This is a genomic window from Saccharopolyspora spinosa NRRL 18395 (assembly GCF_000194155.1).
In the GTDB taxonomy this organism is placed as follows: Bacteria; Actinomycetota; Actinomycetes; order Mycobacteriales; family Pseudonocardiaceae; genus Saccharopolyspora; species Saccharopolyspora spinosa.
In genome coordinates this window covers 3656307-3767628 of sequence record NZ_GL877878.1, presented here as the reverse complement: position 1 = coordinate 3767628, position 111322 = coordinate 3656307, and the positions used below count along the sequence as shown (strand labels likewise).

Sequence of the window (111322 nt, the reverse complement as noted above, 5' to 3'; positions counted from 1 at the left end):
TGCCGGTCGCCGCGGCGGTGGTGCTCATCGCGCCGCTCGTCGCCCCGCTGGCCCACTACTTCGGCACGCGTCCGGTCATCGTTGCGGGCTTCGCGATCCTCACGGCCTCGTTCGTGGTGCTCGCCGGAGTTCGGCCGTCGTGGGGTTATGACGCGTTCGTGCTGCCGCTGCTCGGTGTTGCGATCGGGCTGGCCCTCTCCAACTCCCCGGCCTCGTCGGTCGCCACGGCGGCCGTGTCACCCGAGCAGGTGGGAGCTGCTTCGGGAATCTCGAACATGGCGCGTTACGTGGGTGGCGCGGTCATGACGGCTGTCGTTGCCGGGATCTACGCCAAGGCCGCCGTGAGAAGCGAAAACGCAGGCGCGGCAATCGCGGATTCACTCGCAGCCGGACTGTCGCGAGCGTCGATCGCGCTCGCGGCTTTTGCCGCGGCAGGCGTAGTGCTCGCGCTGCTGGTAGCCCGGCGTCCAGCCATGCCGCGACTCGGCGACTACGCCACCGCCACGGCCTCGACGACCCACACCCTGCCCGTCACCTGACCACGACCGCAGCCGGACAGCACACCTGCTGCCCTCAACCGGTCGCCTGATCGGGGCTGGGGGCTGCTTTGGATGTGCGGGTTGAAGCGAGCGGACCGTTCGTGCCAACTACTGAGGCGAACAGTCCGTTCGCTCCACACCAGAGGCCCTGGGCTTGTGTCGGGTGAATGGGGTGAACGGACTGTTCGTGCCACCTATCGAGGTGAACAGTCCGTTCGCTCCACACGGGTTGGCGAGGCGGAACCGCAACACTCCGGCTGGGGCTGCCACCGGAACCTCCAGGCAGAACGAGTTCCCAAACAGCCGCTAGCCGCGGGGTTTGGCGTAGGTCGCGTCGGTTGCCCAGGAATCCGCTACCTTGGACCACTCCGCGGGGCTGGAGAGGAGCGCGATCGCCGCTGTTTTCAGCTCCGCCGGTTCGCCCGTGAGTAGTTCGGCCAGGTCTTCCAAGCCAGGGTTGTGGCCGACCACGACCGCCATCATGACCGCGGGCGGGATCTCGTGGATGACCGCCAGGAGTTCGCGGGCCGAGGCCGCGTAGATCCGGTCGTCGTACTTGAGCGTCGGTTCGGCCGGGATCTCCGGGGCGGCCAGCTCCCAGGTCCGCCTGGCGCGCACCGCAGGGGAGCACAGCACGACCTCGATCGCCGCAGCGTGCTTGCGCAGCCACCGGCCGACCTCGGGTGCGTCGCGGCGGCCCCGGTCGGCCAGCGGCCGGTCGAAGTCGTCGGCGTCGTCCGGCCAGGACGACTTCGCGTGCCGGATCAGCACCAGTTTCCGCTGCGCATCGGTCATGTCGTGCCGCCCACCTGCTCGCCGGGACTACTGGTCCCACCGTAACCGGTCCGAGCCGATCATCGTGCTTCCGCATCGCGGAATCCGGTGCAGTGAGTCGCCGGGAGTCTGAGCGCGCTGCCGATTCCGTATTGAGACGAACACCAGTCCTGGCACGTCGAGGCAGAGCTTGATGGCTTCGCGCACCGCCAGGACCACGTCGCCGAAGCAGCGGTCGAGGTCGTCGATGAACACCACCAGCTGGTAGCCGTCCGTTGCGCTGTTCGCCTTCCAGTCCTTCGCGATGCCGTGCACGACGTCACGTATCTCGTTGCGCGACTTGGCATCGACCGACAACTGACGCCCGAGGTCGTCGACCAATCGATGCACGCCGAAGAACTTGAGCACTACTTTGGAAAGTAGCCGAACGACTCCGACGACCCGGCGCCGCTTCGCCAGCCGGGTGTAGGCACGCCGCACGATGTTGCGGTCGAAGTTCAGCACCACCGACTTGATCAGAACTTTCTGCGCGTCCGCACCAGGGGGCTAGGCGTTGAATCACGGAGTTGGGGTGTCTCGGCCCTCCAATTGGGTCTGCATCAGCAGCATCAGGCTGTCTTTGCCCATGTCTTTGCCCATGCCCCGACCGGCGTCGATGGCGACCGTGAACGGGGTGGAGGAGTGAGAATCGGTTATGAGATCGACCAATGCGCGTGCCGTGCCCGTCGCGTCGAGCAGGTCCTCCCCGGTTGCCTCGACAGGCTGGTCGTTGAGCACCACGAACCGCCCTTCCGCCGACTGTTCCAACGCCACCGCCGGACCTGGAGCAGGCAGTATGGCATGCGGCTGTCGTCGGGAACGGGAATTGACGAACCTGTGCTATTGGGAAGATTCCCCTTAACTGGAGGGAGGTTCAGCTCGCGTCGTGGTTGAGCGTCAGGCGCCAGGTCAGTTCTCCGTCGTGCCATTGGCCCGTTGGTTCCAGACCGGTCGCCGTTGCCACCGCCGCGGATGCTCGGTGGTCCGGGTGGATGTGGGCGAGCACCGCGCGCACCGGCTTTCGGCGGAGCCAGTCCACCAGGCCTCGCGCCGCTTCCTTGGCGATGCCTCGGCGTTGCCAGTCGGTTCCCACGATCCAGGCGATCTCGGCGACCGGTCCCGGGTAGGCGGGGGTGATCGTCGCCTGGACCGTGCCGACGAGGCGCGGCTCGTCGCGGAGCTGAATCACCCAGTTGCACCAGGACACCTCGGGATCCGGTGAGCCGGCGAGCATCAGCTCGTAGCGGGACCGCAGTTCCTGCGGCGTCAGCGGCGCACCGCCGATGAAGTCGTACAGCGCCGGGTCTGCCAGCGCGCTCGACATCTCCTCCGCGTGGTCGATGCGCAGCGGCACCAGCCCGAGCCGTTCGGTCGGGATCACTTGCGGTCTGATATCACCCATGCCGCCGCCTTTCGACGAATCGCCCGGCTCACCGCAGGTGCTTGCGGAAGTGGATCAACTCGTAGGTCCCCGCCGGGGTTCGGTGCGTCTCCTCGTAGCCCATGCGTCGGTAGAGCCGGAGGTTCGCGGTGCTGTGCTCGCCGGTGAACAGTTCGATCGCCGCTACCTGCCGGGGAAGATTCCGCTCGACGTGCAGCAGCAGGCCCGTGCCGAGGCCGTGACCCTGCCGGTCGGGAGCGACCATCAAGCGGCCCAGCGCTGCCGTCGCCCCGTCGAGCTCCACGCGGACCGAGCCGACCAGCCGCCCCGCCTCGCGGAAGCCCCAGGTGATGCAGGACGGCCGGGCGAGGTCTGCACGCACGTCGTCGAGGGTTTGCGTCAGCGGCGGCATCTGGACGTCGTCGTGGGCCTGCGCTTCGGTCACGTACGCCGCGCGTTGCAGCGTCAGCACTTCGCCTGCGTCAGCAAGCGTCAGCCGCTCGAGTTTCCCGTTCATGGCAGCTTCTTCTCGAACCAGTGCTCGGCGTAAGGGCCGTTGTTGTATGCCGGGATTTCTCGGAAACCGTGCTTGGCGTAGAGGTTGCGCGCCTCCACGAGATCATCGCGGGTGTCCAGGCGGATCGCCTGGAACCCGAGGTCCTGCGCGTGCTGCTCGACGGCGCCCAGCAGCCGGGCGGCGACACCGAGGCCGCGGGCCTGCGGCCGCACGTACATCCGCTTGAGCTCGGCGAGACCGGGTTCGAGCGGGCGGATACCGACGCAGCCGAACGGCTCCGCCCCGTTGCGGGCCAGCAGGAACACGCCCTTCGGCGGGTGCAGGCCGTCGTTGGGGTCTTCCGCGATCGCCTCGTCGACCTCGGCCTCGGTGGCCGGGCGGCCGTAGTACCTGCTGGCCATCTCGTCCGTGTACTCGCGCAGCAGCCCGACGACGACGGGTTCGCCCACGCCGACCGGTTCGACAGTCCAGTGCTGGTTCACGTATTGCATTCTCATCGGTCTGTCCACCAAATATAGGCCAGGTTTTCGGCTCTGTTCGCGAACCGGACTTTGACCTGCGTCGACCGGCGTGCGTTCAACGAGCCGAACGCACCGGTGTGGAAAGGATCTGTGCATGCGCCTGGAAGGTATTCCGGCGGCGGTGAAGGGCGGGGCGTCCGGTCTGGGGCTGGCCGCCACCCAGAAGCCGGTCGAGTCGGGGTGTCAAGGTCACCATCCGCGACCTGCCCAGCTCGCAGGGCACCGAGGTCGCGAAGGAACTCGGCGACAGTGTGCAGTTTGTGGCCGCTGACTCACGGAGCGCCGCCGCGCCGGGATGTCATGCCAGTCCAGGGTTTTCGATGATGCCCTCGGCGGTCAGACGGTATGGGTCTTCGTCAGACGCGACACTTGTTCCCATCGAACACCCCGTTGTGCCGACCCGCGCAGTTCCGGGCCGCGCGGAGAACCTGCGTTTTCACATCCGTGAAGCAGGCGTTTGGTCCGTGGAAAATACAGCCCCGATCAAGCGGGGTCAACGGGCCCCGGCGGCAGGTTTCGATCGGTCCACAACGGGCATTCGGTAGCGGAGAACCTGCCCGGAGGTGGTCGATGGATTCCCGTTGGGCCTCGCGTTGGCGGCGCCCGGAGACGCGTTGGCAGCTGCTGCTCGGCGCGGAGGGATTGGTGCTGGTCCTACTCGGCTTGCTGGGGTTGGCGAATGGCGGTTGGCGGGCGTCTGGGGACGTCCCGGTGCTGGCGGTCTTCCACCTCAACACGGCGCACAGCGTCCTGCTGCTGATCGTCGGCGTGCTGGCGCTGCTCGCCGCTCCGTGGCGGCGCGGGGTGGCGTTGTTCGCCACGCTGCAGATGGTCGGTGGCGTGTTGCTGTTCGTCTACGGCACTGCGGAAAGCACTGCGGGCGAAGGGCGAACGCCGTTCCTGCTGCACCCCGCCGAGAACTTCATGCACGCGGGGCTGGCCGTGCTGGGCTTCATCATCCTGTGCGGAGTCGAGTCGACGCCCCGCCCGGCCCGACCACGTCGCCGCCTGGTCGCCAGGCACTGAGGTGGGAGCCGGGAGTGCGCCCACGGCCTACGATCCGGCGACCGGGACGTTGCGGGCGCTGTCGCGTTTCCTCGCCGGGCAGGGCATTCCGGCGATCGGGTGCGGAGGTGCTCGAACTGGTGCTTTCCGCCGCATCGACCGGAATCGGCCGGTTGCCGCCGTCGTGGACGGACCGCCGCGGCGCCGCTGCGGCAACGGATCAGGATCGAGTAGTGGTGGCCAGCCGCCTGCTCGGGTCCGGTGGCCGTTTTCGGGCGCTATGCGGCTGTCCGGGATGTGGTGGTGCGGCCGCTCGTGTCTTTGAAGCGCCCAGGCTCTTCGCGCGCCCGGCAGTCCGGGGCGCTTCGGACTACCGGGCAACGCCGGTGAGTGTGAGGCGAACGGCCTGTTTGTGGCGTATTGGCGTGAATGGTCCGTTCGCTTCACACCACCGACGCATCAACTGCGCACGTTGACCCGACGGACCCGGCCACTGTGGAACTTCAGGCGTTGACCGGCAACGCGTCGGCGACATCGAGGGCCGCATCGGCGCGGTCAAGCAGCTCGCCGCGCTGCTGGCCGGGCACTGGCCCGGCGGCAAGGTCGTGTTCGCCAGCCTGGACAGCGACATCGCCCTGGCCTTCCTGGACGCTTACCCGACCACCCCCCGAGGCCGTCACCACGCTCACAGCCGCCGACCTGGAAGCCTTTGCAAGCGCCACGGCTACTCCGGCAAACGCCCCGGCACTGTGCTCATCGAGCGGCTTCGCGCCGCCCCGACCGCGGCTTCCCGGCTCGGCCCGTCCACCGTCGCCCAGCTCGTCCCCATCCAGGTCCCACTCATCCAAGCGATCCGCACGACCATCCGCACGCCATCCGCGTGCTCGACAAGGCCATCGCCGACGCCGTGAAACGCCACCCCTACGCGCCACTGCTGGCCGAACTGCCCAGCATCGGCACCATCAACCTCGGCCAGATCATCGGCGAGATCGGCCCCATGTCGAACGCGCCGGTAGCTGCGCGCAACTCGCCACCGAGACCGGCGCCGTCCCGATCACCAAAGAGTCCGGCAAACACCACACCGTTACCTTCCGGCACGCGGTCAACCGCCGCGCCCGCCAAGCTTTGATGACCTTCGCCGACAACAGCCGCCACGGCAGCGACTGGGCCGCCACGATCCACGACAACGCCCGAGCCCGCGGCAAACTCCACCCCGCCTCCGCATCCTCGCCCGCGTCCGGCTGCGCGTCATCTGGACCTGCTGGCGTGACAGAGCCTGCTACGACCCCGCCACCCACATCACCAAGCAAGATCAACACGAACCAGGGGTTGATTTAAAGAAAATCACGGGTGCTCAGGCCGCATGTCCGCTTGGCAGGAGTGGTCGGGCCAGGATCCGGGTGGGCGGGAATTTTTGCCGGATGTTCGTTGTAGGGCTCCGTTCGCGGCTGGTTTTTTTTAAATGCTTGTCGGCGGCTGGACGGATAGGGTTCGAACATGGTGGGTTCATTGCTGGGGACCGAGGTCCAACGGGTCGAAGACCCGGAACTGCTCCGCGGTCGGGGCACCTACGTCGGCAACCTCGAACTGGAGGGCATGCTGCACCTCGGGTTCGTCCGCTCGCCGGTCGCGCACGCGCAGATCGGCGGCATCGACGTCGCAGCGGCCGCCGCCGCGCCGGGCATCGTCGCCGCGTTCTCCGCGGCCGACCTGGACGTGCCGATCCCACCGCCGTTCGTCGATCTCAACCCGAACGTCAAGCGACCCCCGCTGGCCACCGACCGGGTTCGGTTCGTCGGTGAGGCGGTCGCGGTGGTCGTCGGCGAGAGCGCCGCTGCGGTCGCCGACGCGATCGAGCTGGTCGACGTCGACTACGACCCGCTGCCCGTCGTCGCGGACCCTGAGCATGCCCTGGATCCCGAGGCGGAGCAGCAGTTCCCGGAGCTGGGGTCGAACGTGGCCGGTGGGTACCGCGACTCGGCCGGGGCGGACGTGCTGGCCGAGTCGGACGTCGTGGTGCGGGCCCGCATCGAGAACCAGCGCGTCGCGGTGGTTCCGCTGGAGGGCAACGTCATCGCGGTGCAGCCGGGCGGCCCGGACGAGGAGTACGAGGTCACGGTGCATGTCTCGACGCAGATGCCGCACGGCCTGCGCGACGGGGTGGCCAAGGCCTTCGGTTGGCAGCCGGAGCGGGTGCGGGTGATCTCCCCGCACGTCGGCGGCGGGTTCGGCGGCAAGGCCGGGGTGATCTCGGAGCACGCGGTCGCCATCGCGGCGGCCAAACGCCTGGGACGCCCGGTCCGGTGGATCGAGACGCGCTCGGAGAACATGCAGGCGATGCCGCACGGTCGCGCGCAGGTGCAGTACGCGGAGCTGGGGCTCAAGCGCGACGGCACCATCGTCGGCCTGCGCTGCCGCGTCATCGGCGACTCCGGCGCTTACGCGGGCTGGGGCGGCGCGCTGGCCTTGAGCTCGACGCGCATGATGTCGCAGGGCGTCTACCAGATCCCGAAGATCAGCTACGACGCGCTCGCCGCGATCACCAACACCACGCCGACCGGCGCATTTCGCGGCGCGGGGCGGCCGGAAGCAGCGGCGATGCTGGAGCGGCTGATGGACCTGGCCGCGGCCGAGCTTGAGATGGATCCGATTGCTTTGCGGCGCAAGAACTTCCTCGTTCCGGAGGCCTTCCCGTACAAGACGGTTGTCGGCGCCAATTACGACAGCGGCGACTACGCGCTGCCCTTCGACGAGGCGCTCCGGCTGGCCGACTACGACGCGCTGCGTGCCGAGCAGGCGCGTCGCATCGACGCCGGTGAGAAAGTGCTGCTGGGCATCGGTGTGAGCGCCTACGTGGAGATCACCGGCGGTGGTGCGGGGGACTACGCCGAGGTCGAGGTGCACGAGAACGGCGCCCGGATCAAGGTCGGCACGTCCGCGCACGGCCAGGGACACGCCACCTCCTTCGCGATGATCGTCTCCGACACGCTGGGCCTTCCGATGGAGTCGATCGAGTTCGTGCAGTCCGACACGGCGGAGGTGCCGCGCGGCGGCGGGACGGGCGGGTCCCGGTCGCTGCAGATCGCTGGCAGCGCCGTGCAGGAGGCTGGCCAGGAAGTGTTGCAGAAGGCCAAGGAGCTGGCCGCGTCCCGCCTGGAGGCGTCTGTCGACGACATCCAGCTGACCGACGGCGGCGAGCTCGGCGTGGCCGGGGTGCCGAGCGCGACGATCGCCTGGGCGGAGCTCGCCCGCGCCGCTGGCGAGGACGGCGGGCGGCTGGCCGCGAACATCGACTTCGCGCCCGGCGGCGCGACGTTCCCGTTCGGCGCGCACGTGTCGGTGGTCGAGGTGGACGTGGAGACCGGGTTCGTCCGGCCGCTGCGGCACATCGCGGTGGACGACTGCGGCCGGGTGCTCAACCCGATGATCGTGCGCGGCCAGCAGCACGGCGGCGCGGCCCAGGGCATCGCGCAGGCGCTGTGGGAGCAGGTGACCTTCGACGCCGAGGGCAACCCGGAGACCGGCACTCTCGCCGACTACACGATCCCGTCGGCGGCGGACCTGCCGTCCTTCGAGGCGTCGAACACCGAGACGCCGAGCCCGCACAACCCGTTGGGTGCCAAGGGAATCGGCGAGTCCGCCACCGTCGGTTCCACGCCTGCGGTGCAGAACGCGGTGGTGGACGCGCTCAAGCACCTCGGGGTGCGGCACGTCGACATGCCGACCACCCCGGAGCGGGTGTGGAAGGCGATCCAGGCCGGTGGGTCGGCAACGCATTGGCAGGAGCCGCCGGCGGCCTTCGACGCGCTGCCGGTGCGTCCTGCGGACGCCCCGGACGACGCGGACGAAGCCGTGGCCTGATCCCGCCCTGTTCAAGGCGAGGGGCACCCCCGACCGTGAACCGCTCCCCGGAGATCGAACTGAATTTCTCAGTCCAACTTCCGGGGAGCAGTTCACCGAGCGGTCGAGGGTGCCCCTCACTCATTTCCCGAACGGGTTCGGCGCGTTCGGTAGGCGCGCATCTTGTGGCGTGCTCCGCAGATGTCCATGCTGCACCAGATGCTGTTGTTGCCGGGGGACCGGTCGTAGTAGAGCCAGCGGCAGTCTTCGGCGCGGCAGACCTTCAGCCGGCCGGGCTTGCCGGTCAGCCCGTCGATGACCAGGGTCGCGATCAGCCGGCCGATCAGCCGCCCGGCCGCGGTGGCGTGCGCCGTCGGGATCACCGTCTGGCCGTCCTGCCACTGCGGCGGACGCAGGAGGCGGCGCGCGTATTCGTTCAGCTCCGCTGAGTCGGTTCCGGCGAGATGTGCGCGGATCGCCTCGCGGGCGCGCACCAGTTCTCGGTGCGCGGATTCGTCCAGTTCGTCGGCCACGTCGTGCCATTCGCGCGTCCGTAACCAGTCCCGGGTGCTCGGCAGGTTCGCGAAGGCGTCCTCGTCGTGCAGGAAACGTGCGGAATTGCCGAACGCTTCGATTGCTTCGAGGTCGCCGGGCGCGGCCGGTCGGTCGTATGCCACTAATTCAGATTACCGACATCTCGCCTCAGCTGGTAACGTTACTAGCAGGGCTTGTTAGATGGTAACTGGAGGTAGGCATGGGCTGGGAGCTGCCGGAGCAGTACGAGTCGCCGCACGGAACGGTCCGCTGGGCGAGCCTGGGACAGGGGGATCCGGTGGTGCTGCTGCACGGGACACCGTTCTCGTCGTACGTCTGGCGCGACGTCGCCGATGTGCTCAGCGTCCGGCACCGGGTGTTCGTCTGGGACATGCCGGGCTACGGGCGGTCGGAGAAGCACGCCGGTCAGGACGTCTCGCTGGCGGCCCAGCAGGAGGTGTTCACCGGCCTGCTGCGGCACTGGGGCCTGCGCGCCCCCGCGGTGGTCGCCCACGACTTCGGCGGAGCGGTGGCGCTGCGATCGACCTTGCTAGACGGTGTCCGATATGGACGGCTGGCGTTGGTCGACGCGGTCAGCGTGCGCCCGTGGGGATCGGACTTCTTCCGCCTGGTGAAGCAGAATTCCGAGGTCTTCGCGGCGTTGCCGCCGAACCTGCACGAGGCGCTGGTCCGCGCCTACATCGCGACGGCGGCGCACCGCGAACTGCGCGGCGAAGTGCTCGACGCGCTGGTCGAACCTTGGCTCGGCGAGGCTGGCCAACCGGCGTTCTACCGCCAGATCGGCCAGGCCGACGAACGCTTCACCCGAGAGGTGGAGGACCGCTACGCGGAAGTCGACTGCCCGGTCGTGATCGCCTGGGGCGACCACGACACCTGGCTACCGCCGGACCGCGCGAAGAACCTGGCACAGCGGATCCCGCATGCCGACCTGAACTGGATCGCCGGGGCCGGGCACCTGGTCCAGGAAGACAACCCGGCGGCCCTCACAACGCTGATCAACGACTTCCTCGCCGGCTAACCGAGGCGCCCCTGCCTGTGGGAGGATCCCCGACACCGGATCCCGGTCGCAGTTCAATGAGCGTTTCCAACCCCTCTCCTTGCGTTGCGCGTGGCGGAACTTCAGCGGCCTTCTCGGCTCCGGGATCCTGGACTTGTGCATTACCACACGCGGCGTCCGGGCTGTCCTCGCGAGAAGACCGCTGAGAACCCGCGGCGACGCAGGCTGCGAGGGTGGGCCAAGGCGGCTAAGCCGCTTGCGGCGTTCGGCGCGGCCGTCGCGACGTTGCCCGTGGTGCTGCTGACGTTGGTGAGACGGAAGAGGCTCGGGAGTACCTCGACGGGCACGGGATCTCGCTGTCGTTGGTGACCGGCCCGGACGTCTTCGACGCCAACAACGTTCCAAGCCGCCGTACGCCGTCGGCACAACCGGTTCCGGTGTGGTGCTGTCGCACGGCGGCGCGAACCGCCCGGAGCAGCTGGCGAGCCTGCTGGCGGATGCCGGGAGTTGACTGCGGGATCCCAATCGGCCGGTTGGTCCTCTGTGGGCGGACATCGCCGAATTGGGTACCAAGATCAATGAAATCGCGTGACGTGTGGTCGGGGTGGCGGCGCGGAGCCTGCGACCGGTCGTAGATTGGTGGCGGCGCGAATGCGGTGAGCTGACCCCGACTACCTCACCGCCGATCCACGGCCGGGGAGGGACGCAGTGGCCCAGCAGGAGGAGACCGCGCGGCGACAGTGGCGCAGCCGGATGCCGAGCATCACTGCCGGCACAGTGCTCGTCGTGGCGCTGCTGTGCGTGGCCTCGGCGGTGGGCCTCGCGCTGTTCGGGAACATGCAGCCGGTGCGCAGGTTCGTCGACAACGTGCTGTTCCCGGCTCCGCCGAACCTCGCTTACGGGGCGTTCCTGGCGGTGCTGGCGGCCGCGCTGAAACGCAGGAAGCGGCTGGCGCTGTGGATCCTGATCGGCATCCTGGCGCTACAGGTGCTCGGCGACGTCGTGGTGCTCGTGGTGCTGGGCGACCGCATCGAGGCGCTGTGGATGGAAGAGCTGGGCGCCCGCTATCACGTGGCAGTCGCCCACGAGTGGGCCTTCGGCACCAACATCATCGTCTCGGCGCTGGGGTTCGTGCCGCTGTGGCTAGCGCGCGGCGAGTTCTACGGCCGCGCCAAACGCGGCAGCGGCTACCAGGCGGCGGTGGTGTTCGTGCTGCTCATCGCGGCGTTTGTGGGGCTCGGCTACGGCCTGGTCTCGTTGTTCCCGGGTTCCCTGCGAGGCGCGCAGGAACGGTTGACCTGGACCATCGAGCGGGTGCTCGGCGGAGCGATCGACTTCACCATCACCGGGGTCGGGCATGCACCCGGCTGGGTCAACTTCGTCCTCGGCCTGTTCGGCGCGGCTGCCCTGTTCACCGCGCTGTTCCTGCTGCTACGCGCTCAGCGGCTCGCCGCAGCCCTGCGTCCCGACGAGGAACAGCAAGTTCGACGGCTGCTCGCCGAGCACGGCGAACGCGATTCGCTGGGTTACTTCGCCACCCGCCGCGACAAGGCGGTGCTGTTCTCCGATAGCGGCAAGGCCGCCATCACCTACCGAGTGGTAGCCGGGGTCTGCCTGGCCAGCGGTGACCCGCTCGGCGACCCGGAGGCCTGGCGGCCGGCGATCGACAAGTGGCTGGCGATGTGCCGGGAGTACACCTGGACGCCAGCGGTGATGGGCGTCAGCGAACCCGGTGCGACGGCGTACTCGCGCGCGGGGATGAAGATCCTGCAGCTCGGTGACGAAGCGGTGCTGCACATCGCGGAGTTCGGCCTGGACGGCCGGGACATGCGCCCGGTGCGGCAGGCGGTGAACCGGGTTCAGCGCGCCGGGCACACCGCGCGCGTCCGGCGGCACCGGGAGGTGCCGGAGGCGGAGATGGCCGAGATCGCGCGGCTGGCCGAAGCCTGGCGCGACACCGAGAGCGAGCGCGGCTTCTCGATGGCGCTCGGCCGGCTCGGCGACCCGCAGGACGGCGACTGCGTGCTGGTCGAGGCGCAGACCGACCGCGGCGAGCCGGTGGCGTTGCTTTCCCTCGTGCCGTGGGGCCACAACGGGTTGTCGCTGGACGTCATGCGCCGCGACCGCAATGCGGACAACGGCGTCGTCGAGTTCATGGTCAGCTTGCTGGCTCAGGCCGCGCCCCGGCTCGGGGTGGAGCGGATCTCGCTGAACTTCGCGATGTTCCGCGCCGCATTCGAGGAAGGCGCGCGGATCGGCGCCGGTCCGGTGCTGCGGGCCTGGCGAGGTCTGCTGCTGTTCTTCTCCCGCTGGTGGCAGCTGGAGTCGCTGTACCGGTCGAACGTCAAGTACCTGCCGCATTGGTTCCCGCGTTACGTGGCGTTCGCCGAGCGGCGCGACCTCGCGCGGGTCGGCATCGCTTCGGCGGTCGCGGAGGGCTTCCTGCCCACGCCGCGCCGGAAGTCCACATTGGACGAGGAGGTGGAACTCCCGGAGCTGGAAGCGGAATCCGAGGTGCCGCGGCGCGTCGGATCGGAGCAGCAGCAGGTGCGGCAGGAGAAGCTGGACGCCTTGCGGGCCAACGGCATCGAACCCTACCCGGTCGCGGTACCGCGCACCGAACGTTGCCGGGCCGTCGCCGTGAACTACCGGGACCTCCCGGCCGACGCCCGGACCGGCGAGCACACTTCGGTGGCCGGGCGCGTGGTGCTGCTGCGCGACCACGGCGGGGTCTGCTTCGCGACGCTGCGGGACTTCTCCGGCGACCTCCAGGTGATGCTCACCACCAAGGACTCCGGGACCGAGCTGCAGCAGGCCTGGCGGCAGCGGGTCGACATCGGCGACCAGGTGTCGGTGACCGGCGAAGTGGTCACGTCGCGGCACGGCGAGGTGTCGGTGCTGGCGAGCGACTGGCAGCTGGCGGCGAAGTGCCTGCACCCGCTGCCGGACAAGCACCGGGGCCTGCTCGATCCCGAAGCCCGCGTGCGGCAGCGCCACGTGGACCTGATCATGCGCCCGGAAGCCCGCGAAACCCTGCGGGCCCGCGGCGCCGCGGTGCACGCGCTGCGGGAAACGCTGGTTCGATCGGATTTCCTCGAAGTCGAGACGCCGATGCTGCAGCCGGTGCACGGCGGGGCCAACGCGCGGCCGTTCACCACCCACAGCAACGCCTACGACATGCGCCTGTACCTGCGGATCGCCCCGGAGCTGTACCTCAAGCGGCTGTGCGTGGGCGGCGTGGAGCGGCTGTTCGAGATCGGCCGGAACTTCCGCAACGAAGGCGTTTCGCACAAGCACAATCCCGAGTTCACGATGCTGGAGGCGTACCAGGCCTTCGGCGACTACACGACGATGCGCAAGCTGTGCCGGGAGCTGGTGCTGGCTGCCGCGACCGCCGCGCGCGGCACGCCCACGGCGGTCGGCCCGGACGGCGAGTTCGACCTCGGTGGTGACTGGCCGGTCGTGTCGGTCAACGACGCGGTGTCGGCGGCGCTGGGCGAGGAAGTCACCGCCGACACCGAGCTGCCCCGCCTCCGGAAGCTGTGCGACGCGGTGTCGGTGCCGTACCACGAGAGCTGGGTGCGCGGCGCGGTGCTGCTGGAGATGTACGAGCGGCTGGTGGAAGCCCGTACCACCGAGCCCACGTTCTACACCGACTTCCCGGCCGAGGTCTCGCCGCTGACCAGGCCGCACCGGACCGATCCGCGCCTAGCGGAGCGCTGGGACCTGGTCGCGTTCGGCACCGAGCTGGGCACGGGCTACTCCGAGCTGATCGATCCGATCGAGCAGCGCCGCCGGCTCACCGAACAGTCCATGCACGCCGCGGGCGGCGACCCGGAGGCGATGGAGCTCGACGAGGACTTCCTCGCGGCTCTGGAGTACGCGATGCCGCCCACCGGCGGGCTGGGGCTCGGCGTGGACCGGCTGATCATGCTGCTCACCGGCGGATCGATCCGCGAGACCCTGGCATTCCCGCTGGTCAGGGCGGATCTCGCCGCTCGGCGCTGAGCCGCTTCGGCGCCTTGTGCCGCCACGCGAGCTCGACCAGCTCGACCAGCTCGACCAGCCGCACGGTCGGGATCCGTGCGATGCCGACCCGGACCGGATCCCGATCGGCTTGTCGAAGCGTCGCACCTCCTCGACGATGCCGGCATCTGCGGTGGCTGCGGCCTGCGCCTCGACTTCGGCGAGCGAGAGCATCACGTGGTCGCCGTCCTCGTCGATCGAGGCGAAGCTCTTGCCTCGCACCGCGAAGGCGGGCATGCGGAAGTGTGTGTCTTCCGTCGTCTCCGGCAGCGCGAGCCAGCGCCAGACTGCGGAACTCGGCGATCTCGCTCGTCGTTCGTCCGACGCGTTAATGGGCGGAACCAAATTGGCAGATTGTGACCGCGCGCACCGACAACGGCGCTTGGCCCCGGTGGCTACGCCCCGAATCGGCCGCCGTTCCCACTGCTCAGGATCCGCGGGTGTTTCTGGGTGCCGAAGGGCTCGCTTGGGAACTCGTTGTGGGGCGGCGGTGTACCCGCGCGTCGTTGGTGTGAAGCGAACGGACTGTTCGCGCTGCGGAACTCGGCGATCTCGCTCGTCGTTCGTCCGACGCGTTAATGGGCGGAACCAAATTGGCAGATTGTGACCGCGCGCACCGACAACGGCGCTTGGCCCCGGTGGCTACGCCCCGAATCGGCCGCCGTTCCCACTGCTCAGGATCCGCGGGTGTTTCTGGGTGCCGAAGGGCTCGCTTGGGAACTCGTTGTGGGGCGGCGGTGTACCCGCGCGTCGTTGGTGTGAAGCGAACGGACTGTTCGCGTCAATAGGCGTGACGAACAGTCCGTTCACTTCGTTCACTCGAGTTCTGGGTGCTGGGTTGTTGGTGTGAAGCGAACGGACTGTTCGCGTCAATAGGTGAGGCGAACAGTCCGTTCGCCTCAGACCCATCACCGGCATTGCCCGGCCCCGCGAGGGCGTGTTAAGGGCCTTGGTGCTTCGAGGCACGAGCGGCGCCGTGACAACGCCGCATCCCGGGGAACCGACATGACGACTAGACGCGCTCGTGGGCTTTGACGTGCGGAAACGGTGGTTCTATCAGTGGTGTTCCGGTGGTTGGTCGGCGGTGAAGTTCTCTGCGGCGAAGGTCAGCAGGTAGGGCAGGCCGATGCGGGCGTTGCGCCACGTGTGCCATTCGCCCGGTTCGGTGCGCACCGCGACGTTCGCACCGTTAGCGGCGAGCTGGTCGCCGAGCCGGTAGGCGAGGTCGACGTCGGAGTGCGCGACGACACCGGCGTGCAGCATCACCGAGAGCGGTCGCGTCAGCGGCAGCGTCGGGAGGTACTCGCGCGGGGTGTTGGCGCGCAGCAGGTCGGGGTGGCCGTCCAGCAAGGTGGTTTCGGGGTCGTCGTAGGGCTCGCTGGCCAGGATCACCGAGTAGGTGTTCTGGTTGCGCAGCGCCAGGTTCAGCGCGCAGAACGCGCCGCCGCTCATCCCGCCGATCGCCCGGTCGCCCCGGTCGGGGAGCGTGCGGAACCGGGCGTCGATCGCTTGCGGCACGGTCGTGGTCAGGTACGACTCGAGCTGCGGGCCGCCCGGCACGTTCAGGCACTCCCAGTCGGTTCCGGTGCCCGCGGTGGCGTCCACCGCGACGACGATCATCGGCCCCACGGCGCGGGCGTCCGACAGCGACTGCAGGGTCTGCACCGCGCCACCTGGGCCGAGCCAGTCGTCCGGGCCGCCGCTGGGGTAGCCGTGCACGAGGTAGACCACCGGATAGCGCTCATTGGCCCGCGCTGGGTCGTCGTATCCGGGCGGCAGTAGCACCCGGGTGCGGCCGGTCGGGATGCCCAGCCGCGGATCGGGCAGCGAGACGTCGGTCACCCGCACGCCGCCCGGCACCAGGTTCGGCTGCACCGCAGTTGGTTCGGTGTCGCTGTTGCCGCCGCTGGCGAGCATCAGCAACCGACCGAGGTCGTCGAACGACCGAACGTAGCCGACGTAGCTGTTGACCCCGGCCGCGCACGTCAGCAGCGCCAGCAGAACCGGGACGGAATAGGCGATTCTGCGCAATTTTCGCCGCTTCACGACCACGATCGCGCCGATGGTCAGCACTGCGAGCATCCCCACCAGCACCACGGACTCCAGTGGACTGCGCCCGCCCGCCTGTTCGGTGACCGAAGCGGGGAGCTGCGGTCCCGTGCCTATGCCACTCGTCAATGCCACCCGCACGAAGACGATTATTACCCATCGGGTGGAATCGCTGTGCTGTCCGGCGATTTCGTCCGTATGAACCGGTTTTCCGGTTCGTTCCGGCAAAATCCCCGGTACGCTGGCGGGCGTTTACATTGGTCGGTGTCGGGATGATGGGAGGTTGCCGGAAATGCGGTGGTTGGCCGATTTCTGTGCGGATCTCTCACTGATCGACTTTTGGCCGGTGCGCACGCTGCTGCTGGCCGCAGCGCTGCTGTTGCTCGTGGTGCTGGTGTGGCGGTTCCGCGACCGCGCTGCGCGCTGGCTGCTCGTCCCGCTCGTCGTGGCCGCGCTCGCGCTGAACGCGTTGGTCGGGGTGAACGCGTACTTCGGCTACTACCTGACGCTCGCCCAGGCGCTCGGGGTGGCTGAGGAGAGCGAGGGTTCGCTGGCGATGCTCAACGCCCAGATGGCACCTCCGGCGTCCGGCATCGTGGTCACCGTCGACATCCCGGGCCGGGCCTCGGGATTCCAGGCACGCCCGGCCAACGTGTACCTGCCGCCCGCGTGGTTCGCCAGCCCGCGGCCGAGGTTGCCGGTGATCGTCCTGCTGCACGGCACTCCGGGCAGCCCGACGGACTGGCTGGACGGCGGAGCGGCGCAGCGGACCGCCGACGGGTGGGCGGCCCAGCACGGTGGCGTCGCGCCGATCGTCGTGATCCCCGATGTCAACGGCGGCGTCTTCGCGGACACCGAATGCGTCGACAGCGCACGCGGCAACGCCGAGACCTACCTGACCGAGGACGTCCCCCGGTTGGTGCAGAGCAGGTTCCTCACCCGCGATCCCGGACGGGACTGGGCGGTGGCGGGGCTCAGTGAAGGCGGCAGCTGCGCGATCATGCTCGCGTTGCGCCGTCCCGATGTGTTCGCGACTTTCGGGGACTTCGGCGGCTTGCTCGGCCCGCGCGATGGCGACGTGAACGACCCGGCGGGGGCTGCCGATGCGTTGTTCGGCGGCTCGCAGCAGGATTTCGACGCCCACGAGCCGTCCTGGCTGCTGACCCACCGCAGGTTTCCCGGACTGCACGGCTTCTTCGTGGTCGGCGACAACGACCCGGAACCGCGAGCGGCCGTGCACCGGCTAGCCGAGCTGTCCCGCCTGGCTGGGATCGACACCGAGCTGGTGATGATCCCCGGCGGCGAGCACACCTTCGACGTCTGGCGCACGGCCTTCGCCGACGCCCTGCCGTGGATCTCCCACCGGCTAGGCCTGAACCCAGGATGATCTGTTCGCCAGGGGAGTTTTGCGTGGCGGTGCGGGTGGCGGACCCCAGACGCCATCGACGTCTGAGAACCCGCGGCGGTGCGAGCCGCGTAGTGGGCCAGGCAGCTGCGCTTCAAAAGACAAAGCGCATCCGTGAGTGTTTCTGGGGGCTACGGCAGGCTATGGCACCGGAAAGCGCTCACGGGACTTGAGCGGCCGAAACCGAGGCCGTGCAGGATTTTGCTCGACGTAAACGGCAGGCTGCGCAACCGTCGTTCACCGTCTACCCGATCCCGGCCATCATCGACGTGTCACCGATGCCGATCTCGCTGCAGGAGTTCCCGCACCCGGATTCGCCGTACCGCCTGAACGGAGTCGGCGAGCCGCCAATCTTGTCGTCCACCCCGGCGATCGTCAACGCGTTGCGTGACGCGACTGGTCTGGCGCTGGGCCGGGTGCCGGTCCGCCCGGACGACATCGCGCTGGCCGCGCCGCGCGCGTGAGCGAATCTTCTGGTTATTACCGGAATATTCGCTCACGACCCCGCTCTGAGTGGTGATACCGGTTGTCACCGGCGCAAGCGCTCACGAACCGATCGGAGCGCGGCCGGCGCCGGGTGTACCGGCGGGGGCCTGCGCGACCGTCAGCCACTGGCGCGCGGTGTCGCCGACGGCGGTGATCGCCAGGTCGTCGCGGTGCCGACGCTGCGTCACCAGAAGGCAGAAGTCCAGCGCCGGGCCGCTGATTCGGGTCTGCGGCGGCGCACCCGGGACGGGAATATCCTTGGCGCTGAAGGAGAATCCGAAGGTTCGCACGCCCAGGTGCGCGATGCGGCGCAGCCGCGGCGGTGGGTTCGCGCGTGACGCCGAGGGCGTCGGCGACGCCCTGGCCGTGTGCCCAGGTCTCCGTGATCCGCGCGGTGGCCATCGACGCGGGCTTCATCGGCGGCCCGTTCCAGACCAGGCGACCGTCGGCCGGGTCGGCGGTGAGCACGGCCAGCAGCCGGTCGCGTCCCGCGCGCCAACGCGCGAGCAGCTCGCGGGTTCCGCAGTGGTCCCACAGCAAGGCCTGTGAAGCGGCCTCCGGTCAGGCGGCGTGGAAAACCGGCACGGCTTCGCCGTCCTCGTGCCGCTCGAAGCCCACGCCGAGCGCGATTCCCTCGGCGAGGTCCTCGGGGGCGACGTCGAGGATCCGGGCGTGCAGCCAAGGCCCTTCGGCGAGCTCGACGATGCCGGCGACGACGTGGCCGCCGCCGGGAACGGGCACCACGGTCCAGGTCACCAGCGTCGCGGCACCGCTCGCGGGTTCCCAGCTGAGCTCGGTGGAGCCGCAGGCCGGACACTGCGGCACGTTGGGCGCGATGACCGGCGCGCACCGCGAGCAGCGCCGGACGAGCAGTTCGCCGCGGGCGCTGCCGTCGAAGAACGCGGCGGACGCCTCGTTGCGGGCAACCGAGATCACGGTTCCTCCAGAAGGATTCAGCGATGGTCTTTTCCATAAGCGGCGGTAGCCGCTTGAGGTTCCGCTACCCGCACCGCTACGCAAACCACTTTGAAGCACTCTTTAATCGGGGGAGTTCGGGCTGAGCACGACGGTGGAGTGGTGGGCCAGGATGCCGCCGTTGCCGCTGACCAGGATCACGTCGTTGCGCGGTGCCTGCCGTTCTCCGCCGTGGCCGCGGGCCTGGATCACCGCCTCGGACAGCGGAGTCATGCCCCACATGTAGTAGGCGGACAGCTGGCCGCCGCCGGTGTTGACCGGCAGGGTTCCGCCCGGCGCCAGCGCGCCGGAGGCGGCGAACTCGCCGCCCTCGCCCTTGGCGCAGAAGCCGTAGTCCTCCAGCGTGATCAGCACCGTGAAGGTGTAGCAGTCGTACAGCTCGACGACGTCGACGTCGGAGATCGACAATCCGGCCATCTTCAACGCGGCCGGACCGGCCTGCGCCGCCCCGCTGACCAGGCCGAATTGGCTGCCGCGCGCGGCCGGGTAGTTGGGGTGGCACTGCGCGAAGCCGAGCACGTGCACCGGCGGTTGCCGCAGGTCGGCGGCGCGGTCGGCGGAGGTGACCAGGACGGCGATGCCGCCGTTGCTGACCAGGCAGCAGTCCAGCATCCGCAACGGGTCGGCGATCATCCGCGACGCTTGGTGGTCGGCGAGCGTGATCGGTTCCCGCAACTGCGCCAACGGGTTGCGCGCGGCCCACTCGCGCTGTGCCACTGCGATCGCGCCGAGCTGCTCGGAGGTGGTCCCGTAGGTGTTCATGTGCCGCCGGGCCGCCTGAGCGTACATGGCGTTCACACTGGTCAGGCCGCTTGCGCCGAGCAGGCCTTCGAAGCCGGCCAGCTTGCGCCGCCCGGTGTAGGCGGCCGCGCTGCCCTTGTCGGGCTGGCGGGGCGCGTCGGCGAACACGCACACGACGGTGTCGGCTATGCCGGATTGCACGGCCATCGAGGCGTAGGCGAGCATCGAGCCGGCCGACGAGCCGAACGCCTGCATCTCGGTCAGCAGCCGCATGTCGCGGACCTGGAGTTCCTGCTGCAGCGTCCAGATGTCGACGCCGCCGGACACACCGGAGTTGGCGAGGATGCCGTCCACATCGGACAGTTTGAGCCCGGCGTCGGCGACGGCGGCCCGCACGGCGTCCGCGGCGAACTGCCCCGCCGTGCGGCCGTAAACCTTGCCCAGTTCGGTCATGCCCAGACCGGCGATCACCGGCTGGCGTCCTGGGGAGACCGTCAACGCTGCCTCCTCTGCGCGGTACCGGAGTTATTTCGGACCGCTGTGGTCCAAAATCTCCCCATCATGATGACGCGCCCGCCCCCCACCACGCAAGACACCGCACTGACCGCAATTTCAATGGAAATCGACGCCCTGGTTTCAATGAGCGTTTTTGCAGCCTCTTCTTGCGTTGCGGTGCGGGTCGCGGACCTCAGCGGTCTTCTCGGCTGTGGCATCCCGGACTTGTGTATGGACCGATACGCGGCGTCCGGGCTGTTCTCGCGAGAAGGCAGCTGAGAACCCGCAGCGATGCCGGTTGCGGGGATGGGCTACGCGTCTTCGGTGCATGCGACGACCTTGCGTCGTGGGACTTCCAGCGTCGTGGCTGCGGATCGACCCGGACGAAAAAGGCTTGAAATTGCGGATCTTCGGCGCGGCGGGCCACGACACGCCGAAGGTTGTGGATATCTCCCGCAATTTCCATTGAAACTGGAGTCAGGTCACCCGGCGGTTGCCAGTTCGGGTGCCGGGGACTCGGCCGAAGCGAGCAGGCCTCGGCGGGCCAGTTCCGGGTGCACGCCTTCGCCGAACCAGTACGCCTCTTCCAGGTGTGGGTAGCCGGACAGCACGAACTCCTCGATGTCCACCGCGTGGTACTCCTCGATCAGGTCCGCGACCTCGGCGTGGCTTCCGACGAACGCGGTGCCCGCGCCGCCGCGCAGCAGCCCGACACCCGCCCACAGCCCGGGGTGGATCTCCAGCTCCCGCGCGTCGCCGCGCAGCAAACCGCCGTGCAGGGCGGCCATGTTTCGCTGGCCGACGGATTCGGTGGTCGCGAACTTCGCCTGGGAGCGGGCCACGTCGACCGGATCCATCTGGTCGACGAACTTCTGCGCGGTGGCCCAGGCCTCGGCGCTGGTGTCCCGGGTGATGATGTGGGCGCGGATGCCGAACCGCAGGGTGCGGCCCTCGTCGGCGGCGAGCTCGCGCAGCCGCTGCACCTTCCGGGCCACCGCACCCGGCGGCTCGCCCCAGGTCAGGTGCACGTCGGCGTGGCGCGCCGCCACCGGCAGGGCGGCGTCCGAGGAACCCCCGAAGTACAGCGGGGGCTGCGGGTCCGGCGCCTCGAACGCGGTGGCACCGCGGAGCTGGTAGTGCTCGCCGTCGAAGTCGAGCGCCTCGCCGGTGAAGATGCCGCGCAGCGCGGCGAGGAACTCGTCGGTGCGGGCGTACCGCTGGTCGTGGTCCAGCCAGTCGCCGTAGCGCTGCTGCTCGACGGATTCGCCGCCGGTGACGATGTTGAGCAGCAGCCGCCCGCCGGAGACCCGCTGGTAGGTGGTGGCCAGCTGGGCCGCCAGCGTCGGCGTCAGCGAGCCGGGCCGGAACGCCACCAGGAACTTGATCCGCTGGGTGCGGGCCAGCAGCGCCGCCGTGGTGATCCAGGCGTCCTGGCACCAGGTTCCGGTGGGGGTGAGCATTCCGGTGAAACCGAGGTGCTCGGCGGCCTGCGCGACCTGCGCCAGGTAGTCGATGTCGGGCTGACGCGGGGTGTCGGCCCCGGTCGGCGTGACATGCGGACGGTCCACAATGGACCTTCCGTCGCCGTGGGTGGGCAAGAACCAGTGCGTGGTGACGCTCATGCGTGTTCTCCCGGATTCCTCGGAGTCTGCTTGTCGTCCAGCGAAGCGGCGTAGTCGTGTCAGACGGCGGCGAGCTGAGGCGCGAATCGGTTGTCGGCGAACTCGGCGAATTCGAACCGGCGGGGGATCTCCTTGGCTGCCACGAACGCATCCGCGAGTTCCTGCTCAGAGCGGATCACTGCGTCGTCCAGCGGCACCGGCAGGTCCGGCCCCAGGCCGGTGGCCCGCCGGGTCACCTCGATTCGCAGCCCGGTATCCGCCGACCAGGCCTGCGCGCGCTGCTCCCGGTTGCCGTCGGCGAAGCGCTGCGCCTTGGCCAGGCGCACCAGGTAGTCGGCGATGGCGGTGTTGCGGCCCGCGTCGGCCAGCGCGGCGGTTCCCGCGACCTGGAAGCTCAGGCCGTTGGCGGTGCCCTGGCCGTCGGCGATCACCCGGGCACCCGATTCCAGCTGGATCTGCGAGAAGTACGGATCCCAGATCGCCCACGCGTCCACGGAACCCTGCTTGAACGCGCCAAGCGCGTCGGAGGGCTGCAGGAACACCAGCTCGACGTCGTCGACCGTGAGCCCGGCCGCGCGCAACGTCAACAGGATCTGGCCGTGCGCCGAACTTCCCTTGGCGACCGCGATCTTGCGGCCCCGGAGCTGGTCGCGGCCCTGCAGCGGCGAGTTCGGCAGCACCACCAGGGCATCGCTGGCGACGTTGCCCTTCGAAGCGGCGATGATCTTCATCTTCGCCCCGGCTGCGGCGGCGAACAGCGGCGGCGTGTTGCCGACGCCGCCGAGGTCGATCGCGTCCGCCGACACCGCTTCCAGCAGCGGCGGACCGGACGGGAAGGTCGCCCACTGCACCGCGTACGGGAAGTCGTCCAGACCGGCCGACCGCAGCAGGGAGCGGGAATTGCCCTTCTGGTCGCCGACTCGCAGGGTCACCTGCGTCAGTCGTCCGGCGTCGACGGGCGCGGGCACCGGCGCCTGGGCCGGGTCGTCCCGACCGCTCGCGCAGGCGCTGAGCAGTCCGGCAGAGGTGGTGGAAAGGGCAAGGGCAGCAAGGAAATCACGACGACGCACGGTCGATTGCTCCATCGTTGCGGGAAAACGGCACGCGGGCAGGAGAGAATAGCCCCGGAACTGCGGGGTTTGCGAGGATTCAGCGCGAGGAACTCAGCGGGGACGACAGACTGCGCTGGCCTGCCGTCGCAAATCGACGTGCAGGCGGAAGGTCAACGCGATGCGTCCGGACACGAGCACGATGCTGTCAGCCGCCTGCGGGGAAGGTCAACGACGGCTCGGTGGCTCCCACGGATCGAGAAATCCGGGTTTCACTCCTGGAACGATGCGAAGTAGGCGGCGGCCATGTCCTCGTCGCCGTGGCCGGCCGCTTCGGCCCGCCGGAACCGCTCCCGCACCGCGTCCGCGAGGTCGAGCCGCACCGAATCGCCTGCGGCCTCGGCGACCAACTCCGCGTCCTTGCCCGCGGTGTGCAACGCGAACGACGGCGTGAAGTCGCCATTGATGATGGCTGAGCCCTTGAACTGCGCGTATGCAGAATCCGTCGCCGTTCCGCCGATCGCGGACAGGAAGTCGGCGGGGTCCACGCCCAGTGCACCGGCCAGCGCCATCGCCTCGCCCACCGCGTTCGTGAGCGTCAGGATCCAGTTGTTGACAACGAGTTTCAGCCGTGTTGCGGCTGCGGCCGAGGCGTCCTCGCCGAGCCAGAGGGTGCGTTGCCCGATGGCGTCAAATAGCGGTTGCACGCGGTCGCGCACCTCGGTCGGCCCTGCGGCCAGCACGACGAGTTCGCCGCGCTCCGCCGGGAGTTTCGTGCCCAGCACGGGCGCGTCGACCAGCGTCACCCCGCCTGCGGCGGCATGTGCTTCGGCCAGACCCGCCAGTCCGATCGTGCCCATCTGCACCCACACCGCGCCCGGCGCCAGTTCGGGGACTGCCGCCTCGCCCGCCGCGACCGTGGAGGGCGCGTCCAACAACATCGTGATCAGCACGTCAGCGCCCCGGGCGGCCTCCGCCGGCGTCTCCGCGACGGTCGCGCCATCGGCCGACAGCGGTGCCGCCTTGGCGCGCGTGCGGTTCCAAACCCGGACCGGGAAACCGGCTCCCAGCAGGTTGCGCGCCATCGGGGCACCCATCGTGCCGGTGCCCAGCAAGGCCACAGAGGTCATCGAATTCTCCTACCGCCGGGGGTGAACTCATGGCGATTGTGCTACCGCTCGCCGGTTCGCGCCGCACAACTCCTAACCGCCAGAAACGGAAACCCTTCAGTTGGCTACTGTGGACAGTGATCCGCGTGCGGGTCCGCACCAGGTGCGGTGTCATGGGGGCATGCGCGAAACGATCCTGGGCAGGACCGGCATCACGGTGTCCCGGATCGCGGTGGAGCAGCCCACTGGCCAGCGGACTGTAGGCGAGCACGGGTGGCTGACCGCCGACGTCACGTTCGAGCCGGACGACTGGCGGTCGCAATCGTCGGCGTTCCGGGGCGAACCGCTGCGCCGCGAGGCGGTCGACGACGGCGAGGTTGCGGCGCGTGACAAAGGGCATTTCGGTCGGCCGGCTGGCCATCGTGTGGGTGCTGGCCCAGTCGGGAGTGCGCGTGGCGATCGTCGGTGCGCGCAGCGCGCAACATCGAGGACAGCCTCGCCGGGCGGACGTCGAACTCTCCGCCGAGGGCCTCGCGGAGATCGATCGGATCGTCGCCGACGGCGTGTCGATGGCAGGGCGCCCACCCGGAAGGCGTGGCCTGACCGGGAGCGGGCGTTCCCGGGCTCATTCCAGGCGGATCTGCCAGGTTCGGGAGAGGAACGCGATCGCGGCCAACACCCCGGCGGACAACACGCCACCGCCTTCGCCTAGGAACAGGCACACCACTGCGATGACCGCGGAGAATACGACCAACGCCATCCGCAGCGACATCAGCGCCCACAGCCGCCGCCACAGGCTAGTCTCGGTCAACCGGCGGGCCAGTTTTGGATCATCGCCGATGAGCTGCTGCTCGATCTCCCGCAGGCGGCGCCGCTCATCCCTCGGAAGCATGGCCCACCTCCAACGGCTCATCCGTCAGTTGGATAAGTATTGCAACGATGGCCCCTGGTGTGAAGGGACCATCGGCACGTGTGACAGGCGGCGCGGATAGCCTAGGTCGGCAGTCGTCGTGGCAGGGGAGTTTCCGATGGAGATCTGGGTCAATCCGGCGTGTTCGAAGTGCCGTTCGGCGGTGTCGCTGCTGGACGAGGCGGGAGTGGACTACACCGTGCGCCGGTACCTGGACGAGCCGCCGACGTCGGCGGAGCTGGCCGAGGTGCTGGAACGGCTCGGGCTGGAGCCGTGGGACATCGCCAGGACGGCCGAGCCGGTGGCGACGGAGCTCGGCCTGAAGACCTGGGCGCGGGAGCCGTCGACCCGGGACCAGTGGATCGAGGCGCTGGTGGCGAACCCGAAGCTCATCCAGCGCCCGATCATCACGGCCGACGACGGCACCACGGTCGTCGCCCGGACCCCGGAAGCCGTGCAGTCGGTGCTGCCCTGAGCGTCCTGGCGCTGCCGGAAGCTGTCCAACTCGCCGGGCATTCGGTCGGTTCTCGCTACTGCCAGCCGTGGGGGAGCGGGCTCATGCCGGTGACCGGGCCGCGCCAGGCGTAAACCCAGCACGGCTCGCCGTCGAGTTCGATCCGGCAGCGCTCGTACTCCGGTCCTTCGTACTCGTCGAGCACCGGCCAGGCGCGTTGCGGATCGCGCAGCCGGAAGACCTGTGCGGGCACACGGGAATCCTCGCCGAGCTTCAGCGCGGGATAGCCGTTGGCGGTGTCGTACAGCGCGCCGGGCAACCACGTCGGCACCGCCGGTCCGACGACCAGCGGTGCCAACAACTGCCAAGCGGTCGCGCCGTGTTGGAGCGTGCCGTAGACGGCGATGCGATCGGACACGCCCGCCATGATGCGCCGATCGTCCCCGCGACGCGACGGTGCATCCCCTCTTCCGCACGCAAAGCGGGGCGGCCGCTCGTCGCGTCCGCCCCGTTGCGGTGCCGGATCAGGCCGCCGTCGCGGCCGGTTCGCCGACCTGGAAGGCCAGCTCGCCGCCCGCCGTGGACACCCGCAGCTCGGCTCCCTCGGGCAGTTCGCCGTCCAGGATCAGGTCGCTGATCCGGTCGTCGACCGCCCGCTCGATCGCCCGCCGCAGCGGCCGGGCCCCGAACTCGGGCCGGTAGCCGCGCTCAGCGATCCAGGCCACCGCCGCCGCGTCGAACTCGACGCCGATGCCCATCGCCCGCAGCCGGCGCACGGTCTGCTCCAGCAGCATCCGGGTGATCGTGTGCAGCTGCTCGCCGTCGAGCCGCTTGAAGACCACGATCTCGTTGATGCGGTTGAGGAATTCCGGCCGGAACGCCTCGCGCAGCCGCGGCATGATCCGCTCGTCGAGCGCCGGGTCGGCGTCCGAAGCGGTGAAGCCGATCTTGCCGCCGGCGCTGGAGACGACCTCCGAGCCGAGGTTGCTCGTCATGATCAGCACCGTGTTGGTGAAGTCGACGGTGCGGCCCTGGCCATCGGTCAACCGGCCGTCGTCGAGCACCTGCAGCAGCGTGTTGAACACGTCCGGGTGTGCCTTCTCGACCTCGTCCAGCAGGATCACCGAGTACGGGTGCCGCCGCACGGCCTCGGTCAGCTCACCGGGCTCGCCGTGCCCGACGTAGCCGGGCGGCGCGCCGACGAGCCGACTGGCGGTGTGCCGCTCCTGGAACTCGCTCATGTCCAGCCGGACCATCCGCTGCTCGTCGCCGAACAGCGCCTCGGCCAGCGCCTTGGCCAGCTCGGTCTTGCCGACGCCGGTCGGGCCGAGGAACAGGAAGCTGCCGACCGGCCGATCGGGGTCGCCCAGCCCGCTGCGCGAGCGCCGCACCGCGCGGGCCAGCGCCCGCACCGCGTCGTCCTGGCCGACCACGCGCTGGTGCAGTTCCTGCTCCAGCCCTTGCAGCCGGACCTTCTCGGCGGCGGTCAGGCGGCTGACCGGCACCCCGGTCGCCCGCGCGACGACCTCGGCGATGTCCTCGGCGGTGACCTCCAAGACCCCCGCCTCGCCGGCTCTGCCGAGCTCGCCCTGTGCCTCGTTGATCTCGTCGCGCAGCGCGGACGCCTGCTCGTATTCCTCCGCAGCGACCGCCGCGTCCTTCTCCTGCTCCAGCCGCTCGATCCGGCTGCGCAGCTCGGCGCCGTCCGGCGCCACCGCCGACAGCCGCTTGCGCGCACCGGCCTGGTCGATCAGGTCGATCGCCTTATCCGGCAGGAACCGGTCGTTGATGTACTGGTCGGACAGCTGCGCCGCCGCCTGCACCGCGTCGTCGGTGTAGTGGACCTGGTGGTGGGCCTCGTAGTGCTCGCGCAGGCCCTGCAGGATCGAGACGGTGTCCGGCACGCTCGGCTCGGGCACCTGGACAGGCTGGAAGCGGCGCTCGAGGGCTGGGTCCTTCTCGATGTGCTTGCGGTACTCGTCCAGCGTCGTCGCGCCGACCACGTGCAGCTCGCCTCGGGCGAGTCGGGGCTTGAGCATGTTGCCCGCGTCCATCGCGCCTTCGGCGCCGCCGGCACCGACGACGGTGTGCAGCTCGTCGATGAAAACGATCAGCTCAGTGCTGTGCTCCGAGATCTCGTCGATGACCTTGGTCATCCGCTCTTCGAAGTCGCCGCGGTACCGGGTGCCGGCCAGCATCCCGGACAGGTCCAGCTGGATCACGCGCTTGCCGGAAAGCACCCGCGGCACCTCGCCGGCCGCGATGCGCTGGGCCAGGCCCTCGACGATCGCGGTCTTGCCGACGCCTGCCTCGCCGATGAGCACCGGGTTGTTCTTGGTGCGCCGGGAGAGAATCTCGACGGTCTGCTCGATCTCGTCGGCGCGACCGATCACCGGATCCAGCTCGCCGTCGCGGGCGCGGGCGGTGAGGTCCCGGCCGTACTGGTTGAGCGTGGGGGTGTCGCTGTCCTTGCGCGGCTGGTCTTGCTCGGTGCGGGGACGCTGGCTCGCGGCGCGCAACGCCTCGGGCCCGGCGCCAGCGGCACTGAGCAGCCGCCCGGTTTCCGAGTCGGGGCTCGCCGACATTGCCAGCAGGACGTGGTGCGGGCTGATGTAGGTGGAGCCGAGCGCGCGGGCCACCCGGTGCGCGTCGGCGAGCACCGTCCGGGCCGCCAGCGTCAACGCCACCGGCCGGTCGCCGACCGCCTCACCGGCCGCCGGGAGGTGTTCCTCGACCTGCGCTGCGAACGCGTCTACGTCCACGCCGACCTGCGCCAACTGCTCGCGGGTCGGGGTCTCGTGCGCGGCCGACCACAGCAGGTGCAGCGCGTCCAGATCGGTTTGCCCGCGGTCCCGGGCGAAGCGCGCGGCGCCGCTCAGCAGCTGCTGCGCCTGCTCGGTCATCAGCTGGGTGATGTCGATCCGGCGCGAGCCCGGTGCGGCGTCGTCGGCACCGAAGAAGCGCGCGAAGTACTCGTCGAACGGGCCGCCGGCCGGTCCGAAGAACGTCGCCATTCCTAACCTCCTCGCGACGGTGTTGCTGGCTTCCGCCGCCATCTACTTGAGTCCGATGTTATCAACCAACATCAGTCGAACCCAGGTAATTCCATCCAGTCCCACAAGTGGTGCGCGTCACCACTTGTCGCATACCGCCACGATCAATATGGTTCTCTGGAAATATTCTCTCGGCGGAATATGTGCTGATGGGGGCGGGATGGACGACAAGCTGCGGCAGCTCGACGATGGCCGGTACGAGCTGCGGTTCGAGCGCTGGCTCGCGCACGCGCAATCGAAGGTGTGGCGGGCGATCACCGATCCGGCGCAGCTGCGGGCGTGGTTCGTGGAGATCCTCGACTACGACCGCAGCCGCCTGGACTTCGCCGCCGGCGCCAACCTGGCATTCGTGCCGGAGGAGGGGCACGATCTGCCTCCGGGGAAGGGGCGGACCACCCGGTTCGATCCGCCGAACCTGCTGGAGTACACGTGGGACGCGGAGGTCCTGCGCTGGGAGCTGGCGGCAGACGGCCCGGACGGCTGCCGGTTGATCTTCACCAACATCGTCGCCGGCCACGACTTCGCCATCGCGGTCGAACCGGGTTGGCGGGCAGGCCTGGACCAGTTGGCCGAGTTCTTGGGCACGAACGCTTGATCGGCGCGAACGCTTGACGGGCGCGAACGCTTGATAGGCGCGAACGCTTGACGGGCGGGGATCGCCATATGCCCATAGGTGAACCCACGCATAAACGTGCCCAGCGTCGACGGCGCCCGGATCCCGTAGAACAACCGTGGGCGTGAGGTGAACGGACTGTGGACTCCGGTAGATGGCTCGAACGGTCCGTTCGCTCCGCACACCCCACGTAAGCTTCGGCGCAATGGCGTGAGGCGAACGGACTGTCGACTCCGGTAGACGGCACGAACGGTCCGTTCACCTCGTCCTGCGGGGCATCAGCGTTGGGCCCGCAGATAGTGGGCCTAGTAGCCCTGCCAGATGCCGTACCGGGCGGCGACGTCGTTGAACTCCGCTTCGCTGATTGGTTTCCCGTAGGTCTTGGCGGCGGCTCGCAGGGCTTCGCGGACGGGGGGGACGATCAGCAGGAAGGTCGCCGACCACGGGCCGACGCGGGGCAGTTCCAGCAGGCGGTCGCGGTCCTTGTCGTAGTCGCCGGTGCGCAGGAATGTCTCGTCGAGCTGGGCTCAGCGGTGCAGCGCGCCGTGCAGGAAGCGGGTTTTGCGTTCGTTGCCGACCAGTTCCAGCAGCTGTTCGGGCCCCAGCGCGAGTAGCTGGTCGAGTTCGGGGAACGCCCACAGATCGTCGCCGTCCAGCACGACCAGGTTGCCGCATGTGGTCACGATGGCTTGCTTCGCCTTGCGGGCCACCGGCATCCGCGTGCGCTGGGACAAGACCGCCCAGCAAAGCATTTCCACGGGCGAGGCGAACTTGACCTTGGGGTAGCCGTGCAGCCGGGCGACGACCGGCCGGAACGCCAGGTCGGCGGCGGCGATCCGGTAGAACTCGGCCAGGTCGTCGTCGAGACCGAGGCGGCAGCTCAACCGGTCGCGGATCGCGGCCAGCGCGGGCTCGTCGAGCGGGCCGGCCGAGGTCAGCTCGCAGCGCAATCCACCTTCCTCGGCGGTCAGCCGGGCACCAGCGAGCGCGCCTGCCTCGCGGACGGCGAGGGTGAGCGCGCCGTCGGAGGTGCGGTGCTCGCCGGCCTTCGGCGGGGAAGCCCCGGATGTACGCCAGGGCCGCGCCGAAGTCGAAAGGCTGCGCGGCGGCAGGGATGTCGAAGCGCGGACCGGGCTCATGGTCATCCTTCCGGTTGGACGAGGCTGGTCAGCAGCGCCAGCAGGTTCTCGCGGGGGACGCGGTCGAAGAACTCCGCGTCGACCGCGTGCACGGCGGGCAGCGCGCGTCGCACCGCAGCGTGGCCGGCGTCGGTCAGGGCGATCCGCTTCGCCCGGGTGTCGCCCGGGTCCGCGACCCGCTCCACCAGGCCCTCCTCTCGACCGCGCGCAGCACCTGACTGGTGGTCATCGGATCGGTGCCGGAGTGGTCGGCGACTCGGCGCTCGGTGGGCCGTTCTTCCTGGTTCGCCAGCCACCACGCCGACGCCAGCTCCACGAACTGCGCGCGGGTCAGGGCGTGCTCGCGGAGCGCGGCGGTGATCTTGCGCTGCCAGGCGGGGGTCGCGCGCCACCGGAGGTACCCGGGGCTGTCGGCTGGGCCTTTCCGGGGCAACCACAAGCGTGCAGATTATCTGCGCACTTGTCGTCTGCCGAGGGTGTCTGCGATGGGGATTGACTTCCAGTTAGGTCGAAGTTTCAAGCTGTCGTCGGCAGCTCAGGCAGTCTTGAAGGGGTACGGGTATGCAGACTTCGGTGGACCGCTCGGTGTTCGACGCCGCCTACGAGGAGAACACCGCTCCTTGGGTGATCGGCGAGCCGCAGCCGGCGATCGTCGAGCTGGAGAAGGCCGGCGGCATCAGCGGCGCCGTGCTCGACCCCGGCTGCGGTGCCGGTGAGCACACGATCCTGCTGACCGAGCTGGGCTACGACGTGCAGGGGGTGGACTTCTCGGCCCCGGCGATCGAGAAGGCCCGGGCCAACGCCGCCGACCAGCGCGTCGACGCCCGCTTCGACGTCGCTGATGCGCTGCAGCTGACCGGAGGGCCGTACGACACGGTGGTGGACAGCGCGCTGTTCCACGTGTTCGGGCCGGAAGATCGCGAGAAGTACGTGCGCAGCCTGCACGGCGTGTGCCGACCCGGGGCGACCGTATACGTCTTGGCGCTGGCCGATGTCGAACCCGGTTTCGGGCCGCGCATCCCCGAAGCCGTGCTCCGCGACGCCTTCGCCGGTGAGGGGTGGCGCCTGGAGGAGATCCGGCTGACCACCTACCGGGGCGTCGCGCGGGGTGAGCGGGCAGCGGTGTTCGAGGCCGAGGACGGCGCGCACGTCGACGTGCCGGCCTGGCTGGCCACCGCCACCCGCATCTGACGTCCACATCGGACCAACTGGGGATGTGGTCCCGGCCGTGCGCGGCTGGCACACTGGGTGGATGACCGAGGATTCTGCGTGCGCGGTGGCGCACGGTGAAGTTCCGGACCCAGCTACTGGTGGCCGCGCGCTGGTGGCGGTTTTTTCCTGCTGCGCTACGGCCGGGACCTCGGCTTCCGGACGTTGCTGGTCGAGCCGGACGCCGAGCGCGCGGCCGGGCTCGACGCGGTTTCGGCGGTGCCGGATCTGGGGGCCGACGCGGACGTGGTGGTCACCGACCACCACCGCCCGGAACTTGGTCCGGTGCTGCGGGACGTGTTGAAGCGCGACGTCCGCTGGGTGGGCATCATGGGCAACCCGCGCCACGTCGGCCCGCACGTGGCCGCGCTCCGGGAGCTCGGCGTCCCGGATGCCGAGATCGGGCGGGTGTGCCGGCCGATCGGCCTGAACATCGGTTCCCGCACTCCACCGGAGATCGCCATCGCGACCCTCGCGGGTCTGCTGGCCGACCGCAACGGCAAGCCCGGCGGCTTCGCCTTCTGAACGACTCTCGCTTTCCCTGGGTGACGTGATCATGCTCCGGGGGCACCCGCCGGGGCGCGGCCCGGCGCGGAGTGTTCCGGAACTGGTCGGGAGGGCGCGTTGGTGAGCGGTATCGCGTCTCGGTAACTGTCGCCGATGTCCTTTTTGGAGCGCGCGGCGGACGGTGTTCGCCGATCGCCCGGCGGTGGTCGACGGCGCGCAGCGCTACACCTACGCGGAGTTCTGGGGTCACGCCCAGCAGCTCGCCGGAATGCTTGCCGCGCAAGGAGTTCGGCCAGGTGACCCCTTCACTCTCCTGTCGCCCAACACGGACGTGCTGCTGGAGGCGCACTACGGGGTGCCGTTGGCCGGCGCGGTGCCGGTCGCGCCGAACATCCGCTTGGCCGCGCCGGAGATCGGGTTCATCCTCGAACACAGCGGCGCGAAACTGGCCATTGTGGACACCGAATTCCGGAACCTGCTCGACGAGGCGTCGAACCCGGAACACAACACCGGACAGCCGAGGAAACGCGTCCTACCCGTTGCAGCGGGAGCAGATGGCCGGACTCCAGCAACGATCAGCGACGACCGGGTGTGAGGAGGCGCGCGACGACCCTGTACGCCGGTGGCACCTCATCGCCACCGGCACCGTGCTGGGCTTCGTCGTCGGCGAAGCCCAGGTGCTGATCCTCGAACACCTCGCCTCGTAGCGGATCACTCCTCGGCGAGGGTGTCGATCACGGCCTGCCCGTACTTGGCGAGCTTCTGCTCGCCCACGCCGCTGATGCCGGCCAGCTCGTCCAGCGTGGACGGTTGCGACGTGGCGATCTGCCGGAGCGTGGAGTCGTGGAAGATGATGAACGGTGCCTTGTTCTCCTCGCGGGCGGTTGCGGCCCGCCAGGCACGCAACCGCTGGAAGACCGGCTCCGCCTCCGGTGGCATGTCCTGCGGGGCCTGCTTGGGAGCCTTGGACTTGGCGGCCGGGGCGGCGACGCGCTTGGGTTCGGTGCGCAGCATGACCTTGCGCGGGTCGTCCCGGCGCAGCACCTCGCCGCTGGATTCGGTGAGCACCAGCGTGCCGTAGTCGCCTTCCACCGACAGCAGGCGCTGGGCCAGCAGCTGGCGGATCACGCCGCGCCACTCGTTTTCGCTCAGGTCGCCGCCGACGCCGAACACGCTCAGCGAGTCGTGCCGGAACTGCTCGATCTTGGCGGTCTTCTTGCCGCGCAGGATGTCGATGATCTGGCCGGCACCGAACTTCTGGTTGCGTTCGCGGTCCAGGCGAACCACGGCCGACAGCAGCTTCTGCGCCGCGACCGTCCCGTCCCACGACTCCGGCGGAGCCAAGCACGTGTCGCAGTTGCGGCAGACCGCTGGAGAGTCCTGCCCGAAGTACGCGAGCAGCTGCGTGCGGCGGCATTCGACGGTCTCGCACAGGGCAAGCATCGCGTCCAGGTGTCGCGACACAGTCCGGCGGTGTGCGTCGTCGCCCTCGGAGAGCTCGATCAGCTTTCGCTGCTGCACCACGTCTTGGAGGCCGTAGGCCATCCAGGCGGTCGAGGGCAGCCCGTCGCGGCCTGCGCGGCCGGTCTCCTGGTAGTAGCCCTCGACCGACTTGGGCAGGTCGAGGTGCGCGACGAAGCGCACGTCGGGCTTGTCGATGCCCATGCCGAAGGCGATGGTGGCGACCATGACCAGGCCGTCCTCGCGCAGGAACCGGGCCTGGTGGGCGGCGCGGACCTCCTTGTCCAGGCCCGCGTGGTAGGGCAGCGCGTTTATCCCGTTGGCGACCAGGAACTCCGCGGTCCGCTCCACCTCGGCGCGGGAGAGCCGGTAGACGATGCCCGCCTCGCTGGCGTGCTCGGTGCGCAGCAGTTGCAGCAGCTGCTTCTTCGGGTCGTTCTTCGGCACGATCCGGTACTGGATGTTCGGCCGGTCGAAGTCGGCGACGAAGTGCCGGGCCCCGGTCAGCTCCAGGCGGGTGGCGATCTCCTTGCGGGTCGCCTGGGTGGCGGTGGCGGTCAGCGCGATGCGGGGGATCGACGGCCAGCGCTCGTGCAGCACCGAAAGCGCCAGGTAGTCGGGCCGGAAGTCGTGGCCCCACTGCGCGACGCAGTGGGCTTCGTCGATGGCGAACACCGAAACCTCGCCGCGGTCGAGCAGGTCCAGCGTCGAGTCCAGCCGCAGGCGCTCCGGAGCCAGGTAGAGCAGGTCGAGGTCGCCGGAGACGAACGCGTCCTCGGTCTGCCGGCGCTGTTGGTAGTTCTGGGTGGAGTTGAGGAAGCCGGCCCGCACGCCGAGCTCGTTGAGTGCGTCGACCTGGTCCTGCATCAGTGCGATCAGCGGCGAGACGACGACGCCGACACCGGGGCGCACCAGCGACGGGATCTGGTAGCACAGCGACTTGCCACCGCCGGTGGGCATCAGCACGAGAGCATCGCCACCACCGATCACGTGATCCACGATCTCCTGCTGGGAGCCGCGGAAGGAGTCGTAGCCGAACACCCGTTGCAGAACCTGCTGGGCGTCAGTCACCTCAAGATCGGGGGAAGCCACGGCGCGCATTTTAGAACCTGTCTCCGACTTCGTCTTGCGTGGCGGTGCGTGGCGGAACCTCAGACGCCGTCTGGTCTCCAGGATCCCCGATTTGTGCATGTCCAATACGCGGCATCGGGGACTGGCTTCGCCAAGAGCCCCGACGGAGTGGGCACAGTCTGAGAACCAGCGGGTTTGAGTTGCCTGGGTGGGCTAAGCGGCTGCGCCGCTTCAAAGACGAAGCCAAGCAGGTTGTAGCAGCACCCCGGACTGGAATGGGGCTCCGGTGGACCCGACATGCGGCGGTGTGTCGGTGCGAGCGATGGGACTTGGTGTGACGTGCGTCCCGTCGGGGCGGTAGGGCACGCACCGGGGAATAACTCGCAGGACAGAATCGTTCGTGGAAGTAGTTGAATTTCGTACTAAAAGGGCGGGATCTGGCCAGCGAGGGAGTTCACATGCAGTTCGGGATCTTCACGGTCGGTGACGTCACAATCGACCCGACCAACGGCCGCACGCCCTCCGAGGCCGAGCGAATCAAGGCCCTGGTGCGGATCGCGCTCAAGGCGGAGGAGATCGGGCTCGATGTCTTCGCCACCGGCGAACACCACAACCCGCCCTTCGTGCCGTCCTCGCCGACGACCATGCTCGGCTACGTCGCGGCCCGCACCGAGCGGCTGATCCTGTCCACCTCGACCACGCTGATCACCACGAACGACCCGGTCAAGATCGCCGAGGACTTCGCGATGCTGCAGCACCTGGCCGACGGCCGGGTCGACCTGATGATGGGCCGCGGCAACATCGGGCCGGTGTACCCGTGGTTCGGCCAGGACATCCGCCAGGGCATCCCGCTGGCCATCGAGAACTACCACCTGCTGCACCGGTTGTGGCGGGAAGACGTGGTCGACTGGGAGGGCAAGTTCCGCACCCCGCTGCAGTCGTTCACCTCGACCCCGCGGCCGCTGGACGGCGTGCCGCCGTTCGTCTGGCACGGCTCGATCCGCAGCCCGGAGATCGCCGAGCAGGCCGCCTACTACGGCGACGGCTTCTTCCACAACAACATCTTCTGGCCCCAGGAGCACACCCAGCGGATGGTCGAGCTGTACCGGCGGCGGTTCGAGCACTACGGGCATGGCTCGGCGGACCAGGCGATCGTCGGCCTCGGCGGCCAGGTGTTCATGCGCAAGAACTCCCAGGACGCGGTCCGCGAGTTCCGGCCGTACTTCGACCACGCGCCGGTGTACGGCGGCGGGCCGTCGCTGGAGGAGTTCACCGAGCAGACGCCGCTGACGGTGGGCAGCCCGCAGGAGGTCATCGACCGGACGCTGGGCTTCCGCGAGTACGTCGGCGACTACCAGCGCCAGCTGTTCCTGATGGATCATGCGGGGCTGCCGCTGAAGACCGTCCTGGAACAGCTCGACCTGCTTGGTGACGAGGTCGTTCCGGTGCTGCGCAAGGAATTCGAGTCGATGCGGCCCGCGCACGTGCCGGACGCCCCGACGCACGCGTCGCTGCTGGCCGCGAAGGAAGCGAAGAAGGCGAAGGCAGCGAAATGAGCGAACGGAACCTGGTCGTGCTCTCGGCGGGCCTGAGCCAGCCGTCGTCGACGCGGCTGCTGGCCGACCGGCTGGCCGCGGCGACCGGCCGTGCGCTGGCCGGCCCGCCGCAGATCGAGGTCGTGGAGTTGCGCGACCACGCCAAGGACGTGGCGAACAACCTGGTCACCGGCTTCCCCGGCGGTGAGCTGCGGAAGGTGCTCGACCAGGTGGCCGCGGCCGACGGGCTGATCGCGGTGACGCCGATCTTCCAGGCGTCCTACAGCGGGCTGTTCAAGTCGTTCTTCGACGTGGTGGACAACGAATCGCTGGTCGGCAAGCCGGTGCTGATCGGCGCCACCGGCGGGTCGTCGCGCCACTCGCTGGCGCTGGAGCACGCGATGCGCCCGATGTTCAGCTACCTGCGGGCGGTGGTCGTGCCGACGGCCGTGTACGCGGCGTCGGAGGACTGGGGTTCATCGGGCGACGGCGCGGCCCTGGCCGACCGGATCGACCGGGCGGCGAGTGAGTTCGCGGCCCTCGTCGACCGCCGCCCGGCCCCGCCCCGGCCCGATGCCTTCGACGAACCGATCCCCTTCGAGCAACTCCTGTCCCAGACCCAGAACTGAATCCGCACGCAGCCCGCGTAGCGGCGCGCTCGCCCATCCCGCCGCCTCGGCTGCTCGGTTTCCCGAAACCAGAACTGATCTCCCTTCACACTTCACCCGAACGTGGGGTGCGGGCGGAATGCTCGTCTGTGGTGCCCTTTTTGCGTGCGCCGCCGGATAACGTGGCGAGCATGAGTGAGCGGATTCCGGGGGCCGAGCGGGCGGGGTTGGCCGGCGATGTCGCGAGGTTGCGCGGCGAGGGCGTCGAGATGGTCGAGATGTCCTTTGTGGACAACGCCGGGAACGTCCGGGTCAAGGCGGTTCCGCTGGACCGGTTGGTCGCCGCGGCGCGGTACGGCGTCGGGGCCTCGCCGTGCTTCGAGACTTTCACCTTCGACGACGCGATGGTGCGGGGCCGCTACCTCGGCGGACCGGACGGCGACCTGCGGCTGATGCCCGACCTCGACCGGCTGGTGCGGTTGGCGGCGCTACCGGGCTGGGCATGGGCACCTGCCGACAAGTTCGGTCAGGACGGGCAGCCGTTCGTCGCCTGCCAGCGGGCGTTCGCGGCTCGCCAGGTGCGGGCCGCCGCGGATGCCGGACTGACCGCCCTCGCCGCCTTCGAGCACGAATGGGCGCTGGGCGCACCCGACGCGGAGGAGTTCGTCCCGGCCTTCACCGGGCCCGGCTACGGCCAGGTGCGCCTGGAGGCGACGGCCGACTACGCGCTCGAACTGGTCGCCGCGCTGCGCGAGCAGGGGCTTGACGTGCAGCAATTCCACCCCGAATACGCGCTCGGCCAGCTCGAATTGTCCGTGGCAGCCAAGGATCCGCTCGGTGCCGCCGACGACGCCCTGCTTGTGCGGCACACCGTGCGCGCGGTCTCGCGCCGCCACGGCTGGCGCGCGAGTTTCGCGCCCTGCCTGGTGCCCGGCGGGGCGGGCTCCGGCGCACATCTGCACCTGTCCGTGCACGGTGCGGACGGCAACCTGCTCGCGGACGGCCCGGGGCGCTACGGCCTGCGGCCTCCCGGGGAGGCGTTCCTGGCCGGTGTGCTGCGGGAACTCCCCGCGCTACAGGCGATCGGCGGCGGCAACCCGGCGAGCTTCCTGCGGCTGGAGCCGTCCCGCTGGGCCGGGGTGTGGCAGGTGTGGGGCAGGGAGACGCGGGAGGCGGCGCTGCGGCTGATCACCGGCACGACCGGCACCGAGCAGTGGGCCGCGAACGCCGAGGTGAAGTGCTTCGACGCCACCGCGAATCCGTACCTGGTCGTCGGCGCGGTGCTGGCGGCGGGGCTCGCGGGCGTGCGCGAGGAACTGCGGCTGCCCGCGGAGATCACCGGCGACCCGGCGGCCCTGTCCGACGACGAACGCGCTGCGGCGGCAATCAACCGGCTGCCCACGAACGCGGCGGAAGCGGCCGATGCGCTGGAGGAGTCTGCGGTGCTGGCGGACGCTCTGGGCAAGGAACTGCACGACGCGATGCTCACGGTTCGCCGAGCCGAGGCGGAGCGATTCGCCGACACCTCGCCTGCGGAGCTCGCCGCGCTGACCCGCTGGCGTTGGTGATCGGTGGTGTGTGGGCCGGGTCGGGGGCATGATCATTTTTCTTGATCGTTGTCAGCGGGTGATTTCGAGGTTGGTCAGCACGAGCAGGGCTCGTAGTAGGCGGGTGGCGTTGTGGGTGTGCATGCGTAGGCGGGTGAGGATGCGCCAGTTTTGACGTCGGCGAGCGAGCCCAGTTCATGGGTGCGGAGTTTCGTGGTTGAGCTTGCGGTGGAAAACCGTTGCCGGAAGGTGGTTTCGCCGATGATCTCCGGTGGAGTGCTGTCCGCCATGCGGCGCTCACGTCGGCCGAACGCGGTGCGCAAGTATGCTCGCTGTGCTGGGCGAACAGGGGAGGCGGCGATGGCTGAGGTGAGCAATCCACCTGCTCGCAACACGCGCCCCCGCAACCGCCGGGCGCTGATCACCGCGGCTGCCGCAGACCTGTTCTACCGGCTCGGCTACGCGCGGGTCGGGATGAGCGACATCGCCGAGGCAGTCGGGGTTGGGTCGTCGGCGCTGTACCGGCACTTCGCGGGCAAGCAGCAGTTGCTCACCCGGGTGGTGCTCGACGAGCTCCACCCGTTCAGCTCGATCGCCGCGCAGGTGGCCGACCGGGACCTCGACGAGGTGGTCGCGCAGCTCGCCGCCGCCGCGCTGGACCACCGCCAGCTGGGCGTGCTGTGGCAGCGCGAAGCCCGGCACCTGCCGGAGGATCAGCGCGACGTGCTGCGTGAAGAGCTGCGCGGCGTCGCCAGCGGGCTAGCCGAGGTGGCGCGCGCCTTCCGGCCCGAGCTGACCGGGGAGGACGCCCGGTTCCGCGCGTGGTGCATGTTCAGCGTCCTGACCAGCCCTTCCTACCACCAGGTGGACCTGCCCCGGCGCGAGTTCGAGCAGCTGCTGCGGGCCACGGTGGTCGTCATCGGGACGCAGCCGCCACAGCGGTTCGCCGACCACCGCGCGGCCTACTCCGACCAGCGGTCCGCCCTGTTCGCCGGGCGCGCCTCCCGGCGTCGGCTGCTGCTGTCCGCGGCGATGCGGCTGTTCTCCGACGCCGGCTACACCGAGGTGACGACCGAGGACGTCGGCGCGGCGGCCGGCATCGCCGGGCCCAGCCTGTACAACTACTTCGCCAGCAAGCAGGAACTGCTCGGCACCGTGATCACCCGCGGCAACGCGTGGCTGGAGGTCGAGCTCGAACGGATCCTGGCCAACACCCCGGCCGCCGACGACGCGCTGCGCGAGCTGCTGCGCTCCTACATCACGTTCGCCTTCGACCACGGCCGGTTCATCGACATCCTGGTCAGCGAGGTCAACCACCTGCCGGACGCGGAGCGGCACCGGGCGCGGCAGACCCAGCACGCCTACGTCGCCGAGTGGGTCGGGCTGCTGTGCGAGGCGCGGCCGGAGCTCGACCCGGTGCGTTCCCGGATCCTGGTGCAGGCGGCTTTGACGGCGGCCAACGACATGGCTCGCACCGGCTCGGTGCGCGACGTCGATGCGCTGTCGCGGATCGGGTCGGCGCTGATGCTGGACACCCCGGCCTCGGCCGTGTGATCGACCACCGTTGCCCTAGCCTGCTACCAGCTATTCACTTAAGCCTCAATCTCTGCAGCAGGCAGGTTTGTGTGGATCGGGGATGGGCTAGGGGTTGCTCACTTCGAGATTGACTTCGAAGGGCGGGCCGAACTACGCTCCGCGAAGAGTTGGTCTGCTCCCGCGTGCGCACCCAGCGCTAGAATGACCAGTTGGCCTCGTGCGCCGCGTGATGACCGCGTCCGAGCCTGGAACGCCGCGGGTGGGCGGCCGACACTGGAGCTGAGCAGGTAACGAGGACGGGTTGGTTGCATGAGCAGCGCGACGGAGCCGGTCGGTCAGCCGCCGGTTGACGTGCCGGACATCCACACGACCGCCGGCAAGCTGGCGGATCTGTACCGGCGGAATGATGAGGCGGTGCACGCCGGCTCGGCGCGCGCGGTTGCCAAGCAGCACGCGAAGGGCAAGAACACCGCCCGCGAACGCATCGACATGCTGCTGGACCCGGGTTCGTTCGTGGAGCTCGACGAGCACGCGCGGCACCGCTCCACGAACTTCGGCATGGACGCGAACCGCCCCTACGGCGACGGCGTGGTGACCGGCTACGGCACCGTCGACGGCCGCAAGGTGTGCGTGTTCTCCCAGGACTTCACCGTCTTCGGCGGGTCGTTGGGCGAGGTGTTCGGCGAGAAGATCGTCAAGGTCATGGACCTGGCGCTGAAGACCGGCTGCCCGCTGATCGGCATCAACGATTCCGGCGGCGCGCGCATCCAGGAGGGCGTCGCCGCGCTCGGCCTGTACGCCGAGATCTTCAAGCGCAACACCCACGCCTCCGGCGTCATCCCGCAGATCTCGCTGATCATGGGCCCGTGCGCGGGCGGCGCGGTGTACTCCCCGGCGATCACCGACTTCACCGTGATGGTCGACCAGACCTCGCACATGTTCATCACCGGCCCGGACGTGATCAAGACGGTCACCGGCGAGGACGTGACCTTCGAGGAGCTCGGCGGCGCGCGCACCCACAACTCGCGCTCCGGCAACGCGCACTACCTGGCCACCGACGAGGCGGACGCCATCGCCTACGTCAAGGAGCTGCTGTCGTTCCTGCCCAGCAACAACCTGGCCGAGGCGCCGGTGTTCGAGGGCACCGACACCGACGCGGGCACCGGCTCGGTCGCCGAGTCGATCACAGACGCCGACCGCGAGCTGGACGCGCTGATCCCGGACTCGCCGAACCAGCCCTACGACATGCACGAGGTCATCTCCCGCGTCGCGGACGACGAGGAGTTCCTGGAGGTCGGGGCGCTGTTCGCACCGAACATCATCACCGGCTACGGGCGCATCGAGGGCCACCCGGTGGGTGTGGTGGCCAACCAGCCCACCCAGTTCGCCGGCACCCTGGACATCGACGCCAGCGAGAAGGCCGCGCGGTTCGTGCGCACCTGCGACGCCTTCAACATCCCGGTGCTGACCTTCGTGGACGTACCGGGCTTCCTGCCGGGCACCGACCAGGAGTGGAACGGCATCATCCGGCGCGGCGCGAAGCTGCTGTACGCCTACGCCGAGGCGACCGTCCCGCTGGTCACCGTGATCACCCGCAAGGCCTACGGCGGCGCCTACGACGTGATGGGCTCGAAGCACCTGGGGGCCGACGTCAACCTGGCGTGGCCGACCGCGCAGATCGCGGTGATGGGGGCGCAGGGCGCGGTGAACATCCTGCACCGGCGGCAGCTGGCGGAGGCGGCGGACAACGGCGAGGACGTCGAGGCCGTGCGCGCGCAGTTGCAGCAGGAGTACGAGGACACCCTCTGCAACCCGTACGTGGCCGCCGAACGCGGCTACGTCGACTCGGTGATCCCACCGTCCTACACCCGCGGGTACGTGGCGCGGTCGCTGCGGATGCTCCGCGACAAGCGCGCCAGCCTGCCCGCGAAGAAGCACGGCAACATCCCGCTGTGACGTCGTCCCACCCGCGAGGAGGTGCCCGATGAGCCACGACGTGACGCCGGACCAGCGACCGGTGCTGCGCATCGTGCGCGGCAATCCCGACGACGCCGAGATCGCCGCGCTGACCGCGGCGCTGACCGGCCTAGCCGCCGCGAAGTCCGTGGCGCAGCCGAAGCAGCGGCCGATGTCGCTGTGGGGCGACCCGGCCGCTGCGCTGCGGCACCCGGCGGTCCCCCGCCCGCTGCGCCCCGGCCCGCACTCCTGGCGCGCTTCGGCCCTGCCGGGCTGATGTCGTTGCCCGCCAACAAGATTTCGCCAGCCGTCCGGCGTCGCGCCGGGAAATGAGGAGTTGACCACTGTGGACGTGACGTCGATCAGCAAGGTCCTGATCGCCAACCGCGGTGAGATCGCGGTGCGGGTGATCCGCGCCTGCAAGGACGAGGACATCGCCTCCGTCGCCGTCTACGCCGAGCCCGACGCCGACGCGGTGTTCGTGCGGCTGGCCGACGAGGCCTTCGCGTTGGGCGGTTCGACACCTGGTGAGTCGTACCTGAACATCGACAAGATCATCGACGTCGCGAAGCGCGCGGAAGCCGACGCGGTGCACCCCGGCTACGGCTTCCTGTCGGAGAACGCCGAGTTCGCCCAGGCGGTGCTCGACGCGGGCCTGATCTGGATCGGGCCGTCGCCGCAGTCGATCCGGGACCTCGGTGACAAGGTCACCGCCCGGCACATCGCGACCCGCGCCGGGGCGCCGCTGGTGCCGGGGACGAAAGACCCGGTGGCGGGCGCCGACGAGGTCGTCGCTTTCGCCGAGGAGCACGGGCTGCCGGTGGCTATCAAGGCCGCCTTCGGCGGCGGCGGTCGGGGCCTGAAGGTCGCCCGGACGCTGGAGGAGATCCCCGAGCTGTACGCGTCGGCGGTGCGCGAGGCCGAGACGGCGTTCGGCCGCGGCGAGTGCTTCGTGGAGCGCTACCTGGACCGGCCGCGCCACGTCGAGGCGCAGGTCCTCGCTGACCAGCACCGCAACGTGGTCGTCGTGGGCACCCGTGACTGCTCGCTGCAAAGGCGGCATCAGAAGCTGGTCGAGGAGGCCCCGGCGCCGTTCCTCAGCGACGAGCAGCGCCGCACCATCCACGAGGCGGCGCGGGCCATCTGCGCCGAGGCCGGCTACTACGGCGCGGGTACCGTGGAGTTCCTGGTGGGCTTGGACGGGACGATCTCGTTCCTGGAGGTCAACACCCGCCTGCAGGTCGAGCACCCGGTTTCGGAGGAGACCACCGGCCTGGACCTGGTCCGCGAGCAGTTCCGCATCGCATCCGGGGAGAAGCTGCAGATCACGGCCGACCCCGAGCCGCGCGGCCACTCGATCGAGTTCCGGATCAACGGTGAGGACGCGGGCCGCAACTTCCTGCCCGCGCCGGGCACCGTGACCCACTTCGTCGCGCCGCATGGACCGGGTGTCCGAGTGGACGGCGGGGTCGAGTCGGGCAGCGTAATCGGCGGCCAGTTCGACTCGCTGCTGGCCAAGGTGATCGTCACCGGCGCCGACCGGCAGCAGGCCCTGGAGCGGTCGCGGCGGGTGCTGGACGAGATGGTCGTCGACGGCATGGCCACGGTGCTGCCATTCCACCGCGCGATCGTCCGCGACCCTGCGTTCGTCGGCACCGACGGCTTCACCGTGCACACCCGGTGGATCGAGACGGAGTTCGACAACACCATCGAACCGTTCACCGGCGGTGTCGAGGCGGAGGAGCCGGAGCCGCGGCAGACGATCACCGTCGAGGTCGGCGGACGCCGCCTGGAGGTGTCGCTGCCCGCGGAGCTGGCGGTGTCCTCGGCCGCCCCGGCGGCCAAGGCGAAGCCGCGCAAGCGTTCCGCGGGCAAGTCGGGGGCCGCGGTGTCCGGCGACGCGGTGACCGCGCCGATGCAGGGCACCATCGTGAAGATCGCGGTCACCGACGGCCAGGACGTCGCGGCTGGCGACCTGATCGCGGTGCTGGAAGCGATGAAGATGGAGAACCCGGTCACGGCCCACAAGGCGGGCACGGTGACTGGCCTGTCGGCCCAGCCGGGCGACTCGGTATCCCAGGGCACCGCGCTCTGCGAGCTCAAGGACTGAACGTCCGGGGCCTTGGTCTTTTGGGCAGGCGTCGAGACTGCTCGGGAACTCGTTGTGCGGTGGTGGCGGTGGTGCATCTGGCGTCGCTGGAATGAAGCGAACGGACTGTTCACGTCAATAGGAGCAACCAACAGGCCGTTCGCCTCATCCACTTACCCTTGCTGTCCGGCTTTTGAAGTGAAGCGAACGGACTGTTCACGTCAATAGGCGTAACGAACAGGCCGTTCGCCTCATCCACTCACCGCTGCACTCGGGTTCTTGGGGTGGAGCGAACGGACTGTTCGCGTCAGTAGGTGTAACGAATGGGCCGTTCGCCTCGTCGATGCGGCTTCGCTGTCGGGTTCTTGGGGTGGAGCGAACGGACTGTTCGCGTCAATAGGCGTAACGAAGAGGCCGTTCGCCTCATCCACCCATCACCGGTGGTTGGCGCGGGGTGCCCCGGCGTTACTCAGCGGTCGAACCGTCCGCTCTTGACGGCCTGCACGAACCCAGCGACGTCGACACGCAGCGTGGGGCCATGCGGGTCCTTGGAGTCACGGATCTCGTCAAGGTCGGTTGTTAACTCTACGCAGGTTGTGGTGTTCTGACTGCGGGACGACTTGATCCATACCTTCGAGTTGGTCATTTCTTGCGCTCCATCCTGCCAATCAAGTCCGCGATGAGCCTTGCCGAATCTTCAGGACCCAGCGCCGCTTGTCGTACCATCTCGATCGCCTGTCTGTATATGCGGATGTCTGCTTCTTCATGAAGAAAAAGCCCCGACTTTCGGTTTTCTAGATGGACTGCCACCCCAGAAGGCGTTTCGATCAGGCTGAATGCCCCCTCCAGCGCGGGATTCCAGCCGATGTCCGGCCGGATGATCCGCAGTTCGATGTTCGCGCGTCGCCCGGCTTTAAGGAGGTATCTGAGCTGCTCGGTGAGAACTTCAGGGGAACCGATGACCTGTTTCAGCGCTGGCTGGCCGATCAGGGCCACGAACTGCACGGGCTTGTGGCCAGTCAGCGCTTCTCGTCGCCCGATTCGGATCGAGACACGGGTCGCAAGTTCTCCAGCGGGCAGACCTGAGGCCATGATGCCTCGGATGTAATCGGTTGTCTGCACCAATCCGGGGATCAGTAGGGGCGACACCTCGATTATCTTGGTCGCGCTTTGCTCTAGGTCGAGCAGGGCAGCGAGCTGCTGCCGATTCTCGGGGAGTGTTGTCGCCACCCAGCTCGAATCACTTGCGCCATAAGCCAAATCGATGATCTCCTCGTAGCGCTGCCCGTTAACGCCCAGCGAGGTCAAGATCTGAGCGACCTGCTCCGGCTTGGGTATCCGATCGCCAGTTTCCCATCTCGACAAGACCCCAGGGTCTCGGCCAAGCCGGGTGGCAAAGCCACGGACTGTCAGTCCTTGCTCTCGCGGAGCGCATTCCCAAGTGCCCGTCCTCTTCGGGTTCGCGTCATGATCTTCTCCGTTCGCACGCTGGTCACCTGTTGCGTCCATGATCACGGCGTTGTTGATGGTGTCATGTTGCAGCACACTTCAGTAATGACCACATCGGGTGGTTGAGACGAGAGAACATGGCGAGGAGGGGCGATGTCCATGGAATCGGAATTTGGTTCATCTATCCGACCAGTAAACCAGCTTCGGCATTTCCAGTACCGGAAGGGGTTTGTGCCGGAGTGGTGCCGGTTCGCGCATATCCGTTGCGGCGCAGGCGCTTCATTGGTCCGTTCCTGGTGCTGCCGGCTGTTTCAGGCAGACGAAGTCGAGGACTGCTCGCTGCCGGGGGAGCAGTGCCCCGGGCTGTCGGTGGGCAAGCAGGAGTGCACGGATTGCTTTGTGGCATCCCGGTTTCCGGGCCTTGCCATCCGCACGGCGATGGACGGGATGATCCCGGCGCGGATCGACACGCCGCGCGAGATGGTATCCGCGATGCTGGTGCTGCAACAGGACCTGGCGGACGAGGCGAGCCGCATTACGGCCGGTGATGTGGACACCGCACGCCTGGGCAGATTGGCCGGTGAGTCCGAGCGCTTCGCGAGTGCCCTGCGCCGCTTCGGTTGGCTGGCCGCGCAGGGCTGACGGTCACATCGACGGATACTTGAACACCGGGATTGGTGGGACGGGCTCGGGAAACGCGTCGAGCACCTCTGACTCGGCCAATATCGCGATGACCTGATCCACAGTGGATGTAGACAGCTCTGCGAGGGCGATGTGGAAGTTGTCGCCTCCGTGTCGTTCTGCAGCCAGGATCGCGGGTATTTGCCGAACAAGGGACTCGGCGCCGGAACGGGCCTTGGTCCACCACTGTTCGAAGCCGCGCAGTAGGATGCCGCCGCCCCAGATGGAGCCCGAGCTGATCCCTTGGATCAACGAGGGCACGAAATTCGCTTCCACCGTCGTGGGTTTGTGGACCTTTCCCCCTCTCAGGTACTCGTCGGGGTTGGTGCGGGTGAGGTTGATCTGGACACCCACTCCGACGGCGGAGGTGAAGTGATCCACGAACGGCTCGTACAACCGGGGCGGCAGGTCGACGTGCAGCCCGACTTGAGTCCGCAGCGTGCGACCGAAGTCGGGGTTCTCGTGGACGATGATCGTTGGCCCGGACGTCACCAGCGTTTCATGCCCGTCCCGGGCCGGTTCCTCATCGACGATGTTCAGCGACGCAACGATGTTCTGCCAGTCGTTGATGAAGTCGCACATGTCGATCGGTAGTGGTACTGATTCCATGATCGTGCGAAGTTCGTCCCGCTCCGACCATGAGATCGGGAAGCGGTTCTGCTTCAGCATGGCCAACAGCACGTCGAGGACCTCGTAGTGCTCGCCAGCATGCGCGGCGCTGGACATGAACGAATAAGTCTCTTGGGGAATGCGCTCCCGCATTCCCTGGAAAAGGGTGTCCGTCCTGTTCATGAATTCGACTTCGTTCATGATCACATTTCTCTTCGGGTTCTGCTGCACGCCGGGCCCACTCTTGGGGTAGCCGGTAACGATGCTGCCGTTTCCGTCGAGGACGACCTCGATGAAAACACCGTCCCGGACGCCGACGGTCTTCCATCGGCCGTTCGGCTGGAGCACCGGCGGGCTGTCTGGATCTTTCGCCACACCTGAATCCGGTTCAGAATGTCTGTTCGGCTCCAGCCAGGCGGGAATTCGGTTTTTCCTGGTTTCCCGACCCCGGCGAGATGGCCCCCAGCGGTCTTCGGCGGTGGATCGCCGTCGAGGGTGTGGGTCGCCCGGTCGGCCGTGATGTGCATGGATGCTGGGTCGTGGTGTGGTTCGGGCACTCCCTCCCAGGCGTCGTACGGCGTGGTGCCGAGGTGCTGTTCGAGCCATGGTCTGCCTGATCGTAGGCCTGGCGCTCGGACTCCAGTGTGACCGCTTGGGCATCGCGTGCCCGCCCTAGAAGTGCGGCACTCACGCAGTCCTAGGCCACGCACAGCTGATGATCAGGTAGACGTAGTGCGCAGTCCCCCGGATTTATCCGTGGGGTTAGCACGTCAAGTCCGATCCTGACGTGCCCAGCGGTAACCCTGCCAACGTTAGATAGCTCGGTGCTGTATAGTGCTGGGTATGGCCGTCACGCTGCGATCGAACGCGAACATCACCTTTCAGTGCGCGTTCCACGTTGTGTGGTGCCCGAAATACCGGCGCCGGGTCATCGGTGGCCGGATGGAAGAACGCTTGAAGCAGCTCATCCGGGAAGTCGTCGAGGAGAAGGGGGCGTGGCTGGTGGAGCTGGAAACGATGCCGGACCACGTTCACCTTCTCGTCGAAGTCGACCCGCAGTACGGGGTGCACAAGCTGGTCAAAGCGATGAAGGGACGTTCGTCGCGCGTGTTGCGGGAAGAGTTCCCGTGGTTGCGGTCGAAGCTTCCGACGCTGTGGACCAACAGCTACTTCGTCGCGACGGTCGGCGGCGCACCGCTGTCGGTCATCAAGCGCTACGTCGAACAGCAGAAGGCCCGGTGAGCCGATGCTGACGGGACGTCGCTACCGCTTGAAGCTCACCACCGCGCAGGCCGCCCAGTGCGAGGAATTCGGCAATATCTGCCGGGCAGTGTGGAACACCGCCCTGGAACAACGCCGCGAGTACCGGCGGCGCGGGGCGTGGATGAACTACCACGAGCAAGCCGGACAGCTCGCCGACGCGAAAACCGAGCACGACTGGTTGAAGACCGCGCCGTCGCACATCCTCCAGCAGGCGTTGAAGGACCTGGACCGGGCGTGCCGCGACCACGGCACGTTCCGGGTTAAGTGGCGCGGCAAGCAGCGTTGGAACCCGTCGTTGCGGTTCCCGATGGGCAAGCTCATCGAGGTCGAGCGGCTGAACAAGCGGTGGGGACGGGCGAAGCTCCCGAAGCTGGGGTGGGTGCAGTTCCGCATGACCCGCCAGCTCGGCGGTGCCGTGCGGTCCGCGACAGTGTCCCGCGACGGCCGGGACTGGTTCGTGTCGTTCCTCGTCGACGACGGCGCCACCACCCCACAACGGCACGCCGCACCCCACAGCGGCGTCGGTGTCGACCGTGGCGTCGCGGCAGCGGTAGCTACCAGTGACGGCAAGCTCATTGACCGCGATTTCGTCTCGCCTGGCGCGGATGAGCGTTACCGCAGGTTGCAGCAGAAGCTTTCCCGGCAGAAGCGGGGCAGCGCGAACCGTAAGAAGACGCTCGGCAAGATGCGCCGGTTGAAGCGGCGCGAACGCGACCGGCGAGCGGACTTCTGCTCGCAGGTCGCGGCCGAGCTCACCGACCGCAACGCGCTGGTCGTGCTGGAAGACCTCCGTACCCGGAACATGACCCGGTCGGCGAGCGGAACCGCCGAAGAACCCGGCCGGAACGTCGCCCAAAAGTCCGGCCTGAACCGCGCCATCCTCGACAAAGGCTGGCACAAGCTTGAACTGGCCCTGCGTAACGCTGCCCGCTATACCGGCAGCGAGATCGTGAAGGTGCCTGCTGCGTACACGTCGCAGACGTGCGCGGTGTGCCGTGCTGTGGACCCGGAAAGCCGTGAGAGCCAAGCGGTTTTTCGGTGTACCCAGTGCGGCCACACCGCGCACGCTGACGTGAACGCGGCGAAGAACATTCTCGCCGCCGGACGGGCGGTGACAGCCTGTGGAGACCTCGCCGTTAGGCGGTCCGTGAAGCAGGAACCTCAACCGGCGTTAGCGCTGGTTGGAACCCCCCGGCTTTAGCCGTGGGGAGGACGTCAACAACCGGTTTCGGTGAACTGTGGAACTGTGAATTGTGATCAGGTCCGTGAGCTGACGGACTGGCCACCGCGACGGTTCGAACGCGCTGCGCGACTGCACGAGAAGCCGCGCGTCCTGGGCGATTCCTGTACTTGCGGCAACTTGGAGTAATTCCTCCTCTTTCGCTTGACGTGCTACAGCGGGTGACGACATGGTGGCTCGTCTGGCGGTGGGGAGGGGGTGGAGCACCGGATGGCAGGCGATGTCGAGTTACCTGGGCGCGCAGGCATTGTCAAGACGCTCGTCGGGGAATGCGTGCGGCGGCGGAAGCCGCGCGGTGGTGGGGAACCCGACCGGGAACTGCCGGTCATCGTCCTGTTCGGTCCGCGGGGCAGCGGCAAGACCGCGACGCTCGCCGACATCGAGCGGAACTGCGCTCATCAGGTGCCGCACGCCTCGATCGATGTGGCCAAGCGGGCGAGGGCGCCGAGGGAGATCATCACCGAACTCCACTTCGATCTCAGCAAGAAGCACGAAGGTGTCCACCGGATCCCCTTTCGCCAGCTGGACCTTTGCCTTTTGGCCGTCGGCGCCGAGCCGGACCCGGACAACCGGGAGAAGGCGCTGGCGCAGGTCCGCGCCGCCGCTTCGGCGGACGTGGAGCTGTCCGATCGGACCCGGAGCAGCATCGAGAGCGTGATCGACGGCTTGCTGCAGGCCGGGGCACTGCCCTGGTGGTCGAAGCTGCCCATCGGCGCGTTCTTCCACGCCGTCGAGACGTTCCGCTGGCGGCGCAAGCTGGGGCGCGGGGCGGGCATCAAGCAGTCGATGCCGAAGCGGTCGGCGAAGGTGCTGGACGTCCTGGTGGATATCGGCGTCGCCGACGCCGACCTGCTGGACGAAGTGTTCTGCGCCGCGTTCCTGGCAGACCTTCGCGCCGCATACCTGAGGCGTTTCAGGTGGCGCAGGGGGAACTGCGTGGTGCTGCTGGACAACATCGACGCGGCGGGCGGGAGCCGGTTCGTCGACCTGCTGCTGAGCATCCGGGAGCGGAGCCCTCGGGAACCTGATCCGCTCGTGCTGATCGCGACCAGCCGGCAGTGGAATCCGCGGTGGGGGTCGCAGGGGAGCAGCTACCGCACCCCGGAGCAAGCCGGGCTGGCGGACTGGACGAACGGTCGAGACGTCGATCTCGGACGGGATTCCTGGTGGTACCCGGTCGAATTGCGGGATCTGACGGTGTCCGAGGTCGCCAACGTCGGTCGTACCGCGGCCGACACCACGTCGGCGCCGTTCGTGCACGAGCTGACGCGCGGTCATCCGTGGAGCACGCGCGAACTGCGTGCGACGTTGGGGGATCGACCGACCGGCCTGGCGATGCGAACCGTGCTCGAAGGCGGAGTCGAGCGCCCGTTCGCCGGCCGGGCGCGCGACTACCTGCTGCAGGACTTCGATCCGGCGCAGCGCGAAGTGCTGGTGGGAATGTCGGCGGCGCCGAACCTGGACCTGGCCACCCACGCGGGCGTCAGGGGCGGCACGGAAAGCGATGCCGGCGCCCTGCACGAGATCCGGAACCGGCTGTGGTCGGTGTTCGGCGAGCAGTTGGTGCTGCACCCGTGGCTGCGCCGGTTGCTGCTGCACGAGCTGGGGAACCGCCCAGCTGATCACCCCCAACGGTGGGCGGTGGTGCACACCCGGCATCGTGATCATCACCGCGAAAGCGGGAACGTCGCGCTGTCGCTGTACCACGCGCTCGCGCTGGAGGACCTGAACTCCGCGGTGAAGCACCTCCGGCACCAGTTCGAGCAGATCGACGCCGAAGCCGCGGTCCGGCGGTGGATGCAGCTCCTGGAACTGATCACTTCCGCGCCCAACAGGTTGTCCACCGCCCGGGAACCTCGGGACCAGGTCGAGGAGCTGGTCCGGACGGCCCCAGCGGATGCGAACCTGGCCCGCCTGGTGGCGGCCAGGTGGTTGATGTCGGACCCCTTGGGCGATCCGGACCGGTCCCTGCGAAGCATCGTGCGCAGCGAGTTCGAGCAACTGGCGAAGGAAGCCCGGGTCGGGTTCGTGTTGTTGTTCGCGGAGAGCGAGAAGTACGCCTGAGCGGCTGGGGAGGCAATCCGTGGATAGCTACGTGGAACGGTCCTGGTGGCAGCGGAACCGGCGGAAGGTCCTCGTCGCGTCCGTCGTCCTGGTGCTGGTAGCAGGTGGTGTCGTCGGCTTGGCGTGGTGGGGCGGCCGGTGCGCGGCGGGTGTCCAAGAGGTCGACGGCGAGTGCATCGGGATGACGGACGGCTCCTACAAGTTCGGTTCCGACGACCCGGCCGAGAATCCGCTGGCGGACGTGCTGCAACGGATAAAGGAGGAGAACGACCGGGTACTGGCGGAAGGCAAGGGCTACGTCAGCATCGCCTACCTCGCACCGATGAGCCTCGCCGAGGGCGACACGGTCACCCTGGAAGCCACCCGCAACGCGCTGCGGGGCGCCCATCTCGCCCAACTTCGGGCGAATCGCGAGAAGGGCGGCTGGGAGGGTGATTTCCCGTTGATCCGGCTCCTACCAGCCAACCCAGGTAGCCAGCTCCAGAAGTGGGATCCGGTGGTCAAGCAGATCCGCGCAGCCCAGTTCACCCCGGACCGGGTGGTGGCAGTGGCGGGTCTCGGGCAGAGCCACGAAAGCACCGCCAAGGCGATCCAGTGGCTGTCCGAGCAGCGCATTCCGATGGTCGGGGCCACCATCACGGCCGACATTTTCACCGATCTCGAAGCCCGTGGCGAGTTCAGCGGGTTGGTCAGGGTGTCGCCGACGAACACCGAACAGGTCCGGGCCATCGTCCAGCGCCTCTCGGACACTCGAAAGGCGATGTTGGTGAAGGACATAAACCAGTCGGACCTGCTCGCGAACAACCTCAGTTCGGCGTTCACCCGCGAATACGAGAAAGACGGTCGCGACGTCGTGCTGGCGGAGTACGACTCTTCGCGCGGCACCGCGAACATCTTCCCCGGCATGGTGCGCAACATCTGCGCCGCCCAGCCAGGTGCGATCTTCTTCTCCGGCCGCTACAACGACCTGACGTTGTTGGTGGGTGCGCTGAAGAACCGGCCATGCGGGGACCTGAACCTGCGGGTGGTGACCCTCGACAGCGTGGTGGACATCGCCGGCGTCGACGAGGTCCGCAAGAACCTGTCACCGAACACCACCCTGGAGTACACCCACCTGTCCGCGCCGCAGGCGTGGAATGCCGTTCCGGAGGCGTTCGACGGGGCGGCGACCGGGTACTTCCGCGACTCCTACCGCGAGTTCTTCGGGCTCGGCTCGACCGGCGACGGGATGGCCATCACCTCCTACGACGCGGTGGGTGTGGCGGTGACGGCAATCAACCGCGCAGCCGACAACCGGAGGGACCTGAAGTCGATCACCGCTGACACTGTTGCTGGGCAGTTGCTCGCGATGAGGGGGACCGAAGGCGTCCGCGGCGCCAGCGGTTGCATTTCCTTCGACAGCGTCGGCCACCCGGTCGACAAGGCGATTTCGGTCTTCAGACTGTCGATCGACGACACGAGCAGCTCAGCCGAAATCGTGCCCGCCGTCGTCTCGGGCTCCGGACACGTTCTGCCCGGCCGTTGCAAGACGTAGTTCAGGTAACTCGTGCAATTCCGCTGGAATTGCACGGTTTCTGGACCCGCTGGTCAGACTCGCTCACTCACCGGACGAGTGGCGGTCACCTGCCATGCTGCGCTGGATCGGTCGGCTTGGACTGCGTGAATGTGCTGCCATCTCGCCGAGCACTGCGCCAAGGTCGTTGCTGCTCAGCTCTTGCAGGCACACGAATGCCAGCCTCCCGCAGGGCCGCAGACGGACGGCGTGCACGACCCGATCATCCGGCCGCAGGACGTGTGAAGCGTGAAGGGCAGCTTTGCCATCAAGTTGGCAAAGCTGCCTTCCCCCGCGGCGATGCGGTCGATCGCGTCCAGGAGTTCGGCGTCGCGGTCCAATGTGGCCGAGCCGCCGGTCTCGACCACGTCCACGGCGAACGTGGCGCCCGAGGAGCTCAACGAGGTGGGCCCTGCTTGTCGGTCACGTGGGTGCGCAGGTCTTCGGAGGTCTGCGCGAGGTGGTCGGTCATCGCCTGCCGGGCCCGCGCCGGGTCGCCCGACTCCAGCGCGCGCAGGATCTCGGCGTGGTGCTCGATGGCGTTGTCGCGGATCTCGCGGACAGCGGAGGTCTCCCGCCGGCTCTCGATCAGCAATCGCCCGAACGGCTCGAACATCAGCGGGATGAACACGTTGCCGGTCGACTGCATCACGGTGTTGTGGAAGGCGATGTCGGCGGCGGCGAACAACTCCACATCGTCGGTGTCGGCAGCGGTGCGCATGTCGTGCAGCTGTTCCCGCAGCTGCGCGAGGTCTTCCTCGGTCCGCTTGGCGGCGGCGAGCTCGGCGGCACCGACCTCCAGCAGCCGGCGGGCGTCGATCAGGCTCTCCCACCCGAACCGGCTCGACTCGGGCGAGGTCGCGGCTCGGATCATCGGATCCAGCGCGGTCCACTGCGCGGGGGCGTTGACGTAGGTTCCGCGGCCCCGCTGGATGCGCACGACGTTCTGCACCCGGAGAGCCTTGATGGCCTCCCGAACGGTCAACCGGCTGACCGAGAACTGCTCGGCCAACTCGCCCTCGGAGGGCAGCGCCACCCCGGGCGGATGGGTACCGTCGATGATCGCGGCGAGCAACCGCTCGGAAAGCTCCTCCGGCAGCGACACCCCGAACCCCCTAACAAGACATCAGATGTCCAGAATCCAGCGACTTTAAACGTCCACCCGCACCCCGTCAAGGGTGCGCCGGTCCAATGAGGACGATTCGCGGACCCCGGCGCGGTGGGTATAGTCCGGTGAGGCTGGGGTTTTGCGGACTTGGTGGGTGGCCGGGCCTGGAGCCCGTGGCCCGGCTCGCCGCCCGGGCCGGGGTCAGCGCGCCGACCGTGCTCCGGCTGGTCGGCAAGCTGGGGTTTGCCGGGTACCCGGAGCTCCAGCAGCCGCTCAACCTGGAGGCCCAGCGTGTCCAGCAGCAGAGCGGTTGCCGTCGCCAGCTCCGCGTCGTTGTCCAGGACCGATTCGCCTGGCACGAACTCGACTTCGACGCAGCAGCCGTGCGCAGAGGCGGCCGGGTCTGCGACCTCGACCAGTCTCTTGTGGACGTCCGTGCGGTCGGCCGTTGTCCTCGCGCGCACCGTGCCGCGCGCGACGGCTTGCCCTGGAACGACATTCGCGGCCGTTCCTGCCGCCAGGGCCGTCACGCTCAGCACGACCGAGGCCATCGGGTCGACGGTCCGGCTGATCATGCTCTGCAACGCGACGATCACGTGCGCGAGCGCCACCACGGGTCGCGAGTGCGGTGCGGTGCGCGGCGTGCCCGCCCTCGCCGCGCACAGTCAGCGTGAACTCGTCCGACGAGCCGTTGACCACACCCGGCGAGGTTCGCCAGCGCCAGCTCCAGCGCCAGGGTGGGGCCCTCGCTTCCGGACACGCATGGCCGGGCGTGGATCTGGTGGCGAAGGTCCACTGCGGACTCAAGCTGGCGGGCCAGCTCCGCGCGGAACCGGTTCACCGCTGGTCCAGCCGGTAGACGCGGCGCGCGTTGTCCCGGCCGATCATGCGGACCACCCGGATCGCGTCCTTCTCCGACCACTCGCCGGCCTCGACCCACTCCGACAGCGTCTTGCGCATCGCCCGCCGCCACAGCGACGCGCCGAGGTGGTGCAGCTCCGGCGGTCCCCAGGCATCGGAGGAGAACAGGACCTTCGCGAACGGCGCGAGCTCCAGCGATTCGGCGACCACCGCCGAGGAGCGGACCCCGCTGTAGTTGACCCCGAGCCCCACGTCGAAGTACACGTGCGGGAACACCTGGGCCAGGTATCCGGCGTTGCGGTGGAACGGGTAGTTGTGCAGCAGCATCAGGTCGACCCCGGAGGGCTCGACGAGCTTGATGAACCGCGTCAGCAGCAGCGGGTCGCAGCGGTGCAACTCGACATCGGGGTCGCCGTATCCGGCGTGCAGCTGCAACGGCAGATCCCGGTCGACGCCCGACCACAGCAGGAACCGCAGTAGCACCGGGTCGTCCACCCGCGTGGCACCGGACCGCAGCCAGTTCCCGGCAGCAGCAACGACTTCCGCCTCCGACGGGCGTTCCGGGGCGAAGTCGAAGCCGTATCGGTAGGCGACGATGCTCTTGAGACCGACCGCGTCGACCGTGCGCTCCGCGAGCACCTCCGGGAACCGCGACGGCAGCTCGGCCGCGCCCACCCCGGTGCGCGCGAGGTCCTCCAGCACCGCCTCCAGGCGTACGACCTCGTCGGCCCGGACGCCGGAGGCCGACGCCATCTCGTCGGGGGCGAGGATCTCGTCGCCCTTGTACCCGGTCTCGACCAGGTAGTGCCCGATGCCGCTGGCCGCCAGCAGCCGCCGGGTGACCTCCTCGGGGCCGAGCTCCTCCCGCCTCGCCACGTAGTCGGCCGCGTCAGCGTGCGCGGGCAGGCCGAGCTCCGGAGCGCACCAGCGCCGGATGGCGAAGCCCAGCTGCGAGTCGAACTGGGTCATCCACTCCGGCACCGGCCGGTCGGACTCGGTGAGCAGCAGTTCCAGCGCAGGCCGGTCGACCTCCCCGGCCAACGCGCCGTGCACGTGGTGGTCCACCAGCGGGAGGCCGTCGATGACTGCCGCCAGGTCGTAAGTAGACATCCGCGATCCTCCGGGTGCGTTCCGCGTCGTCGAGTCCGTCGAGGTGCGCGAGTTCGGCGCGCTTCGCCGAGAACTGCGTGGCCAGCAGCTTCGGGTCGAACCACGATCGCACCACATCATCGGACTCCAGCGCCTCCAGCGCCGATTCGAGCGGGTCGGGCAGCGCGGGCACCCCGGCGATACCGGCCTCGGTGGCCTCCTCCGGCCACACCGTCGGCTCGTCGTACTCCGAGGTCAGGCCCGCCAACCCGGCCCGGATCAGCACGCCAAGCGCGAGCCACGGGTTTGCCTTGGCGTCGGCGGCCCGGTACTCCAGGTTGAACTGCGCCGCCGGATCGGGGCCCGAGGCCGGGCAGATCCGCAGCATGGCCTCACGGTTGCGTTCGGCGAGGAACGCGCCGCCGACTCTCCAAGGTGCGGGGTCAGCCGCAGGAACGACACGGGCTCGGCGCGGTCCAGGCGTTCAGCGCCGCAGCGTGCCGTAAGACGCTGGCGGCGAACCGGATGCCCACCGTGGACAGACGGCCGGGCCGCTCGGGATCGAAGAACACGGGCAGGCCATCAGCGTCGCGCAGGCTCAGGTGGATGAGAATCCGGCGCGCGGACCGAACCGGCGGGGTTGAAGTGCTGGGTGAGCCGGCAGAGCCCGTAGCCGGCCAGTGCGACGGCGATCAGGCCGAGGATGAAGACCAGCGGCACGGTCAACATCGCGTTATGAAATGAACGTGCCCCGCTTCGCCCGGGTCGGAACGCGCGGTCCCGAGTACGCCCGGCGGCCACCGCGGCGAGGCACTCCGCATGGAGGGCCGTTTGCCCTGCTAGATGCGCGTGAGCGCTTTGGGCTGCGGTGGCGACCGGAAGCGCCCCAGAGCCCCCTGATCAGCCGAAGCGTCGGACTCCGCTGGACACCTGCGGGGCGGCTGAATGGCCATACGTGACGAACGACACGATTTCGGCATCGACCGCCCGATGAGTGTCCTATGTGGATGATCCGGGCGGTGGTTCGAGGCTTGCCAGGGCGGTTCGCACGGCCCTTCGCGTGGCTAAAATTTCGCAGTTCGGCCGTGATTCGCACGCGTCGCAGTCCCCGGCGACGGCCGGGGCGGCGCCGGGCGCGGCGGCCGGGTGGGGCCCGAAGCCGGGGCGTTGCCGGCGTTCCGCTGTGGCCCTCGACGTACTGACTGGTTGGTATGGGTGTGGTACTCCTGGTGGACCGCCCAGGTCGGGGCGCGCTTGGAGGTGTGGTCATGGCCGATTCTCGGCACGAGTGGATGGAGCCGGGTGCGTACGAAGTCGCGCCTGGCGTGCACCGGATCCCGCTGCCCCTGCCCAGTGACGGCCTGCGTGCCGTGAACGTCTACGCGATCGCCGACGGCGACACGGTGACCCTCATCGACGGCGGCTGGGCGCTGGACGAGTCGCGCGAACAACTCGCCACCGCGCTGCGCGGGATCGGCGCAGGGCTTGGCGACATCAACCGCTTCCTGGTCACCCACGCGCACCGTGACCACTACACCCAGGCCGTGGCGCTGCGGCGCGAGTACGGTTCCAAGGTGCTGCTTGGCGAGGACGAGCAGCACAATATCCGCACCCTGATGGACCCGGAGCACGAGCCGCTGGCCAAGCAGATCGAGCTGCTCGCCGAATGCGGCGCGAAGCCGGTGCGCGATGCGGTCGTGGCCGCCCGCGACGCCGGCCCGCGCGGCCCGCACTTCTGGGAAGAACCCGACGAGTGGATCGGGAAGTCCACCGACATCACCCTCGCCGACCGGTCCCTGCGCGCCGTGGCCACGCCGGGCCACACCCGCGGGCACCTGGTGTTCATCGACGATGCCGCCGAGCTGATGTTCGCCGGCGACCACGTGCTGCCGCACATCACGCCGTCCATCGGCTTCGAGCAGGTCCCCAGCGAGGTCCCGCTGCGCGACTACCTGGCGTCGCTGCGGCTCGTCCGCGAGATGCCCGACATGCGGCTGCTCCCCGCGCATGGCCCGGCCGCCGACAGCGTCCACCAGCGCGTCGACGAACTCCTCGACCACCACGACACCCGCCTGGACGTGACCGCTGCGACCGTCGAGAACGGCGCGAGCACCGCGTACGAGGTGGCTCGGGCGTTGACCTGGACCCGCCGCGAGCGGACCTTCGACGAACTCGGCGATCCCTTCAACCAGATGTTGGCGGTGCTTGAAACCGCCGCCCACCTGGACGTGCTGAGCCTGCAGGGGAAGCTCGCGAAGGAGGAGGTCGAAGGGGTCGTGCACTACTTGCTGGCCTGATGGGTCCGGACCAGGAACGGCAGCACGCACACGGCGAGCACGCCGCCGACGATGGCCAGCGTGCCGTAGCTCGTTGAGGCCATCACGACGCCGCTGGACAGCCCGGCCGTCGCGCCGGACAGCGAGACGGCCAGGTCACGAGATCGGCAGTAGGACGGGACTGTCCGGCAGTATCGCGGCTACGATCCCGAGCGCGCCGAGCGTGCTGATGGCGTAGCTGGCCGCGAGGCCAGCGCTTGGATTCGAGCATGTCCTCGGCCGGCAGCGCCCCGACGGCCACACCGGAGGACAACCCGGCACCGGCCAGGACCTGCGAGCACGCCATTACCCGGATTGTCCAGCGCTGAAATGTTTTGTCTGGTTTGGGTGGCCGCGCGCGCGGCAGCATGGTCATTGTTCATCCCCCTGCCGTCGCCCGGGGGCAACCTTCCGTAATCGCTGGATGTTGCTGTGCGTGCCGGAAAATCACCCGGTCGCCTCGTACGGTGACGATCCCCGGCGTGCAAGGCTGTAGGGGCCCTTCCGGGGCTTGAGGCAATTGGGGGGCGGGTACCTCGTTGGGGTCGAAGGGAACGTCGCTAGGAGCTCGTCATGTTGAGCAGGCACGAGCGGGACAGGTTGGCGGAGATCGAATCCGCGCTGATGTCCGGTGATCCTCGGCTGGCGGAGAAATTCGACCGGTTCGACGGTGGTCGGAGCTGGGGCGGAGTACGCCGGGTCCTGTTGTTCCTGATGCTTGCCCTCGTGGCGTTGCTGGCGTTGTTGTGCCTGGTGAGCGGGCTGGTGCTGAGCTCGATCATGTTGGCCCTGACCGCCGTTGCGGGCGTCGGCGGCGTTTGGTGGCACGCCAGGCGGAAACGGCACCGATGAGATCCTGGTCGTCTTATGTGGACGATTCACGGAGTCGGGTGCGGCAGTGCTTGCAGCACCGTGTCGGGCTCGACGAAGACGCCATCGGGCAGGCTGTCGATGCGTTCCAGGTGCGCCGCCGGCGCGCCTAGGGCGACGCACTGCTGGTAGATCTCCTGCTTGGTGGCGGGGAAGTGCAAGTGGCAGAGGAACCTGAGCAGTTCTCCGCGGTCGGGTACGGGCATCTTCGCTCCCACCGGTCGAGCCGGTCGTGTCGACAACCGACTACCCGCGCCGCGTGGCAGGCACACGCGGTGCCGCGATGACCGGGCGGCTGTTTCAGGTGGGTCGGTTGGGTACCGACACCGCTGGCGGGGATGACGGAAAGCGCTGGTGAACGCGCTTTCCGAATCGGCCTGCGGCGCGTCCTGGTGGTGCTGTGCGGCACCGAGATCACCAGCTGGGGCGAGCTGTTCTACGCCTTTCCACGTGCTGACGCCGACGATCAGCGCGGACACCGGTTGGTTGGTCGCCGTGCTGACGGCCGCGTTCTCGACGTGCCAGAACGTCGCGGCGCTGGCCGGTGTGCTGGTCGGGCGGTGCCTGGACCGCGCCGAACCTGGTTTGGTACGTCGCCGCCTGGATCATCGCCGGCTTCGCGGCCTCCGGCGTCCGCTACCAGCCGGCGTTCGCCGCCCCGACGAGGTGGTGGGGTCCGCGGCTTGTCCCGGCGCTGACCGCCGTGGCCCTCGTCGCGGGCTGGCGAGCGCAGTGGTCGCGCCGCTGACGGCATTCCTCAATGCACACCTGGACTGGCCGACGACCTACGTCGTGCTCGCGGTGGCCCTCGGCCTGATCACGATTCCCGCACACGCGCTCGGCTTGCGCGGCGACTGACCGCACATCGCTCGGACCAAGCAGCTCCGCACGGCTATCCGGGCGCGGTGCCGCCGGTGGCGCGCAGCCGGGCTTTCGTCGTGCTCGCGGTGGCGATGAGCCTGGGTGCCTTCGCGCCCTACGCCGTGGTCGTCAACCTCGTGCCGCTGCTGCTTCAACGCGGGATGTCCACCGGCCTGGCCACGATCGCGCTGGGCCTAGGCGGGTCGGGCAGGTCTGCGGGCGGTTGGGCTACGGGCCGCTGCCGAAGAGCACCACCGCCCGCACCCGCATGACAGTCGTGATCGAGGCAGGTGTGGCGACGACCGGACTGCTCGCCGCCATCCCCCGGTCCGGCGGCGTTGCTGATCGCCGCGGCGGCTGGCCGGATCGGCGCGCGGCGTGTTCGCGCTGCTCCAGGCGACGGCCATCAGCGATCTTGGGGCGCGGCGCAGTTCGGTCGGCTCAACGGGATGCTCTCCGCACCGGTCCAAATGGCCATCGCCGTTGTCGCCGTGGGGCGGGGCGGCGCTGGCGGAGCTGTTCGGTGGCTACTCGGCGGTGTTCGCGGTGTTGGCAACGCTCGACGCGTTCGCCGCGCTGATCTCCCTGGCGTCGATGCCCGCAAGAACTCTCTGATCGTCCACAGTGGTCAGATGCCGGCCATCTCGCGGGCCGCGATGGCGATGGCGGATGCGTCGATGCCCGCCTGCCCCAATAGCTCGGCCGGGGTGCCGGAACTGGGCATGCCGCGCACCGCCAGCACACGGACCGGGGCGCCGGTGCCCGCCAGGGCGCTGAGCACGGCCTCCCCGAGGCCGCCTTCCGGCCAGTGGTCCTCGGCGGTGATCAGCCCGCCGGTCTCGGCGGCGGCCCGGCGCAGCGCCTCGACGTCCACCGGTTTGATCGAGTACAGGTCGATGACGCGGGCCTGGATTCCTTCCCTGGCAAGCATTTCCGCCGCGCTGAGCGCCTCGTGCAGGGTGATGCCCGCGCCGACGAGCGTGACGTCGTCGCCGTCGCGCACCACCCGCGAGCCGCCGATCGGGAAGTCCTCGCCCGGTTCGTAGATCACCCGCGTGGCACCGCGGGTGGTCCGCACGTAGCTGATCCCGGTCCGGTCCGCCATTTCCTCGACCAGTCGCACAGTCTGGTTGGCGTCGCACGGGTAGAGCACCGCGCTGCCGTGCACCGCGCGGAACGCCGCGAGATCCTCCAGCGCCATCTGCGACGGCCCGTCCTCGCCGATGGACACTCCCGCGTGCGAGCCCATCAGGCGCAGGTTCGCCCGGCTCACCGCGGCCATCCGGATGAAGTCGTAGGCGCGGGTGAGGAACGCGGCGAACGTCGAGGCGAACGGCACCCAGCCGCGCACCTGCATGCCGATCGCCGCGGCGATCAGCTGCTGCTCGGCGATGTACATCTCGAAATAGCGGTCCGGGTGGACATCCCGGAACAGCTCCGCGAACGTCGAGTTCGACACCTCGCCGTCCATCGCCACCACGTCGCCGCGCCGATCGCCGAGGGCGCGAAGCGCCTCGCCGTAGGCTTTGCGGGTGGCGACCTCGGTGCCGAGCTCGAACGCGGGCAGCCCGCCGCCGGTCACCGGGAACACGTGTGGCGTCTCGTCGCTGGATGGCTTGGCGTAGTTGACCCGCAGGTCGCGGATGCCGCCGAGCTCGCGGATCGCCTCGTCGGGGTGCACCAGCGGCTTGCCGTGGAAGCCCGGCTTGTCCTCGACCTCGGCGACGCCCTTGCCCTTCTTGGTGGCCGCCAGCACCGCGACCGGTCGCCCGTCGCCGGCCTCGGCATCCTTCAGCGCCCTTTCGATCTGCTCCGGGTCGTGGCCGTCGATCTCGATGGTGCGCCACCCGGCCGCGATCGCCCGGTCGGCGTAGGCGTCGAGGTCCCAGCCGTGCATCGTCTGCCCGGTCTGGCCGAGCCGGTTGACGTCGATCAGCGCGATGAGGTTGTCCAGCTGCTCGTGCCCGGCGTGCTCCAGCGCCTCCCAGACCGAACCCTCAGCCATCTCGCTGTCGCCGCAGAGCACCCACACCCGGTACGGCAGCCGGTCCAGCCGCTGCGCCGCGAGCGCCAGGCCCACGCCGATCGGCAACCCCTGCCCGAGTGAACCGGTCGCGACGTCGACCCAGGGCAGCACCGGCGTCGGGTGGCCCTCCAGGCGGCTGCTGAACTTGCGGAAGGTGAGCAGCTCGGCGTCGTCGATCGCGCCGACCGCCTTCAGGCACGAGTAGTACAGCGGCGAGGCGTGGCCCTTGGAGAAGATCAGGTGGTCGTTGCGCGGATCGTGCGGCTTGGCGAAGTCCAGCCGCAGGTGGCCGTCCAGCAGCGCGGCCAGCAGGTCGGCGGCGGACATGGACGACGTGGGGTGCCCGGAACCGGCGGCGCTGCTGGCGCGCACGGAGTCGACCCGCAGCTGCTGCGCCAACTCGAAGCGGAAGGTCAGATGGTCCATGCCACGGGAGTTGCCCGCGAACACCACCTGTGAAACTAAGGCCGATTCCGGCCTGGTTCCGCAGGTGGCGGAACGTCAGCCGCGAGTGCTTTCGGGGGCTTTGGCGCCGAGACCGACTCGCGGCCGGTGACCTGCGAAAACATCTGCGCAAGAGCGGTGGGCACGCGGGTGTTCGACCGGCCCGTCGACACCCGCCGGGTCAGGTGGGGTCGGGGTTGCTCAGGCCGGAGAGCAGGCGCTTGATCACCTCGGGATCGATCTCGGCCGTTTCGTCGATGCCGTGTTCGGCCTGGCCCGCCCGCCTGTTGCGGGAGCGGCGGGGCAGTGGCACCGCGTTCGCCGAGACACCACCCGGCAGCGGCACCTCGCACCACACGAGCGCGCCGCCACCTCGCAAGGCGGTCGCACCGCAGTGGCCGTTGGCGAAACCGGGCGCCATCGCCGGTGGGGCCTTCGCCTGCTCGTCCTCGACCTCGGCCACGAGGCTCTCGCCGCTGAGGCTCAGCCGGACGGTGATGAAGCCGGGGGAGCCGGGGGCGGCGCTGTCGACGGCAGCGGTCACGAGCGCGGTGGTGAGCTGGGACGTCTCGTCGATCAGTTCGCGCAGGGACCACTCGGCGAGGGTGAACCGGACGAACATCTCCGTGCAGTTCACGGCGCTGGGCAGCGCAATGAGTCGCAGGTCGTCGACTTGTGAGGTCTGAATGTTCACCTGGTTGTCGTCCTCCGTCCGCGTCCACTGCGCGCCATCACCCGCGAGCCTTATTTTGCCAACTCAGTTGGGTGGCTTGTCTACAGGGGCGGTGACTTCTCGAATCGCCGCTCGTAGCTCGGTTTTCCGGGTGTCGTGTCGATTTTTCCGGCGTGCGCACCGCGCGGTCGACCGGTCGGCCCCGCCCGGCGCGGCGCACCTCAGGTGACTCGCTGCATGTCGCCATCCCTCGACTGTCTGTTCTGGACGATCATCGGCGAATATCGTTCCGGCGCAGCACGTTTCGGTGCTGGGCGTGGAACGCGTCGAGCACCGTGCCGGCCGCTGCCAGTAGTCTGGCCAGAAACGTACGGCACGAATCGCGCTTGGTACAGACCGGTACGTATCGGTTCCGCAACAGGAGTGTTCCAGCCCGATGCTCAGGAGGGTTCCGACCGTGTCGGGTGTCCGCGGTTGACCTGTCCGCGGACACCCGATCGAGTTACGCGAGAGCGTCCAGGCCCTCCCACATCGCCTTGCTGATCAGCTCGATCTCCGACTCGCTGATGATCAGCGGCGGCGAGACCGCCAGCGCCTTGCCCAGCGGGCGCACGATCACGCCGAAGTCGCGGATCGCGAGCTGCGCGCGAGTCGGCGCGCCGGGGTCGGCGGCCAGCAGGTCCGGCGCCAGCTCGACCGCGCCGAGCAGGCCCACCCCGCCGCGCACCTCACCCACGGCGGGGTGGTCGGCGAGCTGCCGCAGCGCGTCGTGCAGCGGGCGCTCCAGCTCGTCGGCCCGCGGCAGCAGCTTCTCGCGCTCCAGGATGTCGATGTTGGCCAGCGCGGCGGCGGCCACCGTGGGGTGCCCGGAGTAGGTCGCGCCGTGCCGGAACGGGCGGCCCGGGTGGTTCCAGAACGGCTCGGCCACCCGCTCGGCGATCACCACGCCGCCCAGCGGCAGATATCCGCTGGTCACGCCCTTGGCGAAGGTGATCATGTCGGGCTGCAGGCCCCACCGCTCCACGCCGAACCAGCTGCCGACCCGGCCGAACCCGCAGATCACCGAGTCGGCGACGAACAGGATCTCGTGCTCGGCGCAGATCTTGGCGACCGCCTCCAGGTAGCCCGGCTCCGGCGGGTACAGCCCGCCGGCGCCCATCACCGGCTCGGCGAAGAACGCCGCCACCCGATCGGCACCGAGCCGGTCGATGGCCTCCCGCAGGCTTTCGGCGTCGTCGTGGGCGACCCGGCTGGCCTCCGGCACGAGCTGGCCGAACCCGGACTGGTTGGCCTCGATCCCGCCGATGCTGGTGCCCATGCCGTTGGTGCCGTGGTAGGCGTTGCCGCGGCTGAGGATGTGGGTGCGCTGCGGTTGCCCGCGCTGCGCCCAGTACTGCCGGGCCAGCTTCGCGGCGGTGTCGATCGACTCGCCGCCACCGGTGGTGAGGAAGATCTTCGCGCCTTCCATCGGCGCGAGCTGGGAGAGCCGGTCGGCCAGCGCCTCGGCCGGTGGATTGGTGAAGTCGTTGAAAACGAAGTAGGACTCAAGCTCGCGCATTTGGGCGGCGGCGGCCTCGACGATCTCGGTGCGGCCGTGGCCGACGTTGGCATACCACAGGCTCGCGGTGCCGTCGAGGTAGCGGCGTCCCGCCTGGTCGTAGATCCAGACCCCGTCGGCCTTGCTGACGCAGAACTGGTCGTTCTTGACCTGGGACATGTCCGCGAACGGGTGCCACAACGCGGTGTTGCGCGGTGCTGTCGACATGCGTTCCTCCTTCGTGTCGCGCTACCAGCTTCATCGGCCCACCCGCCGGTACGCCAGTGCCAAAACGCCGAAATTCGCCGGACCGGTTGGCCAGATCGCCACGAGCGGTGCAGAGCTCGTCGCTGCGGTGCTGGTCGCAGATAGGACTTTGGCCTCTGCTGGCGGGATGCCGCCGACGGCACGGTCGTGGTGCTTGCCCATTGTGGAGGTGATCAACGCATGAACTGGTTCCCGATGCTCAGTCGGCAGCCGTACGAAGCCGCCGACGAGTGCCCGTGGACACCGGAGGAGGTGGCAGCGCTGGCCGAAGCGGTGCGCCGGGCGCCTTCCGTGCACAACACGCAGCCCTGGTCGCTGCGGGTGCAGGGGCGGGCCGCCAGGTTGCGGATGCGTTCGATGCCGGAACTGGTCCAGCACGATCCGGACGGTCGCAACCGGCGGATGTCGTGCGGCGCGGCGCTCGCCAACCTGGCGATCGTAATGCGCGCGCTCGGCTGGGCGACCGAAATGCGCTGGTACACCGACGAGCACGGGGACGGCGAGGGGACCGTCTTCGGCACCCACCGGCAGCCGCCGAGCGCGATCGACCGGGAGCGCCGGCGGGCCATCGACCGCCGGAGCAGCTTCCGGCGACCCTTCGCCGACCGGCGGATCCCGCACCTTGCGCGCACCACCGTTGTTGCCGCGTCGACCACGCAGGCGACCTGGGTGCACGGGCCGGTAGAGGAGCAGGCGCTGGCGCGGCTGCTCGCCTACGCCGCGCGGGCCCACCACGACGACAAGAACTATCAGCGCGAGCTGGGTGCCTGGATCGCACCGTTCTCGGACGAGGGGCTGCCCGAGGACGCGCTGTCCGAGCGCGGGCTGCCCGCGATCGGGTTGGCGACCGGTACCACCCGGCTGCCGGACCAGGCGCAGATCGCGAAGTGGGTGGCGAAGGAGTCGGTGCTGGTCTTCAGCACGATCACCGATGACCCGCGGGATCACCTGCTGGTGGGCGAGGCCGCCGAGCGGGCCTGGCTGGAGGCAACGCGGCTGGGTCTGGTCGCGTCGGTGATGACCCAGCCGCTGCGGCTGTCCGAGGTCCGCTCTGCGCTGAGCGACGAGCTCGACCTCGGCGGGGTGCCGCAGCTGCTGATGCGGATCGGCTACCCCGCTGCGATGCGAGTGCCGCAGGCGAGCCGCCGACCGCTGCCGGACGTATTTGGCTGACCATCCACTGTGGGCATAAGGCCTGGGCGACCTCCGCGTCGTCGAGCCGGGGCAGCCGGTCGAACCACGGGTCGACGTCCGGCTCCCCTACCTTGACCACCAGCACGACGGCTGGCCGACCGGACGGGACAAACTCCGCGTCTCGGCCGCGTCTCAGCCGCGTATCGGCCCGGCGACAAGCCCGCCACCCGCGCGTAAGCACGTCGTGGACGCGGGGATGGCGCACCAGTGCGAGGCCGGCAGCGGTGACATCCTTGATTCCGTGCGTGCCGGAGCGGATGTGTACCTGATGCCGCGGATTCAGCATGACTGGAACGACGCCACCTGCGTGCACGTCTTGCGCAGGTGTGCGAGGCGATGACCGCGCAGCAAGGTGTTGCCAGACAACGACGAACCGCGCCTCGGGAAGCGGCTGGACCTGGTGATGGCCGCCTTGACGCATTGCCGGGAGCGCAACGCCGCGGAGTATCGGGCGCCGCTCGCGCAGGCGGCGCTGCCTGGCGCGAGGCACATCGCGACCGGCTCGGCCTCCAGCGTGGTGGGCGCAGTCCTCGGCCGACGGTGCGTCCGGTTGGTGGGAAGTGCGGATCGCCCGATTGACATGCCGTAGGTGCTCTGCTGCGATTGATTCGTGATGTTCCCGGTGTTCACGAAGCGGCGACACGTGGATTTCCGTCGCGTGTCGGCCCAAGCATGTCGCCCCTAGCGCTCCGCCAGCCCGGTTTCCGCCACAGCGCGGAGATCCGGATCAGCAACAGTCCGCAGTGGACTGGAAGTCTCGGACCCAGGGAGCACGTGTGTCCAGCGTTCTCGTAATCTCCGGCAGCCCGTCGCGCACCTCGAAGACAGAACGGATCGGCGAGCACGTCGCACAACGACTCGCGACCTCCGGCCGCACCGCCGACCACCTGCGCGTCCGCACCTTGCCTGCGGATGCGCTACTCGGCGCCGACACCCGCGCACCGGCGATCGCCGACGCCATCGGCAGGGTCGCCGAGGCCGACGGCATCGTGCTGGCCACCCCCACGTACAAGGCGGCGTATTCCGGGCTGCTCAAGGCCTTCCTGGACCTGCTGCCGCAGTTCGGCTTCGCCGGCAAGGCGGTGCTGCCGCTGGCCACCGGCGGCACCATCTCCCACGTCCTGGCCATCGACTACGCGCTGCGCCCGGTCGTGCACTCGCTGGGCGCCCGCCACGCGGTGCAGAGCTTCTTCCTGCTGGACAAGCACATCTCGGTGGTGGACGGCCAGCTCAGCGTCCACCCGGACAGCGCGGAGCCGCTTGCGGACGTGATCGAGCAGTTCAGCAAGGCCCTCGACGGCGTCCCGCACTCCACGGTGCTGGGCCGCACGGCGTAGTCCAACGAGATGACGGGCACCTCCTGCCGGGCAGTCGCTGTGCGGCCGGGCAAGTCGGCAGAAGGTGCCCTTCACGCTTCCTCGAAGCCGTCTCGGCAGAGGTGGTCGACAGCGGAGTCCATCAACAGCCGGCCCCTACCGGTTCGCCAGCAGGGTGGGTCGACTGCGATCGTGTCCAGCTCGCCGAGGTTCGGATCAACCGGGTCTCGACTCGTTCCGGTCCCGGCGAAGCCGACGACCTTCTCGGCCCGCGTAGCGACCCACCACCTGGAGGGCGGCGCTGCGGTCAGCGCCTCCGCCCACCTGGCCTCGAGGCCGTTGGAGACCTCCCGAGATGGGAAGAAGCCCGCGAAACCTTCATTCCACGAGCTGACGTAGATTTGTGTGATCTTGGCGTCCAGAGATGTTGCCGGCCGCACAGCGGTCCTGCCGAGCTTAGGGTTCACGTCTGGTGACCCGGGGTCCATCGACTGATCTTCGCAAGCCAGAACGACTGTTCCGGTTGGTGGCCAAGCATGCGGGCGCGGTCCAGCAGATCGAGAGCGATTGATCAGAAGGCGCTGGCTGGGGCCGCGCGTGTTTGGGGTGCTGTAGAGGCTGGTTTTCCGGCGGGGCGGTTCAGCTGGCCGCCCCCAGCGGGAATGGTCTGGTGCTGTCTCGCCAAACGGTGTGAAGCGAACGGCCTGTTCGCGTCGATAGGCGACACAATCGGTCCGTTCGCTCCGTTGTTCTTCTGGGAGCTGGCCGCCCCCAGCGGGAATGGTCTGGTGCTGTCTCGCCAAACGGTGTGAAGCGAACGGCCTGTTCGCGTCGATAGGCGACACAATCGGTCCGTTCGCTCCGTTGTTCTTCTGGGGTGAGGCTTGGGCTGTTGGTGTGAAGTGAATGGCCTGTTCGCGTCGATAGGTGACACAATCGGTCCGTTCGCTTCACGTCAGCACCTTTCCAAGCAACCCCTATGGCGCCTGAATAACTCACGGCACCTGGCCTGGGGAAACGTTGGGCCGGGGCGGTGTGACCTGTCGCCGGGGTGTTACAGCGGGCCGTCGATCCAGTTCTGGAGCAACGGGGCCGTAATCGCGATCAGGTTTTCCTGCGGTTCTGCGCTGATCGCTTTGGTTCGCAGGACTAGGCGGGCCGCTCCTAGGCCCATCAGGTGGCTGCAGACCAGTTCCGCTCGGAGGCGCGCCTTCGGGCCCGTCAGGCGCTTCGTCAGGCGGGTGACCAGTTGGCGTTCGAAGTTCGCTCGGAACTGGGCCCCCGCTGGCCGCGACGACGTGAACACCGCCCGCACCAGCGGGTCTCCCTGGGTTCGGTCGTGGTAGTCCAGCAGCGTCCGGACCAGGTGTTCGCCGAGGTTGGGCAGTTCGCAGTCCAGCAGGCGCTCCGCGTCCTGCTCGAAGCCCGATGCCTCGGCGAACAGGCTTTCCTTGCTGCCGAAGTACTTCATCACGAGGGCCGCGCTGACGTCCGCATCCGCCGCGATGTCGCGAAGAGTCACGTCGGCGTACCCGCATGACGAGAAGCGGCGGCGCGCCGCCTTGAGGATGGCTTCGCGGGTGGCGCACGCGTCGCGCCGCTGGTCCTCGGCGACCGTTGTGGCCGGAGCCGTGCTGGGCATGTCGTTCAGGCTAGCGCGACGTCCCGAGCGTGGTCGCCACCTTGGCGGTAACAGGCGAGTACCGGCGGGTTCTCGGGGTCGCCGCGGCGATCAGAGCGGCCAGCAGCGCTGCCGCACCCGCCACCAGGAATACCCATGAATAGGCGAACACCGACGGGTAGTTCACGCCGGCGATCTGCACCACCGATCCGGTCGTCAGTGCGACCACGATGGCGCTGCAGGTGGACGTCCCGATGGACCGGGCCAGGCTGTTCAGGCTGTTCGCGGCGGCGGTTTCGGTCTGCGGGACCGCTTGCATGATCAGCGTCGGCAAGGCGCCGTAGGACAGCGCGCCGCCGATCGCGCCCACGGTCAGGTTGAACACCACCAGCGGCAGCGGGGAGTGCAGGAACGATCCCGCCAGGTTGCCCAGCATCAGCACCGTGCCGCCCAGGATCAGCGTGGTCCGGGGCCCGCGCCGCCGCGAGATCCGCGCCGAGACGGGGGAGAACACGCCCATCGCGGCGCCGATGGGCAGCAGCACCAGACCCGTCACCACCAGTGACATGCCGAAGCCGTAGCCGGTGTCTTCCGGGGCCTGCATGATCTGCGAGCCCACCAGGAACCCGGCGAACATCGCGATGCCGACCAGCACTGAGGCGATGTTGGTCAGCAACACCGCTGGCCGCGCCGACACCCGGAGGTCCACCAGCGGCGCGCTGACGCGCAGCTCGTAGAACCCCCACACCAGGAACAACGCCGTCGCCGCGACGAGCAGGCCGAGGATGACGCCGCTGGTCCAGCCCCATTCGTTGCCCTTGGAGATCGCCAGCAGCAGGCAGGTCAGGGCCGCCGACAGCCCCACCGCGCCGATGAAGTCGAACCGGCCGCCCGCGCGCAGCGGCGATTCCGGCACGACCCGCAGGATCAGCACGATCTCGACGATCGCGAACACCGCAGCACCGACGAACAGCCAGTGCCAGTTCAGGTTCTCCGCCACTACCCCGGTCACCGGCAGGCCGACCGCGCCGCCGATGCCCAGGGTCGCGCTCATCAGGGCCACCCCGGAACCCACCCGGTCCTCGGGTAACTCGTCGCGCATGATGCTGATGCCCAGCGGGACCACGCCGACCGCCGCGCCCTGTAGCACCCGGCCGACCAGCACGGCGGCGAAGTCGTCGCTGACGGCGCCGATCGCGCTGCCCACCGCCATCGTGGCCAGCGATATCAGCAGCATCCAGCGCTTGCCGTACATGTCGCCGAGCCGCCCGAGGACGGGTGCGCACACCGCGCCAGCCACCAGTGGTGCGGTGACCAGCCAGCCCGCGTTGGACGTGGACGTGTCGAGGAGCCTGGGGAATTCCGGGAGCAGCGGTACGACCAGGGTCTGCATCAACGACACCGCGATCCCGCACGAGGCTAGTACCCCGATGACCAGCCTCGAACGTCGTGACGCGACGGCAGGAACGGGCGTGGCGCTGCTCATCGGGCTCCTCTCGAGTTGACGTGAACTTGTGTTCACCAAGCAAGTAAACACATGTTCACCCTGTGTCGCAAGATGCCGCTGATGTCGATTCGGTGTGATTCGAGGGGATTTGTCCGGCTTTTTTTATCCAATGTGGATAGACATATGGGTGGGGGATTGCGGACGCCGAGGTGAAGTGTGGCCTGGTCTTCGGCAGTCCTGGTGTGCATTCGGCGGCCGCCCCTACGGCGTCGACGTGCCGGTGCGCAGCAAGACTGCTACCGGCGACCCGGCCGACTACCTGGCCAGCCTGCGCGCCCAGATTCCCCAGGCGCACTACGACTTCGTCAACGACCTGCTGGCGAAGTACGACACCCCGCCGGTCGACACCGCATCGGCCGGCGACCGGTTCGCGGCCAGCGTCGGCCCGGAGACCGTGCAGCCGCTGGCTGGGCGTCGTCACCTTCTCGCACCGGATTTCGCTGGTCGCAAACGCGCTGGGCACACCGCCGCCGACGATGCTCGAGCGCGGCAAGGCCGACGAGGTGCCGATCGCGGCGCTGATCGACTCGCCGAAGCACGCTCAGCACCAGCCGGAGACGTGCGTCGACCTGCTGGTCGCGCAAGGGACCGGGGCCGGTGGGCACACCGGAACCATCGCGACTTGGTGCTGGTGCCGGAGGTCGTCGACCTCGTCAGGGACGTGCCGGTGCCGGCGGCTGGTGGGATCGCCACCAGGCGGCAGGTGGCCGCACCGCTGGCGCTGGGCGCGGCCGGGGATGTGGTGGCGAATCGGTGTGGTTGCCCAGCCACGAGGACATCACCTAGCCGGCGGTGAAGGCCAAGTCCCTCGCCGCGACCAGCGGCGACGCGCTGCGTTCGCCGACCCGCACCGGAAACCGGCCCGGCAGCTGCGCAGCGCGTGGCACGATGAGTGGGAGCGTCCGGGCAGTCCCGAGCTGCTGCCGATGCCGCTGCAACCGATGCTGGCCGACGAGGCGTGGCGGCGCATCAACCGGGTCGCCGAGGACGGCAACGACGGCGCGAAGGCATTGGCGTCGTTCTTCGTCGCGGACTCCATTTCGGCCGGGGTGAGCGTGGTGTCCTCGCAGGTCAACGCGGTGCGGTCGGGTTCGGCGGCGAGTTCGGCCAACCGGACAGGGAATGGGGTACCGGCGGCGGGCCGGTCGGCTGCGAACACTCTGGAGCTCCTTCTCGTCCACTGCGGGCATGCGGACAGCGGAAAACCGGGATGCCAACCGAATGAATCACCGACCGGCTGGTACGGCAAAAATGAATCACCGACCGGTCGGTACGGCAAAGACGTCCCGCCGATTGATCCAATAGGCTCAAGCTATTCGGACGTGTCCGGTCGGGCGATTGCAGACCGGCGGCGACTTTAGTGAACTGGGAGGCCCATGACTCCAGGAGGTAGGCGTGAGCAAGCTGCGGTTCGGCGTTTTCCTGGCCCCCTTCCACACCGCAGGCCAGAACCCGACCCTGGCACTGCACCGAGATCTCGAACTCGTCCAGCACCTCGACGCGCTCGGCTACGACGAGGCGTGGATCGGCGAACACCACTCAGCGGGTAGCGAACTCATCGCCTCGCCGGAGATCTTCATCGCAGCGGCCGCCGAACGCACCCGCCGCATCAAGCTCGGCACCGGCGTGATCTCCCTGGCGTACCACAACCCGCTGTGGGTGGCGGACCGGATCGTGCTGCTCGACCACCTCACCCGCGGCCGGGTCATGCTCGGCGTCGGGCCGGGCTCGCTACCCACGGATTCGGCGATGATCGGGCTGAACCCGACCGAGACCCGCGAACTGCTCGAGGAGAACATCGACATCGTGCTGCGCCTGCTGCAGGGCGAGTCGGTCACGGCGAAGACCCGCACGCACAACCTGGTCGACGCGCGCCTGCAGTTGCGTCCGTACTCGGATCCGTTGTTCGACGTCGCGGTCGCCGCGGTGGCGTCCCCGACCGGTCCTCGGCTGGCCGGGCGACACGGCGTCGGGCTGCTGTCGATCGGCGCGACCCTCACCGCCGAGGGCTTCGACGCGCTGGGCTACCACTGGGGGATCATGACCGAGCGTGCCGAGGCCTTCGCCACCCAGGTGGATCGCAGCGCGTGGCGGCTGGTCGGCCCGATGCACGTCGCGGAGACACGGGAGCAGGCGTACCGGGACGTCGAGCACGGGATCGTGGACTGGTTCGAGTACTTCCAGAAGATCGCGGCGTTCCCACAGATGCACGTAGCAGGAGGCAACCTGGAGGAGATGATCGCGTTCATCCGCGATTCGGGCGTCGGCGTGATCGGCACCCCGGAGGACGCGGCCGAGCAGGTGCAGCGGCTCGTCGACCAGTCCGGCGGATTCGGCGCGATGCTGATGATGGCGCACGACTGGGCCGACCCGACGGCCACGAAGCGCTCCTACGAGCTGATCGCCCAGCACGTGATGCCGGCCTTCCAGGGCCAACGACAGTCCACTTTGGATGCCAAGGCGAGGGCCGGTGCCACCCGCGAAGGCCACGCCCAGGCTCAGCATGACGCGGTCGCGTACATGACGAAGAAGTACGAATCCGAACGCTCGTGACCAAGGCGGTGCGGCGGTTTCGCGCGAAACGACCTCCCCTCACACGACCGACGTTTTCGCGCGAAACCGCCATACGAGCTACCCGATCTGCCCGCATGGCTGGCGCGGTGGTCGCTACCGCGTTGTCGGGATCAGTCCGGCGGGAAGTGACACACCGTGATGGCCAGGCCGGTCTCGGCGGCCAGCGCCGCTAGTTCGGTCTTCCCGGCGCGGGTGCGGTAGCTGTTGGACTCGCCCGCATCGGCGGTGACCAGCAGCCGCCCGGCGTGTGGATACGCTTCCCGGCCCGCGGCGTTCCACCAGCGCCGTAACGATTCCACCGCGAACGTGGCTTCGGCGACCGAGCTGGCCGTCAGTGTCCCGACGATCCGCCGGTATAGGGAACTAAGAGGTGTCCTATAACTGCTGGTCACGAGCGATGTCGGTGGCTCGGGATACGATGCGAAGTGTAGAGCCGGACGGAGATCGTGAGGGACTCGCGGCTATGGGGGGTGGGTGTGAGAAGGTCCCCGGCATCCAGCCCGGGACTGGATTGAATCCGTGCCCCACCCCCCAACTCCGTCCACCAGGGTCACTGCATGGCATGGTGGGATGATCTTGGCGTAGGCTGCTGTGATCACGTCGTCGGAGCCGTCCTGGATAGCCCCGTTCACCCGGCTGAGCCCGGCGGCAGTTCGGCAAGTTGGTCACCGCGCTGCGGCGGGAAGGTGCGGACCCGGTTCGCAAGGGCTGGCATGCCGTAGATCGTTTACGGGACAGCTTAAGCGGTCAGGGCTGAAGATCGGCGACTAGCTTCTCCGCTTTGCGAGTGGTCACCCCACGCAGCTCGTCGGGATGGAGGAGTCGTTGAGGATCTTCGCGACGGAAAACAGCGCCATGAGCTTGCCTGGCCTGGTCTCCAGGTCCGCGCGGCGCTCGCGGTATACCCGTTCGGCCAGCTCCGGCACGGTCAGCGAGTTGGCCCACAGGTTCGCGGAGTCCAGGCCGCGCGGAGCCATGCCGTGATCTCCCCAATCCAAGATCCAGAACTCCGGCGCGGTCAGGTTCGACCAGTTCAGGTCCGCATGCGCGGGACGCATTGGCTGACCTGCTAGCCATGTGCCCGGCCACGGTGGAGGGCTACGACTACATCAACAAGCGTGCCGAAATACTGGCCGCGCGCACTATGACCAACCGGAGCTGGCTGACAGAGATTGCGCGATCTGTCGGCCAAACGGCTTGCGAAAACCGTTTACCGTGTTGCCAGAGCGCTCCTGCCGCGCCGGTTTTGTTGGCATACTCGAGAAGACTGCTCAGGGAGGCGCTGTGGAACTCGGGATGACCAACGTCAGGCTGTCCGAGGGGATCACCGTGGTCGAGGTAACCGGTGAGCTAGACGTCTACACCGCGCCCAGCCTGCGGGAGCGATTCGTCGAGGCGCTCAGCGGTGATGAGGTCCGGCTGGTCGTGAATCTGAATGGGCTGGACTTCCTGGACAGCACCGGGCTCGGCGTCCTGGTCGGCGGGTTGAAGCGGGCGCGCGCTCGCGGCGGTGAATTGATCGTGGTGTGCAGTACCGAACGGTTGCTCAAGATCTTCCGGATCACGGGACTGACCAGGGTTTTCCGGATCGTGCCCGACGTCGCCTCGGCTCAGGCGCTGCTCGCGGACCGCGCGGCGTTGGCCGCGCAGCCCGACCCGGATGCCGAAACCATCGGCTGGCACTGGGTTCCCGGTCGGATCTATCTCAGCGACGAGCTGGATCACCAGGCTGTGGCGGACGCGGCGGAACGAGTGGTCGCGGCCTTCGGCCTGGAGTTCGCCCACGCCTTCCCGCCCGTGGTCGGGTCGTGGTTCGGCGAGTTCCTGATCCGGTTGAAGAATTCGGGGCAGCTGCCGACGAAGGAGGAGCAGTTCGTCAAGCTAAGCCGGGCCCTGGACCTGCGCCTGCTGGATCGCCAGCAGGCCGAGGTCGATGCCGCGCAGGGAGCCGCGGTGGCCGGGCTGATCCAGTCGTTGTCGAACACCCCGCGCGCCATCGTGCAGATCGGATCGGTGCTCCTGGTCAAGGTGGACGAGGTGATCGTGGTGCGCAACCTGACCCAGTTGGAACTGGCGCACTGGGAGCGCAACCCGGCACTGTTCCGCGACCCCGCCGCCGCGCTGCAGGAACTCCAGCAAGCGACATCCAACGGAGCCGAGCTCGAGCCGACGGCGGGCGCAGGCGGACAAGAGACGGCTTCGAGCTCGGGAAGGTTCTCTGACTAGGGTTTTGCCGCAGCCACGGGCGATGTGGCTGTTCGTGCCACCGGCCCAGTCGCGGCGTTCAAGTCATTTCCGCTTTGCGCGTTGGCAAGCGGCCACAGCGGTTGACGTGAGCTCCACGGCTGTTTCGCCGAACTTCCCCCGTTTCCGGATTCCAGCCCTGATCGCGGGGATGAGCTGGTGGCAGCAGAGGTGCAGCGCGGCTTCCAGGCTCGCGTGCACCGATCCCCGCTGGTGCGTCCGTTGTAGACGGACGAGTGTTCGCATCGGTAGTCCTTTCGACTGCGGCTAGACGCCGCGAGACCGGGAACCCGCGCTCAAACTCGACGTGCCACAGCCGGAACCGGCTCGCTTGCCTCGGCTCCGGGCATTGGTTCGGTCGTGCTGGTGCTGCGGAAGCGGCGCAGCCGCAGGCTGTTGCCGACCACGAACACCGAGCTGAACGCCATCGGGCTGCCGCAAGCGGCAGGGCTGCCACGTTGTAGGCGAAGGCCCAGAACAGGTTGCCCTTGATGGTGCCGAGCGTCCGGCGGGACAGCCGGATCGCGTCCACCGCCGCGCGCAGGTCGCCGCGGACCAGGGTCAGGTCGCTCGCCTCGATGGCCACGTCGGTGCCGGTACCCACGGCCAGGCCGAGGTCGGCCTGGGCGAGGGCGGCGGCGTCGTTGATGCCGTCACCGACCATCGCCACCACGTGACCTTCGGACTGCAACCGCTTGACGACGTCGACCTTGTCCAGCGGCAGGACCTCGGCGATGACCTCGTCGATGCCGACCTCGGCCGCCACCGCGCGCGCCACCATCTCGTTGTCGCCGGTGAGCAGGACCGGCTTCAGGCCGAGCTTGCGCAGTCCGGCGATGGCCGCTGCGGACGTCGGCTTGACGGTGTCGGCGACCTCCAACACGGCGCGGGCGGCACCGTCCCATGCCACCGCGACGGCGGTCCGGCCCTGCTTCTCGGCCTTGGTCTGCGCCGCGACCAATTCGGCGGGAAGCGGTTGGCCCCACTGCGCGAGCAGCGCCGGGCGTCCGACGAGCACGGCGCGGCCGTCGATGACGGCCTGCACGCCGAGTCCTTCGACGTTGCTGAACTCCTCGACGGCTGGAAGCTCTCCCACTCGCTCGGCCGCCCCTCGCACGATCGCCCTGGCGATCGGGTGTTCCGACGCGTGTTCGGCCGCACCTGCCATGCGCAGCACCGTTTCCTCATCGATCCCGTCCGCGGTGTGCACGGCGACCAGCGACATCTGTCCGCTGGTGACAGTGCCGGTCTTGTCCAGCACCACGGTGTCGATGCGCCGGGTCGACTCCAGCACCTCCAGGCCCTTGATCAGAATGCCCATTTGCGCGCCGCGCCCGGTGCCGACCAGCAGCGCGGTCGGCGTGGCCAGACCCAGCGCGCACGGGCAGGCGATGATCAGCACCGCGACGGCAGCGGTGAACGCGGCAGTGGCACCGGCACCGGTGGCGAGCCAGGAGACCAGCGTCCCGAGCGCCAGCACGATCACGACGGGGACGAACACCGCGGAGATCCGGTCGGCCAGCCGCTGCACGGCGGCCTTGCCGTTCTGGGCGTCCTCGACGAGCTTGGCCATCTGGGCCAGCCGGGTGTCCGCGCCGATCCGCGTGGCGCCGACGACCAGCCGACCACCCGCGTTGACGGTGGCACCGACCACGGCGTCACCCGCACCGACCTCGACCGGCACGGATTCGCCGGTGAGCATGCTCGCGTCGACGGCGGAGTTGCCTTCCTCGATGATCCCGTCGGTCGCGATTTTCTCCCCGGGGCGGACCACGAACAGGTCGCCGACGGCGAGTCGATCTGTGGGGATGCGGACCTCGACGCCGTCGCGGAACACCGCGACGTCCTTGGCGCCGAGCTCCAGCAGCGCGCGCAGCGCGGCACCCGCCCGGCGTTTGGAGCGCGCCTCGAAGTAGCGCCCAGCGAGGATGAACGTCGTGACCCCGGCCGCGACTTCGAGGTAGACGTTCCCGTCGCCGCCCATGCGCTGGATGGTGAGCTCGAACCCGTGTGTCATGCCGGGGGTGCCGGCGGTGCCGGACAGCAGCGCGTAGAGCGACCACGCGTAGGCCGCCAGCGTGCCCAAGGAGATCAGGGTGTCCATGATGGCCGCGCCGTGGCGCAGGTTCGTCCAGGCGGCACGGTGGAACGGCCACGCGCCCCACGTCACGACCGGCGTGGCGATGACGAGCGAGATCCACTGCCAGTTGGTGAACTGCAGCGCCGGGATCATCGCCAACGCGATCACCGGAGCCGACAGCACGGCCGAGTGGAGCAGCCGGTTCCGCAAGGACTTCGTCGGGTCCTCGTCGGATTCGGCCGCCGCTTCGAGGGGCAGTTCGGCCGTGTACCCGGCCGTCTCAACCTGTTCGACCAGCTGCTGCGGGTCGAGCGTTTCCGGGAAGGTGACCTTGGCCTTCTCGGTGGCGTAGTTGACCGTGGCCGTGACGCCTTCGAGCTTGCCGAGCCGCCGCTCGACCCGCCTGGCGCACGACGCGCACGTCATGCCGCCGATGGCCAGCTCGATCTCTGCGGTGGGGCTCGTCCCAGTGCTCATCGGGGTTCTCCTGCGTGGCCGTCGTCGGCGGGGCTCCGCGGCCCGTCCGCCGGCTGCTGCGCGTCGACTGCGATTTCCGCGACGCGGACCTCGACCTGGTGCCGGATCGCCATGTCGCTGGACGGCACCTCGAGGTCGAAGGCGATGCTAGGCCTGGCGTGTGCACGCATCGTTGGTGGGGGAGACGCCGAGGTCCGGTCTCCGCTGGGCGTGAAGACGGCGAACACGGGTGGTCCTCGGGTTGTGTGGCGCTCGTTATTTGGTGGCCAGTTCGTAGCCGGCTTCCTCGACGGCCGCGCGCACGTCGACGTCGTTCACCGGCTCGGAGCTGCACACGGTCACGGCACCGGTGGGCAGGTTCACCGACACGTCCGAGACCGTGTTGATCTTGCTGATCTCGTCGGTCACCGACCGCGCGCAGTGGTCGCAGGTCATGCCGGTCACGGTGTAGTTGGCTTCGATCACGTCGATCCCTTCCGCTGGCTCGTCGTCGGCCCGGCGGCAGACACCTCGTTTATACCCTAGGGGGGTAACGTGGTCAAAGCGTGTCGACTCAGCTGCCACTCCCGTTTCTCCAGTGCGCACAACCGATCGGTCGGGAACTCCCCTGCCATCCGGGCGACTCGCGTACCAGCGGCAGCGGGTCGACACTGCTTAGCTGACGCGAGTCAGCGCGGCCGAGCAGTGCTTCGGGGACGGATGGTGCCACCGCCGGGCGTTGATCAAAATCGACGATTCGTGGGGGAGACGGCTGGCTGCCCAGGCGAAGGTGCCGACCGTGACCGTGGGGCGAGCCGGGCAGGCGGACGTGCGTGTCGCCTCGACCTCCGATGAGCTGCGGGTCGTCGTCCAGGACGGCGGTGATCGGGTCGAACTGGCCCTTGCCGGCGGAGCTCAGGGGAGTCCCGGGGTGAACGTCGCTGAGCGGAAGGTCCGCTCCCTCGCTTTCAGGGTCCTGCGGGTCTAATTGTCCACAATGGAAGTTCGCTTGCTTCGCTGCTGGCGCCGGAAGTGATTGGTGTCATGGGAGTCGTGCAGGTCGCGTGCCCAGGATGAAGAAGTCCGCACTGACGGGGCGGGCGTTCCCGGGCAGGAGCTGGTCGTGGCGAGCCCCGCTCTGGAATCCGCTTGCCGCGAGGAGTGCCCGCGCGCGGTCCGGGGTCAGGCCCGCCCAGTGCGGCGTCGCGTTGCCGATCTGCGCGTAGTCGCGCAGGAGTTGCCAGAGGAAGCGGTGGTCGCCGCCCGGTCGCAGCGATGCGGCGAGTCGGCGGCCGTCGTGCCGCCAGGTGTGCCAGAGCCCGTCCGCGAGCAGCAGGCCACCGCCGGGGGTGATGACCTCGCGCCAGGCCCGCAGCGCGGCGACCGGGTCGGGCAGCGTCCACAGGACGTATCGCGCGGTCACGAGGTCGAACTCGGTGCCCAGCCGCGCGACGTCGTGGGCGCCGCAGGCGATGGTCCGCACCTCGACGCCCCGGCGGCCCGCTTCGGCGCGGGCGTAGTCGAGCATCGCGTTGGACGGGTCGATAGCGGTCACGTGGTGCCCGAGTTCGGCCAGCAGCGTCGAGAGGAACCCGGTCCCGGTGCCGACGTCGAGGACCTTGAGCGGCTCGTCGCGCCGCGCGAACAGCTCGCCGAGGATCTTCTCGTAGGCCGCGCGCCACGCATCGCGTTTGTCCTGCGTGTAGTCCCGGTAGAAGCGGTCGTACGCCGGCGCCCGTCGATTCCAGTTGGCGCGGACCGCATCGAGTGCCGCTCGACGGTTGTTGCCCACCACGACCTTCCCCTCTCCTGGCATCGCTACGAGCGTAGCTGCAACTCATTTGCAACAGTCTTCCTTCGGTAGGGTAGCGTTCGTCGCTGCGCCGCAAACCTCCCGTGCGGATTTCGGGCAACCCGAGATCTGTGGTCCATTTCGGACGGTCTGCGGACGTCGTCGATGCGGCGTCGCGCCGGGGCGTCAGCATGCGAACACGTTGCGGGGCATGCTGAAGGCGCGGGGAAAGCTCGAGGTGCCTCGACGGCGTTCAACGTTCAGCAGGTCAGGAATCCACCGTTGATGGACCGTGCGGCCATGCCCGTGCTGCTGACTCGCCGGTTTCGAACACCTCAGGTGGATGAGTCGACAGGATGCCGCGTGCAGGGTGCCGATTCCGCGCGAGATCGGCGGGAGCCCGTTCCCGCAGGCCGTTCACCGGGCCAGGCGGCCGAGCAGGGCCGAGGCGATGCTGATCATGGTGCCGGCGGCGACGACCAGCACGGCGAAGTCCAGCGCCAGGTGGGCGGGCGTGCCGATCAGAAGACCTCGCAGCGCATCCACCTCGTAGCCGAGCGGGTTCGCGTAGTTGGCCACCTTCAACCACTCCGGCATCAGCTCGACCGGGTACAGGGCGTTGGAGGCGAAGAACAGCGGCATCGTGATCGCCTGCCCGATCCCCATCAGCCGGTCCCTGGACAGCACCAGACCCGCGATCGTGATGGACAGGCAGCAGAAGAACGCCGAGCCGAGGACCACCACGACCGCCATTCCGAGCAGGTTCACCGGGTTGGCGGTGAGCCCGACGCCGAGCAGTGCGGCCAGCACCAGCACCACCAGCGCCTGCACCAGCGCGCGCACCCCGGCGGCGAACGCCTTGCCGGTGACCAGGGCGACCCGCGGCGTGGGCGTGACCAGCAGCTTCGCCAGCACGCCGGCATCCCGCTCCCAGATGATCTGGATGCCGTAGAAGATCGCGATGAACAGCGCCGACTGCGCGAGGATCCCGGGTGCGAGGTAGTCCAGGTACGGGATGTTCCCGGTGGGGATCGCCCGCAGCCGGGTGAACACCTCGCCGAAGATCAGCAGCCACAGCGCGGGCTGGATGGCCCTGGTGAGCAGCTCTGTCCGGTCGTGCCGCAACTTCTGCAGCTCGACCAGGCACATCGCCGCCACCCGCGCCAACAGCAGCCCCGGCGGGCTGCGCCGCACCGGTTCAACCGAGGCGGCTGGAAGTGCGTCGAGCCGCGCGGACATGTCGCATCCCTTCCCCCGTTTCGGCGCCGAAGGCGTCGTCGCTGATCGTCCGGAAGACGTCGTCGAGCGTGGCGTCCGGGCCCACGGCGGCCTTGAGCTCCGCCGGAGCGCCGCGCGCGCGAATCCGCCCGCGGTGCATTAGGGCGATCTGCTCGCAGTGCTGGTCGGCCTCGTCCATGTAATGCGTCGTCACCAGCACGGTCATGCCGGTCTCGGCGCGGATCTCGCGAATCCGGTCCCACACGCTCTCCCGGCCGATGGGGTCGAGGCCGATCGTCGGCTCGTCCAGCACCAGCAGCTTCGGCCCGCTGACGAGCGCCTGGGCGAGTTCCAAGCGGCGCACCATACCGCCCGAGTAGGTGTTCGCCAGGCGCTCGGCGGCATCGGTGAGCCCGACCGCGTCCAGCGCGGCGCGCACCACGGATCCCCGTTGGGCACGGGGAACGTCGAAGAGCCGGGCGAACAGCGCGACGTTCTCCCGTCCGGTCAGCGACCCGTCAGCCGAAAGCTGTTGCGGCACATAGCCGATCAGCCTTCGCGCCGCCAGCTTGTGGCGTGCCACGTCGACGCCGAAGACCTCGATCGTCCCCGCCCTGGTGGGCAGGAGAGTGGTGATCGCCCGGATCGTGGTGGTCTTGCCCGCGCCGTTGGGCCCCAGCAACCCGAAGACCTCGCCGGGCGGGACGTCCAGGTCAACCCCGTCGACCGCGATCTGGTCGCCGAACGCGTGCCGCAGATCCCTGCACCGCACGGCCATCCGCTCGGTCATCGGCGCCACCTCCTTCCAGGGCATCGACCAACGCGTGCAAACCCCGCAGCGCTCCGGCAACCGCCTGCTGATCCACCGCGGACAATTCGGCGAGCGCATCGCCGACGAGGCCGGTTCTCGCCCGCCGCCAGGTCGCGAGCCGGTGCGCGGCGGTGTCGGTCAGGTGCAGCCGGATCGCGCGGCGGTCGGCGGGATCGGTTTCACGGCGTAGCAGGCCGACGCGGGCGAGCTGGTTGACCAACGTGCTGACGGAATTCGCCGCCATCCGCAGTTGCAGGGCCGCCGCGGTGACGCTGATGCCCGGCTGCTGTTCGACGACCCGCAGCAGTTCGACGTGGGCGCCCCGCAGGTCCGGCGTCGGCAGCTCGGCGCGAAGACTGCGCCGCACGGTCCGCCGCAGCGCCGCGATCACGGTCATCAACTCGTCGGCGACGACCCACGCGTCCACATCGTCCACGCGACCACGTTACCTCGCATTGAGAGGTATTCGCGCAACGCGAGTTGCAGGAGTGCTTCTTGTTTAACGCCAACGGGAATTTGTTCAGCGGTTGCAGTACTCCGCCCGTGGCAACGCGAAGGCGAGCACCGGCAGGTCGCTGCCGTCGGTGAGCGCCTCGAACGGTTCCACGGTGGCGAGCCGCCCGGCGAGGTACTTCGCGACGTCCCGGGAGGTTCTGCTGGACCGCGCGGTAGCCGTCCCAGCCGAGGCGGACGAACTGGTAGTACTGGGCGATCACCTGCGAGCTGGGCACACCTGCGCGTTGATGCCCAGCACGAGGTTCGGCCGGTCCGAGTCGGCAGCGGCGGCCCGCCTGTGCGCCCGCCAACGGCGCAGCAGCGCCAGGCCCGCCAGCATGCACCCCTCGCTGGAGCCGGTCGTCGAACAGCCGACCGCGTCGCATCCCGCCGGGGCGTGCCACCGCTCGGCGATGATGTTGACGCAACGCCGTTCCAGCTCGTTGGTCTGCGAGGTACTCGTCGCGCAGAGCCACCGGACAGGACACTGTGGATGGTCAGGCGGCCTGGCGCTACGAGGCGAACAGGGCGAGCAAGCCTTCGGGCGCGCCGGGGCTGAACAAGGTGGTGAGGCTTTCAGCGGATGCCAATGCCGAAGCCTCGCTGCGCGGGAAGAGCGCCTGTTCGTAGGCGGCAAGAGCGGTTTGAGCGGTTTCGGCGTCGCCGGGGTGCGCGGCGATGGCCTGGCCAAGTTCGGCCCCGTCGAGCATGGCGAGGTTGGCGCCCTCGCCCGCGAACGGCGACATCAGGTGCGCCGCGTCGCCGAGCAGCGTGACGCCGGGACGGCGGTCCCAGCGGTGGCCGATCGGCAGCGCGTAGATGGGGCGCGGGACCAGTTCGCCGTCCGCGTCTCTGATCAGCGCCCGCAGGCTCTCGTCCCAGTCGCTGAAGTCCGCCAGCACGGTCGCCTTCGCCGCCTCGATGTCCGTGAAGTCGATGCCGGAGGTCCAGTCCTCGGGGGCTTCGCGCATGTTGTAGACGTGCAGGCTGCCGTCGATCTCGCGGTGGGCGAGGAATCCCCGGCCCTCGCCGAGCGCGAAGAGCATGCCGCCGCCGACCACGGCTGCGCTTCGGGGATGCCTGGTGTCGGCGTCGAGCAGGTCCGCTTCGACACCGGAGATGCCCGTGTAGGCGGGTACGGCACCGGAGACCAGCGGGCGGATCTTCGACCAGGCCCCGTCCGCGCCGACCAGCAGATCGGTGGTGAACGAGGTGCCGTCGGCGAGTGCCACCTCGTGCCTGCCGCCGCCCAGCGGGCGGGCTCCGGTTACCTTCGCGCCCCAGCGGACGGTGCCCTCGGGGACAGCGCCGAGCAGGAGGTCGCGAAGCTGGCCGCGCTCGACCTCGGGGCGCTCGCCGTCGCCGTCGTCGGCCTCCTCCAGGTGGACGACGGCGTGCTTGTCGAGGATCCGCATGGCCTGGCCGCCGGGGCGGACGAGCGCGCGGAAGTCCTCGTGGAGACCGGCGGCGTGCAGGGCGACTTGGCCGGAGTCGGCGTGGATGTCGAGCATGCCGCCCTGTGAGTGGGCGGTCGGCGCGGCGTCCCGGTCGTAGACGGCGGCTTCGATGCCGTTGACGTGCAGGACTCGGGCGAGCGTCAGCCCGCCGAGTCCTCCGCCGACGATGACGATGGGGTGATGCCGGGTCATGGCTTGTTCCCTTCGGGGCCGGGGGTGTGCAGGATGCCGTTGACCAGGGCGCGCAAGCCCCACGACAGCCGTTCCTGTGGGGTGCCGGAGGTCAGCTGGGGGGCCAGCGCGGCGATGTGGGGGTGCGTGCGACCGGAGGTGTTCGCCAGGGCGTGGACAAGGTCGTCCCACTCGTCCGGTGCGTCGGCGGACTGGTCCCGCGTGGCCTGCTCGGCCGCCGTCGCGGTGGCGAACTGCAGCAGCAGATCAACGCCCCAGGCCGCCTGCGCGGGAGCGGCGCCGCCCTCGTCCAGCAACGCCAGCAGCGCCTCGATCAGGTTCAGGTAGTGCTGGCCGCTGGGGCGGGCCGCGAGCGCGGAGCGGGCGAGGCTGGGGTTCGCGAAGAGCACCACGGTGTAGGCCGTGAGTAGCTCCTCCAAGCGCTCCCGCCAGTCGCCACCGGCGGCAGGCGGCTCGATGGTGCCCAGGACTTCGTCCAGGATCGCCGCGTGCAGCTCGGCCGTGTTGCTGACGTAGACGTACAGCGAGGCAGGACCGGTGTCCAGCTCCTGCGCCAAGCGCCGCATGGTGACCTTGCGCAGGCCCTCGGCGCGCATGATCCCGACGGCGGCTGTCACGATGCAGTCCCTGGTCAGGGCGGGTTTGGCCGGTCGTTCCCGGCGGCTGCGCGGCTTGTCGCGATTGGCTGTCACGCTCCCACTATAGCGAACATGTTCGTAACGAACATGTTCGCTATAGTGTTGGCGCTGCGCGAAGCGGTGACCAACGTCGTCCGGCACGCCAACGCGAAGACCTGCCACATCAGGCTGGAAGCCCAGGAGGCGAGATGCGGCTAGTGGCCGCCGACGACGGGGTGGGAGGAGTCGTGAAGGAAGGCAACGGCCTGACCGGCTTGCGCGAGCGGATCGGCGCGCTGGGCGGCCGGGTGAGGCGCACCGGCTCGGCGGGAACCACTCTGACCGTCGCGGTGCCGCTGAGGCCGGCCTAGATGGGCGAGGACATCAGGGTGGTGCTCGCGAAGGACCAGGGGACGGTCGTCGGCGCGTTCGCGGCGCTGCCGGAACTGCACCCGGACTGCTTTGGGCCGCTATAGCTATAGGGAGTGACTTTTGTTTCACTGCACTTGGGGTCCTGGAGCAGGGGTTGCTGGTACGCCGAACAGGCCGTTTCCTGGGCGGTATTTCCAAGCGCTATCGCCGAGTTCTGGCACGTCTCCCGCGCGGTGACCTGAGGAGAGTCGTTAAAGCATCTGTCGTACCGTGTGGAGCCGGTCGTTGGTTCTGGCTGAGGGCATGGCTGCGGCATAGCGCTGTGCCCGCTCGATAGCGTCGCGGGCAGCGTCCAGATCACCGGCTCCGACGTGGGATTCAGCAAGCCAGGAAAGATAAAGTGCTACCTCCCTGGCATGATCCGGAGGGTAGTTCGCGACAGCGTTCGACAGGAGCGGTTCGGCATCGTGGGGCCTGCCCAGCTCGATCATGCACCGACCTGCCATGATGTCGATCTCGGATCGGTTGAGCCAGTAGACCCATTCTGGCTCAGATCCGTCGTCGCCTCGTCGTTCGTACGAGTCGTTCACGGCACCCAGAGCCTGCCACGTGCCAAGGATGTCTTTGGCCTTGGCTGAGGCCCATGCCACGCGTTCGAGGAGCAGTGCGCGAACGACGGGCGTTGCCCCGTCTGCACCCTTCACGGCAGTCCGAGCCAAAAGCGCCGCATCGCGTGGGTTACCGACGTTTGCTACCTGATAACTCAGGCTCGACAGCAACTGGGCTCCAAGAACGCGATCGAATGCCTCACCGGCCGCATCCACACCTGAGATGTACAGCCGCTGCGCCTCGGCGTAACGGCCGGCATCGCTTGCTATCCAGCCAGCGAGCTGGGCCAGTTCTCCAACGGCCTTGAAGAGACGTTGGCCCACTGGCTCTGAGAAGCTCGCCGACCGGACAAGCCTGTCGGCTTCCCCCAGTTCTTTCGACACAGCAGGCAAGAGATCCCGGCTGCTGACCACATCATCGAGATGACGAAGCTCGATCACGCGGGTTTCCAGCTCCTCCGCCAGAGAATCACCGACCCGCCGACCGGAGCGGAATTGAACAACAATCGGTGACTCCGAAACGAGCCATTCATGGGCGATCCGCAACGGATCACTCGGAGCGGGCCGCAACGGCACGCCGAGCACCTGTTCGTAGGCGTCGACCACATCCGGCGCAACCGACCTTTTCCCAGTTTCGACCATGCTCAAGTACGACTTGGCGAAGTGCGTGCGCCGCGCCATCCGGGACAAGCTCAAACCCGCAGCATCGCGGGCAGTCCGCAAGTCCGCACCCGTCGTCATCAGCCTCGCCCCCGCTGTGAACACCTGTGAACAGCCAAACCCTACCGCCTACTGTCCGTGCCTCCGAAACTACTTAAGGCAGTCCTCGCTGATCGTTGCGCCCTCCAGCGCCCCCCTCTGGAAGGGTTCCCCGGCCGATTGGCGGGGACTGCCACACCAACTGAGCATCGCGAAGCAACCACCGACGGCACCAACGAATAGGGGCTCCCGTGACGACGACGCAGGCATGGCTGCACTACTTCTGGCGACCAGTTCCGGACGACACGAGTTCCTACGGCCTCGTTCGTCATGCGTTCTTCGGCACCAGCGAGGACGCAGCTCCATCCGTGATATCTGCCTGCGACGAGATTTTCGCTCTCGCCAAGCCGTCCGAAATCGACTGGATTCACGCTCCGACCTGTTCGCGTTGCAACGAGGCCCTGGAGGAGATGAAGGTTCAGAGTCCGACGACGACCACGCATTCCTGTGGGGACTGCAAGGAAGAAGGCTGCCGGAAGTGCTGCTGTACTGAGTCCACCACCATCGTGGGCCTCTGAACATGTTGGAATGGGCCGATATCTCTGCTGTGGCTGTGCCGGAGACCGTAACTTTCCACAACGGGAAGTCGATCACCTTGTACCGGATACCCGCTGTGCGGAAAGGGCCGCTGATGCGTCGGGACCGGCGCGGTGCGTACCTGGTTTACCTGTACTCGTCGTTCGTATTCCGCTGGTACGCGGGCGAAAGCGCGGTCCGGATCTACCACGGCGACATCGACTGCTCGGACGAGTACCCGCTGCCGTGGACCGTCGAGATCGACACCGAATGGGATCCCATCACCCTCACCCACCGTGCGCAGCAATGGGTCCGAGCCCACTGCGCGCAGTTCGAGAAGAAACGAGGCTGACATGCTCGGCGACAACCGCTGGACCGATGCCGACGGCACTGTGCACATCATCCGGCCCAGCACCAGCCCGGCGCTCACCGTGTGCCGTCAACTCGCCGAAGGTGAAGCCGCTCGGGCCCGCATCGGTTGCGATGCCTGCGTGCTGACCACCGCTGTGGAGCTGGAGAACCAACGACTGGAGCAGATCCGCGCCCGGCTCGTGCAGGAACGCGAAGCCGTGCTCAGCGAAGACCCGTGAGCGTGCCGTTTCCAGCTGGTCAGGTCCCGTGAGCGCTTTTGAGGGCTGTAGAGGCTGTTTTGGAACTGGTCCTGCCGGGCGGTTCCGCTGCCCGCCCCAGCGGGAGTGGTCGGGTTCTGCCTGGCCAACCGGTGTGAAGCGAACGGCCTGTTCACCTCGATAGGCGGCACGAACGGTCCGTTCGCTCCGCGCATCTGATGTGAGCGCTGGGTTTTTGGTGTGAAGCGAACGGCCTGTTTGTTTCGGTAGGTGGCACGGATGGTCCGTTCGCTTCACGTCGGCATCTTCCCAAACAGGCGCTTTAGCGCCCAGAAACGCTTACGGGCCTTGAGCAGCACGAAGCGGAGCACCGTTAGCGCCACCACTGATTCACCCAGCGGCTTGACACACAGACGAATCCCTACCCCGCACGCCACGCAAACGAAACGAGGCTCTCTACCGGGTGTCGCGTGGGTGTGGGCGTGGTGTCAGGGCCTCCGCGAGCGGCCTCGTCTCCTCGTTGGCGGCGCGCACCGCGTCGGCCACGATCTCGTGGTCCGGCGAGAGGATGCAGACCGGGTCGGTGCGGGCGGCGTCGCCCGTGAGCAGAAACGCTTGGCAGCGGCAGCCGCCGAAGTCGATCTCGCGACGCGGGCAGCTCCGGCACGGCTCGGGCATCCAGTCGGTGCCGCGGAAGCGCTGGAACACCGGCGATTCCGCCCAGATCCAGCCGAGTGACTTCTCGCGCACGCTCGCGCGCGGCAGCGGCAGGGTGTGCGCGGCGGGGCAGGGGAGGACGTCGCCGTTGGGCGTCACGGTGAGTTGCCGCCGTCCCCAGCCGTCCATGCAGGGCTTGGGGTACTGCGCGTAGTAGTCGGGGAGGATGTAGATGATCGTCGTCTTCCCCTCCAGGCGCTTGTTCGCGGCGCGCACGACGGCCTTCGCCCGGTCGATCTGCTTCCTGCTGGGCAGGAGCGCGGAGCGGTTGTGCAAGGCCCAACCGTAGTACTGGGTGTTCGCCAACTCGATACGGTCGGCGTGTAGGCGCTCGGCCAGGGCGATGATGTCGGAGATGCGGTCGATGTTCATCCGGTGCAGGACGATGTTCAACGTCAGCGGCCAGCCCAGCTCCTTCACCAGCCGAGCCGCCGCGATCTTGCGCTCGAAGGAGCGCGTGCCCGCGATGTTGTCGGACGCGGTCGCCTCGTGGGCCTGGATGCTGATTTGCACGTGGTCGAGACCGGCTGCCCGCAGCTGTTCCGCGCGGCGCGGCGAGAGACCGATCGCGCTCGTGATGAGGTTCGTGTACAGGCCCAACTCGTTGGCGCTGCGCGCGATCTCCACCACGTCCCGGCGCTGTAGCGGCTCGCCGCCCGACATGTGGAGCTGCACCACACCCAGCTCGCGGGCCTCGGTCAGCACCCGCTGCCACTGCGCCGTGGTCAGTTCTTCCCCGTAGTCGGCCAGGTTGAGCGGGTTGGAGCAGTACGGGCAGTGCAGCGGGCACGCATACGTGAGCTCGGCCAGCAAACCGAACGGGCTAGTCATCGTCGACCTCCACGTAACGCTTGGCGGCGAGGCGGCTGAGGAAACCCAGCACCTCGTCGCATGCCATGTGGTCGGACTGGCCACGTAGCTCGGCCACGATCTCGGCGACCGTCCGCCGCCCGTCGCACAGGCCCAGCACGGCCGCGCCGGTCGGGTTCAGGACCGACACCGACTCCGGTGCCAACAGCATGTGCCGCTCGCGGACCTGGTCGAAGACCAGGCGCACGTACGACGCCATCCTGGGGCGGCTCGCCGATTCCACTGCCGTGCTCATAGCTGTCCCGCCTCGTCGGAGTCGGAGTCGGAGTCGGAGTCGGAGTCGGGAAAAGCTTGGTCGATGGCATCGAGGATGCTCCAGAGCACTTCGCACTTGAATGACAGCGCCGCCACGGCGCGCGCCTGCTCGTCTGCCGACCGGCAGTGCTCGGTCACCACCTGCAGGGCGTGTTCGGCGTCGCGGGGCGCCTGGGCCAGGCGGGACCGGAAGTAGCCGAGGCCGTCGCGGTCGATCCAGGGGTAGCGGCGTTCGAACGCTGCGAGCCGGTCGGCCATCAGGTCCGGCGCGAAAAGCTCGGTCAGCGAGGACGCCACCGCCTCGACCCACGGTCTCGTGCGGGCGAAGTTCACGTACGCGTCAACGGCGAACCGCACCCCGGGGACGAGATGGCGCTCGTCGAGCACCTCGTCCCTGCCCAGCCCCACCGCCTCGGCCAGGCGCAGCCAGGCGCCGATGCCGCCTTGGTCGCCGGTCGTGCCGTCGTGGTCGAGGACTCGCAGTACCCACCGCCGGCGCACTTCGCGGTCCGGGCAGTTGGCGAGGATGGCAGCATCCTTGCGGGGGATGTTCGCCTGGTAGTAGAAGCGGTTGGCCACCCAGCCCCGGACCTGCCGACGGCTCAGCCGCCCCTCGTTCATCTTGACGTGGAACGGGTGCTGGTCGTGGTAGCGCCGCGACTGGGCGCGCAGCTGCGCGGTGAAACTGCCGGTGTCGGTAAGCGTCGTCACGCCACTCGCACCTCCAATCCGTCGGCGGCCACTTCCATGCCGTGCTGCTCGACGGCACGTCGCTCGGGTGCGTCGTCCAGCAGGATCGGGTTGGTGTTGTTGATGTGGATGTAGATCTTGCGCTCGATGGGCAGTGGTGACAGCTGTTCGAGGCTGCCCCCGGGATCCCCGATCGGCAGGTGCCCCATGTCGCGCGCCGTCTTCCGGGCCAAGCCGAGCCGGATCAGCTCGTCGTCGTGCCAGCAGGTCCCGTCGACGAGCAGGCAGCTGCAGTCGTCCAGCTCCGCGCGCACTTCGGCGGTGAGCTCCTGTACCCCCGGCAGGTACACCACCGTCCGGCCGCTGGACTCGTCGGTCAGCCGGTAGCCCACGACCCGCCCCTGCTCGCGGCCTGCCGTGAAGCGGGGCAGTTTGCTGGTGGGGACGTTGAAGGCCCGGTAGGAAAGCCCGCCCTCCAAGGGCACGCTGGCGCCCGGAACGACCGGTCGCCAGGTGACCTGGCAGTAGGCCTCAAGCGTGCGCAGTACTGCCGTCCCATCGCACAACGTCTCCTGCACCGCGGGCGTCGCGTGCAGCTCGATGGATTTCGCCTCCCGCAACAGCAACATGCCGAGCGTGTGGTCGATCTCTGCGTCGGTGAGCAGCACCGCGCGCAGCGGTGTCGCTCGCCCGCCGCCCGGCTGCAGGGCGGCGAAGGCCTCGATCTGGGTTCGGATGTCGGGAGATGCGTTGAACAGGAACCACTTCCGGTAGTCACCGCTCACCGCGATCGCCGACTGGGTGCGCGGCCGGCAGGGCCGGGAACCGTCGCGGACGGCGCGGCAGTTCGGGCAGGCGCAGTTCCATTGCGGAAAGCCGCCGCCCGCTGCCGATCCGAGCACCCGCACCCACATTCCGCTCCTCCGTTCGTGCCTTCGGCACCAGTGCCGAGGGCGGCCGTGAGTCTTCTGAGCCGCTGTAGCAACCCAGAAGACTCCCGACCCGGGCGCCGGACTCGACCCGGCCCCCGTGCCTAAGCCGCTGGTCCTCCGGCTGCTAGTCCTCCCATCGCGCGACGTACATGTACATCGTCACTTCGGATGTGCACTGGAGCTCCTCGAACTCCGGTGGCTCCCAGTCGACTTCGGCGAACTCGGGGGTCTCCCATTCAAGAGTTGGCCGAGTTGCAACGGATTCCATGACTGCACCTCCTCTCTGCGGACGTCCGACCTGAATCCGGGACTATTCCAGCGGAAGCGCGAAGGCGAAGAGCGCGTCCCCGTGGGGAGCGCCGAGCATCCCGGGGAGGAATCCTTCGACCCATGCGCCCCACCCGACCGGCACGGCCACGTACTGCCTGCCGTCGATGCTGTAGGTCGTGGGGTTGCTGTGATGGCCGCAGCCAGTCTGGAACTGCCACAGCAGCTCGCCGGTGCGCGCGTCGAACGCGTTGAACTCCCCGGTGGGTTCGCCTGCGAACACCAGGTCCCCGCCGGTGGCCAGCACCGAACCGCACATCGGCACCTCGTTGCGCCAGCGCCACACCTCGTTGCCGTTGGACGGATCGAAGGCCGACACCGACCCCGCCATGTCGTCGGAGTCCACGGTGACGCTCGCACCCCAGTAGGGGATGCTTTCCTTGAACTCCCGGCGCCGACGCGTGACCGACGCGCCGACGTCCTGGACCGGGACGTAGCACAACTGCGTCCGCGGGCTGTACGCCGCGTGCGTCCATTCCTTCCCGCCTGCCGGTCCCGGCCAGAAGTGGACCTCTTCACCTTCCTTCTCTGGATAGACCTTGGGCGTCACCTTGCCGTTCGGGTCGATCTCGCCCCACGTGATGCGGTCGACGAAGGGCACCACCCGGACCAGTTCGCCGTTCGTGCGGTCGAGGACGAAGAAGTACCCGTTCTTGTCGAAGTGCGCCAGCAGCTTGCGCCCGTCCAGTTCGAAGAGGATGTGCTCCATCGTGCTGTCGTAGTCCCACAGGTCGTGCGGGTTGTACTGGTAGTGCCAGCGGATCTCGCCGTTGTCCGGGTCCACGGCGATGACGCTGTCGGTGTAGAGGTTGTCGCCCTCGCGGATGCCCCCGTCGAAGTCCGGTGCCGGGTTGCCGGTTCCCCAGTACATGAGGTTCAGCTCCGGGTCGAAGGTCCCCGTGACCCAGCAGTTGCCGCCGCCCCGCGTCCAGGCCGGACCGTCCGGCCAGGTTTCGGAGCCTCGTTCGCCCGGCTTCGGCACGGTGTAGGTCCGCCAGACGTGCCGCCCGGTGTCCAGCTCGAAGGCGTCGAGGTGGCCGCGCACGCCGAATTCCCCGCCGGAGCTTCCGACGACGACCATGTCCTTGACGACCAGCGGCGCGACCGTGGCGCTCTCACCGGCCCGCACGTCGCCGTACGTCGTGTCCCAGACGAGCTTGCCGTTGGTGGCGTCGAGCGCGATCACGTGGGCGTTGAGCGTGACGACGAAGACCTTGCCCTTCGCCACCGCGGCCCCGCGGTTCACGTTTCCGCAGCACAGCGACGTGTCGTAGGGGATGGCGTGCTTGTACCGCCACAGCTCCTGCCCGGTCCGGCCGTCGATGGCCCACACGAAGCCGTCCCACCCGGCGACGAACATGATGCCGTCCACCACGATCGGGGCGGCCTCGAACGAGTAGGTCGACGGGCCCGCGTGGAGACCGGCCGATCCGGACTGGAACACCCATGCGGGGACGAGTCGCTTGACGTTGTCGGTGTTGATCTGGTCCAGCGGACTGTATCGCTGCCCGTCGTAGGCGCCGTAGTAGGTGAGCCAGTTCTGCGGTTCCGAGCGGGCCTGCAGAATGCGGTCGTACGTGACGTCCTGGACCACCGGCGGCGCAGTGCCGACCAAGCCGCTCAGCGTTGCCTGGCCGACGGCCCGCCCTGCATCCACGTATTCCGTCATCACCCGCTCCTTCCTATGGTCGTGGCTGGTCCGGGCGGTCGAGGCGGGCCTGCTGCGGGACTTCCCCCAGCACGACGATCGCCCCGATAAGGCCGCGGCCCTCGTCGTTGCCGATGGGCGAGCTGTACCAGTAGTAGCCCGGGCCGTCGAGGTTCAGCGTGGCGGTTCCCCGGGAGTGGATGGGCAACCAGATGAACTGGCTGTCGCCGTTGCTCGGAAAGAGCGCGCAGTGCGTGTTCTGGTCGTCGTTGAAGATCTCGAGTTCCAGGTCGCCGCCGCGCGGCAGGACGAGGATCTCGGGATCCCAGACCAGCTCGTCCGGGGGAATCCGGATCTGGGCGTGCATGCGGCCGTCGGCGCCCTCTTCGGCATAACCGAGGTTGCCGTGGGTTACCAGCCGGCCGAGTGCCGCCTTGTTCTGCCTGTCCAATCCGATCTTGCTCACGAGTGCCGACAGATCTTCCGCGGTCGCCATCGGCTTCATCTCCTAATCCCGAATGCTCCACCGCGCGGTGCTGCCGCTGGTGGACGACCGGTTCTTGCTTGATTCCCAAGCGATTCACCTGGTTCCGGGTGGCGGTCGATCGGGCCTGCCGCCCGGAAAACGGTTTGTGGGGAACGAGAGTCATCCCGCGCCCGGTCGCCGCACCGTTCCCCGAACCGGTTTCCGGCGTTGAAGCACGCCGAGCAGCCTCAGCGCAGAACCGGGTTTCTGACCGGCCGCCAGCAGGTGACTGCTCGCGATCGGATCAGTCGAGAACTCCCCAACGGCAACTGCGGAGCGAGCGGGCCGGGTATCGCAGGGAGGCCGCCGACACCGGTTGCGCCCGGCGCAACCCGCACGGCCAGCCCCGTCTGGACCACCCGACACCTCCCGCCGCGTGTGTCCTACCGCAGGTGAAGGGTAACTCTGCCGCCGCGCTTGCGTAAGTCACCGAAGATGGTGTGCACGCGGGCGCACGGGCCGGATTGCCCGCTGCCACAACATCATTCGCTCGCGGCCCGGGGCGGATCCGGTGGCTGGAGCTCGATCGGCGCGGGGCCGGGCACCGCGGCTTCCTCCTGGCGTGCTGGTGGAACGGGCCGGGGCGGGACGGGTTCCGGTGGTTCGGCGTAGACGTACTTGCCGCCACGCAGCCAGGATGCGATGGCGGCGACCAGGCAGGCGGCCACCGCGAATCCGAACGCGATGGTCAGTCCCTGGGAGAACGGCGGGGAGATCAGCGCGGGAAAGAAGCTCCGGCCGGTGAGGTACGCGGCGTGGTCGGCGGGCAGCTGCTGGAGCGCGCTCGGGCCGAGCAGGGATTGGATCGGGTTGTAGCCGAGCAGCGCGGCGAACAGGACCGCAACAGGTGGAAGACCCGCCACACGCGTTGCGTCCGCCGTGGGCACGCCTTGCGAGATCAACCCGCTGGACAGCGTTTGCGGCAGCGTCTGGGCCAGACCGGAGATCATCAGGCTGAAGAACACCCCGATGGACAGCACCATCGCCGAGTTCTGGAACGTCGTTGTCATGCCCGCGCCCACGCCCCGCCGCTGCGGCGGCAGGCTGTTCATGATGGCTGCGCGGTTCGGCGAGGCGAACAGGCCCATGCCGATCCCGTTGAGCAGCAGGATGCAGGCGAACGCCGGGTAGTGGAAGTTCGCCGGGAGCAACGCCAGCAGCACGAAGCTCGCCGCTGCCACCAGCATCCCGCCGGTGGCGAAGGGCCGCGCTCCCCACCGGTCGGACAACCACCCCGACACCGGGCCCGCCACCAGGAACCCGATGGTCATCGGAAGCATGTAGATGCCCGCCCACAGGGGAGTGGACTCGAAACCGTAACCGTGCTGTGGCAACCAGATGCCCTGCAACCAGATCACGAGGACGAACATCAGCCCGCCGCGGCCGATGCCGGAGAGCAGGTTGGCGATGTTCCCGGCGGTGAACGCCCGAATCCGGAACAGCGACAGGCGGAACATCGGTTCCGCCACGCGGGTTTCGACCACGCAGAACACCGCGAGCACCAGCAGCCCGGCGGCCATCGTGGCCAGCACCCGCGGATTGGTCCAGCCCATGACGTGGCCGTCGTAGGGCTGGATGCCGTAGGTGATTGCCACCAGGACGGCGACCAGCCCGACCGCGAAGGTCAGGTTGCCCCACCAGTCCGGCTGCGAGTGCTCGGTGGTGCCGGTGTCGCGCAGCTTCCAGTACGCCCAGCAGGTGCCGAACAACCCGACCGGGACGGACACCAGGAAGACCAGGTGCCACTGCACCGGTGCCAGCAGCCCGCCGAGGATCAGGCCGATGAACGACCCGGCGATACCCGCCACCTGGTTCAGCCCCAACGCCAATCCGCGTTGCTGGACGGGGAAGACGTCGGTGAGGATCGCGCTGGAGTTCGCCATCAGCATCGCCCCGCCGACCCCTTGCAGAACGCGCATGCCGATCAGCCACAGCGCGCCGGCCGTGCCTTGCATCCACGTAACCGACAGCAGCACGGAGAACACCGTGAACACGGCGAAACCGGCGTTGTACATGCGGACTCGGCCGATCATGTCGCCCAGCCGCCCGAAGGTGACCACCAGCACCGCGGTGACCACCAGGTAGCCCAGGATCAGCCACAGCAGCAGCCCGGTGTTGCCGGGCTCCAACGGGTTGATCCGGATGCCGCGGAAGATGTCCGGCAACGCGATGATCAGGATCGACATGTTGATCGTCACCATCAGCACGCCCAGCGTGGTGTTGGACAGCGCGATCCACTTGTAGTGCGGGCCGACCGGGTCGCCTCCGGCCCGCGGACGTCGTGCCGGGAGCGGGTCCACCGGCGGCTCCGCCGGCTCCGATGACGATGCCATCGCCATCACTTTCCTCACCAGGAGAAGTATTTACTGCACGAAACTAACCTTACTGTTGGTTGCGTCGTGCAACAAGTGGGCGTGGTGATCAGCCGTGCGGATAGGGCACCAGGTCGCCCAGCGCTTCGTCCGCGGCCGCGAGCTTCGTCAGGCGCCACAAGGCCTTGACGGCCCCGTCGACCTCTCGTGGATCGAGCTTCCCCAGCAAGCGGGAGAGGGTTTCGCGCCGGGACGCCAGCACGCGGTGCACCAGCTCGTCGCCCGCCGTGGTGAGGGCGAGCGTGACCACGCTGCGGTTGTACGGTTCGCGAGTCCGGGAGAGCAGACCGACGAGCTCCAAGCGGTCGCCGAGGCGCGTCACCGATGAGGCGTTCAACCCCAGGGCCGCTGCGGCCCGCGAAGACGGCAGCGGTCCCCTGTCCGCGAGCGCCGCGAGGAGCCGGAACTGCGGGAGGGTCACGGTCTCGCCCGCCAGGCTCCTGGTCGCGAGTCCCACCAACATGCGCGTCGCCGCTTCGAACGCGTCGATGGCGTCCGCGTGGTGCTTCCTGGACGCGGCATCCCGGGAGGGCGAAGACTTCATGGGAACAAGACTTGCATGTTGCAAATCCGCATGTCAAGCTGGGTTTAGCACCGAAATGTGTTGGGGAGGTGCATCATGACGAGCCAGCAGATTCCCATCGCGGGACACCCCGATCTGACGGAGCTTCGGTCCCGCTACGAGCACATCGCCGAGACCCCCATCGCGCAGGCCGCGTACGGCTTGATGGTTCTGGCCGGGCTGTACGTCGCCCTGTCGCCGTGGATCGTCGGCTTCGCGGGCATGAGCCCGCTCGCGATCAACAACCTGATCATCGGACTCACCGTCGCCGGGCTGGCGGTCGGCTACGCCTCGGCCTTCGGCCGGCTGCACGGCGTCGCGTGGCTGGTCCCCGTCCTCGGGGTGTGGACGATCATCGCGGAATGGGTCATGAGCGGAGCCGTCGCGACGATGCCGATCGTGATCAGCAACGTGGTCAGCGGCGCCATCGTGGTGCTGCTGGGGATCGCAGCCGCAGGCCTGATCCTGCAGCACCGCTGAAGTCGGGCGAAGCGGTGCGCCCGGTGACCGCCGGCATGCGAATGCCGGCGGTCACCACTGCGATCGCCACGTCCCGGCGCGCACTGCCCTCGATGCCTGTTGATCAGCCGGTCGCAGGTCGTTCGAGGATGTCGTTCAAGGCGGCGACTTCCCACAGTCCAAGGGCCTTGTCCGCGTACCTTCCGGCTCCTTCGAGGCAGCCTTCGGTGATGAGCTCGGCCGGGGCGGGGAACCCGAACGGCGCCAGCTGGAAGTTGAGCGGACGCCAGTCGCCGGTTTCCACGTCCACGTTCACCTGCAGCGCCGGGAAGGTCGTGATCAGCAAGTACGCCGCTCCGCTGGCGCGGATGTTGCGCAGCGCGGCCCAGATTTGCTCGAAGGCGAGGTGCACGAGGCAATCCCGGCACAGCACCAGATCCGCGGTCGGCAACGGGTCGCGGGTCAGGTCCAGGACCCCGAACCGCCGGAATGGCCGCGCATAGGACTTACGGTTGTGCTCGATGAGTTCGGGGACGATGTCGCCGCCGAAGTAGTTGTCCACGCCCAGTTCGGTCCTGCGCAGCCAACCGAAGTCCCCGCAGGGCACGTCGGCGATGGACCGCACGCCCCGCCGGCGCAACAGGGCGGGGATCTCAGCGCGGAGACGTGCCGTGGCGGCGTCCTCCGAGCCCTGCCCGGACACCGACTCCGGGCTGCCCCACAAGTTGTGCCGGTAGATGTAGCGGAACACCTCGCCCGTTCCCTGCCGGACGAGGTGTTCGCGGTGCTCGCGGAAATTGACGTTCGTTGCGAGTTCCGGACGTCCCCACGCCCCCTCATCGGCGCCCATCGCATCATCCTTCCTGCCGCCCGAACACGCAGCATCGGTACGGCGCCCCGCACACCCAGGGTGGTCGAGATTTCGGTTGTCCCATACCGCCCGCCGGTTGATCTTGGATCGTCGCGGCCTCAGCCGGTGATCACGATCCCACCAGCCGGCTTCGGCTCCAATGCGTTCGGAGGCAGCGAGTTCCACGGTTGGGAGCTACTTCCGCTCGGCCAGGATTCAGAACCAGTAACCAGCACTCGATCCGGCACAACACTCCGCTGCGGACTGATGGGGGATTTCCGAAGCAGGGCTAATCGACTGCCACGAGTTGATGGGTCAGGTGGCAAACGGCGCGGTCGCTGTAGGCCGATGGGATCGTCGCGCTCAACTGCTGCGCTCGGTCGGCGAGAACGGCCGCTCGATCGGTGTCGCGCACGCCGAGATGCGCGTGTGCGAGCCTGGCGGTGTAGAGCGCGGTCTCACGCACGCGGCGAAGCTCTCCGCCCACGACATCGTCATCGACGAGCTCACCGCTGGTCAGCGCGAGTACCTCACGTCCTGGCAGTTCGGCACCTGATCCGCCCGGCGTCCGGGTGGGGGCGTCCGAAGCGGGCGGGGACCGGCTGTCCCCGCCCGCTCGAAAACCACTCGGATCCGGCACCTCACCCGGAGCGGGGTGAGCGGCGATTTCGCGCGAAATCGAAATCGCCGCCTGGGGCACCCGATCCCGCGTGGCTCGTTAACTCATCACCCATTGCTGCGCCGGGTTCGAGGGGTCGCAGCTGAACAGCCGCACCTGCTCTTGGCCGAGGTTGCCGAGGCAGCTGTTCGTGGCCGGGTGCCAGATCAGGCTGCCCGAGTCGGCGGGCTCGATCCGCCACTGCTGGGTCTGGTCGTAGGAGTCGCACGGGGAAAGACGCACGTTGGGGCCGTCGACCTGCCCCAGACAGCTGTTCGTGCCGTTGACCCGGAGCAGCTCCGCGTTGCCGAGGTACTCGCGGGACCAGGTCTGGCTCGGGCTGCTCGGGTTGCACTCGGCAAGTGCGACTCCGAAGCCGTCCGAGCTGTACAGGCACCCGTCATCGGCCACGTTGTGCAGCGGGGTTTCCCGGGGAGCGGGTTCCGCCGCGGCAAGCGGCAGCGCGACCGAGCCGCTCAGGCACAGCGCACCCAAAGCCGCCAGGGTCCAGTGGCTCACTTTACGCAATGAACTCATCGTGTAGGGGATTCACGTAACACGCGTCGTTCGAGCACGTGCGTCACCGAGTTCACTGCTAGCCCAGCGGAAAATCCCCAATTCACACCACTGTGGGCGAGCACTGGCCCGCGAAGCGCGAACCGGGTACAACCGGGCTGCCCGGCTGGCGGGATTTCCGCGATCTGCAGAAGTGTCTCGCGGCAGGGGAAAGCATGTTCGCCCCGGCGGCCGCGTAGAGGTCCGCCGTGCCGGCTCCTCGGCCGGGTGCGTGCTGACCGGCGGCTCAGGGCGGGGAGCGCCCGGTCCGAGCGCTGGTGTTGGCGAGCACGCCGACATCATCAGCACGGCGGCGGAGAGCAGCGCCGGTGTTCGGCGCGCAATTCCATGCTCAGAGTTTCCCTTGTGTCGTAGGTGGATGTCCCAACCGCACGAGCACGCAGGTATTGCGGGCCGCGTTGCGGGGTATCAGGAGCGTGATGGGCGCGCCGAGGGGGCGGCGCGATCGACGTCTACCCGTTTGCGGTTCTCCCCAGTGCCCGTCGCCGCGATGGAGAGCAGCCGAACCCGGATTGCGCCGCAGCTGTTTCCGCATCGGAGGTGGTCGATGGGAACGCCGTCCCCGAAGCCCGAGGTCGCCACGCGGCGTGTCTACGCCCTGGGGTCGCTGGCCGCGATCTTGTTCGGCTACGACAACGGGATCATCTCGGCCGCCATCCTGTTCATCCCGCACGAGCTGCCGTTGACGCCGCTGCTCAAGGGCGCCGTGGTCAGTGCCACGGTCGTCGGAGCGATGGTGGGAGCGCTGGTCGGCGGGCCGGCCGCCGACTGGCAGGGACGGCAACGCCTGCTGCTCGCGGCCGGGGTGGTGTTCACCATCGGGGCGCTTGGTGCGGGCGTGGCACCGACAGTCGCCACGCTGGTGCTGTTCAGGTTCATCATCGGGCTGGGGATCGGCATCGCGTCAGTGGTGGTGCCGCTCTACCTGGCCGAGATGGCGCCCGCCGGTGGCCGCGGCTGGATCACCTCGCTGAACCAGTACATGATCATCGTGGGCACGGCGCTGGCCGCCGCCTGCGGGTACGCACTGGCCTTCTCCGCCTCGTGGCGCTGGATGATCCTCATCGGCGTGTTCCCCGCAGTGGTGCTGGTCCTGGGGTTGCTGGCCGCACCGGACACGCCCCGGTCGCTGGTTCGCCGGGGACACCCCGAGCGGGCACGCGCGCTGCTCGTCGGCTTGCGTGGCGACCAGGACGCCGCCGACCGGGAACTCGCCGAGATCACCGAGCTCGAACGCCAGCAGCGGGACGCCAGGCTCGGCGCCCACATGTCCGCGCCGTGGGTGCGCCGCCTGCTCGTGCTGGGCGCGCTGCTCGCCGTGTTCCAGCAGATCACCGGGATCAACACGATCGTCTACTACGCGCCGACGGTGCTGACGACCTTCGGGGTTTCCGACGTCACGGCGCTGCTGTTCACGTTCCTGAACGGGCTGGTGAACATCGCGACGATCGCGGTGGTGGTGCGGCTCAAGATCGTGGATCGCTGGGGTCGCAAGCCCGTCCTGCTCGCCGGCCTGGTGGGCATGTCGGCGAGCCTGTTCGCGGTCGGGGCGGCGGCGTCGCTCCTGCCTCCCGAGTCGCCAGCGCTGTTCGGGATCGCGGTCGCCGCGTTCGTGGTGTACACGAACACCTTCTCCGCCACCTGGGGGCCGGTGCTGTGGGTGGTGCTGGCGGAGATCTTCCCGCTGGCGATCCGCGGCGCGGCGATGGCCTTGGCCACGTTGTTCAACTGGCTGACGGACTTCTTCGTCGCGCTCACCTTCCCTACCTTCACCTCGCTGGTGGGCGCGGGGATCGTGTTCATCGCCTACGCGGCGGCGGGGGTGATCATCTTCCCGATCGTCTGGTGGATGGTGCCGGAAACCAAGCAGCGCAGCCTGGAATCGCTGGAAAAGGCCTTCCGCCGGAGCAAGCGGTTCCGCCTCTCCGAATGACCGGACCGATGAGTTCAGGAGTTGTACGATGACCGTCGACTACGGCCCGCATGGATCCAGCCTGCGGGATCTGCCGCGCCTGCGGAGCAGTCGCCGGGGGCGTGCGTCCAGCTGGGACCGCAGCGGGGGCAACGACGACCGCCTCACGATCGAACCGGGCCGGACCGCCACCCTCGCCGAAATCCGCGGGGCCGGGAGCATCAACCACATCTGGGTGACCGTCGCGAACGAACGCATGCTGCGCGATCCCTGGATGCGCGAGCCTGACTACCTGCGCAAGCTGGTGCTGCGCGCCTACTGGGATGGCGAGCGGAGCCCGAGCGTCGCAGTCCCGGTGGGCGACTTCTTCGGGGTCGGGCACGGCCGCACGACCAACTTCGTCTCGGCGCCGCTGCAGATGAGCCCGCAGGACGGCAAGGCGTTCAACTGCTTCTTCCCGATGCCGTTCGGCTCGGATGCGCGGTTGGAGGTCACCAGCGAGCTCGTCCACGAGCGGGTTTTCTTCTACTACTACGTCGATTACGAGTACTTCGACGAGCTCGGCGCGGACATCGGCCGGTTCCACGCGCAGTGGCGGCGCAGCAACCCCTGCCCGGGAGTCGACCAGGGCGCGGAGGGTAACGACCGGTTCCTGCTCACCGGCACGAACCTCGACGGCCTGGATAACTACACGATCCTCGAAGCGGCCGGGCGCGGCCACTACGTCGGCTGCGTGCTCAACATCCACAACCTGCGCGAAACCAACGAGTGGAACTGGTACGGTGAGGGAGACGACATGATCTTCATCGACGGCGAGCGGTGGCCGCCGCGGCTGCACGGCACCGGGACCGAGGATTACTTCAACACCGCCTGGTGCCCGTCGCAGACCTACCACGCGCCGCACCACGGCATCACGCTTCCCGGCGGCGACAACTGGTCGGGGCAGATCAGCCTCTACCGCTTCCACATCGAGGACCCGATCCCGTTCCGGCGGTCGATCCGGGTCAGCATCGAGCACGGCCACGCGAACAAGCGTTCCGACGACTACTCGTCGGTGGCGTACTGGTACCAGGAGGAGCCGCACGCCCCGTTCTCCCTCGCACCCGTCGAGCAGCGCATCCCGCGGGCGCAATGACAGCCCGGGATGGTGTGAACCGGCGCCAGTTCGTGAAGTTCTCACTCGCGGGCGCGGCAGCGGTGCTGTTCGGGGGCGCGCCGCGCGCCGTCGACGCCGCCGTCGGACCGACCGTCGTCGACCCGGCCAGCAAGTTCTTCGCGACCGCGTTCACCGAGTACGCGGCCAGCGTCACCTCCAACAGCACCGGGGACCTGTGGCCGACCTGCTGGGCGGACGACGACTACGTCTACACGGCCAACGGGGACGGGCAGGGCTTCGGCAACGAGCCGATGGCCGCGATCGTGGTGAACCGGATCGCCGGGATGCCGGAGACCGGCCTGCGCGGCGAGCGCCTGGCCGCCGGCGACGCGGTCGCCAAGGTGCACGCCGATGCCAAGCTGTACAACGCGAAACCCACCGGGATCGTCGCGGTCGACGGTAACGGCGACGGCCGCGACGAGCTGTACCTGGCGGTGCAGGACCTGCGTTATGCGCCCGCCGAGAAGGCGTTCGACGACGCGCCGAACGCGAGCATCGTCAAGTCGGAGGACTACGGGCGCACCTGGCAGCAGCCGGCCGGGCCGATGTTCACCGACCACGTCTTCACCACGATCATGTTCCTCGACTTCGGTCGCAGCCAGGAACACGCCCTAAAGCTCGGCTCGGAGGCCGCCGGGTACGTGTACGCCTACGGTCTGGACCACAACTGGCGCGACTCCTACACCAACACGGTGCCGTCCCCGACGAGCCTCTACCTGGCCCGGGTTCCCCGGAACGCGATCCAGCAGCGGGACGCGTGGCGGTTCTACACCGGCGGCGGGCAGGACGGTCGTCCACAGTGGAGTGCCGACATCGGCGCGAAGGCGCCGGTGCTCACCGACGAACGGCGGCTCTACACCGACCTGCTCGGCGAAGGCCGCCACAACCTCAGCGTGATCTCCCAGGGCGGTGTCCTCTACAACGCCCCGATGCGCCGGTTCCTCTACACCTCATGGAGCGAGTACACCTTCGAGTTCTACGAGGCGCCGACGCCTTGGGGGCCTTGGCAGCTGTTCATGTCCAAGGACTTCGGCGCCTTGCCCTGGTTCGGCCATCCCGGCCGCGTCCGGATAGTCCCCGTGCCGGGCGGCCACGACATCCCGACGCAGGAGACCAGCGAGGGAGAGCCAGCGTGCGCCGGCCCAAAGAACGGCGGCTACGGCTCGACCATCCCGGCGAAGTTCGTCTCGCCCGACGGAACGCGGATGTGGTTGCAGTCCAACTGGTTCCTGAACGTGGCGTGCGGACTGCCCAACTACCGCTTCTCGTTGCGGCAGCTTCACCTGTCCGCCCGCCAGCTGGGCGATCCCGCCAGCAACCCGCCCAACCCGACGGCCAACCTGGCCCGGCCGGACAGGGGACCTTTCCCCATCGAGAAGACCGCCCACTTCGGTCGCGGCGACTACTTCAACAACGGCATCCGGGAGGAGAGCGAGGACAGCTTCGACGGCTCCCGGAAGCAGGCCGATTTCTGGGGCTACACCTGGAAGGACGAGTATTGGGTCGACCGCGTCGTCTACACGACCGGCAGCATGTTCTCCGACGGCGGCTGGTTCGCCCGCGACCTGACGGTGCAGGTGCGGCAGGGAGCCGACTGGGTGAACGTCACCGGCGTGACGACCACCCCGGCGTACCCGTACGACAACACGGCGGGACCGAACAAGACCTACGTGTTGATGTTCGACCCGATCGTCGGCGACGGCGTCCGGATCGTCGGAGTCCCCGGAGGTTCGTCCACGTTCACCTCGATCGGCGAGCTGGAGGTGTACTTCGACGGCAGACCGCCCCGGTGACCGTGATACCCCCGATGCGCCAGCAGAGTCCACAATGGATTCTCCAGGTCCCCGCCGCGGCCAGCGCAGCACATAGCAACGCGATGTGTGGGAGGAGGCGAAGCGGGGTAGCTCGAAGGAGACGACTCCCGGCGGATCGGGCCACCTGCCGGACCGTCCGGCGGCCCCGATGCCGTGGAGCCGGGAGTTTCCCGTTGAGCGGGGGTGTTCTTCGTGATCGTGCTAGGGGTAATCCTATTGCTCCTCGGTTTCTTCCTTAACATTTCGGTCCTGTGGACGCTGGGAATCGTGTTGACCGTCGTGGGCGTCGTGTTCGCTGTTGCAGGTGCGAGGGGACGTGCTATCGGCGGCCGGAAGCACTGGTTCTGACCAATCGCAGGCGGGATGTGTTGCCGGAGCGTTCGCTCGGGTAGCCCCGGCCCGTTGATCGAGAGTGTGCAAGCTTTGTGGGAGCCGTACACGACGTTCACCCGGAGATGAGGAGCTTGAACGATGGAACTGGTGACCGTGCGCCACGTGTGCGAGCAGGACGAGCCGTTCGCGACGGTCTACTTGGTGGCCCGTGTCCCGGGCGAGGGCACGAGTAAGCAGGTCGAGCTGGAGGAGGACGTTCCGACGTGGCACGGTGACCGCGAGCGGGCGGCGGGTTGGCCGTCATGGGGGCACGACGGACAGCGCGATCGGCGCGGCAGTCGTCGTGACGAGCCAGAAGAGACCATTGTGGACGAACGGCAGGCCAAGGGGGCCGTCGTCGCGGCCGCCATCGGCAACACGATGGAATGGTTCGACTTCGGCGTGTACAGCGATCCAGGGTTCTCCACCGGTGGCGAGTACGGCGGCGCGGCCACGCTTGTCTCGGAGCACTCGCCGGACGCTGCCGGCACACTTCCGGTGGAGATCAGGATTAGCGCCTCGGCGCATCGGGTAGGCCGGTGTGTAGCGGCGTTGCCGTCAATGTGATCGTCGGGGTGCTGTGCTGGCGCGAGAGGTGCGGGACTGCGTACGTTCCCGGTTGCGGGAGCGGGGTGGAAAACGTCTTCTCGTGCGCGGGATGGCATCAACCGGGTCGACTGCGTGGCACAGGGGTCCGGTGTGGACTCAGCCGAACCCCACCACGCCGTTCGGACAGCACGATGCCGGTGGATGGCGAGACGCAACCCGGCTGAGCAGCCCGCTTCCGGGTACCCGACAGGAGAAGTACCAACGCAGCGAACGGAAGGAGTGCCGCCAATGTCTGCCGAGGACAAGGCGAAGAACAAGACAGAAGAGCTGAAGGGCAAGGTGAAGAAGAAGATCGGCGAGGCCACCGATACGGAGCAGCTGGAAGCAGAGGGCAAGGGCAAGGAGATGAAGGGGGACCTCAAGCAGGCCGGCGAGAAGGTCAAGGACGCCTTCACCGGTGACGAGAACGAGAAATGACCGTGTGTGCAACCGTGTGCGCAACCGTGTGCGCACGGTGAATCGAGCAGAGGCCGCGAACTCGGAGTTCGTGGCCTCTGACGGTGGCGAGGTTCATCCTCCCCGGTGTCGTCTGCGGCGCGCTGCGTCCGGCGGAACCCTGGGGCCCGTGTGCAGAAGCGGGTCGGGTTCGCGTCCTGGCGTCAGCGTTCGAACTCCGGTGCCCGGTTTGGCGCGCGAACGCCCGAATCGCCTGCGCAGTTGCGCCGCGATGCTCCGAAGTCGCGTGTTCCACATCAGGTCGAAGACCTCCCCGGTTGCTGGGACCAACTGCCTCAACACGAGTGTTTACCTATGCACGAACGCGAAAACTCCAACGCCGGTCTGGATCGGCTCGGTCAGCGCGATCTGCCTGGTCCCCTGGCCGGGGTGGCGGGCGTCGAGAGCCGGATGGCGGATTCGAGCAGGAGCGCGTGGACGAAGGCTTGGGGCAGGTTGCCGCGCAGCTGACGCTGCTGCACGTCGTATTCCTCGGAGAGGAGGCCGGGTGGGCCGCAGGCGGCGCGGTTGCGCTCGAACCAACGCAGGGCGTGTGCTTCATCGCCCTGTTGGTGCTCGGCGAGAGCCATGACGAATCCGCACAGCAGGAAGGCGCCTTCGGTCTCCCCAGGACGCTGGGTGGGCTGCGGAAACCGGTAGAGGTAGCCGTCTTCGGACAAGGTGCGGCGCACTTTCGTGAGCGTGGCCCGCGTGCGCGGGTCGTCTCCTGGCAGAGCGCCTCGCACCGGCGGCAGCAGCAGCGCCGCGTCAGGACCGGTGTGCTGGGAACTCCGTTGCCAGTAGCCGTTCGGATGCAGGCATCGGCGCGTTGTTTCGGTCAGGATGTCTTCGGCTAGCGAGGTCATGCGGTCGGAGCCCTCGCGGGTTGGGGCAGCGAACGCAGCGGCTCGCAGTCCTGCGACGCACGCGAGCCGGGAGTGCGTCCACCACTGGTCGTCCAGTTCCCACAGGCCGGCGTCGGGCCGCTGCCAGCGCCGGCCGATGGCCTCCGCCGCGACGCGGATGGCGCGTGCGCCGTCGGTGTCGAGGTGTCCGTGGCGCGCCGCCGCGGCCAGCAGCTGGAGGAGTTCGCCGAACGCGTCGAGTTGGGTTTGCCTGGTGACCCGGTTTCCCAGGACGACCTCGTGGCCGCCGGGGTAGCCGGGCAGGTCCAGCGGCCTTTCGTCGGGAACGACGTCGCCGTCGACGGTGTAGGCCGGGTGGAGGGCATCGCCGTCGTCGAGGAGGCGGGCCGTCAGGAAGGACACGGCGTCGTCCAGGAGCGGGAGGGGCCCGGCAGCGGCGACGGCGACGGCGGCGTAGCACTGGTCGCGAACCCATGCGTAGCGGTAGTCGTAGTTGCGCCGTTGCTCGGCCCGTTCGGGCAGGGACATGGTCGCGGCTGCGGCCATGCCACCACGCGGTGCGGTCATCCCGCGCAGGACGGCGTACGCGTGCTGGGTGTCGCGCGGCGCGATGCTCCCGCCGAGGTCGGGGATGTCGCTGTGCCAGGCGTGTTCCGTGCGATGCCAGGCGAGATCGGGATCGATGGGTGGGCCCAATGAGGCGCGCGTAATCTCCAGGACCAGGTCGTGACGGCCACCGGCGGGAACGGCGATTTCCATGCGCAGCGCGCCATCGCTGCCGACTGCGGCGTTGGCACCGCCGCTCCAGCGCACCCGCAGATCGCCGCTGCCAGCGACCCACCGGCCGTGCTCGTCCAGGTGCGGCTCGGTCTTCGGAAGCGTCCCGAACCCCGCTCGCACGTCCAGTTCGACCCGCAGCACGACTTCGCGTTCGATGGCTTCGACGCGGCGGAGCAGCATCACGCGGTTCGGGTCCCCCGGATACGCGAGGGCGTCCCGGCACTCGACGATCGTGGACGTGGTTACCCACCGGTTGCGCCAGATCAGCGATCGCGGTTCGTAGTACCCGCCCCAGGTGAACGGCTCGACGGGCGTGACCGCGTAGACCCCGGGGCCGCCGAGCAGGGCGGCGAACACGGCATCGTCGTGCCAGGTCGGAGCGCACAGCCACACCAGATCGCCGTGCGGACCGCAGATCGCACCACGACGCCCGTCGGCCAGCAGCGCGTACTCCCGCAGCGCGTGCGGTGGGAAGCGATGTTGGATGTGGTCGCTGATGCCGTCGGGTCCAACCATGCCGCTGCCTCGGTCGTTGTCCTGCCCGGGTCGTTTCGGTCGAGCGGACCGACCGGGGGCATTCGCGCTGCGGCCGGCCGGAGTCGGGGCGAGGCCCGCGGACGACGTGGAATTTCTCCTTGCGCCACAACGATCGTGCCCCACGAACACCAGTGCAGCTGGTGTTCACCGGGACCTCTTTCATGGTATTGGCCGTGCCAGCCCGCGGCAGCGCCTCAGGCGTTCAGCTGGGTGTCGGGCCAGTCCACGATTTCGTCGAGCACCTGTTCCTGCTCGGGCTCGTTGTGCGCCTCGTGGTAGAGCCATTCGCGGCTCCGCAGGGTTTGGTCACGACCCGGCGTGGGTGCGCACCAGCTCGCTGGTGGCCGGTGGCATCAGCCAGAATCAGCACATTTCCCAGCGTCGTCGGCTGGTGTGCATGCGAAGAGCCCTTCGTCCAGGCACGGCAACCCCGCCTGCTGCGCGGAGACGAGTCCTCCTGCGAAGGACCATCGGCGCGGACTTCTGCCGCAAGTGCCGCGTAGGTTCGGTGCAGGCTAGCGCCGAGACCGCTAGCTGCCCGCTTCCCCCTGCCGAGCAAGGGGTGTTCTCGGGACGGGTTGGGTCGAGCTGATTTGATGTCCCTTGTGGATATCCTGTTGCTTCATTCCGCGTTCGGCTTGCGACCTTCCGTGCACACCGCCGCCGATCGGTTGCGCGCCGCCGGACGCGAGGTGCACGTTCCCGATCTGTTCGACGGGCGGACCGCCGAGACGGTCGAGGACGGCATGCGCATCAAGGACGAGATCGGCAGGGACGAGCTGTTGCGCCGTGCAGTGCAGGCAGCGGCACCGCACAGCGAACGCGGGCTGGTGTACGCGGGTTTGTCGTTGGGGGCGGCCCTCGCCCAGAACCTCGCGCTGGCCGACGAGAACGCCCGTGGTCTGCTGCTCCTGCACGGCACCTCCGACATCGCCGAGGGCGCGACCGTCGACGACCTGCCGGTGCAGCTGCACGTCGCCGACCCCGACCCGTTCGAGCCGGCCGACTGGCTGAACGCCTGGTACCTGCAGATGCGGCGTGCCGGGGCGGACGTCGAGATCTTCCGCTATCCGGGCGCAGGGCACCTGTTCACCGATCCGGACCTGCCGGACCACGACCCGGAAGCCGCCGAGGAGGCGTGGGTCGTCGCGCTCGCGTTCGTCGAATCGCTCTGAGCCACTTCCCCGAAGGCCGATTCGAGCTGTCCGCAGTCGGCAGTACTCCGTGGAGTCGTGAACCCGTCGCGGGCTGGGCGAGCGCGGGACACGGGCTCGGCCCGCTTGTTTCAGACGGTGCGCAGTACCGAGACGACGGCGCCCAGCACGACGGCGGTATCACCGTCGATGACCTCGTAAGCCGGGTTGCGAGGCTCCAGGTAGACGTGGCCGTTGCGCCGGCGGTACACCTTGACGGTCGCCTCGCCGTCGATCATCGCGGCGACGATCTGTCCGGAATGCGCCTCGGGCTGCTGCCGGACCACGACGATGTCGCCGTCGCAGATCGCGGCGTCGATCATCGAGTCACCGCGCACGCGCAGACCGAAGACGTTGCCGCGACCGGTGAGTTCGCGGGGCAACGACAGAACGTCGTCGACGTGTTCCTCGGCCGCGATGGGAGTTCCGGCGGCGATATCGCCGACCACGGGCACGCTCACAGAGTCAATGCCGGACTGCCGCGCCGAGGGCCGCAGGAAGGCCCGCACGTCGATCGGCCGGGACATCGTCGTGCTGCGCCGCAGGAAACCCTTCTCCTCCAGGCTCGTCAGGTGCTTCGACACCGACGAGGACGACCGGAGTCCGACGGCATCGCCGATCTGGCGCGTGCTCGGCGAATATCCGTACCTGGTCACCCAATCCCGGATCGTGGCCAGGATTCTCTGCTGACGCAGCGGCAGGGTCGAGGGGTCCAGGTGCTCGAACGCGTCGAGATCGTCGTAGGCGGCCACCTGCGGAATGTTAGAGGTCGACGCCCGCGACCAAGCCACCGGCCCGCACCGGCGACTGCGTCGGCACCAACCGCGGCCACCGGGAGGCGCGGCGTCTCCTCCTTCGTGGACTTCCCGTGTGCGGGGCGCGTTCGGAGGTGTTCCCGTGATCGCTTCGCGTTCGCATTGCGGTTCGCAGCCGAACGAATCCGCTCCGCACCGGATTCACGCCGTCGAGGATGGACATGCAGCCCGAGCGGCTTCTCCGCAGCCTCTTACCCGCTGGCAGCGCCGCCGTACCCGTTGCGCACGACCCGAATCGTCGAGCGGGCGTACTTCAACGTCGTCTACCGCACCGAGCCCGACGCCCGGCGCGCCGTCGTGCCCGCGCCCCTGGAGTTCGACGTCATGCACATGGGTGACGTTGACGGCTACGGTCCGTACACGGAGGCCGGGCAGGTGGTCAAAGCCCGGTTCGACGGCGAGGACGGCGATTCCCGGACTGCACCGGCGGCCCGCGCGGGTGTGACCTGGTTCGCACCGAGATCACCGAGATCACCGAGATCACGCTGAACCCTGCATTTCGGAGACGAATAAAGGCTGAAAGTCCTCGCTGCGGCGACGGAGGTCCGGGGATACTGGCTGGTAAGCGGACATCTAGTGGCTTCTGGTCGGAAGACGAGGCGCACGTTGTTCGAACCCGTAGCGCGTTGGTGTGCCGGAGCGTCGGATTGGCATCCCATTGCCGTGTACGAGATCGTTCTCGAACGCAATGGCCCCAAGTGGCAGGTGACCTACCTGATGCACGGTGAGCGGCATGCCTGCATCGGCTTCGAAAGCGAGGCCGAGGCTCGACGCGACGTCGAGTACCTGATGACCCGTGGCCCGGCCGGGCAGCAATGGTACGAGGCCGCCCCGGATCGCTGAGCCGCGGCACGCGAACCAGGAATGGAGCGCGGCGGGGCAGTCGTTGGTCTGCCAGACTCGGCTCGGGGTCCTGCGACGTACCCGGGGGGCGGGAGATGGCTTCATTCCCAACCGCGTTGGGCTTGTCCGCGGAGCAGACCGAGGACGTGGTGCAGCAGGCCGGCTTGGCACCGTCGTTGCACAACAGCCAGCCCTGGCGCTTCCGTCTTTCGCAACAGGCGATCGAGCTGCACAGCGACCCGCAGCGGCGGTTGCCCGCTGCGGATCCGGCCGACCGGGAACTGCGGTTGGCCTGCGGTGCGGCGTTGTTGAACCTCCGCCTGGCATTGGAGCACTTCGGCGTGCGGCCGGTCGTCGCGCTGCTGCCGCGGCTTGCCGGGCCGACCTCGTTGGCCGAGCTGCGCAACGGGGGACAGGCGAAGCAAGCGCCGGAGGAACTGGCGCTGTACCAAGCGATTCCCAAGCGACGCAGCAACCGGCGCCCGTTCCTGGAGAACCCGGTCCCGACCGCGCACCGGCACGCGCTCGCTGCCGCAGTGCGTCGCGAGCAGAGCTCGTTGCGCGTGATGACGCGCCCGGAGTTGGGGAGCCTGGAGGGCTTGGTGCACCGCGCGCACCGGATGCAGATGGCGGACGGGCGCTTCCGGGATGAGCTGGCGAAGTGGACGGGGCGGCCGAAAGGCGCGGCCGAAGGAGTGCCGGCTGACGCGGCGGGGCCGCTGCCGGAGCCCCAGGACCAGTGGGTGCTGCGGGACTTCTCCGGTGGTCAGGCGCGTGCGCGGGTTCCCGGCAAGGACTTCGAGTCCGATCCGCTGCTGGTCGTGGTGTGCTCGAACCACGACAGCAGGCTCGACGACCTGCACGCGGGGCAGGCGATGCAGCGCATGCTGCTCACCGCGACGGCACTGGGCCTGGCGTCGTCGCTGCTGTCGGCGGTCGTGGAGGTCGAGGCGACCAGGGATGAACTGCGGCAGCTGCTCGGCGGAGCGCTGCAACCGCAGGCCGTGGTGCGGATCGGCTACGGCTCGCCAGCACCCGCGACCCCGCGCCGCGACCTGCGGGAATTGCTGATCGACGACTAGCGCTTCCAACGGGTTCCGCCGTGAGCGGCTGAGCAGGAGGATGCCGGATGCAGGCGTTCGACGTGGTGGGCATCGACGGCTCGGACATCGCGGCGGATGCGGTCAGGTGGGCCGCTGCGGACGCCGCGCTCCACCGGGCAGCGTTGCGGCTGGTATGCGTCGTTGCTGGTGGTGCGGATGATGCCGATGATGGGATGCCGACGTCGCCGAACGTTCTCGGCGTCATCGAGAACGAGCGCCGCCGATGGCTGTCGCAGGCGGCGGAGCTGGCCGCGACGGTCGCCGGCGACGTGGCGATCACTCAGGAACTACGCCACGGCAAGCCGGCTGCGGTTCTCGTCGAGGA

The 111322-nt window shown here is 68.6% G+C and carries 115 protein-coding genes and 7 pseudogenes (2 of these 122 only partly in view); 53 read left to right on the top strand and 69 right to left on the bottom strand.

Annotated features, from left to right (window positions below):
- Window positions 1-539 carry the final stretch of an MFS transporter gene (locus SSPN_RS0118695; protein ID WP_010697048.1) on the top strand. Its footprint begins 976 nt before the window's first position, so only the last 539 of its 1515 coding nucleotides appear in the window; the start codon falls outside the window, past its left edge; it ends in the stop codon at window positions 537-539.
- A gap of 306 nt (window positions 540-845) precedes the next feature.
- Here the strand turns inward: SSPN_RS0118695 and SSPN_RS44510 are convergent, their stop codons facing one another.
- From SSPN_RS44510 to SSPN_RS0118665, 6 genes are all read right to left on the bottom strand, one after another.
- Window positions 846-1334, bottom strand: a complete 489-nt coding sequence (locus SSPN_RS44510; protein ID WP_010697047.1) for a SixA phosphatase family protein — start codon at window positions 1332-1334, stop codon at window positions 846-848.
- A 27-nt stretch (window positions 1335-1361) separates the two neighbouring features.
- Window positions 1362-1817, bottom strand: a complete 456-nt coding sequence (locus SSPN_RS49040; RefSeq protein WP_158309591.1) for a P-loop NTPase fold protein — start codon at window positions 1815-1817, stop codon at window positions 1362-1364.
- Between the two features lie 54 nt (window positions 1818-1871).
- The gene (locus tag SSPN_RS49035) at window positions 1872-2126 is read right to left on the bottom strand and encodes a hypothetical protein (RefSeq protein ID WP_010697045.1); all 255 of its coding nucleotides are present in this window, start codon (window positions 2124-2126) and stop codon (window positions 1872-1874) included.
- A 100-nt stretch (window positions 2127-2226) separates the two neighbouring features.
- Window positions 2227-2754, bottom strand: a complete 528-nt coding sequence (locus SSPN_RS0118675) for a GNAT family N-acetyltransferase (RefSeq protein WP_010697043.1) — start codon at window positions 2752-2754, stop codon at window positions 2227-2229.
- Window positions 2755-2782: 28 nt separating this feature from the next.
- Window positions 2783-3250, bottom strand: coding sequence for a GNAT family N-acetyltransferase (locus SSPN_RS0118670; RefSeq protein WP_010697041.1), 468 nt, complete (start codon window positions 3248-3250; stop codon window positions 2783-2785).
- Window positions 3247-3747, bottom strand: coding sequence for a GNAT family N-acetyltransferase (locus SSPN_RS0118665; protein ID WP_101376550.1), 501 nt, complete (start codon window positions 3745-3747; stop codon window positions 3247-3249). Before SSPN_RS0118665 ends, SSPN_RS0118670 begins: the two co-directional genes overlap by 4 nt.
- Before the next feature lie 594 nt (window positions 3748-4341).
- On the opposite strand from SSPN_RS0118665, the gene SSPN_RS44500 reads away from it, so the two are divergent.
- Window positions 4342-4797, top strand: a complete 456-nt coding sequence (locus tag SSPN_RS44500) for a DUF4383 domain-containing protein (RefSeq protein ID WP_010697037.1) — start codon at window positions 4342-4344, stop codon at window positions 4795-4797.
- A gap of 482 nt (window positions 4798-5279) precedes the next feature.
- On the opposite strand, the gene SSPN_RS56845 is transcribed toward SSPN_RS44500, so the two are convergent.
- Together SSPN_RS56845 and SSPN_RS56840 are read right to left on the bottom strand one after the other, a co-directional pair.
- Complete coding sequence (locus SSPN_RS56845) at window positions 5280-5465, bottom strand: hypothetical protein (protein WP_158309590.1); 186 nt, start codon at window positions 5463-5465, stop codon at window positions 5280-5282.
- A 232-nt stretch (window positions 5466-5697) separates the two neighbouring features.
- The gene (locus SSPN_RS56840; protein ID WP_010697033.1) at window positions 5698-5988 is read right to left on the bottom strand and encodes a hypothetical protein; all 291 of its coding nucleotides are present in this window, start codon (window positions 5986-5988) and stop codon (window positions 5698-5700) included.
- Window positions 5989-6273: 285 nt separating this feature from the next.
- Here SSPN_RS56840 and SSPN_RS0118645 point away from each other — a divergent pair, with 285 nt between their 5' ends.
- Entirely contained in the window at window positions 6274-8637 is a 2364-nt protein-coding gene (locus SSPN_RS0118645) for a xanthine dehydrogenase family protein molybdopterin-binding subunit (protein ID WP_010697031.1), read from the top strand.
- 116 nt (window positions 8638-8753) lie between these two features.
- On the opposite strand, the gene SSPN_RS0118640 is transcribed toward SSPN_RS0118645, so the two are convergent.
- Window positions 8754-9293 (bottom strand): CGNR zinc finger domain-containing protein, encoded by a 540-nt coding sequence (locus SSPN_RS0118640; protein WP_010697030.1) that lies wholly within the window; start codon window positions 9291-9293, stop codon window positions 8754-8756.
- A 77-nt stretch (window positions 9294-9370) separates the two neighbouring features.
- Here SSPN_RS0118640 and SSPN_RS0118635 point away from each other — a divergent pair, with 77 nt between their 5' ends.
- Together SSPN_RS0118635 and lysX are read left to right on the top strand one after the other, a co-directional pair.
- Window positions 9371-10189, top strand: a complete 819-nt coding sequence (locus tag SSPN_RS0118635) for an alpha/beta fold hydrolase (protein WP_010697028.1) — start codon at window positions 9371-9373, stop codon at window positions 10187-10189.
- Window positions 10190-10921: 732 nt separating this feature from the next.
- Window positions 10922-14176, top strand: a complete 3255-nt coding sequence (gene lysX / locus SSPN_RS0118630; protein WP_044573068.1) for a bifunctional lysylphosphatidylglycerol synthetase/lysine--tRNA ligase LysX — start codon at window positions 10922-10924, stop codon at window positions 14174-14176.
- A 156-nt stretch (window positions 14177-14332) separates the two neighbouring features.
- Here the strand turns inward: lysX and SSPN_RS63285 are convergent.
- A pseudogene (locus SSPN_RS63285) lies at window positions 14333-14539 on the bottom strand (MmcQ/YjbR family DNA-binding protein); the annotation flags it as partial.
- A gap of 711 nt (window positions 14540-15250) precedes the next feature.
- Entirely contained in the window at window positions 15251-16372 is a 1122-nt protein-coding gene (locus SSPN_RS0118620; RefSeq protein ID WP_237710590.1) for an alpha/beta hydrolase, read from the bottom strand.
- A gap of 163 nt (window positions 16373-16535) precedes the next feature.
- Here SSPN_RS0118620 and SSPN_RS0118615 point away from each other — a divergent pair, with 163 nt between their 5' ends.
- Together SSPN_RS0118615 and SSPN_RS0118610 are read left to right on the top strand one after the other, a co-directional pair.
- On the top strand, window positions 16536-17630 hold the full coding sequence (locus tag SSPN_RS0118615) for an alpha/beta hydrolase (RefSeq protein WP_010697020.1): 1095 nt from the start codon (window positions 16536-16538) through the stop codon (window positions 17628-17630).
- A 209-nt stretch (window positions 17631-17839) separates the two neighbouring features.
- Window positions 17840-18112, top strand: coding sequence for a hypothetical protein (locus tag SSPN_RS0118610; protein WP_010697018.1), 273 nt, complete (start codon window positions 17840-17842; stop codon window positions 18110-18112).
- A gap of 81 nt (window positions 18113-18193) precedes the next feature.
- On the opposite strand, the gene SSPN_RS59975 is transcribed toward SSPN_RS0118610, so the two are convergent.
- The 9 genes and pseudogenes from SSPN_RS59975 to SSPN_RS44480 all read right to left on the bottom strand — a co-directional run bounded on the left by SSPN_RS59975 (window position 18194) and on the right by SSPN_RS44480 (window position 25017).
- Window positions 18194-18424 (bottom strand): hypothetical protein, encoded by a 231-nt coding sequence (locus SSPN_RS59975; RefSeq protein ID WP_010697016.1) that lies wholly within the window; start codon window positions 18422-18424, stop codon window positions 18194-18196.
- 124 nt (window positions 18425-18548) lie between these two features.
- Window positions 18549-18674, bottom strand: a pseudogene (locus tag SSPN_RS59970) (hypothetical protein); the annotation flags it as partial.
- 21 nt (window positions 18675-18695) lie between these two features.
- The gene (locus tag SSPN_RS0118595) at window positions 18696-19070 is read right to left on the bottom strand and encodes a Zn-ribbon domain-containing OB-fold protein (protein WP_010697011.1); all 375 of its coding nucleotides are present in this window, start codon (window positions 19068-19070) and stop codon (window positions 18696-18698) included.
- Between the two features lie 102 nt (window positions 19071-19172).
- Window positions 19173-20348, bottom strand: coding sequence for a thiolase family protein (locus SSPN_RS0118590; RefSeq protein ID WP_029535477.1), 1176 nt, complete (start codon window positions 20346-20348; stop codon window positions 19173-19175).
- Between the two features lie 479 nt (window positions 20349-20827).
- Window positions 20828-21967 carry an LLM class flavin-dependent oxidoreductase gene (locus SSPN_RS0118580; protein ID WP_010697007.1) on the bottom strand — a complete coding sequence of 380 codons (1140 nt, stop codon included), beginning with the start codon at window positions 21965-21967 and terminating at the stop codon, window positions 20828-20830.
- A 59-nt stretch (window positions 21968-22026) separates the two neighbouring features.
- Complete coding sequence (locus tag SSPN_RS0118575) at window positions 22027-23037, bottom strand: ABC transporter substrate-binding protein (RefSeq protein ID WP_029535475.1); 1011 nt, start codon at window positions 23035-23037, stop codon at window positions 22027-22029.
- A gap of 93 nt (window positions 23038-23130) precedes the next feature.
- Complete coding sequence (locus SSPN_RS62740; protein WP_420187971.1) at window positions 23131-23211, bottom strand: putative leader peptide; 81 nt, start codon at window positions 23209-23211, stop codon at window positions 23131-23133.
- Window positions 23212-23288: 77 nt separating this feature from the next.
- Window positions 23289-24146 (bottom strand): NAD(P)-dependent oxidoreductase, encoded by an 858-nt coding sequence (locus SSPN_RS0118570; RefSeq protein WP_029535474.1) that lies wholly within the window; start codon window positions 24144-24146, stop codon window positions 23289-23291.
- Between the two features lie 604 nt (window positions 24147-24750).
- Window positions 24751-25017 (bottom strand): DUF3040 domain-containing protein, encoded by a 267-nt coding sequence (locus SSPN_RS44480; RefSeq protein ID WP_010697002.1) that lies wholly within the window; start codon window positions 25015-25017, stop codon window positions 24751-24753.
- Window positions 25018-25153: 136 nt separating this feature from the next.
- On the opposite strand from SSPN_RS44480, the gene SSPN_RS0118560 reads away from it, so the two are divergent.
- The gene (locus SSPN_RS0118560) at window positions 25154-25510 is read left to right on the top strand and encodes an arsenate reductase family protein (protein WP_010697000.1); all 357 of its coding nucleotides are present in this window, start codon (window positions 25154-25156) and stop codon (window positions 25508-25510) included.
- Between the two features lie 55 nt (window positions 25511-25565).
- Here SSPN_RS0118560 and SSPN_RS0118555 read toward each other — a convergent pair whose 3' ends face one another.
- Both SSPN_RS0118555 and SSPN_RS0118550 read right to left on the bottom strand, forming a co-directional pair.
- The gene (locus SSPN_RS0118555; protein ID WP_010696992.1) at window positions 25566-25916 is read right to left on the bottom strand and encodes a gamma-glutamylcyclotransferase family protein; all 351 of its coding nucleotides are present in this window, start codon (window positions 25914-25916) and stop codon (window positions 25566-25568) included.
- Window positions 25917-26013: 97 nt separating this feature from the next.
- Window positions 26014-28503, bottom strand: coding sequence for an ATP-dependent Clp protease ATP-binding subunit (locus tag SSPN_RS0118550; RefSeq protein WP_010696989.1), 2490 nt, complete (start codon window positions 28501-28503; stop codon window positions 26014-26016).
- 199 nt (window positions 28504-28702) lie between these two features.
- Here SSPN_RS0118550 and SSPN_RS56835 point away from each other — a divergent pair, with 199 nt between their 5' ends.
- Window positions 28703-29137, top strand: a complete 435-nt coding sequence (locus SSPN_RS56835; RefSeq protein ID WP_010696988.1) for an SRPBCC domain-containing protein — start codon at window positions 28703-28705, stop codon at window positions 29135-29137.
- Window positions 29138-29682: 545 nt separating this feature from the next.
- On the opposite strand, the gene SSPN_RS44475 is transcribed toward SSPN_RS56835, so the two are convergent.
- Window positions 29683-30294: a DNA glycosylase family protein gene (locus SSPN_RS44475; protein WP_010696986.1), complete on the bottom strand. Its 612-nt coding sequence runs from the start codon at window positions 30292-30294 to the stop codon at window positions 29683-29685.
- A gap of 2 nt (window positions 30295-30296) precedes the next feature.
- Complete coding sequence (locus SSPN_RS59965; RefSeq protein ID WP_010696984.1) at window positions 30297-30479, bottom strand: helix-turn-helix domain-containing protein; 183 nt, start codon at window positions 30477-30479, stop codon at window positions 30297-30299.
- Window positions 30480-30855: 376 nt separating this feature from the next.
- Between SSPN_RS59965 and SSPN_RS0118530 the strand changes: the two genes are divergently transcribed.
- The 4 genes from SSPN_RS0118530 (at window position 30856) to SSPN_RS56830 (ending at window position 32717) form a co-directional block, all read left to right on the top strand.
- Complete coding sequence (locus SSPN_RS0118530; RefSeq protein WP_010696981.1) at window positions 30856-31485, top strand: class I SAM-dependent methyltransferase; 630 nt, start codon at window positions 30856-30858, stop codon at window positions 31483-31485.
- A gap of 183 nt (window positions 31486-31668) precedes the next feature.
- Window positions 31669-32028: an XdhC family protein gene (locus SSPN_RS44465; RefSeq protein ID WP_010696979.1), complete on the top strand. Its 360-nt coding sequence runs from the start codon at window positions 31669-31671 to the stop codon at window positions 32026-32028.
- 163 nt (window positions 32029-32191) lie between these two features.
- Window positions 32192-32605 carry an AMP-binding protein gene (locus SSPN_RS0118520; RefSeq protein ID WP_010696977.1) on the top strand — a complete coding sequence of 138 codons (414 nt, stop codon included), beginning with the start codon at window positions 32192-32194 and terminating at the stop codon, window positions 32603-32605.
- Window positions 32565-32717, top strand: a complete 153-nt coding sequence (locus SSPN_RS56830) for a hypothetical protein (RefSeq protein ID WP_158309588.1) — start codon at window positions 32565-32567, stop codon at window positions 32715-32717. Before SSPN_RS0118520 ends, SSPN_RS56830 begins: the two co-directional genes overlap by 41 nt.
- Window positions 32718-32721: 4 nt before the next feature.
- Here the strand turns inward: SSPN_RS56830 and recQ are convergent, their stop codons facing one another.
- Window positions 32722-34572, bottom strand: a complete 1851-nt coding sequence (gene recQ, locus SSPN_RS0118510; RefSeq protein WP_010696973.1) for a DNA helicase RecQ — start codon at window positions 34570-34572, stop codon at window positions 32722-32724.
- Between the two features lie 428 nt (window positions 34573-35000).
- Between recQ and SSPN_RS0118505 the strand changes: the two genes are divergently transcribed.
- From SSPN_RS0118505 to SSPN_RS0118475, 7 genes are all read left to right on the top strand, one after another.
- On the top strand, window positions 35001-36098 hold the full coding sequence (locus tag SSPN_RS0118505) for an LLM class flavin-dependent oxidoreductase (protein ID WP_010696971.1): 1098 nt from the start codon (window positions 35001-35003) through the stop codon (window positions 36096-36098).
- Complete coding sequence (locus tag SSPN_RS0118500; RefSeq protein WP_010696969.1) at window positions 36095-36706, top strand: FMN reductase; 612 nt, start codon at window positions 36095-36097, stop codon at window positions 36704-36706. The genes SSPN_RS0118505 and SSPN_RS0118500 overlap by 4 nt, the downstream gene beginning before the upstream one ends.
- A 170-nt stretch (window positions 36707-36876) precedes the next feature.
- A complete protein-coding gene (locus SSPN_RS0118495; RefSeq protein ID WP_010696967.1) occupies window positions 36877-38253 on the top strand; it encodes a type I glutamate--ammonia ligase in 1377 nt (458 codons plus the stop codon).
- A 339-nt stretch (window positions 38254-38592) separates the two neighbouring features.
- The gene (locus SSPN_RS0118490) at window positions 38593-39786 is read left to right on the top strand and encodes a TetR/AcrR family transcriptional regulator (RefSeq protein WP_010696965.1); all 1194 of its coding nucleotides are present in this window, start codon (window positions 38593-38595) and stop codon (window positions 39784-39786) included.
- A gap of 291 nt (window positions 39787-40077) precedes the next feature.
- Window positions 40078-41724 carry an acyl-CoA carboxylase subunit beta gene (locus SSPN_RS0118485; protein ID WP_010696962.1) on the top strand — a complete coding sequence of 549 codons (1647 nt, stop codon included), beginning with the start codon at window positions 40078-40080 and terminating at the stop codon, window positions 41722-41724.
- A gap of 28 nt (window positions 41725-41752) precedes the next feature.
- Window positions 41753-42001 (top strand): acyl-CoA carboxylase subunit epsilon, encoded by a 249-nt coding sequence (locus tag SSPN_RS0118480; RefSeq protein WP_010696959.1) that lies wholly within the window; start codon window positions 41753-41755, stop codon window positions 41999-42001.
- A 69-nt stretch (window positions 42002-42070) separates the two neighbouring features.
- Window positions 42071-43834, top strand: a complete 1764-nt coding sequence (locus SSPN_RS0118475; protein WP_010696958.1) for an acetyl/propionyl/methylcrotonyl-CoA carboxylase subunit alpha — start codon at window positions 42071-42073, stop codon at window positions 43832-43834.
- Window positions 43835-44282: 448 nt separating this feature from the next.
- On the opposite strand, the gene SSPN_RS51305 is transcribed toward SSPN_RS0118475, so the two are convergent.
- A complete protein-coding gene (locus tag SSPN_RS51305; protein WP_010696956.1) occupies window positions 44283-44459 on the bottom strand; it encodes a DUF397 domain-containing protein in 177 nt (58 codons plus the stop codon).
- Window positions 44456-45178, bottom strand: coding sequence for a DUF5753 domain-containing protein (locus SSPN_RS44460; RefSeq protein ID WP_010696954.1), 723 nt, complete (start codon window positions 45176-45178; stop codon window positions 44456-44458). Before SSPN_RS44460 ends, SSPN_RS51305 begins: the two co-directional genes overlap by 4 nt.
- 237 nt (window positions 45179-45415) lie before the next feature.
- Here SSPN_RS44460 and SSPN_RS0118460 point away from each other — a divergent pair, with 237 nt between their 5' ends.
- Entirely contained in the window at window positions 45416-45904 is a 489-nt protein-coding gene (locus tag SSPN_RS0118460; RefSeq protein WP_010696952.1) for a hypothetical protein, read from the top strand.
- Window positions 45905-45907: 3 nt separating this feature from the next.
- Here SSPN_RS0118460 and SSPN_RS0118455 read toward each other — a convergent pair whose 3' ends face one another.
- On the bottom strand, window positions 45908-46783 hold the full coding sequence (locus SSPN_RS0118455; protein ID WP_148271988.1) for a hypothetical protein: 876 nt from the start codon (window positions 46781-46783) through the stop codon (window positions 45908-45910).
- 612 nt (window positions 46784-47395) lie between these two features.
- Here SSPN_RS0118455 and tnpA point away from each other — a divergent pair.
- From tnpA to SSPN_RS0118435, 4 genes are all read left to right on the top strand, one after another.
- A complete protein-coding gene (gene tnpA / locus SSPN_RS0118450) occupies window positions 47396-47794 on the top strand; it encodes an IS200/IS605 family transposase (RefSeq protein ID WP_044573060.1) in 399 nt (132 codons plus the stop codon).
- Window positions 47795-47798: 4 nt separating this feature from the next.
- Window positions 47799-49016 carry an RNA-guided endonuclease InsQ/TnpB family protein gene (locus SSPN_RS44455; RefSeq protein ID WP_010696946.1) on the top strand — a complete coding sequence of 406 codons (1218 nt, stop codon included), beginning with the start codon at window positions 47799-47801 and terminating at the stop codon, window positions 49014-49016.
- Window positions 49017-49265: 249 nt separating this feature from the next.
- A complete protein-coding gene (locus SSPN_RS0118440) occupies window positions 49266-51119 on the top strand; it encodes a hypothetical protein (protein ID WP_010696943.1) in 1854 nt (617 codons plus the stop codon).
- Window positions 51120-51138: 19 nt separating this feature from the next.
- Window positions 51139-52653: an ABC transporter substrate-binding protein gene (locus SSPN_RS0118435; RefSeq protein ID WP_143539544.1), complete on the top strand. Its 1515-nt coding sequence runs from the start codon at window positions 51139-51141 to the stop codon at window positions 52651-52653.
- Window positions 52654-52826: 173 nt separating this feature from the next.
- Here the strand turns inward: SSPN_RS0118435 and SSPN_RS0118430 are convergent, their stop codons facing one another.
- From SSPN_RS0118430 to SSPN_RS56820, 7 genes and pseudogenes are all read right to left on the bottom strand, one after another.
- Window positions 52827-53045, bottom strand: a complete 219-nt coding sequence (locus SSPN_RS0118430; RefSeq protein WP_143539545.1) for a hypothetical protein — start codon at window positions 53043-53045, stop codon at window positions 52827-52829.
- A 23-nt stretch (window positions 53046-53068) separates the two neighbouring features.
- Window positions 53069-53770: a FadR/GntR family transcriptional regulator gene (locus tag SSPN_RS0118425; protein WP_394378887.1), complete on the bottom strand. Its 702-nt coding sequence runs from the start codon at window positions 53768-53770 to the stop codon at window positions 53069-53071.
- Window positions 53653-54354 carry a peptidase dimerization domain-containing protein gene (locus SSPN_RS62735; RefSeq protein WP_394378664.1) on the bottom strand — a complete coding sequence of 234 codons (702 nt, stop codon included), beginning with the start codon at window positions 54352-54354 and terminating at the stop codon, window positions 53653-53655. Before SSPN_RS62735 ends, SSPN_RS0118425 begins: the two co-directional genes overlap by 118 nt.
- Window positions 54355-54616: 262 nt before the next feature.
- Complete coding sequence (locus tag SSPN_RS0118410; protein WP_010696924.1) at window positions 54617-55750, bottom strand: amidohydrolase family protein; 1134 nt, start codon at window positions 55748-55750, stop codon at window positions 54617-54619.
- A 52-nt stretch (window positions 55751-55802) separates the two neighbouring features.
- A pseudogene (locus SSPN_RS61695) lies at window positions 55803-56126 on the bottom strand (hypothetical protein); the annotation flags it as partial.
- A 46-nt stretch (window positions 56127-56172) separates the two neighbouring features.
- Window positions 56173-56301, bottom strand: coding sequence for a hypothetical protein (locus SSPN_RS62730; protein WP_202798837.1), 129 nt, complete (start codon window positions 56299-56301; stop codon window positions 56173-56175).
- Between the two features lie 10 nt (window positions 56302-56311).
- The gene (locus SSPN_RS56820) at window positions 56312-56458 is read right to left on the bottom strand and encodes a hypothetical protein (RefSeq protein ID WP_010696922.1); all 147 of its coding nucleotides are present in this window, start codon (window positions 56456-56458) and stop codon (window positions 56312-56314) included.
- 539 nt (window positions 56459-56997) lie between these two features.
- Here SSPN_RS56820 and SSPN_RS0118400 point away from each other — a divergent pair.
- Together SSPN_RS0118400 and SSPN_RS0118390 are read left to right on the top strand one after the other, a co-directional pair.
- A complete protein-coding gene (locus SSPN_RS0118400) occupies window positions 56998-58026 on the top strand; it encodes an MBL fold metallo-hydrolase (RefSeq protein ID WP_010696921.1) in 1029 nt (342 codons plus the stop codon).
- A gap of 591 nt (window positions 58027-58617) precedes the next feature.
- Window positions 58618-58896 carry a DUF3040 domain-containing protein gene (locus SSPN_RS0118390; RefSeq protein WP_029535470.1) on the top strand — a complete coding sequence of 93 codons (279 nt, stop codon included), beginning with the start codon at window positions 58618-58620 and terminating at the stop codon, window positions 58894-58896.
- 26 nt (window positions 58897-58922) lie between these two features.
- Here the strand turns inward: SSPN_RS0118390 and SSPN_RS0118385 are convergent, their stop codons facing one another.
- Window positions 58923-59120: a DUF2795 domain-containing protein gene (locus SSPN_RS0118385; protein ID WP_029535469.1), complete on the bottom strand. Its 198-nt coding sequence runs from the start codon at window positions 59118-59120 to the stop codon at window positions 58923-58925.
- A 244-nt stretch (window positions 59121-59364) separates the two neighbouring features.
- Here SSPN_RS0118385 and SSPN_RS59955 point away from each other — a divergent pair, with 244 nt between their 5' ends.
- The 3 genes from SSPN_RS59955 (at window position 59365) to SSPN_RS59945 (ending at window position 60390) form a co-directional block, all read left to right on the top strand.
- On the top strand, window positions 59365-59772 hold the full coding sequence (locus tag SSPN_RS59955) for a hypothetical protein (protein ID WP_237710588.1): 408 nt from the start codon (window positions 59365-59367) through the stop codon (window positions 59770-59772).
- Window positions 59773-59828: 56 nt separating this feature from the next.
- Window positions 59829-60047 (top strand): hypothetical protein, encoded by a 219-nt coding sequence (locus SSPN_RS59950; RefSeq protein ID WP_010696915.1) that lies wholly within the window; start codon window positions 59829-59831, stop codon window positions 60045-60047.
- A 106-nt stretch (window positions 60048-60153) separates the two neighbouring features.
- Window positions 60154-60390 (top strand): hypothetical protein, encoded by a 237-nt coding sequence (locus SSPN_RS59945; RefSeq protein WP_010696913.1) that lies wholly within the window; start codon window positions 60154-60156, stop codon window positions 60388-60390.
- Window positions 60391-60403: 13 nt separating this feature from the next.
- Here the strand turns inward: SSPN_RS59945 and SSPN_RS0118360 are convergent, their stop codons facing one another.
- The 3 genes from SSPN_RS0118360 to SSPN_RS0118350 form a co-directional block, all read right to left on the bottom strand.
- Complete coding sequence (locus tag SSPN_RS0118360) at window positions 60404-62227, bottom strand: transketolase (protein WP_029535468.1); 1824 nt, start codon at window positions 62225-62227, stop codon at window positions 60404-60406.
- A gap of 199 nt (window positions 62228-62426) precedes the next feature.
- Window positions 62427-62939: a hypothetical protein gene (locus tag SSPN_RS0118355; protein WP_010696911.1), complete on the bottom strand. Its 513-nt coding sequence runs from the start codon at window positions 62937-62939 to the stop codon at window positions 62427-62429.
- Between the two features lie 481 nt (window positions 62940-63420).
- The gene (locus SSPN_RS0118350) at window positions 63421-64683 is read right to left on the bottom strand and encodes an aminotransferase family protein (protein WP_010696910.1); all 1263 of its coding nucleotides are present in this window, start codon (window positions 64681-64683) and stop codon (window positions 63421-63423) included.
- A gap of 219 nt (window positions 64684-64902) precedes the next feature.
- On the opposite strand from SSPN_RS0118350, the gene SSPN_RS56815 reads away from it, so the two are divergent.
- The 3 genes from SSPN_RS56815 (at window position 64903) to ssuE (ending at window position 67253) form a co-directional block, all read left to right on the top strand.
- Entirely contained in the window at window positions 64903-65895 is a 993-nt protein-coding gene (locus SSPN_RS56815) for an Acg family FMN-binding oxidoreductase (protein ID WP_010696909.1), read from the top strand.
- A gap of 22 nt (window positions 65896-65917) precedes the next feature.
- On the top strand, window positions 65918-66256 hold the full coding sequence (locus tag SSPN_RS62725; RefSeq protein ID WP_420187968.1) for a methyltransferase: 339 nt from the start codon (window positions 65918-65920) through the stop codon (window positions 66254-66256).
- A gap of 436 nt (window positions 66257-66692) precedes the next feature.
- Window positions 66693-67253 (top strand): NADPH-dependent FMN reductase, encoded by a 561-nt coding sequence (gene ssuE, locus SSPN_RS0118330; RefSeq protein WP_010696907.1) that lies wholly within the window; start codon window positions 66693-66695, stop codon window positions 67251-67253.
- A 71-nt stretch (window positions 67254-67324) separates the two neighbouring features.
- On the opposite strand, the gene SSPN_RS44435 is transcribed toward ssuE, so the two are convergent.
- The 3 genes from SSPN_RS44435 to SSPN_RS0118315 form a co-directional block, all read right to left on the bottom strand.
- Window positions 67325-67672 (bottom strand): GNAT family N-acetyltransferase, encoded by a 348-nt coding sequence (locus SSPN_RS44435; protein ID WP_010696906.1) that lies wholly within the window; start codon window positions 67670-67672, stop codon window positions 67325-67327.
- 614 nt (window positions 67673-68286) lie between these two features.
- Window positions 68287-68874: a TetR/AcrR family transcriptional regulator gene (locus SSPN_RS0118320; RefSeq protein WP_010696905.1), complete on the bottom strand. Its 588-nt coding sequence runs from the start codon at window positions 68872-68874 to the stop codon at window positions 68287-68289.
- A 10-nt stretch (window positions 68875-68884) separates the two neighbouring features.
- Entirely contained in the window at window positions 68885-70339 is a 1455-nt protein-coding gene (locus SSPN_RS0118315) for an MFS transporter (protein WP_010696904.1), read from the bottom strand.
- 175 nt (window positions 70340-70514) lie between these two features.
- Between SSPN_RS0118315 and SSPN_RS53780 the strand changes: the two genes are divergently transcribed.
- Window positions 70515-71156 (top strand): nitronate monooxygenase, encoded by a 642-nt coding sequence (locus tag SSPN_RS53780; protein ID WP_010696903.1) that lies wholly within the window; start codon window positions 70515-70517, stop codon window positions 71154-71156.
- Here the strand turns inward: SSPN_RS53780 and SSPN_RS58460 are convergent.
- Entirely contained in the window at window positions 71139-71519 is a 381-nt protein-coding gene (locus SSPN_RS58460; RefSeq protein ID WP_202798836.1) for a hypothetical protein, read from the bottom strand. The two genes, SSPN_RS53780 and SSPN_RS58460, sit on opposite strands and share 18 nt — an antisense overlap.
- Window positions 71520-71755: 236 nt before the next feature.
- Between SSPN_RS58460 and SSPN_RS0118305 the strand changes: the two genes are divergently transcribed.
- Window positions 71756-72913, top strand: coding sequence for an LLM class flavin-dependent oxidoreductase (locus SSPN_RS0118305; protein ID WP_010696900.1), 1158 nt, complete (start codon window positions 71756-71758; stop codon window positions 72911-72913).
- 137 nt (window positions 72914-73050) lie between these two features.
- On the opposite strand, the pseudogene SSPN_RS0118300 reads toward SSPN_RS0118305, so the two are convergent.
- Window positions 73051-73245: pseudogene (locus tag SSPN_RS0118300) on the bottom strand (ISAzo13-like element transposase-related protein); the annotation flags it as partial.
- Between the two features lie 280 nt (window positions 73246-73525).
- On the opposite strand from SSPN_RS0118300, the pseudogene SSPN_RS54965 reads away from it, so the two are divergent.
- A pseudogene (locus SSPN_RS54965) lies at window positions 73526-73643 on the top strand (IS5/IS1182 family transposase); the annotation flags it as partial.
- 82 nt (window positions 73644-73725) lie between these two features.
- Here SSPN_RS54965 and SSPN_RS44425 read toward each other — a convergent pair.
- Complete coding sequence (locus tag SSPN_RS44425; protein WP_010696898.1) at window positions 73726-73992, bottom strand: hypothetical protein; 267 nt, start codon at window positions 73990-73992, stop codon at window positions 73726-73728.
- Between the two features lie 238 nt (window positions 73993-74230).
- On the opposite strand from SSPN_RS44425, the gene SSPN_RS63280 reads away from it, so the two are divergent.
- Window positions 74231-75160 carry an STAS domain-containing protein gene (locus SSPN_RS63280; RefSeq protein WP_010696897.1) on the top strand — a complete coding sequence of 310 codons (930 nt, stop codon included), beginning with the start codon at window positions 74231-74233 and terminating at the stop codon, window positions 75158-75160.
- A 314-nt stretch (window positions 75161-75474) separates the two neighbouring features.
- Here SSPN_RS63280 and SSPN_RS44415 read toward each other — a convergent pair.
- The 3 genes and pseudogenes from SSPN_RS44415 to SSPN_RS0118275 form a co-directional block, all read right to left on the bottom strand.
- Window positions 75475-77735 (bottom strand): annotated as a pseudogene (locus SSPN_RS44415) (heavy metal translocating P-type ATPase).
- Complete coding sequence (locus SSPN_RS54960; RefSeq protein ID WP_010696895.1) at window positions 77732-77962, bottom strand: hypothetical protein; 231 nt, start codon at window positions 77960-77962, stop codon at window positions 77732-77734. The pseudogene SSPN_RS44415 and the gene SSPN_RS54960 overlap by 4 nt, the downstream one beginning before the upstream one ends.
- Before the next feature lie 28 nt (window positions 77963-77990).
- Window positions 77991-78200 (bottom strand): heavy-metal-associated domain-containing protein, encoded by a 210-nt coding sequence (locus SSPN_RS0118275; protein WP_010696894.1) that lies wholly within the window; start codon window positions 78198-78200, stop codon window positions 77991-77993.
- A 313-nt stretch (window positions 78201-78513) separates the two neighbouring features.
- On the opposite strand from SSPN_RS0118275, the gene SSPN_RS0118270 reads away from it, so the two are divergent.
- The gene (locus tag SSPN_RS0118270; protein ID WP_143539546.1) at window positions 78514-78702 is read left to right on the top strand and encodes a hypothetical protein; all 189 of its coding nucleotides are present in this window, start codon (window positions 78514-78516) and stop codon (window positions 78700-78702) included.
- A gap of 54 nt (window positions 78703-78756) precedes the next feature.
- Here the strand turns inward: SSPN_RS0118270 and SSPN_RS0118265 are convergent, their stop codons facing one another.
- From SSPN_RS0118265 to SSPN_RS0118230, 7 genes and pseudogenes are all read right to left on the bottom strand, one after another.
- Window positions 78757-79509 carry a class I SAM-dependent methyltransferase gene (locus SSPN_RS0118265; RefSeq protein ID WP_010696892.1) on the bottom strand — a complete coding sequence of 251 codons (753 nt, stop codon included), beginning with the start codon at window positions 79507-79509 and terminating at the stop codon, window positions 78757-78759.
- Between the two features lie 414 nt (window positions 79510-79923).
- Entirely contained in the window at window positions 79924-80745 is an 822-nt protein-coding gene (locus SSPN_RS0118260; protein ID WP_010696891.1) for an ABC transporter permease, read from the bottom strand.
- A complete protein-coding gene (locus SSPN_RS0118255; protein WP_010696890.1) occupies window positions 80705-81514 on the bottom strand; it encodes an ABC transporter ATP-binding protein in 810 nt (269 codons plus the stop codon). Before SSPN_RS0118255 ends, SSPN_RS0118260 begins: the two co-directional genes overlap by 41 nt.
- Window positions 81438-81971 carry a MarR family winged helix-turn-helix transcriptional regulator gene (locus SSPN_RS44410; RefSeq protein ID WP_010696889.1) on the bottom strand — a complete coding sequence of 178 codons (534 nt, stop codon included), beginning with the start codon at window positions 81969-81971 and terminating at the stop codon, window positions 81438-81440. The genes SSPN_RS0118255 and SSPN_RS44410 overlap by 77 nt, the downstream gene beginning before the upstream one ends.
- Window positions 81972-82262: 291 nt before the next feature.
- Window positions 82263-82481: pseudogene (locus SSPN_RS62715) on the bottom strand (pyridoxal-dependent decarboxylase); the annotation flags it as partial.
- Window positions 82482-82542: 61 nt separating this feature from the next.
- The gene (locus SSPN_RS0118235) at window positions 82543-83679 is read right to left on the bottom strand and encodes an FAD-dependent oxidoreductase (protein ID WP_010696887.1); all 1137 of its coding nucleotides are present in this window, start codon (window positions 83677-83679) and stop codon (window positions 82543-82545) included.
- A complete protein-coding gene (locus SSPN_RS0118230; RefSeq protein WP_010696886.1) occupies window positions 83676-84371 on the bottom strand; it encodes a TetR/AcrR family transcriptional regulator in 696 nt (231 codons plus the stop codon). The genes SSPN_RS0118235 and SSPN_RS0118230 overlap by 4 nt, the downstream gene beginning before the upstream one ends.
- A 134-nt stretch (window positions 84372-84505) precedes the next feature.
- Here SSPN_RS0118230 and SSPN_RS56810 point away from each other — a divergent pair, with 134 nt between their 5' ends.
- Window positions 84506-84667 carry a hypothetical protein gene (locus SSPN_RS56810; RefSeq protein WP_158309586.1) on the top strand — a complete coding sequence of 54 codons (162 nt, stop codon included), beginning with the start codon at window positions 84506-84508 and terminating at the stop codon, window positions 84665-84667.
- Window positions 84668-84919: 252 nt separating this feature from the next.
- Here SSPN_RS56810 and SSPN_RS0118210 read toward each other — a convergent pair whose 3' ends face one another.
- Entirely contained in the window at window positions 84920-86017 is a 1098-nt protein-coding gene (locus SSPN_RS0118210; protein ID WP_044574319.1) for a helix-turn-helix domain-containing protein, read from the bottom strand.
- Window positions 86018-86588: 571 nt separating this feature from the next.
- Here SSPN_RS0118210 and SSPN_RS0118200 point away from each other — a divergent pair.
- A complete protein-coding gene (locus tag SSPN_RS0118200) occupies window positions 86589-86903 on the top strand; it encodes a hypothetical protein (protein ID WP_148271986.1) in 315 nt (104 codons plus the stop codon).
- Between the two features lies 1 nt (window position 86904).
- Entirely contained in the window at window positions 86905-87141 is a 237-nt protein-coding gene (locus SSPN_RS0118195) for a hypothetical protein (RefSeq protein ID WP_010696869.1), read from the top strand.
- Between the two features lie 435 nt (window positions 87142-87576).
- On the opposite strand, the gene pqqE is transcribed toward SSPN_RS0118195, so the two are convergent.
- The 9 genes from pqqE to SSPN_RS0118150 all read right to left on the bottom strand — a co-directional run bounded on the left by pqqE (window position 87577) and on the right by SSPN_RS0118150 (window position 96001).
- Complete coding sequence (gene pqqE, locus SSPN_RS0118190) at window positions 87577-88668, bottom strand: pyrroloquinoline quinone biosynthesis protein PqqE (protein WP_010696866.1); 1092 nt, start codon at window positions 88666-88668, stop codon at window positions 87577-87579.
- On the bottom strand, window positions 88661-88942 hold the full coding sequence (gene pqqD / locus SSPN_RS0118185; RefSeq protein WP_010696864.1) for a pyrroloquinoline quinone biosynthesis peptide chaperone PqqD: 282 nt from the start codon (window positions 88940-88942) through the stop codon (window positions 88661-88663). The genes pqqE and pqqD overlap by 8 nt, the downstream gene beginning before the upstream one ends.
- Window positions 88939-89673, bottom strand: a complete 735-nt coding sequence (gene pqqC, locus SSPN_RS0118180; protein ID WP_010696862.1) for a pyrroloquinoline-quinone synthase PqqC — start codon at window positions 89671-89673, stop codon at window positions 88939-88941. Before pqqC ends, pqqD begins: the two co-directional genes overlap by 4 nt.
- Complete coding sequence (gene pqqB / locus SSPN_RS0118175; protein ID WP_010696861.1) at window positions 89670-90566, bottom strand: pyrroloquinoline quinone biosynthesis protein PqqB; 897 nt, start codon at window positions 90564-90566, stop codon at window positions 89670-89672. Before pqqB ends, pqqC begins: the two co-directional genes overlap by 4 nt.
- Window positions 90567-90708: 142 nt before the next feature.
- Window positions 90709-90852 (bottom strand): pyrroloquinoline quinone precursor peptide PqqA, encoded by a 144-nt coding sequence (pqqA, locus tag SSPN_RS51285; RefSeq protein ID WP_010696859.1) that lies wholly within the window; start codon window positions 90850-90852, stop codon window positions 90709-90711.
- Between the two features lie 42 nt (window positions 90853-90894).
- On the bottom strand, window positions 90895-92580 hold the full coding sequence (locus SSPN_RS0118165; protein WP_010696857.1) for a PQQ-dependent dehydrogenase, methanol/ethanol family: 1686 nt from the start codon (window positions 92578-92580) through the stop codon (window positions 90895-90897).
- Between the two features lie 13 nt (window positions 92581-92593).
- Complete coding sequence (locus tag SSPN_RS0118160; protein ID WP_010696855.1) at window positions 92594-93064, bottom strand: MSMEG_3727 family PQQ-associated protein; 471 nt, start codon at window positions 93062-93064, stop codon at window positions 92594-92596.
- Between the two features lie 503 nt (window positions 93065-93567).
- Entirely contained in the window at window positions 93568-95286 is a 1719-nt protein-coding gene (locus tag SSPN_RS0118155) for an MFS transporter (protein WP_237710656.1), read from the bottom strand.
- Window positions 95287-95506: 220 nt separating this feature from the next.
- The gene (locus SSPN_RS0118150) at window positions 95507-96001 is read right to left on the bottom strand and encodes a MarR family winged helix-turn-helix transcriptional regulator (protein ID WP_010696851.1); all 495 of its coding nucleotides are present in this window, start codon (window positions 95999-96001) and stop codon (window positions 95507-95509) included.
- A 75-nt stretch (window positions 96002-96076) separates the two neighbouring features.
- Between SSPN_RS0118150 and SSPN_RS0118145 the strand changes: the two genes are divergently transcribed.
- The gene (locus SSPN_RS0118145) at window positions 96077-96499 is read left to right on the top strand and encodes an SPW repeat protein (RefSeq protein WP_010696849.1); all 423 of its coding nucleotides are present in this window, start codon (window positions 96077-96079) and stop codon (window positions 96497-96499) included.
- 103 nt (window positions 96500-96602) lie between these two features.
- Here SSPN_RS0118145 and SSPN_RS0118140 read toward each other — a convergent pair whose 3' ends face one another.
- Window positions 96603-97328 (bottom strand): class I SAM-dependent methyltransferase, encoded by a 726-nt coding sequence (locus tag SSPN_RS0118140; protein ID WP_010696847.1) that lies wholly within the window; start codon window positions 97326-97328, stop codon window positions 96603-96605.
- A gap of 310 nt (window positions 97329-97638) precedes the next feature.
- Here SSPN_RS0118140 and SSPN_RS0118135 point away from each other — a divergent pair, with 310 nt between their 5' ends.
- Window positions 97639-97884: a hypothetical protein gene (locus SSPN_RS0118135; protein WP_010696846.1), complete on the top strand. Its 246-nt coding sequence runs from the start codon at window positions 97639-97641 to the stop codon at window positions 97882-97884.
- A 162-nt stretch (window positions 97885-98046) separates the two neighbouring features.
- Here the strand turns inward: SSPN_RS0118135 and SSPN_RS0118130 are convergent, their stop codons facing one another.
- Window positions 98047-98505, bottom strand: a complete 459-nt coding sequence (locus tag SSPN_RS0118130) for an RICIN domain-containing protein (RefSeq protein WP_010696845.1) — start codon at window positions 98503-98505, stop codon at window positions 98047-98049.
- A 604-nt stretch (window positions 98506-99109) separates the two neighbouring features.
- On the opposite strand from SSPN_RS0118130, the gene SSPN_RS44400 reads away from it, so the two are divergent.
- The 5 genes from SSPN_RS44400 to SSPN_RS0118100 all read left to right on the top strand — a co-directional run bounded on the left by SSPN_RS44400 (window position 99110) and on the right by SSPN_RS0118100 (window position 104842).
- Complete coding sequence (locus SSPN_RS44400; protein WP_010696834.1) at window positions 99110-100495, top strand: sugar porter family MFS transporter; 1386 nt, start codon at window positions 99110-99112, stop codon at window positions 100493-100495.
- A gap of 28 nt (window positions 100496-100523) precedes the next feature.
- Window positions 100524-101609 carry a glycoside hydrolase family 172 protein gene (locus SSPN_RS0118120; RefSeq protein WP_010696832.1) on the top strand — a complete coding sequence of 362 codons (1086 nt, stop codon included), beginning with the start codon at window positions 100524-100526 and terminating at the stop codon, window positions 101607-101609.
- A gap of 32 nt (window positions 101610-101641) precedes the next feature.
- A complete protein-coding gene (locus SSPN_RS44395) occupies window positions 101642-103423 on the top strand; it encodes a DUF4185 domain-containing protein (RefSeq protein WP_158309584.1) in 1782 nt (593 codons plus the stop codon).
- Between the two features lie 492 nt (window positions 103424-103915).
- On the top strand, window positions 103916-104383 hold the full coding sequence (locus tag SSPN_RS0118105; protein WP_010696827.1) for a hypothetical protein: 468 nt from the start codon (window positions 103916-103918) through the stop codon (window positions 104381-104383).
- A 270-nt stretch (window positions 104384-104653) separates the two neighbouring features.
- On the top strand, window positions 104654-104842 hold the full coding sequence (locus tag SSPN_RS0118100; RefSeq protein WP_010696825.1) for a CsbD family protein: 189 nt from the start codon (window positions 104654-104656) through the stop codon (window positions 104840-104842).
- A gap of 377 nt (window positions 104843-105219) precedes the next feature.
- Here the strand turns inward: SSPN_RS0118100 and SSPN_RS0118095 are convergent, their stop codons facing one another.
- Window positions 105220-107022: a glycoside hydrolase family 15 protein gene (locus SSPN_RS0118095; protein WP_010696819.1), complete on the bottom strand. Its 1803-nt coding sequence runs from the start codon at window positions 107020-107022 to the stop codon at window positions 105220-105222.
- A 617-nt stretch (window positions 107023-107639) separates the two neighbouring features.
- Here SSPN_RS0118095 and SSPN_RS0118090 point away from each other — a divergent pair.
- Complete coding sequence (locus tag SSPN_RS0118090) at window positions 107640-108218, top strand: dienelactone hydrolase family protein (protein WP_029535464.1); 579 nt, start codon at window positions 107640-107642, stop codon at window positions 108216-108218.
- Window positions 108219-108328: 110 nt separating this feature from the next.
- Here the strand turns inward: SSPN_RS0118090 and lexA are convergent, their stop codons facing one another.
- The gene (gene lexA / locus SSPN_RS0118085) at window positions 108329-108988 is read right to left on the bottom strand and encodes a transcriptional repressor LexA (RefSeq protein ID WP_010696817.1); all 660 of its coding nucleotides are present in this window, start codon (window positions 108986-108988) and stop codon (window positions 108329-108331) included.
- Between the two features lie 282 nt (window positions 108989-109270).
- Here lexA and SSPN_RS0118080 point away from each other — a divergent pair, with 282 nt between their 5' ends.
- The 4 genes from SSPN_RS0118080 to SSPN_RS0118065 form a co-directional block, all read left to right on the top strand.
- Window positions 109271-109540, top strand: coding sequence for an acetoacetate decarboxylase family protein (locus SSPN_RS0118080; protein ID WP_010696816.1), 270 nt, complete (start codon window positions 109271-109273; stop codon window positions 109538-109540).
- 174 nt (window positions 109541-109714) lie between these two features.
- Complete coding sequence (locus SSPN_RS0118075; protein WP_029535463.1) at window positions 109715-109894, top strand: hypothetical protein; 180 nt, start codon at window positions 109715-109717, stop codon at window positions 109892-109894.
- A 95-nt stretch (window positions 109895-109989) separates the two neighbouring features.
- A complete protein-coding gene (locus SSPN_RS0118070; RefSeq protein ID WP_010696813.1) occupies window positions 109990-110976 on the top strand; it encodes an Acg family FMN-binding oxidoreductase in 987 nt (328 codons plus the stop codon).
- A gap of 47 nt (window positions 110977-111023) precedes the next feature.
- On the top strand, window positions 111024-111322 hold the beginning of the coding sequence (locus tag SSPN_RS0118065; protein ID WP_010696811.1) for a universal stress protein. 586 nt of this gene lie beyond the right edge of the window; 299 of the gene's 885 nt are visible here — the first part of the coding sequence; it begins with the start codon at window positions 111024-111026; its stop codon lies off the right edge, out of view.

What these genes read in the sequence shown, in the direction of transcription:
- SSPN_RS44510 (WP_010697047.1), bottom strand. Translation starts at nt 1,334, where the DNA reads ATGACCGATGCGCAGCGGAAACTGGTGCTGATCCGGCACGCGAAGTCG.
- SSPN_RS0118675 (WP_010697043.1), bottom strand. Translation starts at nt 2,754, where the DNA reads ATGGGTGATATCAGACCGCAAGTGATCCCGACCGAACGGCTCGGGCTG.
- SSPN_RS0118670 (WP_010697041.1), bottom strand. Translation starts at nt 3,250, where the DNA reads ATGAACGGGAAACTCGAGCGGCTGACGCTTGCTGACGCAGGCGAAGTG.
- SSPN_RS0118665 (WP_101376550.1), bottom strand. Translation starts at nt 3,747, where the DNA reads ATGAGAATGCAATACGTGAACCAGCACTGGACTGTCGAACCGGTCGGC.
- SSPN_RS44500 (WP_010697037.1), top strand. Translation starts at nt 4,342, where the DNA reads ATGGATTCCCGTTGGGCCTCGCGTTGGCGGCGCCCGGAGACGCGTTGG.
- SSPN_RS0118645 (WP_010697031.1), top strand. Translation starts at nt 6,274, where the DNA reads ATGGTGGGTTCATTGCTGGGGACCGAGGTCCAACGGGTCGAAGACCCG.
- SSPN_RS0118635 (WP_010697028.1), top strand. Translation starts at nt 9,371, where the DNA reads ATGGGCTGGGAGCTGCCGGAGCAGTACGAGTCGCCGCACGGAACGGTC.
- lysX (WP_044573068.1), top strand. Translation starts at nt 10,922, where the DNA reads ATGCCGAGCATCACTGCCGGCACAGTGCTCGTCGTGGCGCTGCTGTGC.
- SSPN_RS0118615 (WP_010697020.1), top strand. Translation starts at nt 16,536, where the DNA reads ATGCGGTGGTTGGCCGATTTCTGTGCGGATCTCTCACTGATCGACTTT.
- SSPN_RS0118580 (WP_010697007.1), bottom strand. Translation starts at nt 21,967, where the DNA reads ATGAGCGTCACCACGCACTGGTTCTTGCCCACCCACGGCGACGGAAGG.
- SSPN_RS0118570 (WP_029535474.1), bottom strand. Translation starts at nt 24,146, where the DNA reads ATGACCTCTGTGGCCTTGCTGGGCACCGGCACGATGGGTGCCCCGATG.
- SSPN_RS44480 (WP_010697002.1), bottom strand. Translation starts at nt 25,017, where the DNA reads ATGCTTCCGAGGGATGAGCGGCGCCGCCTGCGGGAGATCGAGCAGCAG.
- SSPN_RS0118560 (WP_010697000.1), top strand. Translation starts at nt 25,154, where the DNA reads ATGGAGATCTGGGTCAATCCGGCGTGTTCGAAGTGCCGTTCGGCGGTG.
- SSPN_RS0118555 (WP_010696992.1), bottom strand. Translation starts at nt 25,916, where the DNA reads ATGGCGGGCGTGTCCGATCGCATCGCCGTCTACGGCACGCTCCAACAC.
- SSPN_RS0118550 (WP_010696989.1), bottom strand. Translation starts at nt 28,503, where the DNA reads ATGGCGACGTTCTTCGGACCGGCCGGCGGCCCGTTCGACGAGTACTTC.
- SSPN_RS56835 (WP_010696988.1), top strand. Translation starts at nt 28,703, where the DNA reads ATGGACGACAAGCTGCGGCAGCTCGACGATGGCCGGTACGAGCTGCGG.
- SSPN_RS44475 (WP_010696986.1), bottom strand. Translation starts at nt 30,294, where the DNA reads ATGAGCCCGGTCCGCGCTTCGACATCCCTGCCGCCGCGCAGCCTTTCG.
- SSPN_RS0118530 (WP_010696981.1), top strand. Translation starts at nt 30,856, where the DNA reads ATGCAGACTTCGGTGGACCGCTCGGTGTTCGACGCCGCCTACGAGGAG.
- SSPN_RS56830 (WP_158309588.1), top strand. Translation starts at nt 32,565, where the DNA reads ATGGCCGGACTCCAGCAACGATCAGCGACGACCGGGTGTGAGGAGGCG.
- recQ (WP_010696973.1), bottom strand. Translation starts at nt 34,572, where the DNA reads ATGCGCGCCGTGGCTTCCCCCGATCTTGAGGTGACTGACGCCCAGCAG.
- SSPN_RS0118505 (WP_010696971.1), top strand. Translation starts at nt 35,001, where the DNA reads ATGCAGTTCGGGATCTTCACGGTCGGTGACGTCACAATCGACCCGACC.
- SSPN_RS0118500 (WP_010696969.1), top strand. Translation starts at nt 36,095, where the DNA reads ATGAGCGAACGGAACCTGGTCGTGCTCTCGGCGGGCCTGAGCCAGCCG.
- SSPN_RS0118495 (WP_010696967.1), top strand. Translation starts at nt 36,877, where the DNA reads ATGAGTGAGCGGATTCCGGGGGCCGAGCGGGCGGGGTTGGCCGGCGAT.
- SSPN_RS0118490 (WP_010696965.1), top strand. Translation starts at nt 38,593, where the DNA reads ATGGCTGAGGTGAGCAATCCACCTGCTCGCAACACGCGCCCCCGCAAC.
- SSPN_RS0118485 (WP_010696962.1), top strand. Translation starts at nt 40,078, where the DNA reads ATGAGCAGCGCGACGGAGCCGGTCGGTCAGCCGCCGGTTGACGTGCCG.
- SSPN_RS0118480 (WP_010696959.1), top strand. Translation starts at nt 41,753, where the DNA reads ATGAGCCACGACGTGACGCCGGACCAGCGACCGGTGCTGCGCATCGTG.
- SSPN_RS51305 (WP_010696956.1), bottom strand. Translation starts at nt 44,459, where the DNA reads ATGACCAACTCGAAGGTATGGATCAAGTCGTCCCGCAGTCAGAACACC.
- SSPN_RS0118460 (WP_010696952.1), top strand. Translation starts at nt 45,416, where the DNA reads ATGTCCATGGAATCGGAATTTGGTTCATCTATCCGACCAGTAAACCAG.
- tnpA (WP_044573060.1), top strand. Translation starts at nt 47,396, where the DNA reads ATGGCCGTCACGCTGCGATCGAACGCGAACATCACCTTTCAGTGCGCG.
- SSPN_RS44455 (WP_010696946.1), top strand. Translation starts at nt 47,799, where the DNA reads ATGCTGACGGGACGTCGCTACCGCTTGAAGCTCACCACCGCGCAGGCC.
- SSPN_RS0118440 (WP_010696943.1), top strand. Translation starts at nt 49,266, where the DNA reads ATGGCAGGCGATGTCGAGTTACCTGGGCGCGCAGGCATTGTCAAGACG.
- SSPN_RS62735 (WP_394378664.1), bottom strand. Translation starts at nt 54,354, where the DNA reads ATGATCAGCCGGACCGTCGACCCGATGGCCTCGGTCGTGCTGAGCGTG.
- SSPN_RS0118410 (WP_010696924.1), bottom strand. Translation starts at nt 55,750, where the DNA reads ATGTCTACTTACGACCTGGCGGCAGTCATCGACGGCCTCCCGCTGGTG.
- SSPN_RS56820 (WP_010696922.1), bottom strand. Translation starts at nt 56,458, where the DNA reads ATGTTGACCGTGCCGCTGGTCTTCATCCTCGGCCTGATCGCCGTCGCA.
- SSPN_RS0118400 (WP_010696921.1), top strand. Translation starts at nt 56,998, where the DNA reads ATGGCCGATTCTCGGCACGAGTGGATGGAGCCGGGTGCGTACGAAGTC.
- SSPN_RS0118390 (WP_029535470.1), top strand. Translation starts at nt 58,618, where the DNA reads ATGTTGAGCAGGCACGAGCGGGACAGGTTGGCGGAGATCGAATCCGCG.
- SSPN_RS0118385 (WP_029535469.1), bottom strand. Translation starts at nt 59,120, where the DNA reads ATGCCCGTACCCGACCGCGGAGAACTGCTCAGGTTCCTCTGCCACTTG.
- SSPN_RS0118360 (WP_029535468.1), bottom strand. Translation starts at nt 62,227, where the DNA reads ATGGACCATCTGACCTTCCGCTTCGAGTTGGCGCAGCAGCTGCGGGTC.
- SSPN_RS0118350 (WP_010696910.1), bottom strand. Translation starts at nt 64,683, where the DNA reads ATGTCGACAGCACCGCGCAACACCGCGTTGTGGCACCCGTTCGCGGAC.
- SSPN_RS56815 (WP_010696909.1), top strand. Translation starts at nt 64,903, where the DNA reads ATGAACTGGTTCCCGATGCTCAGTCGGCAGCCGTACGAAGCCGCCGAC.
- SSPN_RS0118320 (WP_010696905.1), bottom strand. Translation starts at nt 68,874, where the DNA reads ATGCCCAGCACGGCTCCGGCCACAACGGTCGCCGAGGACCAGCGGCGC.
- SSPN_RS0118315 (WP_010696904.1), bottom strand. Translation starts at nt 70,339, where the DNA reads ATGAGCAGCGCCACGCCCGTTCCTGCCGTCGCGTCACGACGTTCGAGG.
- SSPN_RS44425 (WP_010696898.1), bottom strand. Translation starts at nt 73,992, where the DNA reads ATGCGTCCCGCGCATGCGGACCTGAACTGGTCGAACCTGACCGCGCCG.
- SSPN_RS63280 (WP_010696897.1), top strand. Translation starts at nt 74,231, where the DNA reads ATGACCAACGTCAGGCTGTCCGAGGGGATCACCGTGGTCGAGGTAACC.
- SSPN_RS0118260 (WP_010696891.1), bottom strand. Translation starts at nt 80,745, where the DNA reads ATGTCCGCGCGGCTCGACGCACTTCCAGCCGCCTCGGTTGAACCGGTG.
- SSPN_RS0118255 (WP_010696890.1), bottom strand. Translation starts at nt 81,514, where the DNA reads ATGACCGAGCGGATGGCCGTGCGGTGCAGGGATCTGCGGCACGCGTTC.
- SSPN_RS0118235 (WP_010696887.1), bottom strand. Translation starts at nt 83,679, where the DNA reads ATGACCCGGCATCACCCCATCGTCATCGTCGGCGGAGGACTCGGCGGG.
- SSPN_RS56810 (WP_158309586.1), top strand. Translation starts at nt 84,506, where the DNA reads ATGCGGCTAGTGGCCGCCGACGACGGGGTGGGAGGAGTCGTGAAGGAA.
- SSPN_RS0118210 (WP_044574319.1), bottom strand. Translation starts at nt 86,017, where the DNA reads ATGACGACGGGTGCGGACTTGCGGACTGCCCGCGATGCTGCGGGTTTG.
- SSPN_RS0118195 (WP_010696869.1), top strand. Translation starts at nt 86,905, where the DNA reads ATGCTCGGCGACAACCGCTGGACCGATGCCGACGGCACTGTGCACATC.
- pqqE (WP_010696866.1), bottom strand. Translation starts at nt 88,668, where the DNA reads ATGACTAGCCCGTTCGGTTTGCTGGCCGAGCTCACGTATGCGTGCCCG.
- pqqD (WP_010696864.1), bottom strand. Translation starts at nt 88,942, where the DNA reads ATGAGCACGGCAGTGGAATCGGCGAGCCGCCCCAGGATGGCGTCGTAC.
- pqqB (WP_010696861.1), bottom strand. Translation starts at nt 90,566, where the DNA reads ATGTGGGTGCGGGTGCTCGGATCGGCAGCGGGCGGCGGCTTTCCGCAA.
- pqqA (WP_010696859.1), bottom strand. Translation starts at nt 90,852, where the DNA reads ATGGAATCCGTTGCAACTCGGCCAACTCTTGAATGGGAGACCCCCGAG.
- SSPN_RS0118165 (WP_010696857.1), bottom strand. Translation starts at nt 92,580, where the DNA reads ATGACGGAATACGTGGATGCAGGGCGGGCCGTCGGCCAGGCAACGCTG.
- SSPN_RS0118160 (WP_010696855.1), bottom strand. Translation starts at nt 93,064, where the DNA reads ATGAAGCCGATGGCGACCGCGGAAGATCTGTCGGCACTCGTGAGCAAG.
- SSPN_RS0118155 (WP_237710656.1), bottom strand. Translation starts at nt 95,286, where the DNA reads ATGGTGACGATCAACATGTCGATCCTGATCATCGCGTTGCCGGACATC.
- SSPN_RS0118150 (WP_010696851.1), bottom strand. Translation starts at nt 96,001, where the DNA reads ATGAAGTCTTCGCCCTCCCGGGATGCCGCGTCCAGGAAGCACCACGCG.
- SSPN_RS0118145 (WP_010696849.1), top strand. Translation starts at nt 96,077, where the DNA reads ATGACGAGCCAGCAGATTCCCATCGCGGGACACCCCGATCTGACGGAG.
- SSPN_RS0118140 (WP_010696847.1), bottom strand. Translation starts at nt 97,328, where the DNA reads ATGGGCGCCGATGAGGGGGCGTGGGGACGTCCGGAACTCGCAACGAAC.
- SSPN_RS0118135 (WP_010696846.1), top strand. Translation starts at nt 97,639, where the DNA reads ATGGGTCAGGTGGCAAACGGCGCGGTCGCTGTAGGCCGATGGGATCGT.
- SSPN_RS44400 (WP_010696834.1), top strand. Translation starts at nt 99,110, where the DNA reads ATGGGAACGCCGTCCCCGAAGCCCGAGGTCGCCACGCGGCGTGTCTAC.
- SSPN_RS0118120 (WP_010696832.1), top strand. Translation starts at nt 100,524, where the DNA reads ATGACCGTCGACTACGGCCCGCATGGATCCAGCCTGCGGGATCTGCCG.
- SSPN_RS0118105 (WP_010696827.1), top strand. Translation starts at nt 103,916, where the DNA reads ATGGAACTGGTGACCGTGCGCCACGTGTGCGAGCAGGACGAGCCGTTC.
- SSPN_RS0118100 (WP_010696825.1), top strand. Translation starts at nt 104,654, where the DNA reads ATGTCTGCCGAGGACAAGGCGAAGAACAAGACAGAAGAGCTGAAGGGC.
- SSPN_RS0118095 (WP_010696819.1), bottom strand. Translation starts at nt 107,022, where the DNA reads ATGGTTGGACCCGACGGCATCAGCGACCACATCCAACATCGCTTCCCA.
- SSPN_RS0118090 (WP_029535464.1), top strand. Translation starts at nt 107,640, where the DNA reads ATGTCCCTTGTGGATATCCTGTTGCTTCATTCCGCGTTCGGCTTGCGA.
- SSPN_RS0118070 (WP_010696813.1), top strand. Translation starts at nt 109,990, where the DNA reads ATGGCTTCATTCCCAACCGCGTTGGGCTTGTCCGCGGAGCAGACCGAG.